Origin of the sequence: Synechococcus sp. UW69, assembly GCF_900474185.1 — a bacterium.
GTDB lineage: Bacteria > Cyanobacteriota > Cyanobacteriia > PCC-6307 > Cyanobiaceae > Parasynechococcus.
This window is the reverse complement of record NZ_UCNW01000004.1, coordinates 56808-167031: the sequence shown is the minus strand read 5'-3', so window position 1 is coordinate 167031 and position 110224 is coordinate 56808. Positions and strand designations below refer to the sequence as shown.

Sequence of the window (110224 nt, the reverse complement as noted above, 5' to 3'; positions counted from 1 at the left end):
CAGCGTGCTGAAACGGCTGAACAGCTGATGCGCTCGAGGTATTCAGCCTTTGTGCGTGGGGAAGTGGACTACCTGATGACCACCCATCCCGAGCCGGATGTTCCAGCGCAGCAGCGGCGCCTTGCCCTGCAGCGGAGTTGTCGCCAGACCCATTGGCTCGGATTGACCGTGCTTGCCGTCAGTGCGGGTGGTCCCGGCGACCTAGAGGGAACGGTGCAATTTGAGGCGCGTTACCGCGGTGGGGTGCTGAAAGAAACGTCGTTGTTTCGGCGTCGCGATGGCGCGGCCGATGGCCCTTGGCTCTACATGGCTGCGCTCAAGTTGGAGGGCTAACGCAGGCAGGCCATCGGATGCCGGGGCGGCAGGCCAAGAGCTTTGGCTACCCCCGGGTGACAGACAGCACCCTGCACCGTGTTTAGGCCCGAGAGCAGTTCGGGTCGTTCGGTCACGGCCTCTTCCAGGCCCCGGCCGGCGATGCCCAGGATGTAGGGGAGCGTCACGCTGACCAGGGCTTCGGTGGAGGTGAAGGGCACAGCACCCGGCATGTTGCCCACGGCGTAGTGCTGCACGCCATGAATGGTGACGGTGGGATCGCGATGAGTGGTTTCCTGGCTGGTGGCGATGCAGCCGCCCTGGTCGATGGCTACGTCGACAATCACCGAACCAGGCCGCATCTGCTGCACCATCCCTTCGTCCACCAGGGTGGGGGCCCGCCCGCCGGGTGTGAGAACGGCTCCGATCACAAGATCAGCCGTTGGCACCAACCGTTCCAGCAGGCCGCGGCTGCTCACCACACTCATCAGCCGGCCGCGCCGGTCGGCTTCCAGGCTGCGCAACCGTTGGGGTGATCGGTCGAGCAGTAGCACTTCCGCATCCATTGCGGCAGCAATGCGTGCGGCATTCCAGCCCACGGTGCCAGCGCCAAGCACCACCACCCTGGCCGGTTGCACGCCGGTGCAGCCCCCCATCAGCACGCCACGACCGCCATGGGGTTTTTCCAGCAGGTGGGCACCCACCTGGCCCGCCAGCCGCCCTGCGATTTCGCTCATTGGTGCCAGCAACGGCAGGCTGCCGTTCTCCAGCTGCACGGTTTCGTAGGCAATGGCGGTGGTGCCTGCCTCCAGCAAAGCTTCCCCGACGCCGGGATAGGCCGCCAGGTGGAGGTAGGTGAACAGCACCATGTCCTCCCGCAGGAAGGCAAATTCCTCCGCTTGCGGTTCCTTCACCTTCACCACCAAATGGGCGCCCCAGGCCTCATCTCGGTTCACCAGGCGCGCTCCCGCCGCGGCAAACGCGTCATCGCCGATTCCTGCTCCGGCTCCGGCCCCCGCTTCAATCAGCACTTCAAGGCCCTGGCTCACCAACTCCCGCACGGCGTCAGGGGTCAGCGCGACCCGTTTCTCATCGAGCTTGATCTCCTTCGGCACACCGATGCTGGCCATCGGGGCCGAGAGGACGGAGGCTGCCATGGCGGCTTCAGGGGGATCCCTTCAATGTGGCTCCGCTGCGAGCAACCCGCCACATCTCAAGGGTGGGACTGCTTTAGGCCGCTGCAATTGGCAAGCGCCAGCCGCTGCCGAAGGCCTGGGGACTCACCTTGAGTAACGGTGCAGCCTGCCGCCGTTTGAATTCGGCCCGTTTCAGCAGCCGTTCCACCCGTTCCACCAGGGCGGGATCGTGGCCGGCTGCCACCAGGGCCTCGCCGGAGTGGCGCTCCTGAATCAGGCCTTTGAGCAGTGCATCAAGGGCGTCGTAGTCGGGCAGGGAGTCGCTGTCCTTCTGGTTGGGCCACAGTTCGGCACTGGGGGGTTTGCGTCGAATCGCTTCCCCCACCAGCTCTCCTTGCCTCGGTAGCCCCAGCGACTGCCGGCAGCCCTGGGCTGCTTGGCTGTCGAGCCAATCGCACAGTGCAAACACGCTGGTTTTGTAGAGATCGCCAATCACCGCCAGCCCGCCGTTCATGTCGCCGTAGAGGGTGCAGTAGCCCACGGCTAGTTCTGATTTATTGCCGGTAGTGAGCAGCAATTGCCCCTGTTGGTTGGCCACGGCCATCAGCAGGGTGCCGCGAATACGGGATTGCAGATTCTCCGCCGTTATCCCTTGAGGCGCCTCCCCCAACGGTGCCGTCAGGGCATTGTCGTAGCCCTCCATTAGGCCGGCGATGGGCACAGTGTTGGTCTGCAGGCCAAGCCGTTCGGCCAAGGCCAAGGCATCGTCAATGGATCCAGCCGAGCTCCAGGGGGAGGGCATCAACAGCGTGGCCACAGCTTCCTTCCCCAGGGCAGCGGTGGCGATCACCGCCACCAGTGCGGAGTCGATGCCGCCGCTCAACCCCAGCAATGCCTTTTTGAAACCGCATTTCTGGGCGTAATCGCGCACTCCGAGCACCAGGGCTCGGAAAAGTCGCTCCAGGGGATCCATCGGCTGGACCCGAGCAGGAGCGGGTTGGTCGCTGTCCCAGACCACAAGATGGTCTTCACAGACGGGAAGCTCCAGCTGTATACCGCCATCGGCGCCCACCACAAAACTGGCCCCGTCGAACACCAGCTCGTCGTTGCCTCCGACTTGATTGAGATAGATCAGTGGGCAGTTCAGGCGCCGCGCCGCTGCAGCTGCTAATTGCTGGCGCAGGGCGGGCTTCGCGGCATCGAAGGGAGAGGCCGCAAGATTGATGACCAGATCCGGCTGCTCTGGCATCAGTTGATCAATGGGATCCGGTCCGGCCAGACGCTCGCGTTGCAGGCCGTCATCCACCCACAGGTCTTCGCAGATGGTGAGTCCCAACCGCTTCCCGTTCGGCAAAGTCAGCAGACAGGGGCCATCGCCAGGGCGGAAATAGCGGCGCTCATCAAAGACGTCGTAACTGGGCAGCAGTTGTTTGTGGGCAATCGGCCGCCAGCCCAGGCGATTCACCAGCACGACACCATTGAGCAGCCTTGGGCTGCGGTTATCCGCTGCCGGCAGCGCTGCACCCACCAACAGGGTGATGCTGCTGCTGAGTTGGTTGACCAGCCACTGCAGCATCGCCTCCTGATGCTGGATCCGGCTGGGCTCGAGCAACTGGTCCCGGGGGGGATAGCCCCAGAGGGAGAGTTCAGGGGTCAGCACAAGCTCTGCCGCCTGTTCCTCGGCACTGCGCACGGCATCCAGAATCTGCTTGGCATTGCCCTCGAAGTCGCCGACCACGGGGTTGAGTTGTGCCAGGGCGATGCGCATCAGCAGAGGCTTCCCGACAGGCCATACAGATTGTGCTGGAGTAACAGCGGCCACACCGATTCCGGAATTTCAGCTGCATTGGGTTGACGGCGCAGCTGCGAACTGGCGGTGGCGGGAACCTCAAGATCCAGCAGCTCCACCCGTCCGCCTAGATCCCGCAGCGCTTGCAGATTCGCGTCTTGGAGAGGCCAGCCCTTGCGCGGGGCGATCGCCAATCGGCACTGCGGCAGCCAGCCATCGCTTTGTTTCCAGCGGGGGATCTGGCTGGCCAGGTCGCTGCCCACCACAAACACCAGCTCCCGATCCGGCCAGTGCTGGGCGGCCCGTTGCAGGGTGATCAAGGTGTAAGGGCTGCTCAGGTGCTGGGCTAGTTCCAGGCGTTCATCCTGCAATTGCTCCACCAGCTGGCTGAGCAGCATCGCCCGCAAGGACAGGGGGGCATCGTGTTGTTTCAGAGGGTTGTCGCTGGCCCAGGTCGCCACTTGGCCGTAGCGGTTCAGCAGCCCTTCCAGCAGAACTTGATGGCCCCGGGTGGGTGGATCGGCGCTTGTGCCCAGCAAGGCGATGGCAGCAACGGTCATCTCAGGGCAGCAGCGGTTGGAGATCCTGCTCCAGATCTTTCGGCCAGCGCAGCAGCCAGTGGTGCACCACGGGATCTCGTTCTGCCAAGCGGCGCAGCAGGGCTCCGGGTTGACCGCCACGACGGCGCAGCAATTGCTGCGCTACAAGCCGTCCCGTCCGGCGGCTGGCATGCACCGCCAGGGCGGCTTGAGCGAGGGCCACAGGAGCTGCCGGGGCCAGGCTGCCGCCGCTGCTGACGGGCACCAGCAGCAGAAGTGCCTGTTTGAGTGCCGCTAGTCCCAGCTGAACACCTCCCAGCAGGGCGTTATGGCTGGAGAGACGAGTCAGCAGCAGTCGTGCCGCCGCTGGCGTCATCGGCAGGTTGTAGAGGCGGCTGAGCTGAAGCACCAGGGCGGTATCGCAGGCCATGCCTCCCGCCATATCCAGTGCCACCACTGGGTTGACGGCCACACCGGTGGCCTTGGCTGCTGCGTAGCGACCGATCAGGCTCTGGGCCGTGCGGCGGTGCTGTTGCAGCCGGAGTTGCTGGCATGCTCCTTGGAAGCGGTCGGCCTGGCGTAGCGACTGGATCGCCAGCAGCAGGGTGCCTTCGCTCTCCAGCTGCTGGGTGAGCTGCTCGCGCAGGTCATGCACCTGTGGCGTTGTGATCGTGCTGCGCACCCGGCCATCGGCCTGGATCTGGGGACTGCGGGGTGCAGCCGCAGCGGCCGTGATTGGGAGATCCACCGGCAGACGCCCGCGAATGCTGCGAAGCAGCGCGGCGCGCTCCTGCTCCGGCCAGCGATCGCTGCGATTCAAAACCACTTGTAGGGGCTTTCCACTGGCTAAAAGCGTGGTCAAGGCCTCCAGGTCAGCCCGGGTTAAGTCGCTGTCCAGCACCAGCAATACCAGGTCGGCTCCCATGGCCACACGGGAGGCCAATCGAGCCCTCCCGGCGGCATCGATTTCATCGATTCCAGGGGTGTCCACTAGCTCAACTCTGGTCAGTCCAGCAATGTCCATGGGCCAATCCACCGCCTGTTGCCGCCGGGTGCTGCCGTGAGCGACATCCGTCTGCAGCAGCGGGCGTTGGATCAATGCATTGATCAGGCTGGATTTGCCAACCCCCACCCGACCAAACAGCGCAATGCGCAGGCGTCGTTGCTGCAGCCGTTGCAGTTGACGATCCAGAAGCCGCAAGTCACCCCCCAGCAGTCCCCGTTCCTTGGCGCTCAGCTGCAGCTGTTTCCTCCAGCGCTCCAGCAGCACCTGGCAGCGTTCGACGGTGTGGGGCGGGGTGGGTTGCATCCCGCTCATGCTGCCGGCTTGCGCCACCACCCGGCCAGCACCGCCAGAACCGATTCGGCGCCGATCACGCCAACAAATCCTCCGAATTCATCCACCACCACGCGCACTCCGCTGCTGTCGCGCCGGAACCCCGTCAGCAGTCGATCGGCCCGGATCATCTCCGGCACATACTCCACCGGTTCGCAGAGGTCGACGGGGGTCAGCAGGCCACGGTTTTCCAACAGAGCTGTGAGCACCCGTTCGCGGCTGGCCACCCCAAGCACTTTGTCCACCTGATCGCCGAGCACCACCCACCAGGGGTCGTTGTTGCTCATCAGCTGGGCCCGCTGGGCTTCGATGCTCAGGCCGCCGTCAAGGGTTGGTGCCGCCACCCGCGGAGTCATCAGGTCACGGGCAGTGAGATCGTTCAGCTGAAAGACCTTGCCGATCATCGCGGCTTCGTCGGCCTCGATTTCTCCCTTCTGTGAGCCCAGGCGAGCCAGCAGACGGATTTCCTCTTCGTTGGTGCTGAGTTCCGCTTCTGCGGTGATGGCCGGAAGCATTCTCTCCAGCAACAGCACAAGCGGCCTGAGCGCCAGGCCAAGCCAGTGAAGAAGTGGTGCGCTGGCCAGGGACACTGGCAGTGCCAGGCGACTTCCGAGGGCTTTGGGCAGGATTTCGCCCAACAGGATTACCAGCACGGTCAGGCCCACCGAGAACACCGGCAGGGCGGCGCCGCTGATGTTCCGTTGTTCGAACACCCAGGCGGCGTAACCACCCAGCATCAGGCTCCCGAAAATGTTGAAGCCGTTGTTGGCGATTACCAGGGCAGACAAGGTGCGTCCCAGGCGCTTGCGCAACTGCGCCAGCCTGCGGGCTCCGGGTACGGGGCGCTCCCGGGCCGCCAGTTCGTGCACTCGGATCGGACTTACCGTGAGTAAAGCGGCTTCCACGCCGGAGCAGAGGGCCGAGCCCAACAGCACCACCAAAACCAGCAGCAACAGCACCAGGAGGTCGGAGCTCATTGCCGTCTGAAACTCCTTGCATCGTAGAGGCCTTGGCCAGTTTGGCCTTGCCAACTGCCATCCTGTTCCTCTGAACTCTCTGCTGCTGTGAACGGCTTCGATTCCGGAATCCATGCGCGTCGTCGCGCCCTGTTCCTGGAGCAACTGGGCGCAGCCGCTGCGGTGATTCCCGCTGCCGCATTGGCCACCCACCACGCCGACTGCGAATGGCCCTTCCGTCAGGACAGCGATTTTTTCTATCTCACCGGTTTTGATGAGCCCGATGCAGTGGCCTTGTTGCTGCCGCATCGGCCGGAGGGAGAGCGTTACGTGCTGTTCGTGCAGCCCAAGGACCCTGCGGCTGAGGTGTGGACGGGGATTCGTTGGGGCACTGAGGGAGCTGTGGAGCGTTACGGGGCGGACGTGGCCCATCCGTTGGATCAGTTGAGCGCAAAACTGCCGGAGTACCTCGCCGGTGCCGAAGCCATTGCCTTTCGGGTTGGCCGTCACGCTTCTGTCGAATCGATGGTGCTCTCCGCCTGGGGGCGACAGCTCGACACCTTTGCCCGTACGGGGACGGCCGCCTTGGGCTTGGTGGCACCCACCCCGATCTTGCAGCGCCTGCGCCTGCGCAAGGAGCCCCACGAGCTGGAACGGCTAAGGGAGGCTTGTCGCATCTCCGCCGAAGCCCACGAATTGGCCCGTTCGATCACCCGCCCCGGCATGAATGAGGCTGAGGTTCAGGCGGCGATCGAAGCCCACTTCCGCAGCCAAGGTGCCCGCGGCCCGGCCTACGGCTCCATCGTTGCCGGTGGCGACAACGCCTGTGTGCTGCACTACACCGCCAACACGGCACCCCTCCAGGACGGAGACCTGCTGCTGATTGATGCCGGCTGTTCGCTGGAGGATTACTACAACGGTGACATCACCCGAACCTTCCCTGTGAATGGAAGCTTCTCGGCGGAACAGCGGGAGCTCTACAGCCTGGTGTTGGCAGCCCAGGAGGCTGCCATTGCTGTCGTGGCCCCAGGAGGCACCGCTGATGCGGTGCACGCCACAGCCCTGCGCTTGCTTGTCGAGGGGCTGGTGGATTTGGGCCTGCTGATCGGGGACGTGGACGGGATCATCGAGCGGGGCGACTACCGCCACCTGTACATGCACCGCACCGGCCATTGGCTGGGTCTGGATGTGCATGACGTTGGTGCTTATCGGCTCGGGGAGCAACCCGCTCCGCTGGAGCCGGGCATGGTGCTCACGGTGGAACCAGGTCTTTATGTCAGCGATCGGCTCAGCGTGCCTGAAGGTCAGCCTGAGATCGACGATCGCTGGAAAGGCATCGGTATCCGCATCGAAGATGACGTTGCCGTTACCGAGACCGGTCACGAGGTGCTCACGGCTGGTGCCCTGAAGAGCGTTGCCGCGATGGAACGCTGACCCAGGATCAGCTCACCACCTGCAAGGCCACCCAGACCACGCCCACGGTGAGCAGCATCAGGCCATCCATTTCGCTGACGCGGCCGCTGATCGGCCGCACCAGGATCAGCGTCAGCACCAGCAGCACCGTTTCGATCGGATCCAGTCCGAGGATTACATCGGTGCCTGTGAATTCACCGATCGCCAGAACTGCCGGCACCGTGAGGCAGAGGGTCGCCAGGGACGAGCCGTAGAGAGTGTTGAGCGACCGCTGCAACTCCCCTTTCCCCGCAGCTTGGAAGGCATTGAGAGCTTCTGGTGCCACCACCAGCAAGCCCACGAGTAGGCCGCCGAGGGAACTGGGTAGCTCGAGGTCGTTGATGCCGGTTTCGATCAGGCTTCCCATCGATTCCGCGATCAGCACCAGCACCAGCAGGCCTGCTGCCATCAGACAGACGTTTTGCAGAATTGAGCTCTGAGATTCGTCATGGGGTGTTGGTTCCGCTGAGGTGCTTTCCTCGAGGGAAAGTTGGTCGGAGCCTTGTTGCTGAGCGGTATCGATGAAGAGGTTGCGGTAGCGGCCGACCTGGCCGCCCAGAAAAATCCCGTAAAGACTGATCGACACGAACGTCAGCAGCCAATTGATTGGCAGCGAGTAGTTGGCCTCGATGCTGTCCTGGCTGAAGTTGGGAAGCACCAGAGCCAAAACGCTCATGGTGGTGATCAGATTGATGTAGGCACTCGAACCGCTCTGATTTACAGCCGCCAGGTCTTCCAGCTGCATGGGCTGGGTTCGGCCCTGTCTCTGAAACCTGGCGGCCACGATCAAGGTCACGCCCTTAACCCCCGTGAGCACGATCATCAGCACCGAAAACATCGAGTCGCGGGCCAGGGTCGGGTTGCTGTCTCCCGTCAGCATCGTGGAGGCAATCAGGGCAAGCTCAATAACGATCACGGATCCGGTCAGCACCAGGGTTCCCAGGGGCTCCGCGAGTTGCTCCGCCAGTTGATCGGCATGGTGCGCCACTCCCCGCGCCATCAGCAGCACCAGCACACTGAGCAGGCCAAGGCCAGTGAGGACGGGCAGAGCGGGTTGCAGGAGCAGCCAGTCGAGCACTGTTGTGGTTTCCAGGCTGATTAAGGCCAGGATCCCGATGAGTAGGGGAGTTTCGCGGAGAACGGCCGCCCTCATGCCATCACTCCCTCCCAGCTCAGCAGCGCTTCGGTGTTGTTCAGCACCAGATCGGCGCCGGCCTCCTGCAGCCGTTGTTCATAGATCGTGCGCGCCTTTGCCTGCCCCATGGTCTGCAGGTGAGGTGGCACCACCGCAAGACTCACGAACTGTTGCTCCGGCCAGCGTTCTCGGGCTTGAACCACGGTGTGCACATCGGCCACGGTGTCGCCGAGATAAGCCACCCGAGCTGCCTCGTTGTTCGCCCCCAGAGCCTTGGCCAGGCGGATCAAGCCTGTGGGATCTGGTTTGTCGGGGGCATCTCCCATCGCGATCAAGGGTGGATCCTGGAGCCCCAGTCGCTGCTGCAGCACGAAGCGTGCTGAGGGCGGCTCAGCACCGCTCACGAATCCCCAGCGCACCTTCCTTTCGGAGAGCGTGGCGAAAAAGCTGGCGTCCACAAGCAGGGGCTCATCGCCGATGAATCCAGTCCAGTGACTGGGGTCCCCCTCTGGATCTCCGCCGAAGTAAAAGTCGCTGAACACATCGATCAGCGCGGCCCGATCAGGCAGAGCAGCGCCGTGGCGCCGCAGCAATTCAAGGCTGGCGTCCCAGTCGTTGTTCCAGGCCCCTTCAGCCTTCAGTGCATCGATGGCATCAGCGCTGGGCTGCCAACCGCAGTAGTGCTGGACAGTGCATTGGAGGGCCCTTCGGTAACTGCCAGCGACATCACGGATCACACCATCGATGTCGAACAGCAGGATGGTTGGTGATCCCAGAACGTCAGATGGGGAGCGGCTGGTAGGTTAGTTGTTTGTATTTCTGTCTTGAGCGCTGACACCATGCCGGTCACCGAAGGCGCTGCCCCTACCGACCAGGAGGTCGCGACTCCGACCGCCGACGCGGCTGAAGGCGCCACCCAGGCAGCTGAAACCACTGAAAAGCCTGCAGCCAGCGAGGGTGAAGGCCGTCCTGTTCTGAAGGGTGCCGCCGCGGCTCTGGCCACGGCAACCATCGACGCCGATGGTGTTCCCTCCGGCTACACCCCTAAGGCCGACGAGGGCCGCTTCCTGCTGAAGATCCTCTGGCTTCCCGACAACGTGGCCCTCGCTGTTGATCAGATCGTCGGCGGTGGTCCCAGCCCTCTCACGTCTTACTTCTTCTGGCCCCGTGAGGATGCCTGGGAAAGCTTGAAGACCGAGCTGGAAGGGAAGAGTTGGATCACCGACAACGAGCGGGTTGAAGTGCTCAACCAAGCCACTGAGGTGATCAACTACTGGCAGGAGGAAGGCAAGGGCAAGAGCCTCGACGAGGCCAAGGTCAAGTTCCCCGATGTCACGTTCTGCGGTACCGCCTGAACCCTTTCTTCAGGTTGTTCATCCAAACCTGCCTTCGGGCAGGTTTTTTTGTGCCTGCCTGAAGCTAGGTGGTGATCCGGATGAACCATCAAAAAAGCCAGGAGCGTGTGCCCCTGGCGTATTGGAGTCAATCTGCGAAGCAGATGAATTAGTCAGGAGTTTTGCTGGCTTGCAGGCGAGCCCGGGCTTCATTCAGCTGCTGCTGTGCCTTGAGCTTTTCCGGAGAAGCCGGTTGGCCTTCCATGCCAGCCACGACGGTTGAGGCCTTCTGGAAGGCGGCTTCAGCGGTACCGGCATCGATGGCGCTGCCCAGTTCGGCTTTGTTCACCAGAACGGTGACTTCGTCGGCATCGACTTCGGCGAAACCACCCATCAGAGCGATGGAGTTCCAGGCTCCGTTGGCACGAACCCGCAGAACACCGATGTCGATGGCGGTGAGCAGCGAAATGTGGCCGGGCAGGATGCCGAGTTGACCGGTGGTACTTGGCAGGATCACCTCGTCGGCGCTGCCATCAAAGACGTTCTGGTCTGTTGCCAGCACGCGGAGGGTGAGGGACATGAACCTTGGTTCGAAAAGAGAACGGACTGTCGAGAAACACGTGATTGGGGGTGTGATTCACACCCCCGCAAGGATCACTTGGTTTCGGCGGCGATCTTCTCGGCCTTGGCTTTCACTTCCTCGATGTTGCCCACCAGGTAGAAGGCGGCTTCGGGGAGGCTGTCCAGCTCGCCGGCGAGGATCTGGTTGAAACCGGCGATGGTGTCGTCCAGCTTCACGTACTTACCGGGCATGCCGGTAAAGATTTCAGCCACGAAGAAGGGCTGGGAGAGGAATTTCTCCACCTTGCGGGCACGATCCACGGTGCGACGGTCGTCTTCCGACAGTTCGTCGAGACCCAGAATCGCGATGATGTCTTGGAGTTCCTTGTAGCGCTGCAGGGTGGACTGCACGGCGCGAGCGGTGCGGTAGTGCTCATCACCCACAACGGCTGGCTGCAGCATGGTGCTGGTGGAATCCAGAGGGTCCACAGCGGGGTAGATGCCTTTGGAGGCCAGGGCACGGTTCAGCACCGTGGTGGCATCGAGGTGAGCAAAGGTGGTCGCAGGAGCGGGGTCGGTCAGGTCGTCAGCAGGGACGTAAACCGCCTGAATCGAGGTGATGGATCCTTCAACGGTTGAGGCAACACGCTCTTGAAGAGCACCCACGTCGGTGCCGAGAGTGGGCTGGTAGCCCACAGCGGAAGGCATGCGGCCGAGCAGTGCGGACACTTCGGAACCGGCCTGCACGAAGCGGAAGATGTTGTCCACGAACAACAGGACGTCCTGCTTGTTCACATCGCGGAAGTGTTCCGCCATGGTCAGAGCGGAGAGACCCACGCGCATCCGGGCGCCGGGGGGCTCGTTCATCTGGCCGTAGCAAAGGGCCACCTTCGACTTCGAAAGGTCGTCAGCGTTGATCACGCCAGACTCTTTGAATTCCTCGTAGAGGTCGTTGCCTTCGCGGGTGCGCTCGCCCACACCGCCAAAGACAGACACACCGCCATGCTCTTTGGCGATGTTGTTGATCAGCTCCTGAATCAACACGGTTTTGCCCACGCCGGCACCGCCGAACAGGCCCACCTTTCCGCCTTGGCGGTAAGGAGCCAGCAGATCGATCACCTTGATGCCGGTTTCGAAAACCTTGGGCTTTGTTTCCAGTTCGGTGAGGTTGGGCGCCTCGCGGTGAATGGGAGCAGTTGTTGTGGTGTTGACGGGTCCTTGCTCGTCAACGGGCTCACCGAGAACGTTGAAGATTCTGCCCAGGGTGGCTTCGCCGACGGGCACTGAGATCGGTGCACCGGTGTCGACGGCTTCCATGCCGCGGACGAGTCCGTCGGTGCCACTCATGGCGACGGCGCGAACACGGTGGTCACCAAGCAGCTGTTGAACTTCAGCCGTCAGAGCGACGTCATCACCTGCGGGGTTTTTGCCCTCGATGCGCAGGGCGTTGTAGATCTTGGGCAATTTCCCTGCGGGAAATTCCACGTCCAGAACCGGGCCGATCACCTGACGGATCACACCCTTGGTGCCAGCAGATGCAGGAGCAGAAGCGACCATAGGTAAGGAGAGTTGCGGGAACAGGCGCTACGCGCTCGGACCCATTCAGAGCGGCGCAACCATACCACTGTCAGTTCAACGCTCCCATCGGTTGGGTCGGCACAGCCTGCGGTTCGGACACCCGCACAGCTCTAGGACTAGAAAAGGGGCCGCCCGATTGCATACGTTGGCACTCATCGGCATCGAGTGCCAACTCGGTTCGATGCGTGGCGCATTGCGCCCTGTCCCTGCTCCTGCAAGTACCCATGGCTGCTGTTTCTCTCAGCGTCTCAACTGTTAAACCGCTCGGCGACCGCATCTTCATCAAGGTCTCCGAATCCGAAGAGAAGACCGCCGGCGGCATCCTTCTGCCCGATACCGCCAAGGAAAAGCCCCAAGTGGGTGAAGTGGTTCAAGTGGGCCCCGGCAAGCGCAACGACGATGGCAGCCGTCAGGCTCCCGAAGTCGGTGTGGGCGACAAGGTCCTCTACAGCAAGTACGCCGGCACCGACATCAAGCTCGGCAGCGATGAATACGTGCTGCTGTCCGAGAAAGACATCCTGGCTGTCGTCAACTGAGATCAGCTCCGCTGAGTTGCGGCTCAGCCATCCCTATTCATCCTCTTCATTAGGAAACGCCTTCCATGGCAAAGCGCATCATCTACAACGAGAACGCCCGTCGCGCTCTCGAGAAAGGCATCGACATCCTGGCTGAAGCCGTTGCGGTGACCCTGGGTCCCAAGGGCCGCAACGTGGTGCTGGAGAAGAAGTTCGGTGCACCCCAGATCATCAATGACGGTGTCACCATCGCCAAGGAGATCGAGCTTGAAGATCACATCGAGAACACCGGTGTTGCTCTGATCCGCCAGGCCGCCTCCAAAACAAACGACGCTGCCGGTGACGGCACCACCACCGCCACCGTCCTGGCTCACGCCATGGTCAAGGCCGGTTTGCGCAACGTGGCCGCCGGTGCCAATGCGATCACTCTGAAAAAGGGCATCGACAAGGCCTCCGATTTCCTGGTCAGCAAGATCCAGGAAATGGCCAAGCCCATCGCGGACAGCAACGCCATCGCTCAGGTCGGCACCATCTCCGCCGGCAACGACGAAGAAGTCGGCAAGATGATTGCCGATGCCATGGACAAGGTTGGCAAGGAAGGTGTGATTTCCCTCGAAGAGGGCAAGTCCATGGAGACCGAGCTCGAGGTCACCGAGGGCATGCGTTTCGACAAGGGCTACATCTCCCCTTATTTCGCGACTGACACCGAGCGGATGGAAGCCGTCCTCGACGAGCCCTACATCCTGCTCACCGACAAGAAGATCGGCCTGGTTCAGGATCTCGTGCCTGTGCTGGAGCAGATCGCACGCACCGGCAAGCCTCTGCTGATCATTGCTGAGGACATCGAGAAGGAAGCTCTCGCCACCCTGGTGGTGAATCGTCTGCGGGGCGTGTTGAACGTTGCTGCTGTGAAGGCTCCTGGTTTCGGCGATCGCCGCAAGGCCATGTTGGAAGACATGGCTGTTCTGACCAATGGTCAGCTGATCACAGAGGACGCCGGCCTCAAGCTGGAGAACGCCAAGCTGGAGATGTTGGGCACCGCCCGCCGCATCACCATCAACAAAGACACCACCACCATCGTTGCCGAGGGCAACGAGGCGGCTGTCGGCGCCCGCTGCGAACAGATCAAGAAGCAGATGGACGAGACCGACTCCACCTACGACAAGGAGAAGCTGCAGGAGCGCCTGGCCAAACTGGCCGGTGGCGTCGCTGTGGTGAAGGTGGGTGCGGCCACCGAAACTGAGATGAAGGACAAGAAACTCCGTCTCGAGGACGCCATCAACGCCACCAAGGCGGCTGTTGAGGAAGGCATTGTTCCTGGTGGTGGCACCACCCTGGCTCACCTGGCTCCGGCTCTGGAGCAGTGGGCTGCCTCCAGCCTCTCTGGCGAGGAGCTGATTGGCGCCAACATCGTGGCTGCTGCTCTGACCGCTCCGCTGATGCGCATCGCTGAAAACGCAGGTGCCAACGGTGCTGTTGTGGCTGAGAACGTCAAGGCTCGCGCAGGTGCCGAGGGCTTCAACGCAGCTTCCGGCGAGTACGTTGACATGCTGGCTGCCGGCATCGTTGACCCCGCCAAGGTGACCCGCTCCGGTCTGCAGAATGCCGCATCGATTGCTGGCATGGTGTTGACCACTGAGTGCATCGTGGCTGACTTGCCTGAGAAGAAGGAAGCAGCTCCTGCCGGTGGCATGGGCGGCGGTGACTTCGACTATTGACGTCGGTGCGGTTGGTTTAGAAACCACCGAATCACCCATATCCCAGTCATATCAAGAGGTCCTGCGGGACCTCTTTTTTTGACTCAGTCATTGTCTTGTCAGATCTAGAGCCTTCAAGACATTTGATGATTGGGGCGCGGTTTCAGCTGCAGGGCATGAAGAGTAAGGGGTGCAGAAGTGCGCGGGGTAATGTATTGATTCGTCTGGTTCTGTCGGGACAAATGCCGCAGCGTCTCGGTGCCTTTGCCGCTCAGTTCGCCCCGGAGACGCTCCAGCGTTTCAAGGATCTCTGTCGACGGCAAGACAAGGCCTATTCCAAGGTATTGGAGCGTCTGGCGTTGTTGTATGTCGAAACGGATGGAGGAATTCTTTCTACAGCAGGGTCTGCGGCACCACCATCACAAGGCGTACAAAAAAGGCAAGTCCAAGTTGAATCGCTGCAAAATAAATTGTTAGAAGATCTTTTGAAGCGTGTTGAGATCCTCGAAAAGAAAGAAACCAAAATGTTGTATGAGATGGATCGTGTTTACAAGGAACTCGCTTTTTTTAAATCAGGCCTGAAAGCGCCAGGGCAATGATCGTAAGCAATTAAAACTAAGCATTTTAATTGCTGGTTTTGTGCTTAAGACTCCGTACTTTTTAGGTTCAACATATTTTTGATCATTTCGACCACAATCTGCACGTCTATGCTATAGCTAATCAAGCCAGTGCCTGAGTTTTCAAATCTCTTACCTTTAGCAAACAAGTTGCCGACATCTTTGACGAGGGATTTATCGACTAATTTTACGGTAATGTTATCAATACCCTTCGGGAAAACGCAATGCTTCTCATTTGAGTGCAGGATTCCTGGCTTTTTACAAAACCGATGTGGAACCAGCTGGCCCGCACCAGCGTTCGCAGCGAAAAAGTCAACAGACTGACATTGCTGGATTTTTTTTCGATAAGTTTTGCCTACAAGACTTACAACAGAGGCATTTTTAAAGGGCAATAATTTTTGCCGAATGGAATCAATAACCTCAAGATCTTGGCTGACAGGGGTTGCTTTGCTTCCCTGAATGGCACGATATTTAGTGTCTTCATATTGTGTAAACCCATCAATTACAAAAACAAATGAATTGAACCATGGTTTTAGCTGTTGTACGAGAGTTGGAAGAAAGTCTTCTTGCTCTACCCATATTCTTTTCTGTCCGGAAATGCCAAACCAAAGGGTTAGTTTTTTATTTCTCAGCGATATTTTTTTGAGTTTTTTGACAATTTGATTCCATTGATAATGAATTATTCCGCCACGCCGATTTTCAAGGCTGTCTTTGTATACAATCTCCTCCATTTTCTCGGAATATTGATCAAGCTTCATTCCCAATTGATTGGATCCGATGACCAACGGGAACATCGAAAATGTATGATTATCTTCCTCCTTAGAAGAGGTATTTCTGTTTAAGGATTTTGGGCTGAAAAATGAATTATTGCTAATAACAGGTTTTTTGGCTTTTAAATGCACCATCCATTTGAGTTGGTCGTAAAAGTGATGGTATGGCCTGATTTGATCAAGTAAATAGCCAGCGAATACCGCTTTTTCACTTTCGCATTGCTTTGAATTTTTCTTATTTTCTTTTTTGAGAACTCGCTGTAGAGGCTTTAAGATTGTGTCATCGCTAATTGAAGAATTGTGCTTTCCCGAGTATTTTTTCGAAAAAATGGCGTCTACAAAGGAAGTGCATTGGCACAAGATCCAATGGTTTTTATTGCTTGAGTCGCTAAAAAAAATAAAGTTACACATTCCCTGGCGTATGCTTTTGACCGGAAAAGTATCCAAAGATTCTATGAAAGGATGAGGCAAGCATGGTGACCCCTTTTGCCTGTCGATTTTATTGATTAGTTCGAGGATTGGTTCGGCTTGTCTATTCTCAATGGAATGAATAATTTTTATCCACAGTGAGCTACGAACCTCTTGAGCAAGAGAACTTGGTAGTTTTTTAGATGGAATATTGAATTTATATTTAACCGACCTTTTGGCGCGAATATTTTTTTTCATGCCGCTGTGCTTCCTCTGATCCTTGATTATACATGCTTCCTATTCATTTTCTCGATGAAGAGTTTGCTGTTGGGCGGCTTATTTATTCATTAGGGCGATTCAATCTCAATTACTCTAGAGATATCCGACTTAATGGATGCCCAGCTCGAGCTTGATCGACTCGCGGATTAAAGCTTTGAAAGTTCTGTCCTCGCGCGTTCCAATAGTTTTCCTAACTTCAATCCTTGGGGCCGGTTCTCTTTGGCGACTTCCAAAAGTTCAACCTCCGTGGTTTTTGAAACGTTCCCTGACTGACTCAACTCGATGATGGCGTCAACGGTGTCGTTTGAGAGTTTTCGCTTGGACTCATTGGTCAAGGTCTGTAGGAGTGTATCTCCGATAAGGCATATGGATATGGTTTCCTCGTCGCGAATTTTTTGAACTTGTTCGGGCGAACTGACTTGTATTACTTTATGGCTGAGAGTTGAGAGCATTGTCAACTGTTCATTTGGGTCAAGGTATGCATTAATTGTTTGAAGATAAGCATCGTTTTCTTCATAAACTTTCTCGAGCTGTGGCTTAGCAAGCTTGCATTGCTGTGCCTCCAGCTGGGGTTGATTTTTAATTAATGCGTCTGAAATTCTTGTACTAATCCACGGAAATTTTCTGTAGTAAAGAGCATTGATCGTGATCAGGATCTCAAGTTCTTTCCGGCTTAGGCTTCGATTGATAATCGCTCCAGCCATCTGGTCTGCGGGATAGAGTTCTTCAGCACCAATACATTTGAAAATTAATTGTGAGATGTCTCGTTTGTGCCGTGAGTAATTAATGATTGTATTGGAGATATTTGACTGAGTCATTAAATCAATGATTTCAGCAGCCTTTGCATGATGGGATGATATGAAATGTCTTGCTCGAAGGAATTGTTCTAGAGGCATGGAGTCTCCATGTCGCTTAACGCGTTGTTGGTATTCGGAAGAAAGCATCTCTTCAATCTCTCGTACTGCCAGAATGATGTGTATGTCAATATTGTTCTCCCACTTACTTTTGTTTTGAATTAATTCTGGAATCAGCCAAAAAAGTGATTCCGAACTTAAAATAATTTTTGAATTATCTCCATTATTTTTGGTGATTTCTAGCAATTCATCGCTCAAGCTCGCTTCGGAGTTGGGCTCCCAATTTCCAGACGTAATTTCCAGTCGAGATGCTCGATCCCGTAGCGATTGCTGAATGGGATAGCTAATGCCTTGCCCGGCTAAATCGTTTGAAGCGATAGCAAGGGATGACTGAATAGCGGAAGTACCGGTTTTGCCATGGCCTATATGCAGGAAAAGCTTCGTCTTTTTCACCGCACTCCAGTTATCCCAATAACTTTAGCATTGGCTTTGACGTTGTCGTTTGCATTCTGTAGTGAAAATTTTAGGCATTGCGTTGAGCCGCTGTTTTGTTCTAATCTTTATTGAAATATGGGCTTCTGAGGTTTAAATGACGCGAAGGCTGGTCATTCATGTTGGAGCTCAGAAGTGTGCTTCTTCCTCTCTTCAAGCCTCTCTCCGGCTTGTTGCTCAGGCGTCGAAGGGTGGTCTTGGATTTTGCTTCTTAAATCCAGCGCAACTGCGCGATGCAGATCAAGCGCTAAAGATGAATCGCGATACTGCCTTTAAGTATGTCGATCGTGTTATTTCCGCTCAATCGAGTTCCCAGGTTGTTATTAGTCATGAAATGCTGGGCAATCGTCCAGCCCTTGTGTGTTCGATGGCGGAACGGGCTTTAGAAAAGCATTCCTTTGATCATGTTGTTATATCTGGATACTCTAGATTGCAATCTAATTATCATGTATCTGCATTCTCTCAATGGTTTTTTAGAGATCGAAAAAAGCTTCTTGATGATTTGAAGGTTTTATCCAATCGTAATTTGAATTGGCGTCAATTTACCGCGCTTGAGCGTAGCCTCCTTGCTTTGTCTTTTGTTGGTAAAGACCGCAATTGGTATTCCAACTATCAACGTTTTTATGATGGGGTGAGGGAACTCGGTGATTCTGTCAGTGTCGTGAGTTGTCATATCCCAACACGCTCCCATCCTTACTCATTGCTTGAGCATTTTTTATCTTCGACAGGGATGTCCTTAGGGCTTGAAGATTTGGAATCCTTTGACGTGCGAAAGAATCTTTCCTTCCATCCGGTTTTGATTCATGGGATGTCTGAATATCTCAGCTCATTGCGGCCAGTGCAGCAGTCGTTTTTCCCGCTCCCCCATGAAGGGAATCGATGGCTCTTTCGTGTTTGCAAGCGTCTTTCTGGTGGTGAGGATGTAATGGCTGAATTTGATTCATTGTTTTCGCCTCGTCTTCAGCATTCTCTGGTCGGTCATCTCGACTGCAGGGCATCATCGAGTAATAAGCAATATTGTGAATTGATGTCTGTTGATTTTAATTATTTTCAGCCTTCTGATGAGGCTTCGCTTTTGTCGGAAGAAGAGTTGATGACCCTTGCTGTAGATGCCGCTCAGAGTCGAAATTCAGAAGATATAGAGTGTTTCAATCGCAGGATTGAAAATGTATGTATGAAGAGTATGCGTGCAGAAATAGTGAGTTCCTGAATGCTGCTTGGTTTAGGTCAGCCAACCAGCACTCAGGATCACGGCCAAGGAAAGGAACAGTGCAAGACAGGTCCATGTCAGCCGGTTCAACGTTGCTTCCGCGCTGCTGGCGCTGCTGAACATTGAGCTGCCGCTGGCAGCCAGTCCACCCATGCCATCACCTTTAGGGCTGTGCAGCAGCACAAGGACAATGAGAAGAATGCCGGTGCCAATCCAGCTCCAGGACAGAATTGAGGTCAGCATCAGACGGAAAGAGGCAAGCGAGCGGTTTTTGGGGATGGGTCCATGTTGGACATTGGCGCAATCAGGCTGAGGCCGGTCATGGCCTCCGGTTGCGGCAGGTCGAGGATCTGAAGCAAGGTTGGTGCAATATCGGCCAGGCCTCCGTTATCGCGGAGTGTGATCCCATTGCCATGGCCAGGCAGCTTGCGCCGTTCTCCCTCGATCAGGATCACGGGCACAGGATTGGTGGTGTGGGCTGTCCACGCCTGTCCATCCGGTCCCTCCATCAACTCTGCATTGCCGTGATCGGCCGTGATCAGCATGGTTCCGCCTTGACGCCCCACAGCATCCAACAAGCGGCCTATGCATCCATCAACCGTTTGAATGGCCTCCTTCGCGGCATCCATCACACCGGTATGCCCAACCATGTCGGGGTTGGCGTAGTTGATCACAATCAGCGAATATTCAGCCTTTTTGATGGCAGCAACGCAGCTGTCGGTGAGTTGCTCGGCAGACATCGCCGGTGAAAGGTCATAGGTGGCGACTCTTGGAGAGGGCACCAGGTGGCGATCTTCTCCATCCAAGGGTTGTTCGATCCCGCCGTTCATGAAGTAGGTGACGTGGGGATATTTCTCGGTTTCGGCTGTGCGGTACTGCTTAAGCCCCGCATCAGCCACCACTTGGCCCAGCAGCTGGTCGAGCGGCTCCGGTGGGAAGACGACGTGGACGGGCAGATCCTGTTCGACCTGGGTGAAGGTCACCACGTCCAATGAGGGAACGCGGCTGCGCTCGAACGATTCAAAGTCTGCAAGGCAGAGCGCCTGCACGATCTGACGAGCGCGATCGGGGCGGAAGTTGAAGACCAGAACACTGTCGCCGTCCTTGATGACGCTGTTCTGCAGGCGCACTGGTTCGAGGAATTCATCGGTGATTCCCTCGGCATAACTGGCAGCCAGCACCTGATCAGGTTTACGGCTGTCAACGGCGATCTCCGGATCGGTGTAGAGGTTGTAGGCCTTTTCGGTGCGGTCCCAGCGCTGGTCGCGGTCCATGGCCCAGTAACGGCCACAGAGGCTGGCGAGCTGGCCCACGCCGCATCTGCTTAGAGCTTCTTCAACCTGGCTGATGTAGTTCGGTGCGCTCTGGGTTGGTGTGTCGCGACCATCAGTGATGGCATGGACGGCGACATCGGAGAGGCCGCTATCGGCAGCCCACTGGATCAGTCCACAGAGGTGGTTCACATGGCTGTGGACACCGCCATCGGAGCAGAGGCCCAGCAGGTGCAGGGTCCCTCTCCGCTGTTGGATCCGTTCCACCAGCGCCTTGAGCACCGGTCTCGTACCCAGTTGATTGCTGCGCACGGTGTCGCTGATCCGCACCAACTCTTGGCGGATGATGCGACCCGCACCGATGGTTAGGTGGCCTACCTCTGAATTGCCCATCTGCTGATCGGGCAGGCCAACGTGGGATCCGCTGGCTTCAATCAGCGTGTGCGGATACGCATGCCACAGGGCATCCATCACCGGTGTGCCGCTTTGTTGGATCGCGTTGTGCTCGCTTGCGTCCCGGTGGCCCCAGCCATCAAGAATGGCGAGGACAACAGGTGCCACTGTTCCGGAGCGACCTGAACCGTTGGTAGTGCTGTTCCCCACGTTCACCCGCGACCGACGGTTCTTAAGGACTTTTGCAGAATCAACCTAACGCTCCGTCAGCCCTCAGGCTGCAGTTTCACCCGATCCCCACACCGCTGCACTGCTTTATCACCCATGGCTGACCCTGACAGGATTGAAATTCTCTCGGAGCGCGAGCTTGGTTTCACCCTGACGCGCTTGGCGTCTCAGGTGCTGGAGAGTGCCGAAGACAGCCGCAGGCTCATGTTGCTGGGCATCCCAACACGAGGTGTTCAGCTGTCCATGGTCCTGGCGGGTGAGTTGGAAAGGCTGACGGGTCACGCTATCTCCCAGGGTTCAATCGATCCCACATTCCATCGCGACGATCTGGAGCGCATCGGGACCCGTTTGCCCCAGCTGACATCGCTGCCCAACAGCATTGAGGATCGTCTGGTGATCCTTGTGGACGACGTGATCTTCACTGGTCGGACAGTGCGTGCTGCGCTGGAAGCACTGCAGAGTTGGGGACGACCGCAACGGGTGATGCTGCTCGCCATGGTTGATCGAGGCCATCGCGAACTGCCTATTCAGCCTGATTTCTGTGGGCGCGTCGTTCCAACTCGACGCAGCGAAAGCATCGAACTTCGTTTGCAGGATGTGGATGGCGAGGAGGGAGTGTTCCTCAGCCGCGTCAGCCCGCTGACTTGAGTTCGTCGGCCCGGAAGTGGGCTTTGTAGCGGCCGAAGGCAACGATCACAGGCAGCGTCGGGCTGATCACCCGTCCCTTCCAGTCGTTGAGGACGTTCACCACATCACCGCTCTGCCCTTTCATGTCAAAGGCCTGCCCCCGGTGTTCGGGATGGTTGAACACCACGACGGATGCCTCAACCGTCACCCTGTCGCCCGCCTGCATCGCACCTGAATCATCCACTGAACCATTTTGTCACGGGCTCGGAGATGCGCGTCGACAGAAACTTTCTGGCCCGTCTTCTTCGACGCGTCCGCCGAGATGGTTGCATCCTGAGGAAAAGGCCGTCCAAGGGTCCAGGCCTTGGCGCAATTGATCCTGGACGGCAGAATCCAGCGCCTCACCACTGATTACATCGGCATGCACCGCTGGATGCTGTTGGTGCGCCTGGGCATCGTCGAGAGCCTGAATCGCACTCTCCACCCGTTCTCGGGTGGCACGGGCCTGATGCTGCCACCAGGGATGGTCGAGTTTGTTGATGCTGTCCAGGGCCTCCCACCAGCGTTCCTGCTCCACCAGTTGCACCAGCCGACGCTGTTCCAGTTGATTCCGGTTCCAGATCTCCATCAGCGTTGCACTGAGTTGGCTGATCGAACTGCGGGAGTGGCCTTTCAGCGGTTCCAGCAGGTCGAGCGCTTTCTGAAGTTCCCCCTGACGAAACAGGGCGACAGCCTGATCCTTCAGGGCCTGTCGCCAGCGTTCAAGGGTCTCGCGATCGCCGTCAAGGTCGCCGTGGCCCGATGCGACCAGTTGTTGCTGCAGTGCTAAGGCGGCGATGGGGTCACCTTGTTCCCAAAGCTGTTCGGCATGCTTCCGGCGGCAGAGTGCCTGTTCTTTGGGTGCCCCATCGCCCAACCAGCGCAGGGCTGCCAGTTGCTCACTGGTGCGAATGCAGGCCTCGAAGTTGTTGGCGTTGAGCGCACTCTGGAGCCGTTCAGGCAGTTGTTTTTCCCACCAGTAGGCGCCTGCTGCGATCGACAGAACCAGCCCCAGGGTTCCGAGACCCCAGAGCCGCAGCAGCAGATGGCGCGGTGCCGCCAAGAACGAATGAACAAAAGCTGAATCTGTTTTATGGATTGACAGCTGCTGTTCCAAGGGCCTGTGGACGGACGTGTTATCGGACAGCCCCCAGCATTGGGTGGCCCCATGCTTCTCCAGAGCGCAGATCCATGATTTCCAGCTGAAGCTGCGCTTCAGAATCAATGCTCCAGCGCAGCCTCAAGCAGTCTTCGCCCTTTTCGCCTTCCGGTTCCAGGGGCAGCACCAGAGCGTCGCCTGGCCAGGGCTGATGGGAGATCTCGCCTGCGGGCTGCTCTTGGAGGGTCGGCAATCCATCGATAAAGACCACGCTGTGGCTTCCCTGCGGGATTGGTTCCCCCAGCACAACCTCCAGGCTGTCTTGCCCTGTCTGGCTTGCGGCCAGCACAAGTTCCAGGGGAGCCGGACTCGGCCAAGGTTGTCCGGCCATGAACAGGGGATGCCAGCGGTGGCTGTTGCTGCGCTGATCCCAAAAGCGCAGGGAAACGCCGTGTTGAAGCACATCTCGAATGGCGACCCCTGGTGTGAGTCGCAGGGCGCCGAGGGCCACGGCTTCCACTGGTGGCGGGGTGAGCAAGCTTGCTGGTGCAGTGTTCTCGGTGAGCCACTGGCGCAGGAAAGGCAGCCGGGCACCTCCTCCGACGGCTACGACGCCTTCCAAATCTTCCAGGCTGCAATTGTTGCGGCGACCACCGGCCAGACAGGCCTCCAGAAGTTGTTCGAGGGCGTCCCCGAATCCCCGCTCCAGCAGCAGGGTGTTGAGCTCGCTGCGTGACAGGCGGAGAACATGCCCCTGGTCATCCACCGCTAACTCCATCAGCTGCTCGCGTTCGGCCAGCGTGGTGTCGCTCAAACGGCATTTCAGGCGTTCGGCGGCGTTGAGCAGGGTGGAATTGGCGGTTTGACCCGGGCAACAGCGATCCACAATCCAGCGATCGATGTCGCGGCCGCCGAGACGCAGCCCTGCCTTGCCCAGCACCTTGGCTGTGCGCAGCATCTGGCGGCTGTTGTCCCCCAGGCTGCGTCCCCCCAGCCGCAGCAGTTGTGCGATCGGTGCTGCACGACCTTCGCCTCCTTCCAGCGCCACCAAAGCCAGATCGAGGGTGCTCCCCCCCAAGTCCACCACCAGCAGCGTGGATCCGGCCGGGAGCCCTGCACCCATGGCTGCTGCGGTGGGTTCATCCACCAGGGCAATTTCGGCCACCGGCAGCGCGGTGCATGCCTGCAGCAACCAGCTGCGATAAGCCCTGTAGCACTCCACCGGGGCGGTGAGCACCAGCCGCTCAATTGCGAGGTCAGGGGGGAGCCGGCTCCAGATCTGCTGAAGCAGCTGTTCGCCTGCCCAGCGGGCTGCCTCCTGATCTGGGGCGTCGGCTTGACCGATGCGGCCCTTGAAGTCCCGATGCAGACGGATATCACTGGAGTCATTGAGCCCTGAATCGAGCACCTGCCGACCAATCAGGGGCCGTTGCGTCGCGTTCCAAACCAGGCTCGGGATTTCACCGGCCCGAATGCAAATGGCTGGCAGGTTCAGCAGATCGGCTGTGGCTGATGTCGAACCCTGATACGCCACCACCGTGGTGGTGCTGCCCAGATCGATGGCGAGTGTTCCGCCCCGCTGTGCTGAATGCTGAAGCTTTTCTTCGCCCACGCGATCTGTGACCGTGCTCGGGGCACGGTGAAGTCAGGATGAGACTAAGGGGACTGGAGGCGATGGATCGATTGCAGCAGCTGATCTTCTCCTTCTACCGGGAAGATCCTGAACTGCAGGACAGGCTGGAGCCGCTGCGGAGCTGTCGCATGCGTCGCAGCTGGGGCAGCATCCGCATCGAGTGCGTTGACGATGCTCACCTCGAGGAGCTGAGTGGTTTGGTGGTCTATTTGCGGTTGCCTCTGGCCGCTCTGGGTTTGGGTCGCCAGATCGTTTTGCGTGTGCCCGGATCTCGTCAGCGTGCTTATCCCATGCACGTGCCCTTTCACACCGATCAGCTGGCTTGAGACGGTCACCAATTAGTGTGTGACTGTTTGCCTCAAAAGCCTGTGCTTTCGGCCGGAGTTGACTCCAAAGATCTCGCCAAGCGTGGCGAAAGCTTGATCCGTCAATCAAGCAACCGTTATCTGACGACCGTACGGATTGCTTTCCGGGCCAAACAGCGGCGATTCGACGACTTCGATGGCCTGCTGGAGGAGTCCAGTGTCAAGCCGGTTCAGCGAGCCATTGTGGAATTGAGTGACGAGCAGGACCAGCCCGACCTGCTGCCTGGTTGATCGGCTGGGTGTGATTCAGCAGGAGGGAGCCGGTTGGCGTGTGTCTCGGGATCCCTCCCGTGGTCATTACTGCGTTCTTGTTGGAGGAGAGCGCTGGGCTTTTGAGTTGACCGAGTCGGAGTGGCGAGATCTGGTGGATCTTGTGATGACCCTGGAGCAGCAGCACCGGGGCCTGATTGACCAGCTGATGCCTGAGGAAGCGATTGAGCTGGAGCTTGATCGCGGCGTCTGGTGGGGATGCTTGAGCGGTGATCGCAATCAATGGGACTTGCGCATCCTGCTCACCCCGTTGGAGGGCCGTGCTGCCGAAGGGGAATGGACGGCCCCCGCGGCCGCGGCGGCAGTGGCTGCGATGAGAACTCTGTGGGACTCGCAGCATTGATTAGTGTGGCTAATCATTTTCGAGTCATTGATTTCCCCCGCCTTTTCTCGCGAGCTCTGCACAGTTTTTCCACAGGCGATGAGCTGTAAGCGCCGTTATGGAGGACCGCTGTGGAAATCCTCCGGTTTTTGTTGTTTTCGCTTGACGTTGGCGACGGGGTGTTTAGGTCTGGCCTCTCTGGCGCGCTGGCCAGTGCGGGAGTGGCTTCCAGCCAGGAATCTCATGTGGAGATGAATGAGAATGGCTCCATGTTGGCTGCCCTTGACGGTGGAGCTGTGGTGTGGAGAACTGGTGTTCGTTTCGAAAAACAAAAAAGATGCCGGAAGGCCTTGAGCAAGCTTCCACGGCTGAGAGCAGTGTTGTGAGTTTCCAATCGGAAGTGCCGCAACCCCTTCAGCAGGCCATGATCCAATTCATCGAGGGTCATCCGAATTGGGATCAGTACCGTTTGGTTCAGGCGGCGCTGGCCGGTTTCCTGGTTCAGAACGGCACGCCTTCGCGGGAGATCACCCGGGTTTACGTCGGAAACATGTTCCGTCGGGAGTCGTTGCTGAATGGGGTTTGAGGTCGGCAGCAGGCCATCAGCACCAGGGCGCTGAAGGGGAGGCTGAGCAGCAGCCCCAGGGTCGCTCCGATCAGCCCCAGCAGATTGATCCCCAGCAGCATCCCAAGTAGCGCTAGCACCTTGAGGCCATTGCGGTGCACCAGCTGGCGGCTGTGGTCCATCGCTTGTAGAGCTCGGCAGCGCTCGTGCACCAGCAGGGGGAAGGCCAAGGTTTGGCTAAACAGCCAACTCATCAGAACCAGCCCCCCCAGCACCACGCTGAGTCCGGCCAGGGCGGTGCTCCAGCGTCCGAGCATCCAGCTCAGCGACTGAATCAGTCCGAGCCCCCCCAGCACGAGAAGCATCTCAAAAAGCACCAGGGTGAAAGCTTGATGCAGAAGCTGCCGCCAGGTCTGGTCGGGCCGGTCGTCGCGTCGATCAGGGAGCAGGCCATCCGTCAGCCGCAGCAGGGCCAAGAGGGGCAACAGGGGAAGCACCAGGCTGGTCAGCACCGATAGATCCCCCAGTCGGTTGAGCCACGGAGAGCCTGCTAGACGCAGGTCGTGGCCGACCACCGCAGGGCCACTGGCGCTGATCAGGACCATTGCAGCCAGGCCCACGCAACGCCAAGGCCCGCGGCTGAAGCCGATCCAAGCCCGGGGCAGCAGGGTGACCAGTGGGATCTCAGTGGAGCTGGCCAAGCCGCGAGAGGAGGTCGTGGGCAGTGTCAGCTGGAACAGGAAGGATCGAAAGCCTGTTCCCGCGTTTGATCACGGGCAACTGCTGTTCGCTGTAGGTCTCCCGCAGCTGGTCGAGACTGAGTAGCGCATCAAACTCGCCGAGAAATCGCAGGCGCGCACAGTCCCAGCGGGGCTTCTCGGTGGTTGATTTGGGGTCGTAGTACTTGGCCGCCGGATCAAACTGGGTGGGGTCCACCAAGCCGGTTTCCATGACCTCCATCAGCCCGATGATCCCGGGGGGTTTGCAATTCGAGTGGTAGAAGAACGCCTGGTCGCCCACCTCCATGCTGCGCATGAAATTGCGGGCCTGGTAATTCCTAATGCCGTCCCAAAGCGTGGTGCCTTCACGACGAAGATCTTCGATCCCGTAAGCGTCGGGTTCGCTTTTCATCAACCAGAAGGCCACGTCAACAGGCTTGTTTGAGGTCATCATCGGACCGCCTGGCCCGGATGCATCCCATTGCGTTCGATTTGTCTCAGGCGGCGTCTAAGAAGGGGTGAATCAGAGAGCGGAAGTGCTCGCCTCGCGCTTCGAAATCCCGGTATTGATCAAAGCTGGCGCAGGCCGGTGACAGCAGTAGCGCCGCGGCATTCGTCCGCTGCACGGCCGCCGCTGCCAAGTTCACAGCACTTTCGAGATCGGGGCATTGCAGAAGTTCGCCTGGATAACCCGCGGCTTTGGCCAGGCTGGCCAGTTCGTCAGCCCCCGCTCCGAACAGGATCAGGCTGCAGGCCCTGGTGTTGAGTTCCTGCAGCCATCCTCTGGCATCGCCCCGTTTGGTCTGTCCTCCGGCAAGCACCACTACTGGTCCCTGCATGGCTCGTAATCCCACCTCAGCCGCGTCGTAGTTGGTGGCCTTGCTGTCGTTGAACACGGTGGCTCCTGAGAGGGTTCCGAGTTGCTCGAGGCGATGCGGGACGCCCGGAAACGTGCTGAGGGCGTCTGCGATCTGCTGGGGGGGGAGGCCGACCGCTAATGCAGCAGCAGTAACCAGCAGAAGGTTTTGACGGTTGTGGCTGCCTGGCATCGCCAGGACATCAGCAGAAAACAGCGTGGTGACGCTGTTTCGCACCAAGCCCTCGGCATCAATCCAGAGATCAGCTGGCTGGCCATCCGGACTAGCCCCTTCACTGCTGACCCAGGTGCCGCGCTGCCAACTGCTTCGCTGTTGGCGTAGGTCCGGATCATCGGCATTGAAAAGGGCGCAGTCCGAGCGTTCGAGTAGCCCACGCTTGATGGCCCTGTAGGCCTCAAGGCTGCCGTGGCGCTCGAGATGGTCTGGGGTCAGCGTTGTCCAGATGCCGATCTTGGGGGCAATGGCGGGTGCTGCTTCAATCTGGTAGCTGCTCAGCTCCATCACGAGCCAATCCGGCCGTGGCGAGGCCCCTGCCGTGATCTGACAAGCCAGTTCAGCCGCTGAGAGCCCCATATTTCCGCCCATGGGAGCCTTCAGACCGGAGCGCTCCAACACATGACTGAGCAGGTGCGTGACCGTGGTCTTGCCGTTGGTTCCGGTGATGCCGATCCAGGGGATCTGGCGGAGGGCATCCCAGGCCAGGTCCATCTCGCCACGCACCTGGATGCCCTCGGATCGCAGTTGGATCAGAGTTGGATGATCCCAGGGAATGCCTGGTCCGATCACCACTGCTTCTAGCCCTTCGCGCCAGGGTTGGAAGCTCTCTGGGGTGAGGGGCTGCCCTAAGACCACCTGAATGCCCTCTTGATGCAGCTCAGCCGCGATGTGCTGGAGGGCATCGTTGTCGCCGCGTTCAAAAACAACGACATCGCAACTCTGCTGTTTGAGCAGACGCGCAGCACCCAAACCCGAACGACCCAAGCCAACGACAATCGTGCGTGTCATCGCAAGGTCTGAAGTTCGAAAACGCAGTCCCTATCAGGGAAGTGGGCGATACTGGATTTGAACCAGTGACTCCTACAATGTCAATGTAGTGCTCTACCCCTGAGCTAATCGCCCGCCAATAGATCGAATTGGAATCTTGTGATTCCTCCGATCGAGGCTGAACAGTAGCAGCCGGAGGGGGGGCTCAATTCAACTGCGGCGCAGTTCAACCCGCCAACGCTCACGTTTTGTGAGTGTTAGGGAGAGCACCTCAACAGAGCCGCGGTCCTGCAGTTGCAGTCGGTCCCCAACCACCAGTTCACGGCTCGCTTGCCGCACGTTCCCCCAGTTGAGGCGCAGACGTCCAGCTTTGACGTGGGTCACGATCTTGGCCCGGGACAGGCCAAATCCTGCTGACGCAATCGCATCTAGGCGACAGGACGCCTCCACGGTTTGCAGGGTGCGGACGCTGCGTTGCACGGGAGGCTGTAGCTGTTCCAGGGGACGCGATTCACAGCGGATCTCCACGTCGCGGACGGCCCCCACGCGTCCATGAAGGGCTTCCGCTGCGCTAGGGGTGCAGATCCCTTGCCCGCCGCGATCGCCCCGCACCCAGAGATCACCAAGGCTGGTCTCGTCCATGCCCATCGCCTGCAACGCCTCGCGCAGGTCGTCGGGGGAGAGGGGGTCGAAGAGGAAGTTGCCTTCGATTAGCAGACCTTGAACAGGTGCTGCCGAATCGGGGGTGTCATCGCGCCGGTGGCAGAGCAGCTGTTGGCGCTCGGCCCCCGGATAGCCACCGTCACTCATCCAGGTCAATTCACTCAGGCTGCCCAGCCGAGCAAGGGTTTCCTCCCGGAGTGGTGCACTGAGGAAGGGGCTCCAGGCCGGTTGCCAGGTGCGCAGCACCTCCTCCGCCAGATCGATCAGCACCGTCAGTCCTTTGGGGTCCTGGGCTCCCGCTAGCAGATCCTCTCGGGGCAACATCACAGGTCGTCGAGGCGTACCACCTGTTGCGGGCGCGATCGTTGAATCACCTGCCAGGGCGCCTCGATGCCATTGGGGGTTTCCAGGAGCACCAGCCAGCATCCTTCGTCGCGGCGGTTGCGAAGAATTCGCACCCCAGCATCGTTGTCCGAATCGACGCTGGCGGCCGCGGCGTAGCTCCCCATCAGGCCGGAGCCCATGCCGAGCAGGCCGCTGATCAGGGTTTCAGCCCAGGGGCCAAAGCTGGCGAAGGTGGAGAGGTTGGTGATTTTGGTAAAAGTGACCCCAGCAAGAAAGCCGAAGGGCATCAGCCAGCGGGCCATGCCGCGCTGCCGCTGCTGACGGGTCAGGTTGGGGTTCAGCAGAGCAACTTTGTCGATGGCATCCCCATCAGGCGGGATCGTCAAACATTTCAGCAGCGGCAGATCGGTGTCGCGGAGCCGCTGGGTCAGACCTTCTGCCGATGGGGCATCGGCCATCACCATCACACAGACGGGCATGGGGCATTCAGATCCAATGCGCTGAATTCTGAACCCTGTGCTTCGAACCGTGGGGGGTGGTGGATGTTGATCTCTACAGTTTGGCGCGGCAGTTCTGCGCCTTTCGATGACGAAAGTTCTTGTCTCTGATCCGATCGACCAGGCTGGGATCGACATCCTTGGCCATGTGGCGCAGGTGGATCAGCGCACCGGTCTCTCCGAGGACGAGCTGATCGGCATCATCGGTGAGTACGACGGTTTGATGATCCGTTCCGGCACCCAGGTGACTGCAGCGGTGATCGCCGCTGCGAGTCGACTCAAAATCATTGGCCGCGCGGGCGTCGGTGTCGACAACGTGGATGTTCCTGCTGCAACCCAGCGGGGTGTGCTGGTGGTGAACTCCCCGGAGGGCAACACCATCGCTGCAGCGGAGCATGCTCTGGCCATGATGCTGACGCTCTCGCGTCATATCCCCCAAGCCCATTCCGGCATGCGGGCCGGCAAATGGGACCGCAAGAAGTACGTCGGCAACGAGCTCTACAAGAAAACGCTCGGCGTCGTCGGTCTCGGCAAGATCGGCTCCCACGTCGCCCGGGTCGCCCAGGCCATGGGGATGGAGGTGATCGCCTACGACCCGTTTATCGCGGCTGACCGTGCCCAGCAGATGCAGGTCAAGCTCTCTGAGCTCGATGAGCTGTTCCGCACAGCCGACTACGTCACCCTGCACATCCCCCGCACCAAGGACACCGAGAACCTGGTGAATGCGGAGCTGCTGCGCACGATGAAACCCACGGCACGCATCGTTAATTGTGCTCGCGGTGGTGTTGTGGATGAAGCAGCGATCGCCGAAGCCATCAACAACGGTGTGATCGCTGGGGCTGGCCTGGATGTGTATGCCAGTGAGCCTCTCGCGGAAGACTCCCCTCTGCGGGCGGTTGAGCGTGGGCTCGTGCTGACCCCCCACCTCGGCGCTTCGACGGAGGAGGCCCAAGAGAATGTGGCGATTGACGTGGCGGAGCAGATCCGTGATGTGCTGCTGGGTCTGCCGGCCCGTAGTGCCGTCAACATCCCTGGCCTCAGCGCTGAGATCATGGAGCGCCTCAAGCCCCATCTGCAGCTCGCAGAGACCGTTGGTCTGCTCGTCAGTCAGCTGGCCGGTGGCCATGTGAAGGAGATGGAACTGCGGCTTCAGGGTGAATTCGCCAGCCATCCGTCTCAGCCTCTGGTGATCGCGGCTCTGAAGGGACTGCTCAGTGCGGGGCTGGGCGACAGCATCAACTTCGTGAATGCCTCCCTGGAGGCCAAAGCTCGCGGTATTCAGGTGCTGGAGGTGAAGGATGAGAGCAGCCGCGACTTCGCCGGTGGCTCGCTACAGATCACCACGCGCGGGGATCAGGGCAGCCGCAGTGTCACTGGAGCCGTCTTTGCCGATGGCGATCTACGCATCACCAGCATTGATGCCTTCCCGGTCAATGTGACGCCGAGCAGCCACATGCTGTTCACCCGACACCGGGACATGCCCGGAATCATTGGTCATCTGGGGTCCCTGCTGGGTGAACACAACGTCAACATCGCCTCGATGCAGGTGGGTCGCAAGATCGTGCGAGGGGACGCGGTGATGGTGCTCAGCATCGATGATCCGATCCCTGCCGACCTGCTGCAGACGATCACGGCGATCGAGGGCATCCAGGAAGCTCACCCGGTCACGCTCTGATGTGGTGGCGTCTGACACTGCCGTGCCCTCCAGAACTGGAGGAATCGCTGGTGTGGAAGCTGACGGATCTCGGGCTGCATCGCCATGCGGTGCAGCATGCGCCGGAAACGCCTGACCGCAAGACGCTGCTGGTCTGGTTGCCCCAGCCAGAGTGGCCGGAGCCCCAGCGGCGTGAGCTGATTGCCAGCCTGCAGCCGCTGGCAGAGCCCTTTGGTCTCAGCCTGCCCGAAGGACGCTGGGACGATGTGGCCGACGAGGATTGGAGCCTCAGCTGGAAACAGCACTGGCAGGCGGATCCTGTCGGCATGGGGATGCTGATCCTGCCGGCCTGGCTGGAGATTCCGCCGGAGCATGCGGACCGCCTGGTGATCCGCATGGATCCGGGCAGTGCCTTTGGCACTGGAAGCCACCCCACCACTCGGCTCTGCCTGGAAGCGTTGGAGCAGTCGCCTCCCGTGGGGGGTCTGGTGGCCGACCTGGGTTGCGGCAGTGGTGTGTTGGGGCTTGCTGCACTGGGATTGGGAGCGCAGGCAGTGGTGGCCGCCGACACCGATTCCCTGGCTGTGCGTGCCACAGCAGCCAACCGTGGCCTGAACGACCGATCGGAGGCTGAGCTTGAGGTGGCCCTCGGTTCCGTGGAGCGACTGACGGAGCTGCTTGCGCACCGCCGCGCTGATCTGCTGCTCTGCAACATCCTGGCCCCGGTGATCGAAGCCCTGTCGCCTGGCTTCGAGGGGCTGCTTCAGCCGGATGGTCGTGCTCTGCTCAGCGGGCTCCTGGTGGATCAAGCGCCACGCCTGAAGGACGTTCTTGGGGGGTTGGGCTGGGTGGTCACCACGGAAGCGGAACAAGGCCGCTGGGGGCTCCTGGAAATTCGTCGCCAGCAGCCGTAACCCCATAAGCCACGCTTATCGGAGTGGGGTCTCCGATTGGACCTCCTCCCTAGTCAGCCAGGAATCGTTTGGTTAGGCACCTAATTGAAGTAAAAAAGTGCTGTCCTGCAGGACCGGATTTTCCGGAGCCCTGTACGCATTCACTAAGTCATGGCTTCCTACAAGGTCACCCTGGTCTCCGAGAGCGAAGGTCTGAACAAGACCATCGAAGTGCCCGACGACCAGTACATCCTCGACGCTGCTGAAGAGCAGGGCATCGACCTCCCCTACTCCTGCCGTGCGGGCGCTTGCTCCACTTGCGCCGGCAAGATCACCGCTGGCACCGTCGACCAGTCCGACCAGAGCTTCCTGGACGATGACCAGATCGAAGCTGGTTTCGTGCTGACCTGCGTCGCCTACCCCACCTCCGACTGCACCATCAAGACCCACGCCGAAGAAGAGCTCTATTGAGCTTTCGTCCTTCAACAGGACGTGTCTTCAACCACCCCTTCGGGGGTGGTTTTTTTTGGTCTGGTCGCCTTCCATGCAAGTCCCTTGCCTTCACCTGCCGTGAGCCGCCCTGAAGTTGACGATCTTCTGGAGCCCGGCAGTGTCCACACCAGCCCTGGCGGTCAGTACAGCTTCCGTGTGATTGGCCCCTGTTGCCGTTTGTTTGATCGTGAAGAGCTGCCCTGGCCCTGCTGTCGCCTCGCCTGGCGCAGCAAGGAGCCGAGTTGGCGGCGGATCGGAAGACGGTTTGTGCCAGACCTGTCTGCCCGGCGTTGCCCGTCCTATGCGGTGGAACTTCTACAGCCGGGGGGGAGGCCTACGCCCACGGTGCTGACCCTGTTCTCTGTGCGCTTCACCCGAGATCTGCAGGAGTGGTGGTACAGCCGCTACCCCAAATCCATGGCTCCGGACTATGTGAGTCCCCAACAAAAAACCCCGACGACCTGAGGGCGCCGGGGATGAGCAAAATTTCGATCGGGATTGATCAGAAGTAGATCTTGCCACCGCCCCAGGCAGTTCCCTGAACTTTGGGTGACACAAGGATGTAACCGGCCATCAGGCGCAGATCCTCATCATCAAGGTCACGCATGGCGGGGTAGAGCTCGGCATCGCGCATGCTGGGGTGCACGTCGGCAATGCTGTATTCGCCGTCGTAAGAGGTCGGGTCCTTCATGTAGTCGACCAGGGCCTCGACGTTGTCGCGGGCCGGGGTGGCCAGGGCAAGAGTTTCCGGATCCAAGCCAACGTTGTGGTTGGTCTTGGTGATGCCGCCAGCGTGGCAGGTTCCGCAGCTGGTGTTGAACACCTTGCGGCCAGCATCGATTTCCCGATCGCTGAAGGTCACCTCTGAACCGGAAGGGTTAGCTGGAACCGTCAGGGTCTCAGCGTCCCACTGGGCCGCCTGAGCCGGCGAGATGACGGCAAGGCCGAACAGCACCGGGATGAGGACCAGAAGGCCCTTCAGGGACCGTCGCAAGGAAGAGAACACAGAGGCCATGAAGGTTGGGGGGGCGTGACGCATTCACCGCACCCAGCTCTTGTATCACGGGGAAGTGACCCTCTGAGGCCGGATCACAAACTGTTGCAGCGTGGTTTGACGTCAATGCTGAGAAAGTCCTTGGCCAGCAGCGTGTTGGGAAAGATCGCCTTGGCCTCGTCCAGCAGGTTTTGGGGGGTCACAGGATTGCCTGGTGCATAGCGCGGGCTGAGGTGGGTCAGCACCAGTTGCCCTACCCCTGCTTCAGCGGCCGTTTGGGCCGCCATCGTGCTGGTGGAGTGCTGTTTCTGGAAGGCCATCTCCGCCTCTCCATGGGCAAAGGTGGATTCATGGATCAAGAGGTCCGCGCCCTGGGCAAGCTCCACGGCGGCATCGCAGAACACGGTGTCGGTGCAATAAACGACGCTTACTCCCGGTCGTTCCTCACCGCAAAGGCTGGTGCCGTCGATGGTGCGACCGTCCTCCAACTTCACCGTTTCGCCCCGCTTCAACCTGGCGTAGACGGGGCCGGGCGGGATGTTGAGCTCCCGTGCTTTCTGAATATCGAACCGACCGGCCAGGGGCTTCTGTTCAATGCGATAGGCGTAGGCCGGCACGCGGTGGGTGAGTGGGGTGCACTGCACGGTGAAGTCGTCGTCCTCGAACAGCAGCGAGCCCTGCTCTGCCGCTGACCTCACCCGATGCACCTCCAGGGGATAGCCGATGCGGGTGGAGCTGGTTCTCAGCACACCGTTGAGGTAACTCTCGAGCGGGTCCGGTCCGTAGAGATCCACTCCCGCTGGGCTGCTGCCGGCAAGCCCGAGGCTCGCCAGGAGCCCTGGCAGACCGAAAATATGGTCGCCGTGCATGTGGGTGATGAATACCCTGCGCAGCTGCGACAGGCGCAAATCACTGCGTAAAAACTGATGCTGCGTTCCCTCCCCACAGTCGAAAAGCCACATCTCCGAGCGCTGCGGCAAGCGCAGGGCCACTGCTGAGACGTTGCGGGCCCGGGTGGGCACCCCAGAACTCGTACCGAGAAAAGTGACCTGCAAGGCCGGTGCGCCTCAGGACTCATGCTGCCATCTGGCTGAACTGAGGATCAGGCGGCACACTGGGACGCCTTTTGATCCCCAGCGTGCGCCGCGCCTCCGTTGTCGTCGGGCTGGTGCTCGTCGCTGTCATTGCTCCAACTCCCGCGGCGCTGGCCCGTGGCCGGGAGCCACAGATGCGCGTACTGCTCCTGGAGAACACCCAGCTCAGCCTGCGCTCCGATGGTGCACAGCCGTTGCAGGTGCAGGGCCTCCCTGGCGGCGAGCGACGGCCCCAGCGGCTGCAACTCAGCCTGCAGGGCACGCGCCTGAGTGCCAATGTTGATGGTCGTTCGATGGCACTGCGCCCCAGCACCCTGCTGACGGTGCAGAACGACGACCCACGGGGCATCTGGCTGGGATCCCGTCGGTACCGCGGTGTGCTGCGCATCAGCGGACGGGGCGGGCGCTTACGGGTGGTCAACAGCCTGGGCATCGAGACCTATCTCGCCAGCGTTGTGGGTAGCGAAATGCCTCATCGCTGGCCCTTGGCTGCGCTGCAGGCCCAGGCGGTGGCGGCCCGGACCTATGCGCTGAAACAACGAAGCCGTGGTGGGGCCTGGGATGTGAAGGCGACGGTCGCGAGTCAGGTGTACCGCGGTGTGGAGTCCGAAACTCCGAGCACCCTGCAGGCGGTGGCCAGTACCCGTGCGCTGGTGCTTGTTCATGGGGGGCGCTTGATCGATGCCGTGTTCCACAGCAGCTCCGGAGGGGTGACCGAGGCGAGCGGGATGGTCTGGCGCCGACAGCACCCATATCTGGTCAGCGTTCCAGACCACGACCAGCACAGTCCGGTGCACCGCTGGGAGCAATGGTTTAATCCGTCCGGTTTGCGCCAGCGGTTGCCGGAGACCGGTGGACTCCAGGCCGTTGAGGTGCTTAGCCGGTCCGGCAGCGGCCGTGTGCGCCAGGCCCGGTTACGTGGTCCACGTGGATCGTTGGTGCTCAGCGGGGCTGATCTACGCAAACGGTTGGGTCTCAAAAGCACACTGGTGAGCTTCGAGATGGTGACGGGGGGGCAGCGCCCACCTGCGTCTTTCCCGGTGCGGAGGCGGACCACACAGGCCAGTGGTGGATCCCGCATCGATCGGATCACAGCGGCGGTGGCCCGGCAGGGGCCAGGACGCCCACCACTGTTGGTGGCACCTCCACCGGTGCTGGTCAGCAAAGCCTCAGTTGGTCGTTGGTCCGGTAGCGGCCTACAGCTGCTGGTGAAGGGCCAGGGCTATGGCCATGGTGTTGGCATGAGCCAGTGGGGGGCCCATGGTCTGGCGGAGCAGGGGGCCGACTTCCGCGCGATCCTCCAGCACTACTACCGCGGTGCTGAGGTCGTTCCCTACCGACCGCACTTCGACCCATCGCTGGCGCTGAAGCCCCCGACGAAGCCACTCTGGAGAGAAGCTCAGGTTTCGCCTTTTGGCCCGGTTTCCCTGTCATTTGCAGCGCCACTCCAATGACATGGATCTCTGCGCTGGGCTGGCGGCGCATCTGGAGCGCCATCTGCGCAGCGGCTCCGGCCAGGTGCCTCGCTCCCTGAAGCCGTTGGGCCTGGCTACGGGCCGCACGATGGAGCCGCTCTACAGGACCCTGGTGGAACGGCTGTTGTCGTGGTCTGCCGATGAGCTGGAGGCGCTACGCGCCAGTTGGTGCAGTTTCAACTTGGACGAGTATCTCGGGCTTTCTGCAGAGGATCCCCGGGGTTATCGGGCTTACATGACCCAGCACCTTGCTGCGCCACTGGGGTTGCCGCAGTCAGCGGTGCACCTGCCCGACAGCACCGCCACTGACGGACAGGCGGCTGCGCGCCGCTACGGCGAGCAGCTGACACGCTGCGGGGGCATCGGGCTGCAGCTGCTGGGGCTGGGCAGCAATGGACATGTCGGCTTCAACGAGCCGCCCTGCCCCCCCGACCAGCACTGTCATGAAGTCGTTCTGACGCCTGCAACCCGGCATCAGAACGCTGCCCTCTTTGATGGGCGCGTGGAGGCTGTGCCCCAGCGGGCCATCACCCTTGGCCTACGCGAGATTCTCGAGGCTGCCGAGATTCATCTGGTGGTGACTGGCGCCGCTAAGTCAGGCATTCTCAAGCGCTTGCTCGCCCTGAAGGAGCCGGACCCTTCGCTACCTGCCAGTTGGCTGCTGACCCACCCCAATGTTTGGCTGTGGTGCGATGCAGCGGCTCTAGCTTGAACAGCCGATGGCAGAGGCCATGAGCATCGACCCCTTGGAACGGCGTCTCGAGCAGAGTTTTGAGGTGGAACGCTGGACGCGATTCATCCAGGACTGTCAGGACCTCGAGCAATTGCGCGAAACGGCCCTGGCGCTAGTGCAGCAGCTGGCCCAGCAGAAGGCGGCTAGTGCCTGGATGGCCACCCGGGCGTCTGAATCGGAAAATGCCAAGTTGGAGATGCTGGCGCGGATGATTCGTCAGCAACCCGATGCCAAAGAGGAGGAGGCGACAGGCGCCCCCTGAGGGGAACCCCGCCGCCAGCAGTCTTCCGGTGCTCAGTGTTCGCGCTGCCAGCGGGTCAGCAGAGCTGGCGAGAACTTGTGGCCGTGTTTGGCACCAACCTTGACCACGCAGGAGTTGTCCTTGCCGCAGCGCTGCACCTCGTCGCGCAGGGAGTCGTTGCTCTGAACCCGCGACATGAACGTCTCCAGCTGTTTCATGGACATGGCGATCCTCCAGTAGGGATCCCTTCGGCCTAGCTCTGGGGTTGTAGGGGGCTCAGGAGCGCAAGCTTTGGTGCGGATTTGCTGACGACAAACTTCAAGAAGGGGTCAGTCGATCTCCAGGCCTTCGGCGAGATCGAGGTTGGCGCTGACGCTGCGAACATCGTCGAGCCCGTCGAGGGAATCCAGCAGCTTCAGGCAGCTGCGGGCAATGTCTGGATCATTCACAGGGACGCTGGTCTGGGCGGACCAGTGATGCCCCCACTCCCGCACATCCCAGTCATCCCGGCGCAAGCCGTCCTGAAGGTTCTCCAAGGCCTCGAACGGGCCGTGCACCACAACGGCCGCCTCTTCCAGCTCATAGCCATCGGCCTCCAGCTCCAAGAGGCTTTCCAGCAGCCGTTCTTCGTCCTCGGGGCCCGCGTTGAGGATCACTTCGCTGCGGTGTTCAAACAGATAGGCCACGCAGCCGTGTTCACCGAGGTTGCCCCCGTTCTTGCTGAAGGCCAAGCGTAGATCCGCCGCAGTGCGGTTGCGGTTGTCGGTGAGCGCCTCCACCAGCACCGCCATGCCGCCGGGGCCATATCCCTCGTAGCGCACTTCCTCCAGCTGAACCCCATCGCCCGCTTGGCCGGAGCCCTTGGCGATGGCGCGCTCGATGTTGGAGGCGGGAACTCCCGCTGCGCGGGCTTTGCTGATGGCCGTCCGCAACTGGAAATTCCCGGCGGGATCGGCTCCGGCGCGGGCCGCCACCATGATTTCCCGGCCCAGACGGGTGAACACCGCCCCCCGTTTGGCGTCAACGACAGCCTTGGTGCGTTTGATCTGTGACCATTTGCTGTGGCCAGCCATCGCGTCAGGGCAGGGCGGATTGCGGTCGGAGAGTACTGACCGACCGGGTGTGTTCAGCCTGCTGCATCGAACACCACTTTGGGTCGCAACAGACCCTCGTTCTCGCGGTGGCCGATGCCAGCCATGCTCCCATCCGCGTTGCACACCACCACAGCGTCCCCAGCACCGGGCTCCATCGTGATGCGACGGCCGCAACGCCAGTCGATCTGTTCCGCTTCGGTGAGATTCCGCCGGGGCAGGGCTGCTAGGGCCAGCAGCGGAGATAGGGGATCGGGTGGCGGAGCGTCTCGCTCCGGTAGGGGATGGGCCTGGTGAGCATGGAATCCCAGGGCCTGGGTGCGGCGCAGCGAGGCCAGACAACCTCCGCAGCCGATACGGTCCCCCAGATCTCGAGCGATCGAGCGGATGTAGGTGCCGGCGGAGCAGTGAACGTCGATGCTGAGCCTCCCCTGGGCCTCATCCCAATCCAAAAGCTGCAGCCGCTGCACCGTGACGGCTCGCGGCGGGAGATCCATTGCTTCGCCACGCCGGGCCCTGGCATGGGCCCGCTCGCCGTCCACATGGACGGCTGAGACCTGCGGCGGTCGCTGTTCAATCACGCCTCGGAACGGCTCCAGGGCGGCATCCAGCTCGTCCTCGCTTAGCGGGGGCCAGGCCTGTTGGTCCAGCAGCTCTCCCTCCAGGTCGTCGCTGCTGGTGCGCTTCCCCAGTTGGATGACGCCGGTGTACGTCTTTTCTCCGGGGAGGTATGGAAGCAGTCGGGTTGCCGGGCCCAGAGCGATGGGGAGAACTCCAGTGACTGCAGGATCGAGGGTGCCGCCATGGCCCACGCGTTTGAGGCCGTAGCTGCGGCGCAGGCGGCTGACGCAGGCATGGGAGGTGAGGCCTGCGGGCTTGTCGATCACCACGAAGCCGAAGGGGCCGTTCACCGGGGCTGGAGCGGGGTGCTCTGACTGTTGCATTCCGCCGTCTGCGTAGGTTGGCCGCGCCCTGATGTCCATTCATGCCCCAGCTCCGCAGCAGCACGGATGTGGACGTCTCCGCTTTTCTGGCGGATGGTTTGGGCATCAAGCAACATCTGAGCCGTTATCTCGACCTGACGCCGGAGCTTCTGGAGCAGCGTCTGCCCAGCAGTACCGATGACTTGGCGGATTTGCACCCCGGTGCGTTTCGACCGGAGGACGCCACCGCCTTCTATGAGGACACGGTCGGCACGGGGCACTTGCTGGAGCTGGCGGCTTGGCACCTCTCCAGTGCGGACTACATCGCGGACACCCTGCGCCTGCAAGGTATTGCCGTGCAAGGCCAGGTGCTGGATTTTGGTGGTGGCATCGGCACCCATGCCCTGTCGGCGGCGGCGCTTCCGGAGGTCGACCACGTCTGGTTTGTTGATCTCAACCCCCACAACCAGGCGTTTGTGCAGCAACGGGCGGAAAGCTTGGGTTTGGCGGACAAACTCTCGGTGCATCGGGACCTCAGCAGCACGGGTGACGTGCGTTTCGATGCGGTGGTCTGCCTCGATGTGCTGGAACACCTGCCGGATCCCTCGGCGCAGTTGCTTGAGTTTCACCAGCGCATGGCCCCTGGGGCCATTGCCCTCCTGAACTGGTACTTCTTTAAGGGCCATCAGGGGGAGTACCCCTTCCACTTTGATGATCCGGCGCTGGTGGACGGGTTTTTCCGCACCCTGCAGGCCCAGTTCCTGGAGGTGTTTCATCCCTTGCTGATTACAGCCCGGCTGTACCGCCGTCCCTGAGGCTGAGGCAATAAAAAAGCCCCAATGCCAATTCGGCATTGGGGCTTTTCATCGTTGCTTGCGTCGAAACTCAGACCGCTGCGGTGATGTTGATGCGCTTGCGATTGCGCAGGCCGCGGCGGATTGATTCGAACTTCACCACGCCATCGGTGAGGGCAAACAGGGTGTCGTCTTTGCCCTTGCCGACATTGACGCCGGGAAGAACGGAGGTGCCGCGCTGGCGGATGAGGATGGATCCGGCGGTGACGGTTTCTCCGCCGTAGGCCTTCACGCCAAGACGTTTGGCGTTTGAGTCGCGGCCGTTACGGGTTGAGCCTGTGCCTTTTTTATGTGCCATGAGAAGGAATGGTGGTGGGGGCGTTCGATGAAGCGGGTGGATGAGGTCAGCTGATGGCCTTGCCGCCCACGGAGATGGACTCAACCATCACCCGGGTGAGTTCCTGCCGATGACCATTCTTGCGGCGGGTTTTCTTTTTGGGGCGCATCTTGTACACAATCACCTTGGGCCCGCGGCGATGGGCCATCACCTTGAGGGACACGGTGGCGTCCTTGACGTAGGGCTGGCCCAGGGTGGTGCCCCCGCCGTCCTTAACCAGAAGCACGTTCTCGAGCTTGATCGTGTCGTCCACCTCGGCTTGAAGCCTGTCGAGGTCGTAGTAACGGTTGGGCTGCAACCAGATCTGGGTGCCGGACGCCTCAACGATGGCGTAGGTCCCGCTCTGTTCCGCGGCTGGTTTGGTGTCGGCCATAGGGTGAAAAGACGCGTTCAGGCTCGGCGAACCGATTCAGGCCTGATCCGCAATCGAAAGACAAACAAAGATCTTCGTCTCTGACGCGCCCCCTCGTCAAGATTCAGATACTTCAATGATTCGGCTGAACGGATGGCCAGGCCGGCCCTCACTGTTGCTCTCGTCCTCGACAGTCCTTCTCTGGTGGAATCCTGTCGCCAGTGGCTGCCGTCCAATCGCTATGAGTCTGTTGTCCTAAGTGTTGAAGCTGGAGAGGCCCTGACGGCCGTCCTCGGGCCCAGGCAGGACGACTTCGATGCCGTGGTGCTTGAGCAGACTCTTCTGGACGCTGAGGTCAGGGAGCAGCTGCTCTCTGCTGGTCTGCTCTTCCCGGCCGTGATCGTTGGGGAAGTGAAGGGCCATGTGGATTACCACCCCGAGGAGCTGCATCTGCCCGACGACCAGCTGGCCCAGCTGGGATACAACGTTGACGCGGCAATTTCCCGCTTTCTGCGGCAGGGCCGCGCCGATGGCCGCCAAGAAGACCCCGCCAGCCGAAGCAAAGCCGTTGACAACCTCTCCGAACGTCTACAGGAACGACTCGGTTATCTCGGGGTTTTCTACAAACGTGATCCGTCTCGATTTTTAGGGAGCTTGGCTCCTGAAGAGCGCCGGGATTTGCTCCTTTCGCTGCAACGCACCTATCGGGACTTACTCGCGAGTTATTTCAGTGATCCGGCAGCGTCCAGCCAGGCCCTGGAAAGCTTTGTGAATACAGCTTTTTTCAGTGATCTGCCGATCACGCGAACCGTTGAGATTCACGTGGATCTCATCGATGAATTCTGGAAACAGCTGAGTTTGGAGGGCCACAAACATGACTTTCTTCAGGATTACCGCCTTGCGCTTCTCGACGTGATGGCCCATCTGTGTGAGATGTACCGGCGTTCCATTCCGCCGGATCTTCCTTTATCGGGCACGGCCTCCAGCCGTGTACGTCGCCCGATGGATCAGCTCGATGCCTCGGAGGAGTCGTCATGAGTCCCCGCAAGACCTACATCCTCAAGCTCTACGTGGCGGGCAACACGCCCAATTCGATGCGGGCGCTGAAAACCTTGCGCAACATCCTTGAAACCGAATTCAGGGGTGTCTATGCCCTCAAGGTGATTGATGTGCTCAAAAATCCGCAACTGGCGGAGGAGGACAAAATTCTCGCAACGCCGACGTTGTCCAAGATTCTTCCCCCGCCGGTGCGCCGCATCATCGGTGATCTCTCTGATCGGGAGCGGGTTCTGATCGGTCTCGATCTTCTGTACGACGAGCTGTCCGACACGGCTCTTAACTCAAGTGTGATCGACGCTGTCGATGAGGAGACCGACACGACGATCACGTCGGATCCTTAAGCGACATGGTGCGCTCCAGCACGGTTCAACTCCTGCTCACTACGGTCAAGTCATAGGTGTTCGCCATGCAGTTCCCTCCGACCAGCGGTCAGCCTCAGATGCAGGTTCAAAAGCTCCCGACAGGGATCGAGGGCTTTGATGATGTCTGCCAGGGCGGCCTACCGATCGGCCGTAGCACGCTGATTAGCGGTACGTCCGGCACCGGGAAGACGGTGTTCTCGCTGCACTTCCTCCACAACGGCATCAAGGATTTCGACGAACCCGGCATCTTCGTCACCTTCGAGGAGTCGCCCCTCGACATCCTGCGCAATGCCGCCAGCTTCGGCTGGAACCTGCAGGAGATGGTCGAGCAGGACAAGCTGTTCATCCTTGATGCCTCACCGGATCCCGATGGTCAGGATGTGGCCGGAAGTTTTGATCTCTCGGGTCTGATCGAGCGGATTAACTACGCCATCCGTAAGTACAAAGCCAAGCGTGTTGCTATTGATTCGATCACGGCGGTGTTCCAGCAATACGACGCAGTCTTTGTGGTGCGCCGTGAGATTTTTCGCTTGATCGCCCGGCTCAAGGAAATTGGCGTCACCACGGTGATGACCACCGAGCGCATCGACGAGTACGGCCCTATCGCCCGCTATGGCGTTGAGGAATTCGTCTCCGACAATGTGGTGATCCTCCGCAACGTGCTTGAGGGAGAGCGGCGCCGGCGCACTGTTGAAATTCTCAAGCTGCGGGGCACGACCCACATGAAGGGTGAGTTCCCCTTCACCATGGGAACCCACGGCATCAGCATCTTCCCGCTTGGGGCCATGCGCCTCACCCAACGGTCGTCGAATGTTCGGGTGAGTTCTGGTGTGCCTCGCCTCGACGACATGTGCGGTGGCGGCTTCTTCAAGGATTCGATCATTTTGGCCACCGGTGCCACGGGCACGGGCAAGACGATGCTCGTCTCCAAATTCATTGAAGATGCCTGCCGTAACAAGGAACGCGCCATCCTCTTCGCCTATGAGGAATCGCGCGCTCAGTTGCTCCGCAATGGCACCAGCTGGGGCATCGATTTTGAACAGATGGAGCAGGACGGACTGCTCAAGATCATCTGCGCCTACCCCGAATCCACGGGTCTTGAAGATCATTTGCAGATCATCAAAACGGAGATCAGTCAGTTCAAGCCGTCGCGGATGGCGATCGACTCCCTCTCAGCCCTGGCGCGCGGTGTGAGCCATAACGCCTTCCGTCAGTTCGTGATCGGGGTGACCGGATATGCGAAGCAGGAGGAGATCGCTGGCTTCTTCACGAACACCTCCGAGGAGTTCATGGGCAGCCACTCGATCACTGATTCCCACATCTCCACCATCACCGACACGATCCTGCTGCTGCAGTACGTCGAGATCCGCGGTGAGATGGCCCGTGCCTTGAATGTGTTCAAGATGCGTGGTTCCTGGCACGACAAGGGCATCCGTGAATTCGTGATCACGGGCAATGGTCCACAGATCAAGGACTCCTTCTCCAACTTCGAGCGGATCATCTCCGGTGTGCCTCATCGGGTGACATCGGATGAGCGCAGCGAGTTGTCGCGCATCGCCCGGGGCGTCTCCAGCGAGGATTGATCTAAAGCTCGACGGCCTCGGCGATGGAGTTGCGACTGCGACGCTCTGCTTGTAGTTGCAACTCATCTTTGTCGGCTACCGCTAACGGCAGCTCGAACCAGAAGGTGGTTCCGACTTCAGGCTCACTCACCATCTGAATTTGAGCCCCGTGTTTCTCGAGGATGCCCTGCACGATTGAGAGGCCCAGCCCGGTGCCCACTTCAGTGTGAACGGCATTTTCGACCCGGAAGAAGCGATCGAAGATGCGTTCCTGATCGGCATTACTGATCCCGCATCCCGTGTCGGCGATTTCTACCCTGAGCTTGGGCAGCGGTGAGGTGAGGGCGCAGGTGGGTCCATCACTTCCCGTGATCGCTGTTCCCTCCACAGAACAGGCGTCGGGCCAGGCATAGGCCCTCAGCGCGAGGGGGCCACCGGCGCGGCTGAACTTGAGGGCATTGCCCATCAGGTTGTCGAGCACCTGGAGCAGAAGGTCCCAGTTACCCAGCACTTCAGGCAAGTCTTCCGGAACATCCAGCACCAGCTCAACCTGGCGATCCTCGGCATTCAGCCTGTAGGTACGCAAGGTTTGCTCCATGGCCGGGCGCATGCTGATCGGTTCGAACTGCAGTGTTCGACCCGACTCCAACCGGGAGAGGTCCAGCACATCGTTCACCAATCGGGTGAGTCGATCGGTTTCGTCGTTGGCAACCCCGAGAAACTCCTTGTGTTCTTCAGGGCTGAGCTGATCGCCGAGGTCGTGCAGGGTTTCGACGTAGCTCTTGATGTTGAACAGCGGGGTGCGCAATTCGTGGGAGACGTTGCTAATGAAACGGCTCTGGGCTGCATTCAGCTCCACCTCGCGGGTGAGGTCTTGGATGGTGACGGCGATGCCTTTGAGGCTTTCTCCGCTGGCATCACGCACGGCCTGCAGAACGATGCGCAGGGTGCGGGCTGGTTCCCCCACGCTGCAGCGCAGATCTTCACTGTCAGAGGCACCACCAAGCAGTGCATCAAGGGGACTATGCAGTTCCATCGCCAGCAGTTCGGGTAGTTCTCCCACCAGCTCCTGGCCTTCCAGGCTGCGCCCTTCCCAGCGGAACAGGCGCCTCGCTGTGGGATTCGCCAGCACGATCCTGCCGTCGGCATCCAGCAGCATCGCCCCGTCCGCCATGGTGGCGATCAACGATTGCTGCTTGACCTGGGCGGCCGTGAGTTCCTCGATGTTGGCTTCGTCATAGGCCTCGAGCTGAGAGGCCATGGCGTTGAAGCCGTTCAGTAACTCTCCCAGTTCCCCTCCCACCGGCAGGTCAACACGAGTTCCGAAGTTGCCTGAGGCGACGGAGCGAACCCCCCGCAGCAGTTCCTTGACCGGACGGGTGATGGTGAGGGCATTGAACACGGCTCCAAGAATCACCAGCACCCAGATCGAGATGAAGACCGCCACCGTGACTTCGCGGGTGAGGGCTGCACTGGCCAGGGCGGTTTCATTCGGGTTCACACCGAGGCCGAGCACGCCGTAGTACTGACCTCCCCGAATCAGGGGGACAAACACGTCTGTGACGGCCCCTTGGGGCGTCAAGTGTTGCCGAACCAAGGGGTTCTGGGGGCGTCGGCGCAGCTCGTCAGGCAGTTCCAGCCGGCGATTCAGACGCAGTTCCCCATCGCCATTGCTGGGGGTGGCGCTGATGGGGATCCCCAAATAAACGACGCCTTCGGGATCGGCGAAGAAGATGTAGCGAACGCTGCGACTCGAGCGCCAGAACTTTTCGGCGACGTTGGCGAGCTCACGGTCCTGCCCCTGGGCCACCAGTTCGGTGACATTTCCGGCCAGCAGCAAGCCAAGATCCCTGGCATAGCGCGTGTCGCTCATCACTGCATCGCGCTGAATTCCATTCAGCGCGAAAAATGTGATTCCCGTCATCATCAAACTCACCACCAGTGTGGCGATTGCCAGCAGCTTGGTCTGGAGGGTGAATTCCGCCCACCAGGCGGTGATGCGGTCCCACAGGTTCTGGTCTTCCCCCGGGGGTTTGCCGTGGGGGGGAAGAGCCCAATCAGCGATCGTGGCTCCGCTGCTGCTGCTCATCCGCCCGAGCGCACTTGATGACCTATATCGCGACGGTAGGTGATTCCGGCGTAATCCAGTTGGTTCAGACCGTTGTAGGCCCCTGCAAACGCCGCATCGAAGTCATCGCCCTGGGCTACCACGGCCAGCACCCGGCCCCCTGCGGTAAGCAGTTCCCCGGTGCTTTCGCGGCGGGTGCCGGCGTGGAACAGCTGATGGTCGGGGCTTGGGGGGAGGTCGATGCGGATGGCATCGCCTTTGCGGGGTGCTTCTGGGTAGCCCTCCGCTGCGGCCACAACGCAAGCACTGCAACGGTCGGTGATGCTTAGCTGCGGGGCCAAATCAAGGCGGCCCAGGGCACAGGCCTGAAGCACGGCGGCGATCTCGGGGCCCAGTAGGGGCATCAACGTCTGGCATTCGGGATCACCGAAGCGACAGTTGAATTCAATGACCTGGGGGCCATCGGCCGTGAGCATCAGGCCTGCATAGATCACCCCGCGGTAATCGATACCGCGACGTCGTAGGGCCTCCAATGTGGGCTCGAGCACGAGGTGGCGCACGGCGTCGAGCCCGTCGGCATCCAGAAGCGGGGCGGGGGCATAGGCGCCCATGCCACCGGTGTTCGGACCGCGATCGCCTTCATTGAGCCGCTTGTGGTCCTGCGCTGGTGGCAACAGCACCATCCGCTCCCCATCGCACAGGGCGAACACCGACACTTCAGGACCCTCCATCCGCTCTTCCAGCACCAGCTGAGAGCCCGCAGCACCGAACCGCCCTTCGAAGGCCTCGCGGATGGCGACTTCCGACTCCTCCACTGTGTTCGCCACCGTGACGCCCTTGCCGGCGGCCAAGCCATCAGCTTTGACCACCAGTGGACGTTGCACCTCCCGCAAGACCGCGAGCGCTTCCGCCTCATTGGCCACCGCCCAGTGGCCTGCCGTGGGGACCCCGGCCTCCTGCATCAGCTGTTTGGCCCAGGCCTTGCTGGCCTCCAGTTGGGCGCCCTCTGCTCCTGGGCCGAACACGGAGAAGCCTGCATCGCGCAGGGCATCGGCCACGCCAGCGGCCAGAGGAGCTTCCGGCCCTACCACCACCAGATCAACGGCGTTCTGCTGGCAGAGGGCAATCAACCCAGCGCTATCGGTTTCGGCCACGGCCAGGGCGCTGCCTTCATCGCCTCCATTACCTGGGGTGATCCAGACCGTATCCAGACCGGGGCAACGGCTCAGGGCCCAGGCCAGGGACTGTTCCCTGCCGCCGCTGCCGACGACGAGGGCACGTTGGAGCGTGGGCAGCGTGCTGGGACGGGTGGACGAGATGGCCATGGTTTCGGAAGGAACGGTTTGGGCCTCGTAGGTTTTCCTTTGTAGACCGCAGCCCGTCATGGGGACTCCCCTTTTCCCCTTCGCTCTCACCCTTCTAGCTGCTGTCACGGCGGCACCCGATCCGCAGGTGATGAGCGAGGAACGCTTTCAGACCGTTCTCGTTGAGATGGATGTGTCCGCTGCGGAGCAGGCCTGTCTGGACCCGCTGATCGCTGATACCGATCGCCGTCGCCAGGACTTGCGCGATCGACTTTTGGCGCTGCATCCCGTCATCGATTCGTTGGACTTGGTGTTGGAGAACGCCGAAGCCTTGATGAGCTGTGGCGCACCCGAAGCTGCGGCGGTGGTGCTCAATCGCTACAGCCCAAGGGCTGGAGATGAACGGCGGAGGTGGCTATTGCTGCGCTGGCGAGCAGCAGCAGCAGCCCTGGATCACCGCCAGGCGGCCTTGGCCCTACGACGTTTGGTGGTCGGCAACCTGACCGCCCTGAACGCTCCGCTGTTGCCGGGTCAGGTCAATGGCCTGGATCAGTTGGCGTTGCACGAGGCAGCCCAGGGCCGAAACGCTGTGGCTGTGGAGGTGCAGCTGATGGCGGATCTGTCGGGTGTGCAGGGGGCGAGGCGAATGGCGCGAGCGGCGCAATGGCTCGATGCCGATCAGTTTGAGCAAGCGGATCAACTTCTGGAAACCGCCTTGGATCAGGCGGCGGCGGCAGAGGCCTGGGGATTGGCGATGGAGCTGTTGCGTCAGCAGCTGCAACTGCAGTTGGCTGCAGGGGGCGATGGCGCTCGGCCGCGGCAGCGGATGGAACGGTTGGCCACTGTCCTTGACGACCGCTATGCCCTCCAGCAACTGCAGCCGGAGAACGACCCCGATCCCCTGCTGCGTTCACCGCGGGACCCCGGAGGCCATGCTGATGTAAGTCCTTCTGCCGTTGCACCGTCGCCATGACGCCCGATCACGGAGAGCTGCTTTACGAGGGCAAGGCGAAGCGGGTGTTCGCGAGCGCGGATCCCGACCGGGTGCTGGTGGAGTTCAAAAACGACGCCACGGCCTTCAATGCCCAGAAAAAAGCCCAGCTGGAGAACAAAGGTCGGCTGAATTGTCAGATTTCAGCACGGTTGTTCGAGCTGCTGGAGCGCGAGGGGGTGCCGACCCATTACTGCGGTCTGGCCGGGGAGACCTGGATGCAGGTGCGACGGGTGGAGATCATTCCCTTGGAGGTGGTTCTCCGCAACACCGCCACAGGATCGCTCTGCCGTCAGACCCCAATCGCCGAGGGCACACCCATCGATCCAGCCCTGTTGGATTTGTATTACAAGGACGACGCCCTTGGGGATCCGCTGTTGACCGAGGCCCGCGTGCATCTGCTGGGTGTGGCGGACCCAGCGCAACTGTCAGCAATTGAACAACTTGCCCGCAGGGTGAATGGGGTGCTGCGGCCTTTTTTTGAAGAAATTGATCTGCAGCTGGTGGATTTCAAGTTGGAGTTGGGGCTGGCGTCCGATGGAACACTTCTGCTTGCTGATGAGATCAGCCCTGACACCTGCAGGCTCTGGGACCGCCGCAACAGCAACGCCGAGGACCGGATTTTGGACAAGGATCGCTTCCGCAAGGATCTCGGCGGGGTGATGGAGGCCTACGGGGAGGTCCTCAAACGGGTCCAAGGCACCTGCGCGAACCCCCGCAACTGCCTGTAAGGTCGGCGCACCTTTTTGTGGCTTCGGCCCAGCCTGCGCCTCGATGACACGCCGTTCGTCTCGCCGCTCCTCGGTTGCTGTTCGTCGCACGGTGTTGGGTCTGATGCTGGGGATGCCCCTGGTTGCCCAGCCGGTGCTGGCCCAGGAGTCCCCGCCGACTGCCGCCGACACGGTCGAGGTGGAGGAGACGGTTGTTGAGGAGACCGTTGTTGAAGAGACAGTTATTGAGCCGCCCGTTGTCGAGCAGCCCAGGGTTCTGATCTCCGAGGTGGTGATTGAGGGCATTGAGGGTCACCCGGAGGAGGAACGCCTTCAGATCTCCACTTACGACGCGATGCAGGTGCGTCCGGGGATGCGTGTCACACGGGAGGAGCTTCAGAACGATTTGAATGGCATTCAGGCCACGGGCTGGTTCTCGGATGTGCGGATCGTTCCCCAGAACGGACCGCTCGGTGTGCAGGTGATCGTTCAGGTGGCGCCCTTCCCTTCGCTCAGTGCAGTGGAGATCAACGCCGATGACGAGGATCTTCTGCCCGATGCTGTGGTGGAAGAGACGTTTGCGTCGGATTACGGCCGCACGCTCAACCTCAACGACCTGCAGCAGCGGATGAAGGCCCTGCAGAGCTGGATGGCCAAGGAGGGCTACTCCCTGGCTCGGGTGTCTGGTCCTGAACGGGTCAGTCCCGATGGGGTGGTCACGCTGAAACTGCTTCATGGCAGCGTGGCTGGCGTCGAAGTCAAATTCCTCAACAAGGAGGGGGATGACACCGATGAGAATGGAAATCCCATTGGCGGTAAGACCAAAGAGTGGGTGATCACCCGGGAGGTCTCGATTCAGCCTGGAGATCCCTTCAACCGCAACAAGCTTGAGAGGGATATCAAGCGGTTATACGGAACCCAGCTCTTCAGTGATGTGAAGGTGACGCTGCGGCCTGTGCCCGAGGTGCCAGGCGATGTGTTCATTGTTCTCGGCATCGTTGAGCAGTCCACCGGTCAGCTTTCTGGCGGCCTTGGCTACAGCCAGAGCCAGGGTGTGTTCGGTCAGGTGCAGGTCCAGGAGACCAATCTCTTTGGACGTGCTTGGACTCTCGGTACCAACATCACCTACGGCCAGTACGGCGGTCTGGCCAACCTCAACTTCTCGGATCCCTGGATCTACGGCGACAACCACCGCACCAGCTTCCGAACATCTTTGTTCTTGAGCCAGCAGGTGCCTCAGGTCTTCCAGAGCGAAGACAACGGCAACATCCGCACGGCCAAGGACTACGTCGACAACAACACCAACAAGGCCTACCGGACAGGCCGCAATTACGGCTTCACTGATGGTGATGCTCCGGGCAACATCAACAAGGCTGAGGACGAATATCCCAACCGCAGTTGGTTTGACTACGAGGGAGACACGGTGGTGCTGCGCAAGACCGGCGGCAGCTTTTCCTTTGCCCGCCCCCTGAACGGCGGTGATCCTTACAAAGATGCCAAGTGGAATGTGCTTGCTGGCATGTCCTTCGCTGAGGTGCGGCCAATCAACTTTGCCGGTGACTCAAGGCCCTACGGCGTCTCCACAAATAACTTGGGCAAGAAAGTTAAAAACGACGACATCATTTGCGTGTCGTACAACTGTGCTGACAGCAACACCCTTGTAGGGATGCGTGTCGCCACCACCTACAACAATTTCAACAATTCTCGAAATCCCACTAGCGGAAACTTCTTCACCGCCGGAACTGAGCAGTTCGTCGGCATCAATAACGATTCGCCCACCTTCAACAGACTTCGGGCCAGCTACACCCAGTTCTTCCCGGTGGACTGGCTGAAGCTTCATAAGGGTTGCCGTCCCAAGCCCGGCGAAGAGGCCGATTGCCCGCAAGCCATCGGTGTGCAGATCAAGGGTGGCGCCATCATGGGTGAAGCGCCTCCATACGAAGCGTTCTGCATGGGTGGATCCAACTCGATTCGCGGTTGGTACGACTGCGACCTGGCTGTGTCCAAGGCCTTCAGTGAACTCACAATCGAGTACCGCTTCCCCCTGATCAGCATCTTCTCTGGTGAGGTGTTCATGGATGCCGGTACCGATTTCGGCACTCAGAAGGATGTGCCAGGCAAGCCGGGCCTGCTGCTCGATAAGGATGGCTCCGGTGTTTCGCTGGGTACCGGCGTGATTGTCACCACGCCGGTCGGTCCGATCCGACTTGAGGTGGCCAGCAAGGACTTCGCCTCCGACTGGCGCTTCAATCTGGGAGTGGGCTGGAAGTTTTAGTGACCAGCTGGCCTCAGGACTACTCAGCTGCCTGGACCCTGGCGGCTGAGACAACATGCTCCGGCGTCGGTCTCCACAGTGGAGCTGAGGCCACAGTGCAGCTTTGCCCGACGGATCAGCCGGGATTCCACATGCGCTTGCCGGGGATGGAGCAACCGATCCAGCTACGGCCGGATCAGGTGCGTGACAGCCCGTTGTGCACCACGCTGGATCTTGGCCCCAGCAAGGTGGCCACCGTTGAACATCTGTTGGCGGCCCTGGCGGGTTGCGGCCTCAGTCATGTCGAGATCGTGGTCAGCGGTCAGGAAGTCCCCCTGCTGGATGGCTCAGCGCTGGTTTGGGTGGAGGCCATCGCTGCAGCGGGTTTGGTGTCTGCGGCAACCCCCAGGCCGGCTCCACCCCAGTTGGACCAACCACTCATGCGTCATCGCGGCAGCAGTGTGATCACGGCCACCCCGGCGGACCGCTTCGCTGTCGTGGGAATGATCGATTTTCCTCAGCAGGCCATCGGCCGTCAGCAGTTCGCCTTGGAACTCACGCCCCAGCGGTTCGTGGATGAGATTGCTCCGGCACGCACATTTGGCTTCCGGGAGCAGGTGGAGCAGCTGCGCGCGGCCGGCTTGATCCAGGGCGGAGCCCTGGACAACGCCCTGGTCTGTGACGGCGATCAGTGGATGAATCCTCCGCTGCGGTTCGAGGATGAACCGGTGCGCCATAAGCTCTTGGATCTGATCGGCGACCTGGCCCTCGTCGGTTTTCCCCAGGCACAGGTTCTTGTGTACAGGGGATCCCATGGTCTTCACACCGATCTCGCAGCCGCTTTGTGACTGAATCCACCACCCCAGACATCGTGCTTACCAGCGAGCAGATCGCCGGTTTGCTTCCGCACCGTTACCCCTTTGCTCTGGTGGATCGGGTCATTGCCCATGAGCCCGGGGTTTCGGCCACGGCGATCAAGAACGTGACGATGAACGAGCCCCAGTTCCAGGGGCATTTCCCAGAGCGCCCGCTGATGCCTGGGGTGCTGATTGTGGAAGCCATGGCGCAGGTGGGCGGGTTGATCGTGACCCAGATGCCCGATCTGCCCAAAGGACTGTTCGTTTTTGCCGGCATCGACGGGGTACGCTTCCGGCGCCCTGTGGTTCCTGGAGATCAGCTGGTGATCCGCTGTGAACTGCTCAGCCTTAAGCGCAAGCGCTTCGGCAAGGTCAAGGCCGAGGCCACGGTGGACGGAGATCTGGCCTGCTCCGGCGAATTGATGTTCTCCCTGGTGGATTGAGCGCGATGTCGCAGCAAACGGCGTCACAGCAGATTCACCCCACGGCAGTGGTGGACCCGAAGGCCGAGCTGGCCTCGGGGGTGGTCATTGGCCCTGGTGCAGTGGTCGGCCCTCAGGTGGTGATCGGGGAGAACACCTGGATCGGTCCCCATGCCGTGTTGGACGGTCGGCTGACCCTAGGGCGTGACAACAAGGTGTTCCCGGGTGCCTGCCTCGGACTGCCGCCGCAGGATCTCAAGTACCGCGGTGCTGAAACCGAGGTGCTGATTGGGGATGGAAACACGCTGCGGGAATGCGTGACGATCAACCGGGCCACCGAAGAGGGCGAGGTGACCCGTATTGGCAACGGCAACCTGTTGATGGCTTACTGCCATCTGGGGCATAACTGCGATCTCGGCAACAACATCGTGATGTCCAATGCCATTCAGGTGGCGGGCCACGTTGTGATCGAAGACCGTGCCGTGATTGGTGGCTGTTTGGGTATTCACCAGTTCGTCCATATCGGTGGGATGGCGATGGTGGGCGGGATGACCCGCGTGGATCGGGATGTTCCGCCGTACTGCCTGGTGGAAGGCCATCCGGGTCGTGTGCGGGGTCTCAACCGGGTGGGCCTGCGTCGCAGTGGCATGGCCGGCAATCACGACGGCGCTGAACTCAAGCAGCTTCAGGAGATCTGGACCCTGATGTATCGCTCCGATCTGGTGATTGCCGATGCGCTCAAGCAGGCTCGAGTCCAGGCGTTGCTGCCGGCCGCCGAGCACCTCTGCCGGTTCCTCGAGGCATCCACTGGTCAGGGGAGACGGGGTCCGATGCCATTGCAGGGCCGCTGATGGTTCGGCTGCTGATCAGCACCGGTGAAGTCTCCGGTGATCTTCAGGGCAGCCTGTTGATTCGGGCCCTGCGGTTGGAGGCGGAACGGAGGGGCCTTGAGCTCGAAGTGATGGCCCTTGGTGGACCGCGCATGGAGGCGGCGGGGGCTTCGTTGATCGCTGATACCGCGCCGATGGGGGCGATCGGTCTGTGGGAGGCCGTCCCGTTGATTCTTCCCACGCTGCGGCTGCAGGCCCGGGTGGATGCGCTGCTTGAGGAACGGCCCCTCGATGGGGTGGTGCTCATCGACTACGTCGGAGCCAATGTGCGGCTGGGCACACGGCTGCGGAAGCAACGGCCCTACCTGCCGATCACGTATTACATCGCCCCCCAGGAATGGGCCTGGCGCTTCGGCGATGGCAGCACCACCCGTCTGCTGGAGTTCACCGACAAAATCCTGGCGATCTTCCCGGCGGAGGCCGAGTTCTATGCGGCCCGCGGTGCGGATGTGAGCTGGGTGGGTCATCCGCTGTTGGACAGCTTCCAGAATTTGCCCGACCGCGCCAGCTCCCGACGCCAATTGGGCTTGGATCCCGAGGCGCCGGTGTTGCTGCTGTTGCCGGCATCCCGGCCCCAGGAGTTGCGCTACCTGATGCCACCGTTGGCCCAGGCGGCGGCCCTGCTGCAGCAGCGTCACCCTGATCTTCAGGTGTTGCTTCCCGCCGGGCTGGAGCAGTTCGAACACCCCCTAGCTGTTGCGCTTGAGGAGGCCGGTGTGCGCCATGCCCGGGTGATTCCTGCCGCTGAAGCGGATGCTCTTAAGACCACCCTTTGTGCGGCGGCGGATCTCGCCCTGGGAAAATCCGGCACGGTGAATCTGGAACTGGCTTTGCAGGGGGTTCCTCAGGTGGTGGGATATCGCGTGAGCCGACTGACGGCGTGGGTCGCACGCCATGTTCTGCGGTTCCAGGTGGACCACATCTCGCCGGTGAATCTGTTGCTCAAGCAGCGGTTGGTGCCGGAGCTGCTGCAGGACGAGCTCACCGCAGAAGCTTTGGTGGAGAGGGCTTTACCCCTGTTGACCGCCACACCGCAGCGCCGGGCGATGCTGGAAGGGTATGAGCGGTTGCGGGCCACCCTTGGTGCACCCGGAGTGACCGGACGGGCTGCTACAGCCATTTTTGATCAGGTGATCGGATGAAACGAACGCTGCTGCTGCTGTCTACCTGCTTGATGCTGTTCTGCTGGCCCCAGAGCGCCATGGCCGAACTGGAGACAGCCGTCTTCGCCGGTGGTTGTTTTTGGTGTTTGGAGCACGACCTGGAGGACCTGCCCGGGGTGCGTGATGCCGTGAGCGGCTACAGCGGCGGGCATGTGGAGCGACCCACCTACCGCCAGGTCAGCAGCGAGAGCACTGGCCATCAAGAAGCGGTGCAGGTGCGTTTTGACCCTGAGCAAATCAGTTACGCCGAGCTACTGCGCAGCTATTGGCGCAATGTGGACCCCCTCGATGACGGTGGTCAGTTCTGCGACCGCGGCGATTCCTACAGGCCGGTGATCTTTACGGCCGATGCCGCTCAAGCCCAGGCTGCTGAGGCCAGTGCCGAGGCGGCGGCCCGCGAGCTGTCGCAACCGCGGGCCGCACTGAAAGTGGAGCTTAGGGAAGCGGCTCGGTTTTGGCCTGCCGAGGGTTACCACCAGAACTACGCAGAGAACAATTCCCTCAAATACAACTTTTATCGGTTCAGTTGCGGTCGCGACCGTCGCCTGGATGCGGTGTGGGGTGCTGAGGCGCGAACCGGTCAGCCATGGCGTTAAACCACTGAATTCGGTCAACTTCCTTAAGAAATAGACAATCAACCTGTTGAAAAGATTAAGCGCCGCAACCTGATTGATTCAGCAAGTTCTCAGTGAACAGACGGGTTTCCAGCTATCGACCAGGCTTGCGGCCATGCTTACGATCAGTCGGTAAGTGGAGGAATGTATGTATCTGCTGACCATTAAGGATGGTCTTGGCACCCGTCACATCGGTCCCTATCCGTCGCCGAAGCATGCGTCGGACGACCTTGATCGTGTGTTGGAAACTTGCTCTGAGCGAGCACGGTGGCAGATCCACGCGCTCGAAACACCAAGCCGCTCCCTGGAACTTCAAGCTGTTGCGTCTTGAGCAGTTGCGTCCTGATCAGCCCTGACGTCGCCCTGGAAAGCCACGGGTGAGACCGCTGTCAATCATCAGTCCAATACCGGCATTGATACAGATCAGGCTGAGGGTTCCGTACCAGAACCAGGGGCCACCGTCATTGCCCAGCATTTGAACGACCTTGCGGCTGATCGCTTCGCCGAACAGGCAGAGGCCCACCGGGAGCAGAAGCACCCCCAGCTGAGCCTTGATGTACCAGCGCACCGGGGATCGACTCATGACTGGGCTAGCACCCAGTTCACCAGGGTGCGCACGCCGTAGCCAGTCGCACCGGCTGGATTGACGCCTTTGCCCTTGTCACTCCAGACCGGCCCGGCGATGTCGATGTGGGCCCAGGCGGTGTCCTTGGCCACGAATTCCTTGAGGAAGAGGGCAGCGGTGATCGAGCCCCCTGGCCGCGGACCGGTGTTCTTCATGTCGGCCAACAATGACTTCAGCCCATCCTTGTAGGACTGCCGCAGGGGCATGCGCCACAGGCCTTCACCGCCGGAATGGGCGGCGGCATCGAGGGCTTCCGCCAGGTCGTCGTTGTTGGACCACAACCCGGCCATCTCATCGCCAAGGGCAATGACGCAGGCTCCGGTGAGGGTGGCCAAATCCACAACGGCATCGGGATCCTGCTCACAGGCGTAGAGCAGGGCATCGGCGAGGGTCAACCGGCCTTCAGCGTCGGTGTTGTTGATCTCGATCGTCATGCCGTTGGCGGCCGTGACGATGTCACCGGGGTGGACGGCAGAGCCGTTCACCATGTTTTCGCAGGAGGCCACCACCATGTGCACCTCAACGCCGGCTGGCTTGAGTTCAGCGATGCTGCGCATGGCGCCCAGCACAGCGGCGCTGCCGCCCATGTCGAACTTCATCATGTCGATCTGCGCCGCGCCCACCTTGAGGTTGTAACCGCCGGAATCGAAGGTGAGGCCCTTGCCCACCAGGGCGACGCGGCGTTTCACTTCGCCCTCGGGTCGGTAAATCAGGTGAATGAATTTGGGCGGTAGATCGGAGCCCTGGCTCACGGCCAGAAAGGCGCCCATGCCTTTGGCTTCGCAGTCGCCGCGCTCCAGCACCTTGAGCTCAAGGCCGTGGTCGCTGGCGATGCCGGCGGCTGTTTCCGCCAGGGCGCCCGGGGTAACCACATTGGGGGGGGCGGCCACCAGCTCCCTGGCCAGCTCCACGCCGGCACATGTGGCGTTGACCGCCATAAAGCCGCTGGCGGCGGCCGGGTCGAGGTCGATCAGCTCAAGAGCTTCGGGGATCCGGCGTGGTTCCGCCTCCTTGCGGAAGCGCTGGTCTTTGTAAAGGCAGAGCCGCACGGCTTCAGCACTGATGCGGGCCGCTTCGGTGGCATCGGTTCCATGCCATGGCAACTGCAGTCCCAGAGTGCCTCCACAGCCGATCGCGGCCTTGGCTGCACGGGCAGCGGCGCCGCGCAGGCGGTCGATGTCGATTCCATCGGCGTCGCCCAGGCCCAGCACCACCAGGCGCTCTGGGCCAGCACCCAGGGGCGTGATCACCAGTTGATCACCCGGCTTCCCCTTGAACTCCTGCTGTTTCAGGGCGTCGGTGATCCCCGCAAAGCGCTGTTCCAAGGCCGTTGCGGTTGTATCGGCATCGCCCTGGGGTAGCCCCACCGCCAGCACATTGCCGTTCCACTCCTGCAGACCGTTGGAGGACAGGGAGAAGCGCATGGATGGACGCATCGGCAAAGAACGAGCGTAGCGATCCTGCGCGACGCCTTTGCACCTTGCTGATCAGGGCGAACAGCGCTGGTTCAGGGCGGTGATGATCAGCTGCTCGGCATCCGGTTGGCTCTGGATTACGAAGGCTTCCTGCTCGAGTGCAGTGTTGTTGGACTTGTAGTGGTTGTGCAGCAGATAGCGGATCCGGCTCACCACCGCTGGATCAACCTTGCGTTGCAAACCGATCAGCGAGAGCGCTCCGTTGGGACAGCTCTGGGCGGCATGCACCGCTTCATGCAGCAGCACGGCCCGGGTGATGCCGAGCTCCCGCACCAGGGGCGAAATCTCCAGTCGTTTCTCCGCCGGGATGAAGCGTCCGTAGGCCTGCCCCGGGGCTGCCGTTCTTCAAGCGTGAAGCCATGCCGCAGCAGGCTTCGCTGCAGCTGTGCGAGGTCGGCAGCGGTGGCCGGCAGGGCCAGTAGCAGCAGAGCAAGGGCCGTTTGGGTTGCGGTCACAAGTCGGCGTTGAAGGGGGTGCCCCATCGTTGGCGGGTTTCCTTGTTGAAGGGCGGCCACCAGCGTTGAATCAGCTGTTGTTCCAGGGCCCTCCGTGCGCGGGTGGCCTGAGGTACATCGCAGCTGAAGCGGATGCTCAGCTGGGCACTGAGTTCGCAGCGCTGAAGGGCTTCGCCGTAGGCGGCGAGGTAGGCCTTGCAGTCGTGATCGCCTTTCCAGCGGCGCTCTGCGGCGAGCGTTTCTCCCACATAGAGCAGAAGTGGCTGCTCCAGTTGGGTCGGCCGATCCATCACCAGGTAGATCGCGGCACCCCGATGGGACGGTTCCGGCCAGCGCCAGAAACTCATCGCCAGGGGGGTCAGCGTCAGCGGATCCAGGGCCGCGGCAGCGTCATCAGGGGAGGAGCCGAACAGATCCCCTTGGGCGGCCTGAGCTGTTTCTCCGCGGAACAGCGGCGCTTGATGGTCATGCAGGCGCTGTTGCCAGGCGATCAGCTGCTCCCGTTGCAGGGGCAGCTCAGGCCCATTGCTGAAGGCCAGCGCACCGGTGGAGAACAGATCTCCCTGCATCAGTGAAGGGGCAGGCTGGGTCCGGCGCGGCGGATGCCGAAACTCACCCGGCCGATCAGGTTTTCCACGGTGCTGGCAGGAAGGCAGAGCCGTTCCTGCAGGTCAGCCAGATCTTTGAAACCGGAGCTGCGTCGCTCCCGCAGCAGGCTGGCCAGCCGTTGCTCTGGCCAGCAGAGCAGCTCGAGTTGATCGGCGCTGGCGTTGTTCAGGTCAAGGGGAGTGGCCTGCGGCTGCAACGGAGCATCGCCATGCCAATGGAAGACGAGATGCGGTGTCCAGAGCCTGCTCAGATCGATGGGCAGCTCCAGCAGCCGGAACAAATCATCAGCGCAGGCGAATTGCACGCCCCCCTGTTGCAGGCGCACCAGCAGATCGGCCATGTCCTGGCTGCAGCCGGGCAGTTGAAGCCACTCATCGCGGCTGGCCCGATTCACATCCATCACCCAGGCTGGAGGCTCGGCCTCGATCGCTAATGGCTGTAGTGGCGCTGGACGGGGCGGTGTTGGCAGCTGCCCGGTGGCCTGCAGCACCCGCCTGGCCAGGGGATCCAACCAGTGGCTGCGGGGCATGCTGCTCAGCAGAGATGGGCCGACATTAACGAGGGTGGTGGGGTTGCGTCAGCGCAGGGCGCGCACAAGACCCTCGCAGCCCCCCTGTTCGTCGATGTAGCGGCGCATCAGGTCGTCGTAACCGGGAGCGCTTTGCACCTCCTCGCGCTCGGCGGCGCTGACCCCTTTGCTGAGCAGAAACCGGTTGGCGATGTCGCGGGCCTGGCCAGCTTTCATCCGTTTGGTTTCGATCAGACAGCGGGCATTGGCCTCGGCGATGGTCACCAGGGCGGTCGTGCGCTCGCTTGCGGCATTCACCGCTGGCATCCCGAGGCTGCTGACGCTGAGAACGACCAGGGCTGCGGTGGCGGCGCGTCGGACCATGGCGTCAAGACCGTTCAACTCCTCTCAGGATGGTCCCTTTGGGGCTAAGGGGTCCAGCGGGGAATCGGCATCGGTGGATCCACCAGATTGTGTTGAAAGGCCATCAGCACAGCCTGGGTGCGGTTCCTGGCATTCAGTTTGCGCAGCAGCCCTGTGATGCAGTGCTTGGTGGTTTCAATCGAGATGTGGAGTTGATCCGCAATCTCCTGATTGCTCAGGCCGCGGCAGAGGCCACGCAGGACGTCTTCTTCCCGCAGGCTCAGCACGTCGCTGATCGGATGCCCCACCCCTGCCAAGCTGCGGTCGTGATGGGCCACGCCGGCAATCACCGGATCCATGTGGCTGCCATCGCTTTCCATGGCGCGCAAGACGCTGAGCAAGCCGCCGTCGCCAATGCGCTCATGGCTGCAGAGACCGTCGCAATCAGCCGCTGCAGCGGCACGAATGGTGCTGAGCAAGGGGCGTTGGATCAGCATCAGGCAGCGCAGCGAGGGCTGGTGGGCCTTGGCTGCTGCCACCAGGGAGGGGCCGCTGCCACGTTCGAGCCTGTCGCTGCAGATCAGCAGATCGGCGGCCGTACTGCTGAGGCAGGCCAGGGCTTCCGCTTCGGTGCTGGCAGCCCCCACGATGGAGCCGATGCCATCGAGGCTGTGCAGCAGGCCGCTGACCAAAACCCGATCGGCCGAAGCGACCACCAGACGACGCCCCTCCAGCAGGGGCCGGTTGCGCTGGGGCAGCTCACGCATCGCGGCCAGCTGAGCGGTGAAGTTCACATCCTGAATGCAGCCCGAAACTCACCATGAATCCCATGCCGCCTGCGGGCGGTGCTGGTCAGGAAGACCGTACAAAAATCCCGCCTCAGGCCTCGGCAAGGTGCGGCGATTACCCCTCAAGCAAGTCGATTGTTCTTGGCAGAATTGCCTGTGCCCAGCGCGACTCGACATGGCCTTCTTCGATTCCGACATCGTTCAGGACGAAGCAAAGCGGCTGTTCAGCGATTACCAGCAGCTGATGCAGCTGGGCAGTGAGTACGGGAAGTTCGACCGAGAGGGCAAGAAGAAGTTCATCGAGACGATGGAAGAGCTGATGGGCCGCTACCGGGTGTTCATGAAGCGCTTCGAGCTCTCGGAAGATTTCCAGGCCAAGCTCACGGTGGAGCAGCTGCGCACCCAGCTCAGTCAGTTCGGGATCACCCCCGAGCAAATGTTCGAACAGATGAATTCCACCCTCGAGCGGATGAAGGCCCAGATCGAGCCTCCCTCGCCGAGCTGAACCAGCACTCGTACGATCGCCAGCGCCCGCTCGTTGCGCACCCCATGTCGGACTCAACCCCGTCGCTGCCGAATTGGCTGTCTCGGGGCATGGCCGATTTGTTCCCGGCCGGCGACCCGAGCGATGCTGATCAGGCCCTGGCGGCACGGCTGGTGCAAGCCGAGAAGGAGGGCAGGCCGCTGAGGGTGAAGCTGGGCATTGACCCCACCGGCAGCAACATTCATCTCGGTCACAGCATCCTGTTCCGCAAGTTGCGGGCTTTCCAGGACGCAGGCCATACGGCGGTGTTGATCATCGGCGATTTCACCGCGCGGATCGGCGATCCCACTGGCAAGAGCGCCACCCGGGTGCAGCTCAGCAAGGAGCAGGTGGCTGCCAACGCCTCCACCTATCTGCGCCAGCTTGGGCAGGACCAGCCCAAGGAGACGGCACTGCTCGATTTCGAAACGCCTGGACGCCTAGAGGTGCGATACAACAGCGAGTGGTTGGAGGGAATGGACCTGCCGGCTGTGATTGGGCTGCTCGGCACCGGCACCGTGGGCCAGATGCTGGCCAAGGACGACTTCTCCAAGCGTTATGGCAGTGGCACCCCTATCGCCCTGCATGAATTCCTCTACCCGCTGCTGCAGGGCTATGACTCGGTGGCGGTGAATGCTGATGTGGAGCTGGGGGGCACCGATCAGAAGTTCAATGTGGCCATGGGCCGTGATCTGCAGCGCCATTTCGACAAGGGCACCCAGTTCGGCCTGCTGCTGCCGATCCTGGTGGGGCTCGACGGGGTTCAGAAGATGAGCAAGAGCCTGGGCAACGTGGTGGGGCTGGAAGAGGATCCGCTCTCGATGTACTCCAAGCTGGAGAAAGTCGGCGATGGGGCGATCAACGACTACGTCACGTTGCTGACTGACCTGGATCTGGCCTCCTTGCCGGAGAACCCGCGCGAGAAGCAGAAGGCGATGGCCCTGGCGGTGACCGCCAGCCGCCATGGTCTGGCGGCGGCGGAGAAGGCGCAGAGTGATGCCGCCACCTTGGTGGGTGGCAGCGGTGATGCCGGTGCCGATGTGCCCGAGGCCTCGCTTGCAGAGGTGAACTTCCCGGCCAAGGCCTTCTATTTGTTCAGTGTCGTGGGCATCTGCGCCAGCAGCAGTGAGGCCCGCCGTCAGATCAAAGGGGGTGCGGCGCGCCTAGATGGGGAGAAGATTACCGACCCCAACCAGGAGTTTGCGTCGGCATCGGAGCTGGAGGGCAAGGTGCTGCAGCTGGGCAAGAAAACCTTCCGGAGGCTGACGGCTTGAGCTGCCAGTAATCCCCCTTTTGGGGGATCCGCCAAGAGAGAACTGGCGCGATGGTGAGTTCATCCGAGCGACGAACAATGACAGCGCCATGTCTTGAGGCTGAATGCAAATCCGATCAGCAAATTGCTGCTGATTTCTTGTCTTACCTGCAATCGGACTTTGAGGATCCTGTCGCGTATGAGGTGGAGCCGACGCGACTGACTGGAGGCTTCGATGCTCGGCTGTATCGCTACCAGCTTGTTGATCAGGAGCCACGGGTCCTCCGCATTCAGCGTCCTGAGCGCAAAGAGGAGGAGCTTCTGTATCAACAGTTTGTGTATCAGACCCTGAATCAGCAGGGTCTCAAGATTCCTGTGATTCATCATGTTTGTGGAGATAAATCTATTTTGGGTGGGGTCTTTGCGGTCATGGATCTCTTGCCCGGCCGAACTGTGTTTGAGCTGGCTCCAGAGCTTCATGCCAAGGTCTTGGGTGAGTCGATGGCCACCTTGCACGAGATGGATGTGAGGCCCATCGTTGAAGCCTTCAGGCAGTCTGATGTCCCTGATGAGCTGTATTTGAGTCCAATTAGTCATCAAAAGGCGTTGGATTCTTTGGAAGAGGCACACCCATGGGCTTCTGAATTGATTGGTTGGTTGCGCACTCATTTGCCTCTTGATGGGAGGGATCTCGCCGTGATTCATGGTGACTATCACGGGAATAATGTGATGTTTGATAGTGGCGCTGTCTCAGGGGTTCTGGATTGGTGGTTTTCTATTTCTGATCCCGCTGTGGATCTGGCTCATACGATGAATGATTATCTGATTTTCGCGCGCCAGATTGATCCGACGATGTCGCCTCATTTGTGGGATCAGATCATGGATGGGGTTCTCAAGGCTTATCAATCCATCAGGCCTCTAAATCACGAGCACATCCAGGCCTTTCGTGTGTTTCACCTCTTCGGAGTCTTCATTGCCGGTGCCACTGGTGTTGGCCTCGAATTCATGCGAAAGCCTGAATCGCAGCGCGACTATCTGAGTTTCATTGAGCAAACGACAGGCCTCACGCTGTCGCCCTCAGCCTGAACCCTGGTTGAGATGGATCTGCCGGCGCGACAGGATGGACTCCGGATCAATCGCTTGCCTTGGCTCCGTCGCTCTCCGCTGACCCCGCCGATCGGATCATCGTGGCCCTCGATGGCTTGGCGCCTGATCAAGCGCTGCGCTTTGCCGCCCAGGTGGCGGGGCTGCGCTGGGTGAAGGTGGGCCTGGAGCTGTTCGTACAGGCTGGCCCTGAGGTGGTGGCGCAACTTCGGGATCAGGGTCTGCGGGTGTTCCTCGACCTCAAATTTCACGACATCCCGGCCACGATGGCGGGGGCTTGCCGGCGGGGGGCGGCGCTGGGGGCGGAGTTGATCACGGTGCATGCCTGTGCTGGCAGCGAAGCGCTCAAGGCGGCCCAGGCTGCGGCGGTGGAAGGAGCCCAAAGGGCTGGGCAACCCGTTCCAACGCTGCTGGCGGTGACGGTGCTCACCAGTTGGGAGGAGCAACGGTTGCAACGGGAACTCGCCATTGCCCAGGGCATTGCCGAACGGGTGCCGGCGTTGGCGCAGCTGTCGGCAACTGCCGGCATCGGCGGCTGCGTCTGTTCACCCTTGGAGGCCGCGGCGCTGCGGGCGCAGCACCCGGAACCGTTCGCGTTGGTCACCCCTGGAATTCGCCCCAAAGGCTCCGCAGTCGGTGATCAAGCCCGGGTGATGGGGCCCGCCGAGGCGATTAAAGCCGGGGCCAGCCAATTGGTGATCGGCCGGCCGATCACCAAAGCCGATGACCCCAGCGCCGCGTTTGCGCAGTGTTGCGGGGCGCTTTGAACTTGAAGCTCAGGCTTTCTGCCCGATTTTGGGTTCGGTGCCCGCCAGCAGTCGCTCGATGTTGCTGCGGTGCCGCCACAGCACCATCAGGCTGGCCACCAACGACACCACCACATAAGCGCTGCTGCCACCGGAGAGAACCATCAGCACCGGCAGGCCGATGGCGGCCACCACGCTGGAGAGCGACACGATTCGGCTCAGGCTGATCGTGGCCATGAACAAGCCAAAGCAGGCAAGCCCCACGGGCCAGGCCAGGCCGAGAAACATGCCGAAGCCGGTGGCCACCGCCTTGCCGCCCTTCCAGCCCAGCCACACCGGCCAGATGTGACCGGCCAAGGCGGCCAGGCCCGCGAGCACCTGCACCCAGTCGTTAAGTCCAACGCTTTTGGCCAGCAGCACCGCTAGGGCGCCCTTTCCCACATCCAGCAAGAACACCACCAGAGCAGGGCCTTTGCCCACATTGCGCAGCACGTTGGTGGCGCCGGTGCTGCCGGAGCCGCAGTCGCGCAGGTCGATGCCTTTGAGCCAGCGGCCGGCGAGGTATCCACTGGGGGTGGCTCCCAGCAGGTAGCCGATGGCCAGGAGCAGCAGAGCAGTGAGGATCACAGCAGATCGTCGTCGTCGAGGCGTTCACCCGGTCCGGCCGCGAAGGCCAGCCAGAGGGGGAACTGAAGCACGGGGATGTCGACGCTGCGCTCGGCAGCATCGATGAGGATCAGCGGCACTTCCCCCCGCTCCTCCAGTCGGTCGGCCCGTTCCACCAGGGCTTCGGGGCGTTCGAACAGCACGATGCCACTGCTGGGACCGAAGTCTTCCCGGCCCAGGCCGAGGGCATCTTGCAGGCCCCGCCGCCATTCGCCGAGACGTTCGGGGCCGCCGGCCAGCACCAGGCACTGGAACTGATCGCCGTAGAGCTCGCCGATCACCGCGATCAGGGCGGCACTCACCAGGATGTTGCGGGGCCGGGTGCCGCGGCTGGGCTGGGCGCCGCGTCCGCCTTGATTGAAAAACCAGTCTTCAAGTAGGGCCGTGTCGCGGGCGTCGATGCTGCGCCGCAGAGTCCAGGGATCGGCGTAGACGTCGGGCTGTTTGAGGAACCGCTCCAGGGTCTGGCGGATCAGCTCTTCGTCGGGTCGGAAGGTGTCCGCCACCGCCGGAGGCGGTGTGCTTTCACCGCTGCTATCTGGCGCCGCAGTGCTGTCTGCGGTCTGATCCAGGGGCGATGGCTTCACCACCATCGGCTGCACCACCAGCTCCAGGTTTTCCACGCTCTGCACCAGATCCTGCAGGGCGCCGCCCAGGTAGTCCTGGAAGCCCTTCACGCGGCGGGCGATGGCGTCGGATTGGCCGGCGAAGTTGGCCTTGAGCTCGGTTTCGAGCTGCTCTTTACGGCTGGTTAGGGCGGTGATTTCCGCCTCCAGCGCATCGCGGCGGATTTGCAGGTCCTTGAGAGCCAACTCCATTACGGGGTTGGTCTCCGCCGCGTCTGGCTCGCAGCTGGTTGCGCTGGTGGGGTCACCTGTTGATTCCGTAGAGGCTTGCTCCGTTTCAGGCGCCTGGCTGGTCAGGTCGGTGTCGTCGGGCATTGCGTCAGCTGCCGTGCTCTCCATCCCTCTATTCCAGCCGAAGGGGCCGCAGAAAAAAAGTCGGCATCACAACTGTGCTGTTGGTGCACGATATTGATTCGATTTATTCACTATTTCGACGCGAAACCGTGCTGAGGCTAGGGCGTGCTCGTGTCGTCGTTGGGCACTTCCCGGGATCCAACCCTCAGTTCCAGCTGTTCGCGCAGCTCCTTTGGGCTGAACAGGATTGGCAGAAAGTGAATGCTCTGGGTTTCGCGGAAATAGAACAGGCCTGGCAGCCAGGGGGCGAACAGCCGCCAACTCAGCCATTGGTCGTAGGGGAATCGGCGCAGCTCGCGGCCGTTCTGCCAGACGATCAGAGCCTCCTCCTTAAATTCCAGGCGCAGGCTGGCGCTCTGGATCAGCAGAAATAGTCCGAACAGCGCCACGACCAACGTGGGCCATGGGGTTAGCGGTAACGGCAGCAGTGCCAGTCCGAGGCCCACCACCAGCAGCGGCAGCCGCACGTCCGGCTTGAGGGTGACGGGGGTGGGGGTTGAACTCATGTTCCGAATAGCACCTGGGTAAGAACGACATCCATCAGGGCCACCAGGATCAGAATCATGACCACCGCGCCGGTGGTGCTGGTGCCCACTTCCTTGGGGCCGCCGCGGGTGGTCAGCCCCCAGCCGCAGGCCACCGTCGCGATGATCAGCCCGAAAACCAAAGCCTTCACCAGCATGAATGGCAGGTCAAGGGGGTCCATCCAGGTGCGCACCGACGTCCAGAACACCGCCGGTGGGATGTTGTAGAGCGCCGTGCTGGTGAGTTGGCCCGACCACACCGCGACGAGGAAGAAGAAGAAGCACTGCACCGGTGCCATCACCACCATGGCGATCATTCGGGGCACCACCAAGTACTCCACCGGATCGGTTCGCAGCATCGTGATGGCGTCAATCTGTTCCGTCACTTTCATGGTGCCCAGCTGGGCTGCGTAGGCAGTAGCCACCTTCCCGGCCAGCAGGCAGGAGGTGAGCAGGGGAGCGATTTCCCGGGCCAGGCCGATCGCGAGGATGCCGCCCACCGTCGATCCCGCTCCCTGGCGGGTGAGTTCGGCGGCGACCTGAATGTTGAACACCGAGCCGGCAGCTATGGAGATGATCAGCACGATCAGCACGCTGCCGGGGCCGGCTTCCAAAAGTTGATCGAACAGCTCCCCCCGATCGATGCGTCCGCGCAGGGTGGCTGCCACGGACTGCCCCCCGATCAGCAGGCTGGATCCCAAGCGTTTGATCGAACGGGGCGTCTTCATCCGGCGGCCTTTTGTAGATGGGCTCCACGGTCAGGCCAGCCTCGCATCACTGCAAGGCCGCAGAGCACAAGAATGGCTGGCAGCAGGCCCATGCAAATGCGGATCGCCAGCAGGGCTGAAAACGGTTGTTCGATGAAACTCAGGGCCCCACTGCAGTCGCCCCCTTTGGCGGAGATGTAACCCGTGAGCGAGAGCAGGCTGCCGAACACCGACATGGTTAGGCCGATGATCAGCTTTTGGCCGAACACCATCCAGGCGGTGTAGAGCCCGGCGGGTTTGTTCGGGTCGGCGTCGATGGCATCGGGAAGCAGCGACCAGGGGATCAGATAGGCGGTGGCGGCCCCCACTCCCACCAGGGAAATCAGGCCGACCAGCGGCAGCAGTTGCAGCAGGCCGGGATCTGCCGGCAGGGGTGGGAACACCATCGAGAGCATGCAGGCCGTGATCCAAAGCCATGCGCCCCAGCGCAGGGCGGCCACCCTGCCGTTGCGATTGCTGAGGGCGCTCCAGAGCTGAAGGCCCAGCAGGGCGGCGATCTGGAAGGGCAGCAGGATCCAGGTGGACAGGTTGGCGGGCACATGCACCACTTGCACCAGCCAGATCAAGGCCACTACCTGCATCAGTTGCAGGCCGAACCAGAGCAGGACGTACAGCCCCAGCACTTGGCGGAAACGGGGGTTGGCCAGCACCCGTTTCAGTTGCTGCATCGGTGCTTCGCTGGTGGCTACGGGGCGCTGGGCCCGTTTGGCGTAAGGGGCGAGTCCCCAGCAGCAGAGCAGCGTGGCGATGGCGGCGATGCTGCCCGTGATGCGGCCCATCGCCAGGTAGCCCCCGCCGCCATCGGTCAACACCACCGATGCCACGACGAGTCCACTCAGGCCAGCCAGGATCGATCCGGTGAATCGCGCCGCATTGAGGCGGGTGCGAATGGCGGTGTCCGGCGTTAGTTCGGTGCTGAGCGCGGCGTAGGGGAGGTTGACGCTCGTATAGGCGGTCATTAAAAGGATCGCCATTACCGCGTAGTAGCCCGTGCGTTGCCAGGTATCCCCGGGGGGGACCCACCACATCGCTGCCAGGCTGATGCCCAGCGGTAGGGCTGCGGTCAGCATCCAGGGCAGTCGCGGCCCCCATCGGCTGCGGGTGTGATCGCTCAGCCAGCCGATCATCGGGTCATTCAGTGCGTCCCAGACTTTGCTCACCGTGAGCAGGGAGCCGGCGATGTAAGCCGGTAGGCCTGCGGCGCAGATGAAAAAGGGGAAGAGATAGAAGCCCAGCTGGGTTGCGGCAAGTCCAGTACCGGCATCGCCCAGGCCGTAGGCGAGCATCAGCCTGCGGCGAGACCCCTGCAGGGATGCGTCGGTCGGTGTCACTCGGAGGCTTCGGGCAGGCGAATTGCCATAATGGACGCGTACTTACGGCACCACCAGCCCTGCGGCACTGGTTCGTTTGTACTATGCGGGTGTTGTGTAATGGTAAGACCTCAGCCTTCCAAGCTGATGACACGGGTTCGATTCCCGTCACCCGCTCTGTTCACAACCGAAGGTCGGTTGTCTCCTCATCGGCGAGCAGCAGCACGAAGCTTCTGCTCTGCAGCGGAATCTCTACACCGCTGAAGCTGGCCGGTTCTGCCGGAAAATCTTTGGGACTGGGTAACGACGTGTCGATCACCCGCTTCCAAGGGGAGGCCGGAATCGGCAACTCAAAACTGAGACTTTCCTTGTAGGCGTTGAAGCCCATCCATAGAAGTGCGCCGCGGCTGCCGCTGTGGAGGCTGGTGGCCGTGGTGCGGCTCCAGGCCGCCCAGTCGGGTTTGGCCAGGCTTACTCCGTGCCATTGACGCCAAAGATCGCTCTGTTGTTGAGCTGATTTGCGGTTGCTCTCCCGCGGCGGCACCAGAGGGTTAAACAGCTGCGGCAGGGCCTGGCGCAGGCGCAGTAGGCGTTGCAGAAATTGCTTGAGTTCCAGGTCGCAGTGGTCTTCATCCCAGACCATCCAGCCAAGCGGGCTGTTCTGGCACCAGCTGTTGTTGTTGCCCCCCTGGCTGCGGCCCACTTCATCGCCCATTAGCAGCATCGGCACGCCACGGGCCAACAGCAGTGAGCTGAGCAGGTTGCGTTGCTGACGCCGACGCAGGGTTTGCACCAGAGGATTGCTGCTGGGGCCTTCAATGCCATGGTTCCAGCTGTTGTTGTGGTTCTCGCCGTCGCGGTTGTCTTCGCCGTTGGCCAGGTTGTGTTTGCGGTTGTAGCTCACCAGATCCGCCAGGGTGAAGCCGTCATGGGCGGTGATTAAGTTCACCGAACGCCCTAGGGCCACGGGCTTGCCGTCATAGAGATCAGGGCTGCCCTTGAACCGCTGGGCCAGGGTCCAGGTGCTGTGCTCGTCTCCTTTCCAGAACCGCCGCACCCCGTCGCGGAAATGGCCGTTCCAGGTGCCGATCCGCTTGGCAGGGAAATCCTCCAGCCGATACAGACCGCCGCAGTCCCACGGTTCACTCACCAGCTTGAGATCGCTTAGATGCGGATCGGCCTCCATCGCCGCGAACAGGGGTGGTTCGTCCAGGGGTTTGAGTTGATCGCCGCGGCTCATGGCGATGCCCAGGTCGAAGCGGAAGCCATCCACCCCCAGCTCCAGGGCCCAGCAGCGCATCGAATCGAGGATCAGCTGGGTGCTGATTGGTGCATTGGCGGCGATCGAGTTGCCGCAGCCGCTCACGTCCTGGTAGTCGCCGTCTTCGTTTTGGTGGTAGTAGACGTTGTCCGCACAGCCGCGCCAGCTCAGGGTGGGGCCATGGCGGTTGCCCTCCGTGGTGTGGTTGTAAACCACATCCAGCAGCACCTCGATGCCGGCGTCATGGCAGGCGGCCACCAGTTGGCGCACTTCATGACGGGCCTGGAGCGGATCGCCACTGCTGCAGTAGCCGTGGTGCGGTGTGAACCAACTCAAGGGGCTGTAGCCCCACACGTTGTCGCGCCCGGGGGGAGCATCTGCAGGGTCGAAGCAGAACACCGGCAGCAGCTCAACCGCCGTGATGCCTAGCTCCGTGAGGTAGGGCAGCTTTTCGATCAGTCCGAGGTAGGTGCCACGGTGTTCAACGGCGACCCCTGCATCCTCCCGGCGGGTGAAGCCGCCCACATGTAGCTCATAGATCACCGTGCGTTGCCAGTTGTGGCGCGGTCGGGGATGGGCCTGAAAATCGAACAAATCTCGTTCGCAGACCACCCCCTTAAGGCAGGCATGGGCGTTGGGCGAGGGGCCGGTGGCCAGCACCCGGTCGTAGACATCCCAGCCGCTGATGGCGCGCGCGGCGGGGTCTAACAGCACCTTGGAGGGGCGGAAGCCGTGCTCCCCGGCCGCCAGAGGCCCAAAGACGCGGTAGCCGTAACAGCAGCCCTCGCCGAGACTTTCCACCTCCACATGCCAGTAGTCGCCGGAGCGGTGACGTCGACTATCCAGTTCGATCACCCGCTTCGGACTGCGGTCATTGCCGTTGCCGTAAAGCAGCAATTCGATGCGGTCGGCTCCGGGGGCCGCCAACACGAAGTTCACACCCCTGGTGGTAATGCTGCTGCCAAGGGGCCAGGGAGAACCGGTGTGAATGCCACTCAAGGCTGCTGGGGCATCTCGACTTCAAACTAGTGGTTTGGTCCGTTGTGTGAAGCGATGGCGATGACCACCACACTTGAGGCCGGTCGGCCGCCGCAGCAGCTGCGCGACAACCTCTGGTTGTTTCCGCCCAACCGCGACAGTCAGGGCGGCAGCGCCTGGTGGCTGGATCTGGATCCCGAGCCGGTATTGGTGGACTGTCCGCCGTTGACGGAGGCCAGCCTCACCGCCCTGCGTCAGCTGGCGGGAACGCGCATCCCAAGGATCTTGCTGACCAGTCGTGAAGGGCATGGGCGCCTGCGTCGCCTGCAGGAGCGTTTGGGCTGGCCGGTGCTGGTGCAAGAACAGGAGGCTTATCTATTGCCCAATGTTCAGCCGTTGGAGACCTTCGTTGAGCAGCACACCACCGTCGCTGGAGTGCGGCTGTTGTGGACGCCGGGTCCGACGCCGGGAAGCTGTGTGGTGTTCGCACCGGCACCAAATGAGCTGTTGTTCTGCGGGCGTTTGCTGACGCCATGGGCTCCAGGGCAGCTCGCACCCATGCGCCATGCCCGGACTTTTCACTGGTCCAGACAGCTCAACAGTCTGGCCAAACTCAAGGGTTGGATTCCCCCAGATGCCAGTCCCCATCTGTTGTCTGGGGCTGCACTCGGTGCCCTGCGTGGGGAGCGTCTTGTGCCCTTTAGTGGGTGGCGTGATGTTGCGCAGAACTGCTAAAGCATTGCGGCACAGGACTTTTCGCTTGCAGCAACCGGTTGCTCTCCATACGATTGGGCCGCTTGGGGAAGGCAGCGGCGAGACCACTACGCCGTTTTTGAGCCGTCTCCCGCCCCCCGACTCTCTCTAACCAATGAACAAAGCTGATCTGGTGAATCTGGTGGCTGCTCGCACCGAGCTCACCAAGACCGACGTCTCCATGGTTGTCGACGCCGCCATCGACACGATCATCGACTCTGTGGTTGAAGGCAAGAAAGTTTCCATCCTGGGTTTCGGTTCGTTTGAGCCCCGTGAGCGTTCTGCCCGTCAGGGTCTGAACCCCAAGACCGGAGAGAAGATCGCGATTCCTGCCAAGCGTGTTCCCGCCTTCACCGCCGGCAAGATGTTCAAAGATCGCGTTCAGGGCTGATCCACGGTTCATCTTTCGTTCCCCAGGCGGCCCGATGGGTCGCCTTTTTTATGTCTGTTCCGGAGCATCTGCAGCAGCATCTGGAGGCGGGCCGAGCCCTGTGGGCTGGTGGTGGCTATCGCGGTCGTTTTGCCCCGTCGCCCACTGGGGCCCTCCATCTCGGCAATCTGCAGACGGCTCTGCTGTCGTGGTTGGCGGCACGTCAGGCCGGTGGTGCTTGGTTGCTGCGCATTGATGACCTCGATACGCCGCGCAATCGCGCCGGTGCAATTGAGTCGATCCAAAGGGATTTGGTCTGGCTGGGTCTGTCTTGGGATGGCCCCCCTGTGCTGCAGAGCGAACGGCGTGGCATCTATCACTCCTGGTTGTCGTGGTTGCGCCGTTCCGGTCGTCTTTTTGCCTGTCGCTGTTCCCGGCGGGAGCTGGCCGATCAACCGATCTATCCAGGGATGTGCCGGCAGGCTGGGCACGCCTGGGGCTGGCAGCAGCAGCGGCTCCCCAGTTGGCGCTTGCGGGTCGCAGATGATGACCCCCACGGCAGTGGTGATGTTGTGCTGCGCCGGGCCGACGGGTTCATCGCATATCAGCTCGCCACCGTGATCGACGAACTCAGTTTTGGCATCACCGATGTGGTGCGTGGTGCCGATCTACGGGAAGCGTTGCCGGCCCAGCGCAGCTTGTTTGATGCCTTGGGTCAACAACCGCCCCTGTTTCGGCATGGCCCGCTGCTGCGCGATGCCCAAGGACAAAAACTCTCCAAGCGAGTCGCTAGTTCAGGCTTGGCATCGCTCCGTGCCGCGGGGATGGATGCGGCCATGGTTGTCGGACGCTTGGCCTCGGGCCTCCAGCTGGTGGACCCCGATGCACGGCTCAGCGCAACAGAGTTGCTCGAAGACTTGACGCATCAGGAGATCAATGCAGTGATTTCTTAAGGATCACTTCGGGATCGCTCGAGGGATTTCGCCTCAAACTGAATTCATCTTCTGATCCTTGGGATCATGTGCACTTGCACCGTTTGTGGGGGCAGTGGAATGCAGCGTGTTTCGGGTGATCGCTTCCGAACATGCATTGTCTGTCTTGGGACTGGTCAGCTCAGTTCAGCCGTGCAGTCCGCACCGTTGAACCACCAGCCGATCAACGCGCCTGGCCTGGCCAAACTCAGTTGTCCGACCCGGCCGATGGCCTGAGCTTCGGTGGGCTGAATCTCAGCTCAGGGGAGCTTTTTGGTTGTTCTGGATCACGAAATAGGTCACCGTCGCCACCACGATCAACAGAGGCACCGCAGTGAACAGCAGCAGAGCAAGGGCGGTCCAGTCTGTGTACACGGCGGTGTGATTGATCGTTGTTGCGGCATCATCTCAGTAAATCGTCCCCCTGAGCCCTGCTCACGCGCTCCGTCACAGTCCTGCTCGCTTTCGGCATGGTGGCCCCGGCAGCGCTGGCCTCGTCCCTGACTGCCTTTCAGGCCCGAGCTCAGCGCTGCCTTGAAGCGGGTCACCACCAGCTCTGTCAACAGGCCCTGCTTGAGGCGGAGGCCCTTCAGCGACGGGCATCGGCTCGCAGTGCGTACCCCTGTCAGACGTTGTTGCTGGGCGTCCAGGCCGATTTGATCATGCAGCAACTGAAGGCTGGCCGCGGTGCTCAGGCCGTTGTGGATCTGCAGGCTGCAACCCGCGGCTGCGCTGGGCTCTGAAGCGAGAGCCTGGTCGCCGATGTGTTTCTCCCACGTCCGGCCATTGACCAACCCGGCCATTGACCAACCCGGTCATTGACCAACAATGACCGGTGTTGTGCTTCCCCCGCGGATGGGCGGTACCACCTTGGTTTTGCCGTCCCACTTATCGAGAAAGAGCTTGTAGAGGACACTGTCATTAAGCGACTTGGTCAATGTTTGAAACTTAAGGGCTTCTTGCTCTGCAATTTGAACCTCTGTTTTTGCGCGTAGAAGCTGCTGTTGAGCAATTTGTTTTTGTTCAATTGCTGCTCTGTATTCTTCGGCGATCTTGAGGCCAGTGATATCGAGGCCCTTCACGGCCACATAGTCGAATTTGCTCAGTTCGTTTGAGACGCTTTCTTGCACAAGGGTGGAGATGTTGTTCCAGTCAGTTGCGATGGTGTCGAGTTCATACTTCGAGAACACCGACTTCAGAGACTTCAGCAGTGATGGCTGAATCACCCTTGCATAGATTGCAGAATCGTCGGTGGCAATGGTGCTGTAAATCCTTGGCGCCTCCCCAGGTTTGACGGCGTATTTCACCGTTGCTGTTGCTTCGATTACCTGTAAATCCTTGGTGAGTGTCGAAAATTTTTCGGGGATGACCTGCGTTCTTACGCTGAAGTTATGGGTTGACTGAATAAAAGGGAGTTTTAAGTTCAAGCCTGGTTCCCGCGGGGTGTCGGAGACTTTCCCCAGGGTTGTGACAACGCCAACTTCGCCAGCGGGAACAACGAAAACAGTCGATAAGAGGGCGATGCCACCAATGAAGACCGTCGTGATGCCGACCACTGTTTTTGTGATCTGCTCTGGTTGGCCCTTGGATTGCATGATGATGGCGTGAATCGATAATTAAAATATTAGTGATCCCTTGTTGGTTGTGATGAAAAAATATTCTGGGGATTTCTGGGCTGGGTCTGCTGCAATTTTTGTTGCTTCGTTGATGAGCAGTGTGGGTCAGTTCTGTTGTTTGGTGTAGGTCTGGATCGTTTGTGCTCCTGAAGATCAGTGGGGAAGGCCCCTCATCAACCAGGACTCCATCACAAAGAACAGAAGGAAGAAACCAACAATGCCTGCAACGAGGAGCTTGCCGTTCATTGAATTAGCTCCTTACTTCTCTGTGCATCCAGCTGATCCAGTCCGCGGAAATCTCCTGCGGACACACCGCCTCGCATTCGAGGTTGCTGCTGCAGCTGCCGAAGCCCTCCTCCTCCATCTGGCGTTGCATGGCATCGGCACGGCGGGCCCGTTCCGGTTGCCCCTGCGGGAGCTGACCCAAATGCGCCAGTTTGGCGGCCACGAACAGGCTGGCTGAGGCATTGCGGCAGCTGGCGACGCAGGCGCCACAACCGATGCAGGTCGCTGTGCTGAAGGCGCTAGTGGCTTGCTCTCGCCCCACCGGCAAGGCGTTGCCATCCGGGGCCTGACCAGTGCCTGTGGAGCAGTAGCCCCCGGCGGCGATAAGGCGGTCGAAGGCGGAGCGGTCCACCATCAGGTCCTGGATTGGAGGGAAGGCTCGTGCGCTCCAGGGCTCCAGGGTCAGCACCGTGCCATCGCTGAACTCCCGCAGATACAGCTGGCACACCGATGTGGCGGTCCGAGGTCCATGGGCCTGGCCATTCACGAGGAAGCCGCAGCTGCCGCAGATCCCTTCGCGGCAGTCGTGCTCGAAGCTCACGGGCCGTTCTCCGGAGCTGATCAGTTGTTCATTGAGCTGATCAAGTGCTTCAAGCAGGGAGAGATCGGGGGAGACGTTCTCCAGTAGATAGCTCTGATGTGTCCCGGGTTGATCGGCGCTGCTCTGGCGCCAGATGCGCAGGGTGAGTTTCATTTGTAGCTCCGGGTGCTGGGTTGCAACGTGGTGAACTGCAGCGGTTCGCTGTGGCGGATCGGCTCTCCGTCTGTGTTGTGCTCCCAGGCCGCGATGTGGGCGAAGTTGGCATCGTCGCGACGAGCTTCACCATCTTCACTCTGGTGTTCCTCGCGGAAGTGGGCGCCGCAAGACTCCTCTCGGGCTAGGGCATCCCGCAGCATCAATTGGGCAAGCCCGAAGAAGTCTTTAACCCGCAGAGCTTTCTCCAGCTCGGCATTGGGACCGCTGGCGTCGCCGGGCACCCGCACTTCAGTGTCGAAGCGCTGTTCCAGGGATCGCACCTGCTGCAGCCCCTCCTGCAGGCCATTGGCATGGCGGCTGATGCCGCAGCGGTCGATCATCACGCTTCCTAGCTCGCGATGGAAGCTGTCCACCGGGGTGTTGCCCTTGTTGTTGAGCAATTGGCTGATCCGGGTGTGTGTGCTCTCCAGGGCCTCGCGGCAGGCCGGGTGGTCGGTGGAGAGATCCTCGGCCGGTGTGCTCGCCAGCCAGGCCGTGACCGTGGACGGCGCGATGAAGTAGCCATCGGCAAGCCCTTGCATCAAGGCGCTGGCCCCGAGTCGGTTGGCGCCATGCTCGGAGTAGTTCGCTTCCCCGAGCACAAAGAGGCCTGGGACCGAACTCATCAGGTGGTAGTCGACCCAGAGGCCGCCCATTGTGTAGTGGGGGGCGGGATAGATCCGCATCGGCTTGCTGTAGGGGTCGTCGCCGCTGATCCGCTCGTACATCGTCATCAAGTTGCCGTAGCGCGCAGCAATGGCGCCGCGACCTTCGGCTTTGATGGCATCGGTGAGGTCGAGGTAGACCGATCGCCCCCCCGGGCCGACGCCACGCCCGGCGTTGCAAAGCTCCCTGGCTCGCCTGGAGGCGACGTCCCGCGGCGTCATGTTGCCGTAGGTGGGATAAAGCCTCTCCAAGAAGTAGTCGCGCTCCTCTTCAGGAATCGCATCGGGAGATCGTGTCTCGTCCGGGTTTTTGGGCAGCCAGACCCGCCCGTCGTTGCGCAGGCTTTCGCTCATCAGTGTCAGCTTGCTCTGGAAGACATCGCCACTAGGAATGCAGGTGGGATGAATCTGGGTGAAGCAGGGATTGGCGAAGAGGGCCCCTTTGCAGTGGGCTCGCCAGATCGCACTGGTGTTGGACTTGAGCGCATTGGTGGAGAGGAAGTAGACGTTGCTGTAGCCACCGGTGCAGAGCAGGACAGTGCGGGCGGTGTGCACCTCCAGCTCACCGCTCAGCAGATGGCGCGCCACCACACCGCGTGCGACCCCATCCACGGTGATCAGCTCCAGCACGTCCCGGCGGGTGAGCAGTTGAACGCGGCCCAGCTCCACCTGGCGCATCAAGGCCTGGTAGGCGCCATAGAGCAATTGCTGGCCGGTCTGCCCCCGGGCATAGAAGGTGCGGCTCACCAGCGCTCCGCCAAAACTGCGGGTGGCCAGGCTGCCGCCGTATTCGCGAGCGAACGGCACCCCCTGGGCGACGCATTGATCGATGATGCCGCTGCTGATTTCCGCCAGTCGCTGGCAGCCTGATTCGCGGGCGCGGAAGTCGCCTCCCTTGAGGGTGTCAGCGAACAGGCGGCTGACGCTGTCGCCATCCACCGCTACAGAACGTGCGGCATTGATGCCCCCCTGGGCCGCCACCGAATGGGCACGTCGCGGGCTGTCGTGAAAGCTGAGCACCGTGACCCGGTAGCCCTGCTGCGCCAGGGTTGCCGCCGCTGAAGCGCCTGCCAGGCCGGTCCCCACCACGAGTACATCCAGCTGCCCTTTGCGTAAGGGGCTGATCAGCGGCAGTCCCTCCCGGGTCCTTCGCCAGGCATCGGCGAGGGGACCGGAGGGAATCCTGGGGTCAGGCCAACCACTGCTCATGCCAATCCTCCGAGGGCCAGTCCCAGGCTGATCAGCAGGAAGCCTCCTCCGATGACAGACGCCAGCAGGCGCCCCCCCCAGCGGATGCTGGGGCCATTAACCGGGGTCAGCAGCCCCAGGTTGCGATGTGCTGCCTCAGCACCGTGCAGAAGGTGCAGCCCGATGGCCAGGCTTCCGGCGGCATAAACAATCAGGCTGATCGGTTGCTGCAGCACCTGCAGCAATGCCTCTCTCTCCAATCCGTCTGCAGGACGGGGCCAACGCAATTGCTGCAGGTGCAGGGTTAGGAATCCCAGCGTGATGATTCCTGCAGCGACTTTGCTGCGGCTGGCGAGAGCCGCGAGCGGTCGACCACGACGGCTGCGCAGCGCAGCTGTATTTCCAGCACCTCGATTTCGCAGCGTTTTGACGATGGTGAAGCTCAGATGCACGGCTGCGGTGGCGGCCAGGCCGGCCTCCAACACCGGCAGCCATGGCTGGTGATGCAGGGCCGTGGCGTAGTTCTTGAACTGCACCGGTGCGATCAGCGCTGGCAACAAACCGGCCAGATGCACGACCAGAAACAGCACCAGCAGCAACCCACTCAGGGCTGATCCGATACGCATCGGGTTGGGGGCCTGCATCAGTTCCAAAACACAGGATTCCGGCTGGGACGATACCTGCCGTAGTCGAGTTCACTAGGCATCAAGTCTTCACTGATTCCCACACAGATCGTATTCAGCGGCATCGAAAAGCTGCTGCCATCTTGATCAAAAGGCCCTTCCACGTAGGCGCCAATCCGCTCAGCAATCAAGAAGCCGAAAAAGAGCAGGATTCCGGTAATCGGTGAACCTTGGCTTTCGAATGAGAGCAGCAGCTGCGTTCCGAACACCCAATTGATCACACGAACGAAGAGGTCGTAAGGCGGTGGAATCGGGGTGTTGCGGATCCGTTCGAGACCACCAACGGCATCGGTCATGGCATCACTGATCTCCAGCAAATGAATGCGACCCCGCTCGCTAATCCACTGCTCCTCAGCCAGCTGCTGAATGGCCATCGCCCGTTGAGCCGACAGGCTCCGAACTGTGCTGTTGACGGGGAGAGCGAGCTGATGCAGCAGCTGTTGGCGCATCAACTGGAGATCAGGGTGCCAGAAGTTGCGCAATTCAAAGTTCAGTTGCCAGGCAATGGCGACCTGAAGCTGCACCAAGTGCTGTGTTCGTGCACTTTGCCATTGCTGCTTACTTAGCAATCCGCGTAGGCCGTCGGCCCAACAGCGGCTTTTGTTCACAACGGATCCCCACAGTGTTCGCGCCTCCCACCAACGGCTGATGGCTTGGGTGTTGCGGAAACCGATGAAGATCGACATGGCGATGCCGAGAACAGCCACGGCCTTCGTGCTCAGCAACCAATCTTTGAGGTGAATGTCGAGCGGGATCAGCACAGCACTCATCAGCACCAGCATCCCCAGATCGAATTTCGCCCGTTTCACGAGTTGGAACGCCACCCGCCAGTAGTCGCGTTGGTTGGTAGCGGCCGGGTCCCCGTAGCTGCCTGTTTCGAAGACCACGCCTCTTGAGGGAAGCATCACAGAACGTGCACAGCGCTGGTTTTCAAGTATTGACGTTGCCATCTTGCGTGGAGTTCTAGGAAGCCGGACGTGCGCGTCTCGTCCCGTCGTATTCGCTGGTTGATCCCATTGGTGGCAACGGTGCTTGTAATCAGCTTGTTATTGCAACCCTTACTTCACTTTGTAATTACTAATTAGTTCGTGAGGCTACGCATTCTGTTGTGTTGTGACCATTTCATGGGCTCAAATTATTAGAGAGCCAATAAAGAATCGACGTCAACCAGTGCTTAAACCACTGTGAACATGAAGTGAAGCCGATGACCTGACTTGAACAGGCGACCCACGCTTTACGAAAGCGTTGCTCTACCGGCTGAGCTACATCGGCGTCATCAGCAATTTAACATTTGCTCTGATTCCCACGGGGACGTTTGTCCGACAATCAGCGCTCAAAATCCAGCCTGGATCCCGCTTTGCGGGAGCGATTGCTCAAAGAGTCACAGACTCCCTGGCGGGGGCTCCGACGACTGCTCTGGTTCGCTCTCTTTGCCTCCGCTGGGCTCGGCCTGTTCACGATGGCCTTCCGTGCTTCCGCTGGCGACAGTGTCGAATTGGCTGATTTCGGGATCCAAGGCGGTGCCCTCCTCCTCTTCACCGGGCTGCTCTGGTTCGACCGGGACAGGAGCGGCAGCAGTGGTGACTGATTCAGGCGAAGCCGATGGGTTGGCGTTCTCTTCTGAACCGGCTTCACTCTCAACGTCGTCTTCAGCAGCCTCTTCTTCAGCACTGTCGATATCCAGGGCGGAGTTGCTGCTGTCGTTCATGTCGTCGTTGTCGAGCTTCAGCTCTTCAGCCTCAAGCTCATCAGAGTCCTCAGGCATCCCCCGGTTGATGTCTGTGCTGTCTTGAACGGTGGTCTCATTTTCAGCGCCGTCATCCGTCTCCGGCTCCGCGGGTTCCGCGTCGATGGCTTCGTCGGGAATCTCGTTGTTTGGTTGATCGATTTCCGTTTCAGATGCGTCGATGTCTCGGTCGACGCCATCACTGGCTGATGCGTCGACGTCCGCCACCTCAACGGCTTGATCCGTGTCGTTGGCTTCGGTTTCAACAGAGTCCTGATGAATCCCCCGGTTGATGTCTGTGCTCTCTTGTTCGGTGCTCTTGTTTTCAGCGCCGTCATTCGTCTCCGGCTCCGCGGGGTCCGTGTCGATGGTTTTGTCGGGAATCTCGTTGTTGGACGGATCGGTTTCGCCTTTGTCCTGGTCTTGGCTGTCTTCAGCAACGGCTGGCGCGTCGACGTCCGCCTCCTCAACAATGCCTTCAGTGCTTGGGTCTACCTGAGCCTCCGGCCAGTCCAGGGCGGGGAGGTTGAGCAGCTGCAGGCCAAGGCTGGTGCGTTGCGTTGCAACAGCTTCAGCCCGGAAGGTTGAATCAGCAGCCGCAATTGTTGTTGCCGAACCAACCAAGACCGCTGCGGCTTGAACCAACTGCTGCAACTGCCAGACGATCAGCGCCAGCAGCGGACTGACAAGCAACAGGCTGACGAGGCGGGACTGGCCCGAAACCGGAGAAAATTCATTCACCAGCACTGCTGAATCATCGAGCCACCAGAGGGTGGGCAGCAGGATGACCGCCGCCACTACTACAGCAATGCGGCTGCTGAGACCGCTTTGCGATGCACTGATGCGGAGTTGATCGCTGCTGCGGCTGGCCAGCGGCTGACGCACCAGCAGCAGTGATCCCCAGTCGGCGGGGCGCCGCCATAACGCCACAGTCGGAGCCAGCACCCCGACGCCCCAGATCAGAAATCGCTCCACACCAGGCACAGGTCCCGGATCCGCGCCGGCTAGAACCAGGCGGATCACCAGCAGTTCCAGTGGGATGGCTCCAAGAGCCAGGCACTGAAGCCAGAGCAGTGGCTCGCTGCGGGGCTGCACGATCGCTTGCGGGGTCAGGTGGTGAGTTTGCGACGTTGGGTGACCATCTTGAAGGCTTCAATGCGATCGCCTTCTTCCCAATTGGCGAACCGATCGGTGCCGACACCGCATTCGAAGCCTGTGGCCACTTCCTTGACGTCGTCCTTGTTGCGACGCAGGGAGTCGAGGTCGCCCTCGTAGACCACCTGTTTCCCGCGATGTACCCGCACCCGGCAGTTGCGATGCAGCTTGCCAGTGTTGACATAACAACCGGCAACGGCACTTTTGCCGATGGTGAACACAGCGCGCACCTCGGCTTCGCCCAGGGCTTCTTCCACCAGCTCCGGCTCCAGTAGACCTTCCATTGCCATCTGGATGTCCTCCAGAAGCTTGTAGATCACGTCGTAATCGCGGACGTCCACCCCGGTGGCATCTGCGGCCTTCTTGGCTCCGGAGGCCATGGAGGTGTTGAAGCCCACGATCACAGCGCCGGATGCGGCGGCCAGATCCACGTCTGTTTCTGTGATCTCACCGGGTGCAGACAGGAGCACACGCACCTGAACCTCATCTTTGGGCAGCTGTTCGAGCGATCCGAGGATGGCTTCCACAGAGCCCTGAACATCTGCCTTGAGAATCAGGTTGAGTTCCTTGAGCTCGCCGTCATTCGCTTGACCGGACATGGCCGTGAGCGAGACCCGTCGCGATGCCATCTGTTGGGCGAGACGTGTGGCACGGGCATCGGAGGCACGATCGCCCACAACAGCCCGGGCCGACTTCTCGTCTGGATATACCTCAAACTCATCACCGGCTGTGGGGACCTCGCTGAAGCCCAGGGCCTCCACGGCGAAGGAGGGACCGGCCGACTTCAGCCGTTGACGGTTGTCGTCCACCATGGCGCGCACCTTGCCAAGCACCGGACCAGCGGCGACCACGTCGCCGGTCTTGAGGGTGCCGTTCTGTACCAGCAGCGTGGCCACGGGGCCTTTCGCTTTGTCGAGGTGTGCCTCGATCACGGTGCCGCGGGCCAGACGATCTGGATTGGCCTGCAGGTCTTCCACTTCGGTAACCAGCAGCAGCATCTCCAGCAGTTTGTCGATGTTCTCGCCCTTGATGGCGCTCACCGGCACCATCACCACATCGCCGCCCCAGTCTTCCGCCAGCAGGTTTTGTTCGGACAGCTCCTGTTTGACCCGCTCGGGAGATGAACCCTCTTTGTCGATTTTGTTGATCGCCACCACGATCGGCACTTCAGCAGCCCGTGCATGGCTGATGGCTTCAAGGGTTTGAGGGCGGACGCCGTCATCAGCAGCCACCACCAGCACAGCCACATCCGTCACCTTGGTGCCGCGAGCCCGCATGGCGGTGAACGCTGCGTGGCCCGGGGTGTCCAGGAAGGTGAGTTTTCGCGGCTCGTTGTTGTGCTCAACCTCAACCTGATAAGCACCGATGTGCTGGGTGATGCCTCCGGCCTCTCCCGCAGCGACGCGGGCCTGGCGGATGGCATCCAGCAGGCTGGTTTTGCCGTGGTCGACATGGCCCATGACCGTCACCACGGGAGGACGTCGGATCAGATGAGCCTTGTCGGCTTCCTCGATCATTTCGACGGTCTTCTTGGCAGCCTCCTCCACGTCGTCCTGGAGCACTGGCACACCGAATTCCTCGGCCACGGCCTCGATCGTCGGCATATCCAGGGTCTGGGTGACCGTGGCGATGACCCCCTTGAAGAACAGGGATTTGATGATCTCCGAGCTTTCGACGCTCAGCATGTCGGCCAGTTCCTGCACCGTGAGGTTGTCCTCCGGCACCACGATCATTTCGGGCCGCACCTGCTTGGCTTCCCGGGCTGCCCGCAGCTCCATGGCACGCCGACGCTGGCGCTGACGGGCGGTTTCCTTCTTGCGCTTGCGCATCGCCGCTACCGGCTTGGGTGCCGTGCGCTGCTGCAATTTGGGTTTTGAGGGACGAGCCAGGCTCGCCGAGAGAACCATGTTCTCCTGTTCCCCGGCGAAGCCGCCGGTCTGTGCCGCTAGCGAATCATCGTTTTCTCCGATGATGTGGACCTTCTGGCGCTGCTTCTGCGGCGAGCGGCTGCGCAGGGCTTCCAGCTTGGCGCTGTCATCCCAATCCGGCCGACCGGGACGTCGCTGGCCACCAGGACCGCCAGGACGGAAGCTCGGACGACGTGGTGCCGATGGAGCGGTCGGACGTGCCACGGGGGGTGTGGCTGTCCCTGCACCGGCTTTGGTCGGTGCGTCGGGACGGCGGGGGGCCGGTGCCGTCGGTCGGCCGACCGGCTTCTGCAGCTGCATGAGCTCACCGGGAGCCACCGGTTTGCGCATTCCAGCGGGCATTCCTGGACGCCCAGGAGCTCCTGGACGGGTGGGAGCACCCGGACGTCCGCTGCCGGTAGTGCTGCCGTCGCGACGAATCGGTTTCCCAACCAGTTCCAGGGTGTTGCCACTGCGTGGGGGCATCCCTGGTCGACTTTGTCGGGTGGGGGTTCCCGGTCTGCTCGGTCCCCCCTGGCGTTGGGGAACGCCGGTGCCAGCAGGGCGACGCGGCACGGGTTTACCCACCAGTTCGGGCTTGGGGGTGGGGCGTGATGGGGCTCCGGGCTTGCTGGGGGCTCCAGCACGGGTTGGTGCACCCGGTCGTGTCGGGGCTCCTGCGCGGATGATCTGTGGTTTTTGCTGGCCCTGGCCTGGGGTGGGGCGCGCGGGACTTCCAGCCCCAGCGGGACGGGGCGTTGGCCGAGCCGGGGTGGGTGCTGTTGGTTTGGCGGCAGCCTTGGGCTTGCTCACCAGCTCCGGTTTGGTCGCTGGCGGTTTGCTGACGGGCTGGGGCTTTGAGGCTGCTCGCGGCGCGGGTGAGGCTGCAGGCCGAGGCACGGGCTTTGAAGCCGTGGGTCGCGAAGGCGCTGCCGGCGGTTTTTGAGGGGCAGCAGGCCGTGCCGGGGGCGCCGACGCTTTTGCGGGGGCCGGCGTGGGCTTGCTGATGATCGGTTTCGGCGTTGTGGCTGCCGGTGGTTTCGGGGGTGCTTGCGGCGTGGGAGCCACCTGAGGCTTGGCTGCCACAGGCTTGCTCACGGCCGGTGTGGGCTTGCTTGGTGCGGCAGGGGCTGCCTTTTTCACCGACAGGATTGCTTTCCCTGGTGCGGGCTTGGCAGGCGCAGCAGCAGCGGGCTTCGCACCGTTCCCGCCCTTGACGAGGAGTGAACGAATCTTGCCGGCTTCAGCGTCGCTGATCGAGCTGCTGTGGCTCTTCGCAGCGATCGACAGCTTTTCAGCCGCGTCCAACACGTCCTTGTTCTCAAGGCCGAGGTCCTTGGACAGCTCGTAAATTCTGACTTTGCCGCTGCTGGTCATTCAGTTCGGGTCTCCGATCGGTCCGGGCATGGAATGCCGCGGTGGCCACTCACACAGTGGGGCCAATGTTCAGTCTGCCTCAGCGGATTCACCAGGGGTCTGGATAAGCCGCTGTTTCAACACCGCAAGCACTGTTTCGGGCACCTGACAACGCAGGGCTTTCTGTAGGCGTTTGCGACGGGTTGCCTCCTCAAGGCAGTTTTCCTCGGGACAGAGATAGGCCGATCGGCCCATCCCTGCATCGAGGAGAACTCCGTCCTGATGGTCGCGGATCACCCTCCAGAGTTGGCGGCGATCCAAGAGCTGGCGGCAGGCCACGCAGCGACGCAGGACGGGGCGCTCACTCACCGGACCTGCTCCTGGTCGGCATCGGCGTCCACCTCAGCCTCAGCCTCCGTGGCATCAGCTTCTGGCTCAGCGTCGATTTCAGTGTCGGCTTCAACCGCGGCGGGCTCCTCTTCCGTGAATTCCTGCTCGGCCTGCTCTTCGCCGTACTCCTCCTCGTCCTCGGGCAGCGGGTACAGCTCCCGCAGGCGTGCATCTTCTTCTGCCCGAGCAGCCTGTTCGGCGGCCAGGCGTTCCTCAGCTTGTTGCTGGAGGGCCTCCTCTTCCTCGCGCTGGGAGATCAACTCAGCCACTACGGCATCCTCAGCTTCCTGGTCGTACTCCGTGGAGTTCTTGATGTCGATCTTCCAGCCGGTGAGTCGGGCGGCCAGGCGCACGTTCTGGCCTTCACGGCCGATGGCCAGGCTCAACTGATCGGGGGGAACCAGCACGTGGGCATGCTGCCCCATCGGATCAACGAGGCGCACCATGTCCACCCTGGCGGGGCTGAGGGAATTGGCGATGTACTGACCTGGATCCTGAGACCAGCGGATGACGTCGATTTTTTCGCCACGCAGTTCGTTCACCACCTGCTGAATGCGGGAGCCGCGGGCTCCGATGCAGGCACCAACGGGATCGACTTCACGCTCGATACTGTCGACGGCCACCTTGGTGCGGGGTCCCACCGAACGGGAGGGTGGATTGGCCTCGCGGGCCACGGCCACGATCCGTACGGATCCCTCCTGAATTTCGGGAACTTCGTTCTCAAATAGGTAGACCACCAAACCGGCATTGGAGCGGCTGACGAAAAGCTGTGGTCCCCGCCGGGGAACTTCGCTGACCTCTTTGAGGAACACCTTGAAGGTGGCGTTGGCGCGGTAGTTGTCGTTGGGCAGCTGATCGCGACGGGGGAGTTCCGCCTCGACTTCCGGACGCCCCAGGCCTGAGCTGACCGCCATGATCACTGACTGGCGCTCGAAGCGGATCACCCGTGCGGTCAGCACCGGATCCTCCAGATCGGCGAACTCCTCCTGGATCATGCGGCGCTGTTGATCCCGCAGTTTCTGGGCCAGCACCTGTTTGGTGGTGGCGGCGGCCATCCGGCCGAAATCCTCCTTCTCCGGGGTGACATCCAGCACCACCGTGTCGCCCACCTGGGCATCATCAGCCACCTGCATCACCTCGGCAATGGCGATCTGGTGGTCTTCGCTTTCCACCTCATCAACAATGATTTTGCTGGCGAGAACCCGGTATCCCTCCTCTTCCAGGTCAAGGCCGACGTCGAAGTTGCTGAAGTACTCCTCGTCAAAGGGGTCTTCGCTGATCCCGAGGTAAAGGGTGCGCCGGTAGCGCTCATAGCCCTTCAGTAGGGCCTCCCGCAGGGCTGCTTCCACAACCTGAGGTGGCAGCTTCTTCTCTTCACTGATGTCGTCGATCAGATTGGTGAGACCTGGAAGAAGAACGAGAGCCATCGCGTTGGTTTAAGGGAAGGGTTGAGCGGTTGGAGGGGGGTGAACGCTGGGTTCAGCTGCTTGGACTGGTGAGGCGGACACCGATCACGCAATCGCGGGGAATTCGTTTAACTCGCCCGCGAATGTTGATCTGCAGCGTGTCGGCGTCGCGTTCAAGCAAGAGGCCTTCAAGGCGTTGCTCGGTCTCGCCCTTGTCGCGGTGATGGACCTCGATGGGAAAGCCGCGGAAGGTTTGAAAATCGCGATCGCTGGACAGCTGCTCGCCGATTCCGGGACTGCTGATCTCCAGAACATACGCGTCAGTGAGCAGGGTGGAGGCCTCAAGGGCATCCCCAAGCATTCCGCTGAAACCCGCGCAGTCGTCGAGGCTCACATCCGCTCCACTGCTGTGGCGGATCTGCACTTCCAGGGTCATCGGGCTCATATGAGTAAGCAGCTGGATGCCGCAAAGGTCAAAGCCTTTGCGGGCGGCCACGTCGGTGGCCAGCGTTTCGAGATCCGGAAGCAGAGGATGAGGCAACGCGAACTGAGGGCGGACGTCGGTCCGACGTGCATTTCAGTTGTGACCGATCTCCGCAGGGAGATGCCCGTCGGACACACCTTCAATGTAGGGGACTGCCTGCCATCCGTCAGGTTTTGCCTAGATCGATGGGCGGTGCATCGGGGAAAGCGTCGCCAGCCTGTTCGGTGCCGCGACCTTCGGAATCCTGATTGATGCAAATGCGCTGACGGTCCGGATCAGTCACGTACTGACAGACGCGACTCCAAAGTTTGCTGCGGCTGCCCTTGGGGCCATTGCTGAACTGCACAGTGTCCGGTAGTCCTGGGGAGGACTCGATGACGACCTGGCAGATCTGACATCGTTGTGAATCAGCGGATTCGCTCAAGGCTGAAGATCACAAATTGGCCCGAAGCTAGGCAGAAGGTTGAAGAGCCGCAGTGCGATCAGTGGCAGCCCTGTACGGAAATGCGGTAGCTGAATCCAGTGGCTTGCGGGTCGCTGTTGGCCCCGATCCGGAAATTCACCTGGCTGATGCTCTTGCCTGAGACCTGCTGGAAGGGCCCAAACATGCGGCCGGTGCCCACTGGGGGCTGCAGTTGTTCATCGGCCACCTTGCTGTTGCTTCCATCGCTGAATTTGAGGAAGGCCTGAATGGGATAACTGCTGGGGTCGCTGGAATCGGCGGTGAAAAACAGCTTGAAACTGCGGTAGGGCTGATCCACCACGAAATCGGTGTTCCAGTTGGTGCGGCCGACGGCTTTACCGATGAGCCCTTTGGGACGCTCCACCTTTTTTTTCACAATGGGCTCGCCGCCGCCCACCGGAGTCAGAAAGGTGCAGGCGGCACTGGCCTGCATCGGAATGAGCAGCAGGCCTAGGACAGGCAGGACAGCGATGGACCGCATGGAGAACCAGATCAATTGGGTGTGATGGGAGTCAGGGGAGGACCCTCTTCGAACCGCTCCAGCAATACCTGAACAGGAATCTGGGTGCCGAAGCGACAGGCATTGGTTTCGCTGGCTGCCAGGCTGCCGTGCTCCCAGAACTTGTTGCTGCCGGTGCCCCCACCACAGAGCCCGAAGTATTCGCAGCCCTTGTGGCAGGTGTCGACACCGCTGCTCATGTCAGCCAGGAGGCGACGGAACTGATCGGTTTTGGTGGACTCCACCAACGACAGATCACGCAGGTTGCCGAGGTTGAAGGTGCCGTAGCGGTCGCTGGCAACCGACAGCAGCTCGGGGTCGAAAGTGGAGAAATTTCCATCCGAATCAACGCTGAGAATCGAGAACGGGCGATTGAGCTCGTTCTGGGTCATCCGTTCGTTGCCTTGAATCAGGCTGATCACCTGCTCGAATTCCCGCAGCACGACGGGATGACCGTCTTGCTCGCTAAGGCGCCAGAAAGCCCGGAGGAAGTCGCGATATTTCTCCTCCATGACTGAGCCTTGCATCGAGGAGCTGGTGTGAATGCCCTCCTGTTCCTCAACGTTGAAGCCCACATCGGTGATGCCGTTGTCCCGGAAGAAGCGATACATCCGCTCCGGTTGCTCCATGGCATCAGCGGTGACCACCGAGATGCAGTGGAAGGGCACATCGTTGCGATGCAGGGCTTCAATCCCTTTCATCGCCATGGCGTGGGAGCCACGTCCATTGCGGAAGCGCCGGTGGGCGTCGTGGATGTCCTCTGGGCCATCCACACTGATCCCCACCACGATGCGGTTGCGCCGGAAGCAGTCGCACCACGCATCGTTGATCAACGTTGCGTTGGTCTGAACGTGCTGGGTGAAGTCCAGCCCCTGGGCGTTGAACTGCTCGAGGCTGCGATGCAGGATCGCCGTTGCCTCGTCGTACCAACTGGTGGGCAGGGTGAGCGGTTCCCCGGCATGCCATACAAGTCCGAACTCCGGCCCGGCATAGGGGCTTTCCAGAATCCGCTGGATCAACAGAGGCAGTAGATCGAGGTCGAAAACCCGCTTCTTCTGCCGATCCGGCAGATAGCAATAGGAGCAATCGAGGTTGCACAGCGATGTCGACTGCACAACCACGAGGCCGATGGGCCCGAACCGGTTGAGGTCGGGCCTGACATTTGGGGAAGAAACAATCACCAGTTCACGAATCCGCCGCCACCGTTCTTCCAGCCACCGCCACCGTTGCGCCAGCCACCGCCGTAGCCACCGTTGCCCCAGGTGCGGCGGCTATTGCCCCACTTGTTGCCGCTCTTTCCGTTGCCCCACTTGCCTTTTCCACGGCTGTTGCCGAACTTTTTGCCCTTGCCGTTTTTCCATTTGCTCTTGGCAACAAGCTCACCTTCGATTTCAGGATCCTTGAGCAGGCTGCCCCAGTCGGTGTTCCGCACCGCTTCGATTCGGGCTTCGATGCTGTTGGCTTTGGCCTGACCGTTGAGTTGCTCAGGCGCGCTGTAGCTGGAGCTGGCTTGGGCGGTTTGGCACAGCACGGCGCTGGAGGCCAGCAGTGCTTGAAAGGCAATGAGAGAACGCTTCATGGCTGTTGATTGATAAAGAAGGAAAGCAATCGCGGAACAGTCAGATTCCCGGTGTCGCTGGGGTGTTGATTTCTGCTGTGATGCTGAGGATCAGGCCGTAAAGAGACCGAATTGTTTCCTGGCTCAGGCCCACATCGCTGCCGGGACCAATCCAACGGTTGATCATGCGGCGCGTTCCGGCATCACCATCCATGTAGGCCTGCATCATTTGTCCCAACGCGATGTTGGTGGACGAGAGCAGCTTGCCGTTGTCCTGCTTGACGATGCAGCTGATGCCCGAGCGGCCGTAGGGGCGGAAGGGCAGTAGAGCCGTTTTGTCGATTCGGCTGTTGGCGGCCAACCAGAGGGTTCCACCACCGAGGATCGGAACGTCACCCGTGTAGAAGGCATCCAACGCTTCCTTAGGGGTGTCGAAGTTTTTCAGTGTGGCGCCGGGCACCACGCTCTTCAGAACCTTGGCGGAGGCGGTGTCCTTGACCACGCCGATGGTTTCTCCTGCCAACGAGTCAGGGGTTCCATCGATGCTGGTATCTCTGGCCATCAGCAGCCGTGTGCCACCGACGCCGAAGGGAAGGCTGTAAGTGACCTGAGTGGAGCGGCCCCAGGTGAAGGCCACACCACAGGCGATGTCGGCCTTGCCGGTGATGACGGCACCAATGCCGTCATTGACGGAAGACGCGACTCGGTAAGTCACGTTGCGGCGGTTGGCCTGAATCCGGATCTGTTCGAGAACATCAACCCCGAGGCCTTCGTAGCCGGTGTCGGTTTTTTGATACAGCGGCTTGACTTCCTCAAAAATCACCGCCTTAAGCGTTGTGCTTTCCGCGGAGGCTTGTGGAGTCAGGGCAACTGGACCAGCCAGGGCAAGCAGCGCTGCCGCTGGAGCCAGAAATGCACGCATGCGAAAACTGCGTTTGCTTGATTCTTAGCTGGATTTTTTAGGCTTGTCCTCCAATTGCAATGGGCGTTCTGAGATTGCGATCGATCGGGACCAACGCCCGCTTCCCCGGCTGGATCCGATAAAAAGAAGTCAATTCGTCGGTCCTGGTGTTGCGGTACGCCCTGCGTCAACTGTTGGTAGTGCTGGTGGCAGTGGCCTGCTTTGTCGGTGATGGAGCGTCCGTGCAGGCTCTAGAGCACAGCTTTGTAGCCGATGCCGTTCAGCGGGTGGCCCCGGCTGTAGTTCGGATCGATACCGAGCGCACCATTGAACGGCAGCCGTTTGATCCCACGCTTCTCGATCCGTTGCTGCGGGATCTGCTGGGTGACCCGCCTGCGGGTCCGGGGCGGGAACGTGGTCAAGGCTCCGGTGTGGTGATTGATCCCCAGGGGCTTGTGCTCACCAACGCTCATGTGGTGGATCGTGTGGAGTCCGTCAGCGTCACACTGGCCAACGGGGATCAACGCGATGGCCGGGTGGTGGGCACCGATGCCGTGACGGATCTGGCCCTAGTGCGTCTTGAGGGTGATCAATTGCCGCCGCGGGCTCCCCTGGGTGACTCCGAAGCCATGCAAGTGGGCGATTGGGCGATCGCCCTCGGCACTCCATTTGGACTGGAACGCACGGTGACCCTAGGAATTGTCAGCAGCCTGCATCGCAACATCAACAGTCTTGGTTTTGCTGACAAACGGCTTGAACTGATTCAGACCGACGCCGCCATCAACCCCGGTAATTCCGGCGGCCCCTTGGTGAACGGTGATGGCCAAGTGATTGGGATTAATACCTTGGTGCGTTCTGGCCCTGGGGCTGGCCTTGGTTTTGCCATCCCGATCAACCTGGCCCGCAGGGTGGCCGATCAGCTGCAGCAGCAGGGTGAGGTGGTGCATCCCTATATCGGCCTTCAATTGGTCGCTCTCACGCCCCGGATCGCGCGCGAGCACAACAAGGATCCCAATGCCCTTGTGCAGCTGCCGGAACGCAGCGGTGCTCTAGTTCAAGCCGTGCTTCCCGATGGCCCGGCCGAAAAAGCGGGCCTGCGCCGCGGTGATCTTTTGATCACTGCTGATGATCGCGACATCCCCGATCCTCAGGTGCTTCTGGAAGTGGTGGATGCTGCTGCCATCAATGCTCCACTGCCCTTAAAGGTGCTGCGAGCGGGTCGCGAGTTGACCCTGTCGGTCAAACCTGAGCCCCTGCCTGGAATGGCTTGAAACCCTTGCTACGGTCGCGCCCAAAGGACGAGACCTGATGGCTGATCTTCAGACCCAGATGAAGCAGGCAGTGGCCGATGCCGCTGTTGAACAGATCAAAGACGGCATGGTGCTGGGGCTGGGATCTGGGTCGACTGCCGCACTAATGATTCAAGGCCTGGGTGCCAAGCTCGCCAGCGGCCAACTCAAAGACATCGTTGGTGTCACCACCTCCTTCCAGGGAGAGGTGCTGGCCGCAGAGCTGAACATCCCTTTGCTCAGCCTCAATGCCGTCAACCGCATTGATCTGGCCATAGACGGTGCTGATGAAGTCGATCCTGGCTTCCAGCTGATCAAGGGCGGTGGTGCTTGCCATGTGCAGGAAAAACTCGTAGCGGCACGGGCCGATCGTTTTGTGGTGGTGGTGGATTCCACGAAACTTGTGGATCGTCTCAACCTCAGTTTTCTGCTGCCTGTTGAAGTTCTTCCGGGCGCCTGGCGCCAGGTGAAGCAGCAGCTGGAAGCCCTGGGGGGTACTGCTGAACTGCGGATGGCCCAGCGCAAGGCCGGCCCCGTGGTCACGGATCAGGGCAATTTGGTGTTGGACGCCAAGCTCAATGGAGGCATCACCGATCCGGTGGCCCTGGAGCAGACCATCAACAACATCCCAGGAGTGCTGGAAAACGGATTGTTCGTCAACATCACCGATGAGGTGTTGGTGGGCGAGATCGCTGATGGCGTGGCGGGGGTCCGCAGCCTGGAGAAGCGCCTCAGCTGAGGCGCCGTCGCACCGATTCGGCGTGGCTGTGCAGGCCTTCACTGGTGGCCAGCTCCTGCACAGCTGAACCTGTTGCTTCCAGAGCAGCCCGGTTGAATCCGATCAGTGAGGTGTGGCGCATGAAGGTTTCAACGCTCAGCGCTCCACTGAAACGCGCGGCTCCACAGGTGGGCAGGGTGTGGTTCGGACCTGCTAGGTAATCCCCAACGGCTTCCGGAGACCAGGGGCCCAGGAAAATGGCTCCAGCGTTCTGGATCCGATCTGCCAGAGGTTCGGGACGTTCGACCAGGAGCTCTAGATGTTCCGGAGCGAAGCTGTCGCTCAGGCGTGCACAGCTCTCGAGGTCGTCGCACACCACCACCAGCCCCCAGTCCCGCAGTGCGGCTTCGCAGATCTCGCGACGGGGGTGGTTGGTGAGCTGCTCGGCGACCGCGGCGTTGATCCCGTCGGCCAGAGCATGGTCGGTGGTGATCAGCACCGCCGCCGCCAGAGGATCGTGCTCAGCCTGCGCCAGCAGATCCGCAGCCACCTGATCCGGCTGTGCGGAGTGGTCGGCAATCACCAGCACCTCGCTTGGGCCTGCCAGGGAATCGATGGCCACCTGGCCGTAAACCGCTTGTTTCGCAAGGGTGACGTACAGGTTGCCTGGACCACTGATCACATCCACTTTGGGCACGCTTTCACTGCCGTAGGCCATGGCGGCAATGGCTTGGGCTCCCCCGAGGCGGAACACCGTCTTCACGCCGGCGAGGTTGGCCGCTGCCAGCACCACAGGGTTGACCGTGCCATCCCTGCCGGCGGGGGAACAGATCATCAGCTCTTTCACCCCGGCGACACGGGCTGGCACCGCATTCATCAGCACCGTGCTGGGGTAGGCCGCGCGTCCGCCGGGCACGTAAAGACCCGCCCGCTGCACCGGTCTCCAGCGCCGGCCGAGCTGCTCGCCATGGGGGCCTGTTACCGCTAGGTCGGCGGGACGTTGGCGTTGGTGGAAATCAGTGATGCGGCGATGGGCCAGCTCCAGAGCATCACGCAGGTTGGTCGGCAGCGTGGTCCAGGCCTGCTCGAGCGCCTCCTGGGGAACCGCCATCGGCAAAGGCCGAAAGCCATCGAATCGTTCTGTGAAGTCTGCGATCGCCGCATCACCGCGGTCGCGCACCGCTTCAAGAATCGCGTCGACCCGCTCTCTGGCTTCGCTTTGCTGGGTCTGAGTTGTGCGGCTTGATAAGCGCTGCAGTTCTGTCTGGGCCTGTTCCGGATCCCGCACGATGCGCAGGGGAGCGACGGCCGGTTGGCTCACAGACAAAGGTAAGAGTGGAATATGTAGTCAAGTTAGGACTCGACAACACTGGGAGGCGGTCCTGCCACGGAGTAAGGTGCTGGATTGTTCGCAACGTTGAAGCCTCAGTGGCCAATAACAAGTCAGCCAAGAAGCGGATTGAGATTGCTGAGCGCAACCGTCTGCGCAATCGCACCTACAAGTCGTCCCTGCGCACGTTGATGAAGCGTTGCTTCACCGCCTGTGACGCCTACAGCGCAACGCCTGGCGACGAAGCCAAGACCACCGTGCAGAGCTCGATGCGTGCCGCCTTCAGCAAGATCGACAAGGCGGTGAAGGTCGGTGTCCTGCATCGCAACAATGGTGCCAATCAGAAGTCCCGTCTCAGTGCAGCGGTGCGCAAGGTTCTCGAGCCCGCCAGCTGATTCGGTTTCAACCGGCAGAATGGGCCGAAAGCGCGTTTCGGCCCAGCTGTGTCTCCCACTCCGACGCTGATCGACAGTCACTGTCACATCGTCTTTCGCAATTTTGACGAGGACCTCGACGAGGTGGCCTCACGTTGGCGCGAGGCCGGTGTCGGCGCTCTGTTGCATGCCTGCGTTGAACCTTCCGAAATTCCTGCGATCCGGGCACTGGCTGATCGGTTCCCTGAAATGCGGTATTCAGTTGGAGTTCATCCTTTAGATACCCAGCATTGGGCTGATGACACGGTGGCGGTGCTGCGTCGGGCGGCTTTGGAGGATGACCGGGTGGTCGCTATCGGTGAACTCGGGCTCGATCTCTTCCGCGACAAGAACCTGGAGGAGCAGCTTGCTGTGCTGCGTCCGCAGCTGGATCTGGCGGTGGAGCTGAACCTGCCGGTGATCATTCACTGTCGTGATGCCGCCGAGCCGATGCTGGTTGAACTTCGGGCCCGTCAGGCGGAGGGCCGTTGTCCCGCGGGGGTCATGCATTGCTGGGGCGGCACTCCCGATGAAATGCAGCAGTTCCTGGAGCTCGGGATGTATATCAGCTTCAGTGGCACCGTGACCTTCCCCAAAGCTGAGCCCACCCACGACTGCGCCCGTCAGGTGCCTGAAGATCGGTTTTTGGTGGAAACCGATTGCCCCTTCTTGGCTCCCGTGCCTCGTCGCGGCAAGCGCAATGAGCCGGCCTTTGTGGCCTCTGTCGCGACGCGTGTGGCTGAGCTGCGGGGTGTGGATCTCGAGAGCGTGGCTTGCAGCAGCACCGCCAACGCCCGACGTTTGTTTGGACTCCCTTAACTGCTCTTCCAAGAGTGTCGACTCCATATGTAAGATGTTGTATTGGCCTGGCCATGCGTGGGATTCGTTCTTGTGCGTGGTGCCTGAAGCGTCCATTTCCTTCCGGTGCACTTGTCGTCGTCAGCTGATCTGACCCGCGATTTCTGAACAGCAGCAGCGGCTCTGTCGGTTCCTTCCTGGAAACCGTCGGTGCCGCTGTTGTGGCGAATCGTCCTGTCGGGTGAGCTTTTGCCGCCAACCCAGTCCTGCCCAGTCCCTTCGTCCTCTCTGCCGGTCCCCGCATGAGCAGCAGCGCGATTCAGGTCGCCAAGACCGCCACCTACCTCCCTGATCTGGTGGAGGTGCAGCGGGCCAGCTTTAAGTGGTTTTTGGATCAAGGTCTGATTGAGGAGCTGGAAAGCTTCTCTCCGATCACGGATTACACCGGCAAGCTGGAGCTGCACTTCATTGGTAGCGAGTACCGCCTAAAGCGCCCCCGCCACGATGTGGAAGAGGCGAAGCGTCGCGATGCGACCTTTGCTTCGCAGATGTATGTCACCTGCCGTCTGGTCAATAAGGAGACCGGTGAGATCAAAGAGCAGGAGGTCTTTATCGGCGAATTGCCGCTGATGACCGAGCGAGGCACGTTCATCATCAACGGTGCTGAGCGCGTGATCGTGAATCAGATCGTGCGGAGCCCCGGTGTCTATTTCAAGGATGAAATGGACAAGAACGGTCGGCGCACATACAACGCCAGCGTCATCCCCAACCGGGGGGCCTGGCTGAAGTTTGAGACCGACAAGAACGACTTGCTGCACGTCCGTGTGGACAAGACCCGCAAGATCAATGCGCACGTGCTCATGCGTGCCATGGGGCTGTCCGACAACGACGTGCTCGACAAGCTGCGTCATCCCGAGTTCTATAAAAAGTCGATCGATGCCGCTAATGACGAGGGCATCAGTTCGGAAGACCAGGCACTGCTAGAGCTTTACAAGAAACTTCGTCCGGGTGAACCCCCCTCGGTGAGCGGCGGTCAGCAGCTGCTGCAGACCCGTTTCTTTGATCCAAAGCGTTACGACCTCGGGAGGGTCGGTCGCTACAAGATCAACAAAAAGCTGCGCCTCACCATCCCCGACACGGTGCGCACCCTCACCCATGAGGACGTGCTTTCCACCCTTGATTACTTGATCAACCTGGAGCTGGATGTTGGCGGAGCCACCCTCGATGACATTGATCATCTCGGCAACCGCCGGGTGCGTTCCGTCGGTGAACTGCTGCAAAACCAGGTTCGGGTCGGTCTCAACCGCCTGGAGCGGATCATCAAGGAACGGATGACCGTCGGTGAAACCGATTCGCTGACTCCAGCGCAGTTGGTGAATCCCAAACCTCTGGTGGCGGCGATCAAGGAGTTCTTTGGCTCCAGCCAGCTGAGCCAGTTCATGGATCAGACCAACCCCCTGGCTGAGCTGACCCACAAGCGCCGTATCTCGGCCCTGGGACCTGGAGGTCTCACCCGTGAGCGTGCTGGCTTTGCCGTCCGCGATATTCACCCCTCCCACTACGGCCGCCTCTGTCCGATTGAGACGCCGGAAGGTCCCAATGCCGGTCTGATCAACTCCCTGGCGACCCATGCCAGGGTCAACGAATACGGCTTCATCGAAACCCCGTTCTGGAAGGTGGAGAACGGTGTCGTCATCAAGGAAGGTGACCCGATCTATCTGTCCGCGGACCGTGAAGACGAAGTGCGCGTTGCCCCAGGTGACGTGGCCACCGAGGGCGACGGTCGGATCACGGCGGATCTGATTCCTGTGCGTTATCGCCAGGATTTTGAGAAGGTCCCCCCCGAGCAGGTCGACTACGTCGCCCTATCGCCGGTTCAGGTGATCTCCGTGGCAACGTCCCTGATCCCCTTCTTGGAGCACGATGACGCCAACCGGGCCCTGATGGGCTCCAACATGCAGCGTCAGGCTGTGCCGCTGCTGCGCCCCGAGCGTGCTCTGGTGGGCACCGGTCTCGAGACCCAAGTGGCCCGCGACTCCGGCATGGTGCCGATCTCCCGGGTGAATGGCACCGTCACTTATGTGGATGCCAACGCCATCGTTGTTCAGGACGAGGACGGTAATGAGCACACCCACTTCTTGCAGAAGTACCAGCGCTCCAACCAGGACACCTGTCTGAACCAGCGTCCGATCGTCCGATGTGGCGATCCCGTGATCGTCGGCCAGGTGATGGCGGATGGCTCGGCCTGTGAAGGTGGTGAGATCGCCCTCGGACAGAACGTTCTGATCGCTTACATGCCTTGGGAGGGCTACAACTACGAGGACGCGCTGCTGGTCAGCGAACGTCTGGTTACCGACGACCTCTACACCTCGGTGCACATCGAGAAGTATGAGATCGAAGCGCGGCAGACCAAGCTCGGCCCCGAGGAGATCACCCGAGAGATTCCCAACGTCGCTGAGGAAAGCCTCGGCAACCTCGACGAGATGGGCATCATTCGCGTGGGTGCTTTCGTCGAAAGCGGCGACATCCTGGTGGGCAAGGTGACGCCCAAGGGCGAATCCGATCAGCCGCCGGAGGAGAAGCTGCTCCGCGCGATCTTCGGTGAAAAGGCTCGCGATGTTCGCGATAACTCCCTGCGCGTGCCTGGCACTGAGCGCGGCCGCGTTGTGGATGTGCGCATCTACACCCGTGAACAGGGTGATGAGCTGCCGCCTGGCGCCAACATGGTGGTCAGGGTTTATGTGGCTCAGCGCCGCAAGATCCAGGTCGGCGACAAGATGGCAGGCCGCCATGGCAATAAGGGCATCATCAGCCGCATCCTTCCCCGGGAGGACATGCCTTATCTCCCCGACGGCACCCCTGTCGACATCGTGCTCAACCCCCTGGGTGTGCCGAGCCGGATGAATGTCGGTCAGGTGTTTGAGCTGCTGATGGGTTGGGCGGCGTCCAACTTGGACTGCCGCGTACGCATCGTTCCCTTCGATGAGATGTATGGGGCTGAAAAGTCTCAGCAGACTGTGGAGACCTTCCTCAAGGAAGCCGCCAAGCAGCCCGGCAAGGGTTGGGTGTACGACCCTGCAGATCCTGGCAAGCTCCAGCTGCGTGATGGGCGCACTGGACTGCCCTTCGACCAGCCCGTGGCCGTGGGCTATTCCCACTTCCTCAAGCTGGTCCACCTGGTGGACGACAAGATCCACGCTCGTTCCACCGGCCCCTACTCCTTGGTCACCCAGCAGCCTCTGGGTGGTAAGGCACAGCAAGGCGGCCAGCGTCTTGGTGAGATGGAAGTTTGGGCACTTGAGGCCTATGGCGCCGCTTACACCCTGCAGGAACTGCTCACGGTCAAGTCCGATGACATGCAGGGCCGCAACGAGGCCCTCAACGCAATCGTCAAGGGCAAGCCGATCCCCCGTCCAGGTACGCCGGAATCCTTCAAGGTGCTGATGCGTGAGCTTCAGTCTCTTGGTCTGGACATCGCCGTCTATACCGATGAAGGCAAGGAAGTGGATCTGATGCAGGACGTGAACCCGCGTCGCAGCACCCCCAGCAGGCCCACCTACGAATCCCTCGGCGTCGCGGATTACGACGAGGACTGACGGATCAACGAACGAACCGATTCCCCGCTCCTTCTTCCATAACCGTCAATGACCAACAGCAACCTCCGCACCGAGAACCACTTCGATTACGTCAAGATCACCCTCGCATCACCCGACCGGGTGATGGAGTGGGGACAGCGCACCCTGCCCAACGGCCAGGTTGTCGGTGAGGTCACCAAGCCGGAGACCATCAACTACCGCACCCTCAAGCCTGAGATGGACGGGCTGTTCTGCGAAAAGATCTTTGGCCCTTCCAAAGACTGGGAGTGCCACTGCGGTAAGTACAAGCGGGTGCGTCACCGGGGCATCGTTTGTGAGCGCTGCGGTGTGGAGGTCACTGAGAGCCGCGTGCGTCGTCACCGCATGGGCTTTATCAAGCTGGCGGCTCCTGTCTCCCACGTCTGGTATCTGAAGGGGATTCCCAGCTACGTGGCCATCCTGCTGGACATGCCCCTGCGGGATGTTGAGCAGATCGTCTACTTCAACTGCTATGTGGTGCTGGATCCCGGCGATCACAAGGATCTGAAGTACAAGCAGCTGCTGACCGAAGACGAGTGGCTGGAAATTGAAGACGAGATCTACGCCGAAGACTCCGAGATCGAGAACGAGCCGGTGGTGGGCATCGGTGCCGAGGCTCTCAAGCAACTACTCGAAGATCTCACCCTCGATGAGGTTGCTGAGCAGCTGCGTGAGGAGATCAATGGCAGCAAGGGCCAGAAGCGCGCCAAGTTGATCAAGCGTCTGCGCGTGATCGACAACTTCATCGCTACCAGTGCCCGTCCTGAGTGGATGGTGCTGGATGTGATTCCAGTGATTCCGCCTGACCTGCGCCCGATGGTGCAGCTCGATGGTGGACGCTTTGCCACCAGTGATCTCAACGATCTCTACCGGCGGGTGATTAACCGCAACAACCGCCTGGCTCGGTTGCAGGAAATTCTGGCTCCCGAAATCATCGTCCGCAACGAAAAGCGGATGTTGCAGGAGGCCGTCGACGCTCTTATCGACAACGGCCGTCGCGGGCGCACCGTTGTGGGTGCCAACAACCGGCCGCTCAAGTCATTGAGCGACATCATCGAAGGCAAGCAGGGCCGCTTCCGTCAGAACCTGTTGGGTAAGCGGGTCGACTACTCCGGTCGTTCCGTGATCGTGGTGGGTCCCAAGCTCAAGATGCACCAGTGCGGTCTCCCAAAGGAGATGGCGATTGAGCTGTTCCAGCCGTTCGTCATCCACCGCCTGATCCGCCAGAACATCGTCAACAACATCAAGGCGGCCAAAAAGCTGATTCAGCGTGCCGATGATGAAGTGATGCAGGTTTTGCAGGAGGTGATCGACGGTCACCCGATCCTGTTGAACCGGGCTCCAACCCTGCACCGTCTCGGTATTCAGGCCTTCGAACCCAAGTTGGTGGATGGACGTGCCATTCAGCTCCATCCCCTGGTCTGCCCAGCCTTTAACGCTGACTTTGACGGCGACCAGATGGCTGTTCATGTGCCTCTGGCCATCGAGGCTCAGACCGAAGCCCGCATGCTGATGCTGGCCAGCAACAACATCCTTTCGCCTGCAACAGGCGAGCCGATCATCACTCCATCTCAGGACATGGTGTTGGGCTCTTACTACCTGACGGCGCTTCAGCCCGATGCGACCAAGCCAGAGTTCGGAGACCGCAGCTGCACCTTTGCGGGCCTGGAGGATGTCATCCACGCCTTCGAGGACACTCGCGTCGGTCTTCACGATTGGGTTTGGGTTCGCTTCAACGGCGAGGTCCAAGACGATGACGAGCTGGATGCACCCATCAAGAGCGAATCACTCAGTGACGGCACCCGCATTGAACAGTGGAGCTTCCGCCGCGACCGTTTCGATGAAGACGGTGCCCTGATTAGTCGCTACATCCTCACCACCGTGGGCCGCGTGGTGATGAATCACACGATCATCGACGCGGTGGCCGCCGGCTGAATCAAAACAGACGCCCTTTCCTCCCTTTCCTGATCTGCGCGCAGCCATGACCTCTTCCTCGAAATCCCGCAAGTCCAAATCCAGCAAAGCCTCCAAAGCCTCCAAAGCCTCCAAGGCCGCCAAGGAGGCTCCTGTGAGCGCATCCCGTCCGCTCTCGAAGACCCCGCCCCCGTTCCGCAACCAGGTCATCGACAAGCGGGCCCTTAAACAGCTCGTTGCCTGGTCCTACAAGAACCACGGCACGGCGGTGACCTCGTCTATGGCCGACAACCTCAAGGATCTCGGCTTTAAGTACGCCACCCAAGCTGCCGTCTCGATCTCCGTCGACGACCTGAAGGTGCCCGAGGCGAAGAAGGATCTGCTGGGCCAGGCCGAGGAACAGATCACGGCCACCGAAGAGCGTTACCGCTTGGGTGAAATCACCGAGGTTGAGCGTCACACCAAGGTGATCGACACCTGGACCGAGACCAACGAGCGTCTGGTCGATGCCGTCAAAAAGAACTTTGACGAGAACGCACCGCTCAACTCGGTGTGGATGATGGCCAACTCCGGCGCGCGGGGAAACATGTCCCAGGTGCGTCAGCTGGTGGGCATGCGCGGTCTGATGGCCAACCCGCAGGGCGAAATTATTGACCTTCCGATCCGCACCAACTTCCGTGAGGGTCTGACGGTTACCGAATACGTCATCTCCTCTTACGGCGCCCGTAAGGGTCTGGTGGATACAGCGCTTCGTACCGCTGACTCCGGCTACCTCACCCGTCGATTGGTTGACGTTGCCCAGGATGTGATCGTCCGTGAGGACGACTGCGGAACCACCCGCCACATCGTGGTGGAGGCCGAGAATGGCAAGTTCCGCAGCCGGCTTGTGGGTCGCCTGACCGCCGCCCAGGTGGTAAACGCGGATGGCGAGGTGCTTGCTGAGCGCGACACCGAAATCGATCCGCCTCTGTCCAAAGCCTTTGAGGCAGCTGGGGTGAACGCGGTGAGTGTGCGCTCGCCGCTCACCTGCGAAGCCAACCGTTCTGTCTGCCGCAAGTGTTACGGCTGGGCACTGGCCCACAACGAACTGGTGGATCTGGGTGAAGCCGTCGGCATCATCGCTGCCCAGTCGATCGGTGAGCCTGGAACCCAGCTCACCATGCGGACCTTCCACACCGGTGGTGTGTCCACGGCTGAAACCGGTGTGGTTCGCTCCAAAGCTGCGGGCACCGTTGAGTTCGGCAGCAAGGCGCGGGTGCGCCCTTACCGCACGCCCCATGGTGTGAACGCTCAACAGGCTGAGGTTGACTTCAATCTCACGATCAAGCCTTCCGGGAAAGGAAAGACGCAGAAGATCGAGATCACCAACGGCTCCCTGCTGTTTGTCGATAACGGTGCCGAGATTGATGCCGACGTGACGGTGGCTCAGATCGCTGCTGGTGCGGTCAAGAAGAGTGTTGAGAAGGCCACCAAGGATGTGATCTGCGATCTGGCCGGCCAGGTCCGCTACGAGGAGGCGATTCAGCCCCGCGAAGTCACAGACCGCCAGGGCAATATCACCCTGAAGGCTCAGCGCCTCGGCCGGATGTGGGTGCTTTCGGGCGATGTTTATAACTTGCCGCCCAACGCACAGCCCGTCGTTGGTGGTGAGACCCAAGTCACCGAGGGTCAGGTTCTGGCTGAGGCAAGCCAGCGCAGTGAGTACGGCGGTGAAGTGCGCCTGCGCGATTCCATCGGTGATTCCCGCGAGGTGCAGATCGTCACCACGGCGATGACCCTCAAGGACTTCAAGCTGCTTGAGGAGTCCACCCACTCCGGTGAGATCTGGAATCTCGAGGCCAAGGACGGCACCCGATATCGCCTCAACACCATCCCCGGCAGCAAGATCGGTTCCGGTGAGGTCATTGCCGAACTGGCTGATGATCGCTTCCGCACCGGCACCGGTGGCCTGGTGAAGTTCGCACCCGGTCTGGCGATCAAGAAGGCCCGTTCCGCCAAGAACGGCTACGAAGTCAACAAGGGCGGCACCCTGTTGTGGATCCCCCAGGAAACCCACGAGATCAACAAGGACATCTCCCTGTTGATGATCACCGACGGTCAGTGGATCGAGGCCGGCACCGAGGTTGTCAAAGACATCTTTAGTCAGACCGCCGGCATCGTTACTGTTACCCAGAAGAACGACATCCTGCGGGAAATCATCGTCCGCAGTGGTGAGTTCCACCTCTGCACGGATGCCAAGGCGTTGGAGCGTTTCGAGGGCGATGGCCAGATGGTCAACCCCGGCGAGGACGTCGCCAAAGGGCTGTCTGTTGATGCCATGAAGTATGTGCAGACGGTCGAGACCCCTGAAGGAAAAGGCCTGCTGCTGCGTCCGGTTGAGGAATACACCATCCCCAATGAGGCCCAGCTGCCTGAGCTGTCTCATGTGAAGCAGGCCAATGGCCCTCACCTCGGAATCAAGGCCACCCAGCGTCTGGCCTTCAAGGACAACGAACTGGTCAAGTCAGTCGAGGGTGTGGAGCTGCTGAAGACGCAGCTGCTTCTGGAGACCTTCGACACCACCCCTCAGATGACGGTGGATGTGGAGAAGGCTCCCGACAAGCGTGCCAAGACCATTTCCCGTCTGCGACTCGTGATCTTGGAGTCGATCCTTGTGCGTCGCGACACCATGTCTGACTCCAGCCACGGTTCGACCCATACCGAGCTGCAGGTTGAGGACGGTATCTCCGTCAAGGCTGGCGATGTTGTTGCCACCACTCAAATCCTTTGCAAACAGGCTGGCCTGGCGCAGTTGCCAGAAGCGACGGAAGCCGACCCGGTGCGTCGGATGATCGTCGAGCGCCCCGAAGACACCACCACCCTCAGCACCTCCGGCAAGCCGGTGGTGAGCGTCGGTCAGCGGATTGTCGACGGCGACCCTCTCGCTGATGGGGAAACTGCCAGCTGCTGTGGTGAGATCGAGGCTGTTTCCGGTAACAGCGTCACCCTGCGTCTCGGACGCCCCTACATGGTGTCGCCGGACTCCCTCCTGCACGTGCGCGATGGCGACCTGGTGCAACGGGGTGATGGTCTGGCCCTGCTGGTGTTTGAGCGGCAGAAGACGGGTGACATCGTTCAGGGTCTGCCCCGAATCGAAGAATTGCTGGAGGCCCGTCGCCCCCGCGAATCCGCGATTCTCTGCAAGAAACCCGGAACCGTTGAGATCAAGCAGGGTGAAGACGACGATTCCCTCGTCGTCAATGTGATCGAAGCCGATGACGCCATCGCTGAATATCCGATCCTGCTTGGCCGCAACATCATGGTGAGCGATGGTCAGCAGGTCACAGCTGCTGAACTGCTGACGGATGGCCCGATCAACCCGCACGAGCTTCTCGAGTGCTACTTCGAGGATCTGCGCAGCCGCAAGCCTCTGATGGAGGCCGCCCAGGAGGCGATCGCTAATCTGCAGCACCGGTTGGTGACTGAGGTTCAGAACGTTTACAAGTCTCAGGGCGTGTCGATCGACGACAAGCACATTGAAGTGATTGTGCGTCAGATGACCAGCAAGGTGCGGGTGGAGGATGCCGGTGACACCACCCTGTTGCCGGGTGAATTGATCGAACTGCGTCAGGTGGAGGACACCAACCAGGCAATGGCGATCACGGGCGGTGCTCCCGCCGAATTCACGCCGGTTCTGCTGGGTATCACCAAGGCGTCGCTCAACACCGACAGCTTCATCTCCGCCGCCTCCTTCCAGGAGACGACACGGGTCCTGACGGAAGCCGCCATCGAAGGCAAGAGCGACTGGCTGCGCGGTCTCAAGGAGAACGTGATCATCGGTCGCTTGATCCCTGCCGGTACAGGCTTCAGTGGTTTCGAAGAGGAGCTGCAGAAAGAGGCTGGTCCCCACCCCGACATCCTTTCGGAGGACCCCGCTGGTTACCGCCGCATGCAGAACCTGCGTCCCGACTACACCGTTGATATGCCTCCTGCGGCGAGTGCCAGTGCTGTGCTGGATGACCCCAGCGATGCCGACCTTGAGGCCACCCGCACCCGCCACAACATCGACCCCTCGGCGAGCAATTTCGCCGCGTTCACCCGTCCGGACGCCGACAATGAGCTGAAGGAAGAGCAGGTGGTTGATGCTGAAGCCGTTGAAGGTCTTCAGGAGGAAGGCCTGCTCTCTGACGAATGAGCTCCGCTCAATTGTTCACCGTCGCAGACCCTTCCATGCTTGAGCCCACTGAGATCCCCACGAGACGCCTGCCCCGGTATGGGTTCCACACCCATACCGAGCGGCTTAACGGACGCTTGGCCATGCTTGGCTTCATCGCCCTGATGGCGTTGGAGATCAAGCTTGGCCATGGTTTGCTGATCTGGTGAGCCAGGCTCTGCTGGGTCGCAGTGCGGCCGAGCTGCAGGACTGGGCGGTTGCTCAGGGGCAGAAACCGTTCCGCGGCCGTCAGCTCCACGATTGGATTTATGCCAAGGGTGCCCGTTCCTTGGCAGACATCACTGTCTTTCCCAAGACCTGGCGTGCCGCGCTGCTCGAGGACGGCATTGATGTCGGTCGCCTGAAGGAAGTGCATCGTTCAGTGGCAACCGATGCCACCACCAAGCTGCTGCTTTCCACAGAAGACGGCGAGACCATCGAAACCGTGGGCATTCCCACCGACCAGCGGCTCACGGTCTGTGTCTCCAGCCAGGTGGGTTGTCCCATGGCCTGCCGCTTCTGTGCCACTGGAAAAGGGGGGCTGCAGCGTTCGCTCCTGACCCATGAAATCGTGGATCAGGTGCTGAGTGTGCGTGAGGCGATGGAACGACGTCCTTCCCACATCGTCTTTATGGGTATGGGTGAGCCTCTTCTGAACAGTGAGGCTGTTCTGGAGTCGATTCGCTGCCTTAATGATGATCTCGGCATCGGCCAACGGCGCATCACCGTCAGCACGGTTGGTGTTCCGAAGACCTTGCCGCAACTTGCGGAATTGGCCATGCAGAGGTTGGGGCGAGCCCAATTCACCCTTGCTGTGAGTCTCCATGCGCCCAACCAGAGGCTGCGCGAGGAGCTCATCCCCACGGCCCATGCCTATCCCTATGAAGCTCTTCTTGATGATTGCCGTCACTATCTGGATGTGACCGGTCGCCGGGTGAGTTTCGAATACATCCTTCTCGGTGAACTCAACGACCAGCCCCACCACGCTGCAGAGCTAGCGGATCGCGTTGGTGGCTTCCAGAGCCATGTAAACCTCATCGCCTACAACCCGATTGAGGAGGAGGAGTTCAAGCGGCCGACGCCGCAGCGGATCGAGGCGTTTCGTCGTGTTCTTGAACGACGTGGTGTCGCCGTCAGCCTTAGGGCCAGCCGCGGGCTTGACCAGAATGCAGCCTGCGGCCAGCTACGGCGTCAGCAGATGACCTCGAGCTCCGCAGAGAGCTGAACGTTGGGACGAACGGTGGGCTGATGGCGTGTTCATCAGCAGACTGCTGCTGAACAGGGTCTTCGAATGACAGCAATCGACTGGCTGCTTCTTGGTGCCTACCTCGCCCTCACCCTGATGCTGGGGTTGTGGCTCTCGCGCCGCAACAGCGGCGAAGAGGATTATTTCGTGGCCGGCCGTCGTCTCAACGGTTGGCTCGCTGGTGCATCGATGGCCGCCACCACCTTCTCCATCGACACGCCGCTGTACGTCGCTGGCCTCGTGGGCGCACGCGGCTTGGCGGGGAACTGGGAGTGGTGGAGTTTTGGTTTGGCCCATGTGGCGATGGCTGTTGTGTTTGCGCCCCTCTGGCGGCGTAGTGGCGTGCTGACCGATGCGGCTTTCACCGAGTTGCGTTACGGCGGTCCGGCGGCGGCATGGCTGCGAGGCATCAAAGCCTTCCTACTGGCCGTGCCGGTCAACTGCATCGGCATCGGTTATGCCTTCCTCGCGCTTCGCAAGGTGGTGGAAGCCCTGGGCCTGGTGTCCGGTCAACCTGCTGCCCTGGGGCTCACAGACACGGTCTGGTTGTTGATGGTCGTGGCCCTGCTCGTGATGAGCTACACCGTTGCCGGTGGCCTTTGGGCTGTTGTGGTCACCGATCTGGTCCAGCTTGTGCTGGCGTTGGCGGGTGCCCTGGCCGTGGCCGTGGCTGCCCTGCATGCAGCAGGCGGAATGACGGCTCTTCTGGAGCAACTGCAGGCCTTGCAGAGGCCTGAGCTGCTGTCTCTGGTGCCTTGGACCTGGGATGAGTCTGGCTTCAGTTGGTTGCAGGGCAGTGGCATCAGCATCCCGATGTTTACGGCCTATATCGCTGTGCAGTGGTGGAGTTTCCGCCGCAGCGATGGGGGGGGTGAGTTCATCCAGCGGATGCTGGCCACCCGTGATGAGCAGCAGGCACGGTTGGCGGGGTGGGTGTTCCTTGTGGTGAATTACCTCGTGCGCAGCTGGCTCTGGATCGTCGTTGCTCTGGCGGCTCTGGTGCTGTTGCCGGCCGGCGCTGATCTGGAGCTGGGCTATCCAGCCCTTGCGGTGCAACTGTTGCCCCCCGTGGCGCTCGGCCTGGTGGTGATCTCGCTGGTGGCGGCGTTCATGAGCACCGTGAGCACATCGGTGAATTGGGGTGCCAGCTACCTCACCCACGACCTGTATCAGCGGTTTGTTCGTCCTTCCGCCACTCCGCGGGAGCTGTTGCTGATCGGGCAACTCACCACTGTTCTGCTGCTTGTTCTGGGCGTGATTACAGCCCTGATCAGCGACAGCATCGGTGCGGTGTTCCGCCTGGTGATCGCCATCGGTTCAGGCCCGGGTGTGGTCCTGGTGCTGCGCTGGTTCTGGTGGCGGGTCAACGCAGCGGCTGAGCTGTCGGCCATGCTTTGCGGCTTTTTTGTGGGTGTGTTCACGTCTGTGGTTCCCCTGGTTCGGATTGAGGATTACGGGGTTCGCATTGCGGTGATCACCGGCCTCTCAGCGGTGGTCTGGTTGGCTGTGATGCTGACCACGCCTCCGGAATCGGATGCTGTCTTGGAGCAGTTTGTGCGGACGGTTCGCCCTCCGGGACCTGGTTGGGCACGTCTTCGCCAGCGCTTTGGCGTCATGCCCATGGAGTCCCTACCTGCGATGTTGCGTCGCTTCGTTCTCGCTTGCGGTGTGCTGTTCGGCGGCTTGCTCGGGACGGGTGGGTTTCTGTTGCACCAGCAGTGGACTGGCTGGATTGGTCTGTCGGTTCTGATCCTCTCGATCTGGCAACTGCGGCGGCGTGTCGATACCGTGTCGTCTTGAGCAGAATGGCGCCTTGGTTGCAGTGTTCCGGTGTCGTTTTTTCGTTCCACCCTTCTGCCGGCTCTGATTGTTCTTCTGTTCGTTCTGGCGTTGGTGGCCGTGAGTGCGCGGATCTGGCTCCCCGGTGACATGCTGGCTCCAGCTCCGATGGGTTGAGCCCTGGAATGCCTCCCGTAGCATCGATCCATGACTGACGATCGCAGCCAACAGAAGGACCAGGGGCTCTCCAACCTTTCCGTGGATCCTGAACTTCTGGCGCGCGAGCTGGCGGCCGAAGAGGACGTGGATCCGCTTGATGCGATCCAGCTCGACAACACCGATCAGGATTCCTCCCTGGAGATTGCCAGGGCCTGTGACCAGGCTCTGATCTGGTTGCGGGGCAAACACGGAGAACGTTTGCAGGGTTTGCAAGTGTTTTGCGAATACCGCGACCCCAGGGCGATCGCCTTGCTGCTGCCTCTGCTGCAGAACTCCTGTCCAGTGGAACGGATGAGTGCGGTCTACGCCTTGGGTCGTAATCCATCGCCTCCGGCCGTTGAACCGCTGCTGCAGCTGCTGCAGATGGATGCCAATGCCTACGTCCGTAAGGCCGCGGCTTGGAGTCTGGGCAATTTTCCGGATGCGCCGGTGCTCAATCCGCTCATCCGTGCCTTGCAGACGGATGTCGCTGCTGTTCGCCTGTGGTGTCCAGGCTCGTTAGCTGAGGCCGGCAGCCGTTCACCGGTGAAGGCAGACCCCGCTGCGGGGCAACTGCTTGTAAGCCTGCGCATCGACAGCGAAGCGGTGGTGCGCAGCAACTGCATTTGGGCCTTGGGTCGTTTGATCGATCAGCTGGTGCAACCGCGGCAAGCCGAGATTGTTGAAGCTCTGGTCAGTGCCCTGCTCCACGACGGTGAGATTTCCGTGCGTGATGAGGCCAGAACCGCTCTCGAACAACTGGAGGATCCGCTGGTGCTGGAACGTCTGCAGACGTTGATCAACGACGGATTCATCCTGTAACAGGGCTATGTAACGAGGAAGGCAACAATCAGCGGTGACCCCCACTAGATTGCTGCGCAAATCACGCCGCTTCGATGCCCCAGAAGACCATTCGTTTCACCATTCGGCCCGATGGTCGTGTGGAAGAGCGGGTCGAGGGGGTTGCTGGTGAGGCGTGCCAGCAGCTCACTGAAGAAGTTGAAGCTGCACTTGGAACGGTTGAACGTCAGGAGTCCACATCCGAAGCGTTTCTGCAGCCTGAAGTCCAGTCCCAGATTCTTCCCGCTCATACGAACTGATGTCGCATTTCAGCACCGTAAAGACCGAACTGCGTCAGCTCGAGCCTCTGGTCAAAGCCCTCGAAGATATGGGCTATGCCCCTGATCAGGGGGAACGCCCCGTGCGTGGCTATCGCGGTCAGACCGTCACGGCCGATCTGGCTATCGCAGTGCAAGAGGGAGGCGACATCGGCTTCCGCTGGAACAGCGCATCTGAGTCCTATGAGCTGGTGACCGATCTAGATCTTTGGAAGCAACAGATTCCTGTGGAACGCTTCCTTTCTAAGCTCACCCAGCGCTACGCCTTGAACTCTGTTTTGGCAGCCACCTCAAAAGAAGGTTTTCAGGTCGCAGAACAGATCCAGGCACAGGATGGTTCGATTGAACTCGTGGTGACCCGCTGGGACGCTTGAAACCTGGCTGATCCTTCTTCTTACGCCTTTTCAGCCCCCGCTCGGCCGCAGGAGCAACCAACAGGGCGTGAGCCCTTGCTCGGCGGAGATATGCGAGACCAGGCCGTCTGGGTTGACGAGGCCGTCTGCATTGGCTGTCGCTATTGCGCCCACGTGGCTTCCAACACTTTTGTTGTTGAGCCGCATCTAGGACGCTCCAGAGCGATCCGACAGGACGGTGACTCCACCGAATGCATCCAGGAGGCCATCGATACCTGTCCCGTTGATTGCATTCACTGGGTTGCCTTCGAGTCGCTTGAAACGCTGAAGCAGAACCTGATTCGCCAGAATCTTCAACCTCGTCCTCAGGGTTGATGGCGCTGCCCACCCGTCGATTCGGCCGCACGGAGCTCGAGATTCCCCTGTTGTCTCTTGGTGGAATGCGGTTTCAGCAGAGCTGGACCGACCTTCCCCCAGACGAAATCACTCCCGCCTCCCAGACCCAGGTCGAAACGACCCTGAAGCGAGCGGTGGATCTGGGCTTTCATCACGTTGAAACGGCGCGGCACTACGGCAGTTCCGAGCGTCAGCTTGGTTGGGCCCTGCCGCGTACGCCCGACCCTTCACGTCTGCTTCAGAGCAAAGTGCCACCCCGGCCAGATCCCGCCGCGTTTGAAGCGGAACTGGAGCTCAGCTTTGAGCGGCTGGGTTGTGATCGCCTGGATCTGCTGGCCATCCATGGCATCAACCTGCCGGAGCATCTCGACCAGACCCTTCAGCCTGGGGGATGCATGGAGGTGGTGCGCCGCTGGCAGGCGGATGGACGGATCGGCTATGTGGGCTTTTCAACCCATGGACCCACGGCGTTGATCGCTGATGCCTGCGCCTCAGGTGCCTTCGACTATGTGAACCTGCATTGGTATTACATCCGTCAGGACAACGGTCCAGCCCTGGATGCTGCCCGCCGTCAGGACATGGGGGTGTTCATCATCAGTCCCACGGACAAAGGCGGCCATCTGCACACGCCGTCCCAACGGCTACTGGAGCTGTGTGCACCACTGCATCCCATCGTGTTCAACGATCTGTTTTGTTTGCAGGATCCGCGGGTGCACACCATCAGTGTCGGAGCCGCACGGCCAGAGGATCTTGACCTTCACCTGGAGGCGCTGCAATTGCTGCCGGATGCGACGGCTTTGATTGCCCCGGTGGACCAGCGGCTGCGGCGTGCGGCCGATGACGCGCTGGGTCGTGACTGGATGACCACCTGGTTCGTCGGGCTGCCGCCTTGGCATGCGACGCCGGGGGACATCAATTTGCCGGTGTTGCTTTGGCTGTACAACCTGCTTGAAGCCTGGGATCTCGAGAGTTATGCCAAGGCCCGTTATCGGCTGCTGGGCTCGGGAGGGCACTGGTTCGCCGGTGCCAACGCCGATGCCTTTGATGGGGAGGTCAGTGCGCAGGAGTTACAAACCGTTCTGCAGGCGAGTCCGTGGCGTGAGCGCATCCCCGACATCCTGCTCAGCCTCAAGGACCGGCTCAAAGGGGCATCCCAGATGCGACTGTCGAGCGTCTGAACGGTCGACTTACGTCCCAAGGGGTTCACGGCTCGGCGTTCCCACGGCCCTCGGGTAGCTGCGGGGGCAGGGCCCGTTCGGTTGCACCCGCAACAGATGGCGTGTGCCGCGTTCGTTGGGGAGCTGCCGGTGCTGAACCTCCACCAGACGGGCCTGAAGCAGGCGTAGGGCCTTGTTGAACGGCACGGCATCGGTGTCATTCCACTGGCCGCGATAGAGCAAGGCCTGCCCGTCCGTGTTCAGCAGGGGCACGAGGTATTCGGCCACCACAGGGGCTGCCGCCACGGCCCGGGCCACGGCTCGATCGAAACTGCCGCGGAACGCGCCGTCGCGACCGGTGGTCTCGATCCGCTCGGTGCGGACGCGCACTCGATCAGCCAGCCCC

The 110224-nt window shown here is 60.9% G+C and carries 116 protein-coding genes, 3 tRNA genes and 1 pseudogene (2 of these 120 only partly in view); 58 read left to right on the top strand and 62 right to left on the bottom strand.

Annotated features, from left to right (window positions below; genetic code table 11):
* Nucleotides 1-333, top strand: partial view of a YchJ family protein gene (locus tag DXY29_RS01835; RefSeq protein ID WP_115022411.1) — the 3' portion only. The gene continues 96 nt to the left of window position 1, outside the view; the window shows 333 of its 429 coding nt (coding positions 97-429); its start codon lies off the left edge, out of view; its stop codon occupies nucleotides 331-333.
* Here DXY29_RS01835 and ald read toward each other — a convergent pair.
* The 5 genes from ald to DXY29_RS01810 all read right to left on the bottom strand — a co-directional run bounded on the left by ald (nucleotide 330) and on the right by DXY29_RS01810 (nucleotide 6089).
* Nucleotides 330-1469, bottom strand: coding sequence for an alanine dehydrogenase (ald, locus tag DXY29_RS01830; RefSeq protein ID WP_115022410.1), 1140 nt, complete (start codon nucleotides 1467-1469; stop codon nucleotides 330-332). The two genes, DXY29_RS01835 and ald, sit on opposite strands and share 4 nt — an antisense overlap.
* A gap of 73 nt (nucleotides 1470-1542) precedes the next feature.
* On the bottom strand, nucleotides 1543-3216 hold the full coding sequence (locus DXY29_RS01825) for an NAD+ synthase (RefSeq protein ID WP_115022408.1): 1674 nt from the start codon (nucleotides 3214-3216) through the stop codon (nucleotides 1543-1545).
* Entirely contained in the window at nucleotides 3216-3797 is a 582-nt protein-coding gene (locus tag DXY29_RS01820) for a nicotinate-nucleotide adenylyltransferase (RefSeq protein ID WP_115022406.1), read from the bottom strand. Before DXY29_RS01820 ends, DXY29_RS01825 begins: the two co-directional genes overlap by 1 nt.
* A 1-nt stretch (nucleotide 3798) precedes the next feature.
* Entirely contained in the window at nucleotides 3799-5094 is a 1296-nt protein-coding gene (locus DXY29_RS01815; protein ID WP_115022629.1) for a GTP-binding protein, read from the bottom strand.
* Nucleotides 5091-6089, bottom strand: a complete 999-nt coding sequence (locus tag DXY29_RS01810; protein ID WP_115022404.1) for a CNNM domain-containing protein — start codon at nucleotides 6087-6089, stop codon at nucleotides 5091-5093. Before DXY29_RS01810 ends, DXY29_RS01815 begins: the two co-directional genes overlap by 4 nt.
* 87 nt (nucleotides 6090-6176) lie before the next feature.
* Between DXY29_RS01810 and DXY29_RS01805 the strand changes: the two genes are divergently transcribed.
* On the top strand, nucleotides 6177-7502 hold the full coding sequence (locus tag DXY29_RS01805; RefSeq protein ID WP_115022403.1) for an aminopeptidase P N-terminal domain-containing protein: 1326 nt from the start codon (nucleotides 6177-6179) through the stop codon (nucleotides 7500-7502).
* 7 nt (nucleotides 7503-7509) lie between these two features.
* Here DXY29_RS01805 and DXY29_RS01800 read toward each other — a convergent pair whose 3' ends face one another.
* The gene (locus DXY29_RS01800) at nucleotides 7510-8673 is read right to left on the bottom strand and encodes a calcium:proton antiporter (RefSeq protein WP_115022400.1); all 1164 of its coding nucleotides are present in this window, start codon (nucleotides 8671-8673) and stop codon (nucleotides 7510-7512) included.
* Complete coding sequence (locus DXY29_RS01795) at nucleotides 8670-9392, bottom strand: HAD-IA family hydrolase (RefSeq protein WP_244279277.1); 723 nt, start codon at nucleotides 9390-9392, stop codon at nucleotides 8670-8672. The genes DXY29_RS01800 and DXY29_RS01795 overlap by 4 nt, the downstream gene beginning before the upstream one ends.
* 102 nt (nucleotides 9393-9494) lie before the next feature.
* On the opposite strand from DXY29_RS01795, the gene DXY29_RS01790 reads away from it, so the two are divergent.
* Entirely contained in the window at nucleotides 9495-10010 is a 516-nt protein-coding gene (locus tag DXY29_RS01790; RefSeq protein WP_115022397.1) for a 30S ribosomal protein PSRP-3, read from the top strand.
* A gap of 148 nt (nucleotides 10011-10158) precedes the next feature.
* Here DXY29_RS01790 and atpC read toward each other — a convergent pair whose 3' ends face one another.
* Together atpC and atpD are read right to left on the bottom strand one after the other, a co-directional pair.
* Complete coding sequence (gene atpC, locus DXY29_RS01785) at nucleotides 10159-10569, bottom strand: ATP synthase F1 subunit epsilon (RefSeq protein WP_115022395.1); 411 nt, start codon at nucleotides 10567-10569, stop codon at nucleotides 10159-10161.
* Between the two features lie 74 nt (nucleotides 10570-10643).
* A complete protein-coding gene (gene atpD, locus DXY29_RS01780) occupies nucleotides 10644-12107 on the bottom strand; it encodes a F0F1 ATP synthase subunit beta (RefSeq protein WP_115022393.1) in 1464 nt (487 codons plus the stop codon).
* 245 nt (nucleotides 12108-12352) lie between these two features.
* On the opposite strand from atpD, the gene groES reads away from it, so the two are divergent.
* The 3 genes from groES (at nucleotide 12353) to DXY29_RS01765 (ending at nucleotide 14939) form a co-directional block, all read left to right on the top strand.
* Complete coding sequence (gene groES / locus DXY29_RS01775; RefSeq protein WP_115022391.1) at nucleotides 12353-12664, top strand: co-chaperone GroES; 312 nt, start codon at nucleotides 12353-12355, stop codon at nucleotides 12662-12664.
* A gap of 65 nt (nucleotides 12665-12729) precedes the next feature.
* Nucleotides 12730-14361: a chaperonin GroEL gene (gene groL, locus DXY29_RS01770; protein WP_115022388.1), complete on the top strand. Its 1632-nt coding sequence runs from the start codon at nucleotides 12730-12732 to the stop codon at nucleotides 14359-14361.
* A 221-nt stretch (nucleotides 14362-14582) separates the two neighbouring features.
* The gene (locus DXY29_RS01765; RefSeq protein WP_115022627.1) at nucleotides 14583-14939 is read left to right on the top strand and encodes a hypothetical protein; all 357 of its coding nucleotides are present in this window, start codon (nucleotides 14583-14585) and stop codon (nucleotides 14937-14939) included.
* Nucleotides 14940-14983: 44 nt separating this feature from the next.
* Here DXY29_RS01765 and DXY29_RS01760 read toward each other — a convergent pair whose 3' ends face one another.
* Together DXY29_RS01760 and DXY29_RS01755 are read right to left on the bottom strand one after the other, a co-directional pair.
* Nucleotides 14984-16393, bottom strand: coding sequence for a hypothetical protein (locus tag DXY29_RS01760; RefSeq protein ID WP_115022386.1), 1410 nt, complete (start codon nucleotides 16391-16393; stop codon nucleotides 14984-14986).
* A 167-nt stretch (nucleotides 16394-16560) separates the two neighbouring features.
* Complete coding sequence (locus tag DXY29_RS01755) at nucleotides 16561-17721, bottom strand: hypothetical protein (RefSeq protein WP_115022385.1); 1161 nt, start codon at nucleotides 17719-17721, stop codon at nucleotides 16561-16563.
* Between the two features lie 136 nt (nucleotides 17722-17857).
* Between DXY29_RS01755 and DXY29_RS12925 the strand changes: the two genes are divergently transcribed.
* Nucleotides 17858-18970: a hypothetical protein gene (locus tag DXY29_RS12925; RefSeq protein WP_136987700.1), complete on the top strand. Its 1113-nt coding sequence runs from the start codon at nucleotides 17858-17860 to the stop codon at nucleotides 18968-18970.
* Nucleotides 18971-18982: 12 nt separating this feature from the next.
* Here the strand turns inward: DXY29_RS12925 and secG are convergent, their stop codons facing one another.
* Nucleotides 18983-19213: a preprotein translocase subunit SecG gene (gene secG, locus DXY29_RS01750; RefSeq protein ID WP_115022383.1), complete on the bottom strand. Its 231-nt coding sequence runs from the start codon at nucleotides 19211-19213 to the stop codon at nucleotides 18983-18985.
* The gene (gene gpmI / locus DXY29_RS01745) at nucleotides 19213-20850 is read right to left on the bottom strand and encodes a 2,3-bisphosphoglycerate-independent phosphoglycerate mutase (protein ID WP_115022381.1); all 1638 of its coding nucleotides are present in this window, start codon (nucleotides 20848-20850) and stop codon (nucleotides 19213-19215) included. Before gpmI ends, secG begins: the two co-directional genes overlap by 1 nt.
* Before the next feature lie 108 nt (nucleotides 20851-20958).
* On the opposite strand from gpmI, the gene pyrR reads away from it, so the two are divergent.
* Nucleotides 20959-21510, top strand: coding sequence for a bifunctional pyr operon transcriptional regulator/uracil phosphoribosyltransferase PyrR (gene pyrR / locus DXY29_RS01740; RefSeq protein WP_115022380.1), 552 nt, complete (start codon nucleotides 20959-20961; stop codon nucleotides 21508-21510).
* Here pyrR and DXY29_RS01735 read toward each other — a convergent pair.
* The 3 genes from DXY29_RS01735 to DXY29_RS01725 all read right to left on the bottom strand — a co-directional run bounded on the left by DXY29_RS01735 (nucleotide 21494) and on the right by DXY29_RS01725 (nucleotide 24239).
* The gene (locus DXY29_RS01735; RefSeq protein WP_115022378.1) at nucleotides 21494-21715 is read right to left on the bottom strand and encodes a ferredoxin-thioredoxin reductase variable chain; all 222 of its coding nucleotides are present in this window, start codon (nucleotides 21713-21715) and stop codon (nucleotides 21494-21496) included. The two genes, pyrR and DXY29_RS01735, sit on opposite strands and share 17 nt — an antisense overlap.
* Before the next feature lie 30 nt (nucleotides 21716-21745).
* A complete protein-coding gene (locus DXY29_RS01730) occupies nucleotides 21746-22591 on the bottom strand; it encodes a hypothetical protein (protein WP_115022377.1) in 846 nt (281 codons plus the stop codon).
* A gap of 73 nt (nucleotides 22592-22664) precedes the next feature.
* A complete protein-coding gene (locus DXY29_RS01725; RefSeq protein ID WP_115022375.1) occupies nucleotides 22665-24239 on the bottom strand; it encodes an Hsp70 family protein in 1575 nt (524 codons plus the stop codon).
* A 62-nt stretch (nucleotides 24240-24301) separates the two neighbouring features.
* On the opposite strand from DXY29_RS01725, the gene DXY29_RS01720 reads away from it, so the two are divergent.
* The 4 genes from DXY29_RS01720 to DXY29_RS01705 all read left to right on the top strand — a co-directional run bounded on the left by DXY29_RS01720 (nucleotide 24302) and on the right by DXY29_RS01705 (nucleotide 25803).
* Nucleotides 24302-24586 (top strand): hypothetical protein, encoded by a 285-nt coding sequence (locus tag DXY29_RS01720; RefSeq protein ID WP_115022373.1) that lies wholly within the window; start codon nucleotides 24302-24304, stop codon nucleotides 24584-24586.
* A 42-nt stretch (nucleotides 24587-24628) separates the two neighbouring features.
* The gene (locus DXY29_RS01715) at nucleotides 24629-24856 is read left to right on the top strand and encodes a DNA-directed RNA polymerase subunit omega (protein WP_025362489.1); all 228 of its coding nucleotides are present in this window, start codon (nucleotides 24629-24631) and stop codon (nucleotides 24854-24856) included.
* A 10-nt stretch (nucleotides 24857-24866) separates the two neighbouring features.
* Entirely contained in the window at nucleotides 24867-25238 is a 372-nt protein-coding gene (locus tag DXY29_RS01710) for a DUF1818 family protein (protein WP_115022626.1), read from the top strand.
* A gap of 316 nt (nucleotides 25239-25554) precedes the next feature.
* Nucleotides 25555-25803 (top strand): DUF2811 domain-containing protein, encoded by a 249-nt coding sequence (locus DXY29_RS01705; protein ID WP_115022371.1) that lies wholly within the window; start codon nucleotides 25555-25557, stop codon nucleotides 25801-25803.
* On the opposite strand, the gene DXY29_RS01700 is transcribed toward DXY29_RS01705, so the two are convergent.
* The 6 genes from DXY29_RS01700 to DXY29_RS01675 all read right to left on the bottom strand — a co-directional run bounded on the left by DXY29_RS01700 (nucleotide 25755) and on the right by DXY29_RS01675 (nucleotide 29850).
* Entirely contained in the window at nucleotides 25755-26483 is a 729-nt protein-coding gene (locus DXY29_RS01700) for a hypothetical protein (protein WP_170952080.1), read from the bottom strand. The two genes, DXY29_RS01705 and DXY29_RS01700, sit on opposite strands and share 49 nt — an antisense overlap.
* Nucleotides 26467-26952, bottom strand: a complete 486-nt coding sequence (locus DXY29_RS01695) for an EVE domain-containing protein (RefSeq protein ID WP_115022624.1) — start codon at nucleotides 26950-26952, stop codon at nucleotides 26467-26469. Before DXY29_RS01695 ends, DXY29_RS01700 begins: the two co-directional genes overlap by 17 nt.
* Nucleotides 26953-26998: 46 nt before the next feature.
* Nucleotides 26999-28384 (bottom strand): UDP-N-acetylmuramoyl-L-alanine--D-glutamate ligase, encoded by a 1386-nt coding sequence (murD, locus tag DXY29_RS01690; RefSeq protein ID WP_115022368.1) that lies wholly within the window; start codon nucleotides 28382-28384, stop codon nucleotides 26999-27001.
* Between the two features lie 42 nt (nucleotides 28385-28426).
* Nucleotides 28427-28498: transfer RNA gene (locus DXY29_RS01685), tRNA-Val, on the bottom strand.
* Between the two features lie 75 nt (nucleotides 28499-28573).
* The gene (locus DXY29_RS01680; RefSeq protein WP_170952079.1) at nucleotides 28574-29350 is read right to left on the bottom strand and encodes a photosystem II S4 domain protein; all 777 of its coding nucleotides are present in this window, start codon (nucleotides 29348-29350) and stop codon (nucleotides 28574-28576) included.
* Nucleotides 29350-29850 (bottom strand): hypothetical protein, encoded by a 501-nt coding sequence (locus DXY29_RS01675; RefSeq protein WP_115022365.1) that lies wholly within the window; start codon nucleotides 29848-29850, stop codon nucleotides 29350-29352. Before DXY29_RS01675 ends, DXY29_RS01680 begins: the two co-directional genes overlap by 1 nt.
* 106 nt (nucleotides 29851-29956) lie before the next feature.
* Between DXY29_RS01675 and serA the strand changes: the two genes are divergently transcribed.
* The 4 genes from serA to DXY29_RS01655 all read left to right on the top strand — a co-directional run bounded on the left by serA (nucleotide 29957) and on the right by DXY29_RS01655 (nucleotide 33372).
* Nucleotides 29957-31543, top strand: a complete 1587-nt coding sequence (serA, locus tag DXY29_RS01670) for a phosphoglycerate dehydrogenase (RefSeq protein ID WP_115022364.1) — start codon at nucleotides 29957-29959, stop codon at nucleotides 31541-31543.
* The gene (gene prmA, locus DXY29_RS01665) at nucleotides 31543-32436 is read left to right on the top strand and encodes a 50S ribosomal protein L11 methyltransferase (protein ID WP_115022363.1); all 894 of its coding nucleotides are present in this window, start codon (nucleotides 31543-31545) and stop codon (nucleotides 32434-32436) included. Before serA ends, prmA begins: the two co-directional genes overlap by 1 nt.
* 150 nt (nucleotides 32437-32586) lie before the next feature.
* Complete coding sequence (locus DXY29_RS01660; protein ID WP_006043345.1) at nucleotides 32587-32886, top strand: ferredoxin; 300 nt, start codon at nucleotides 32587-32589, stop codon at nucleotides 32884-32886.
* A gap of 99 nt (nucleotides 32887-32985) precedes the next feature.
* A complete protein-coding gene (locus DXY29_RS01655; protein ID WP_115022623.1) occupies nucleotides 32986-33372 on the top strand; it encodes a hypothetical protein in 387 nt (128 codons plus the stop codon).
* A 37-nt stretch (nucleotides 33373-33409) separates the two neighbouring features.
* Here the strand turns inward: DXY29_RS01655 and psbV are convergent, their stop codons facing one another.
* Nucleotides 33410-33922 carry a photosystem II cytochrome c-550 gene (gene psbV / locus DXY29_RS01650; protein WP_115022620.1) on the bottom strand — a complete coding sequence of 171 codons (513 nt, stop codon included), beginning with the start codon at nucleotides 33920-33922 and terminating at the stop codon, nucleotides 33410-33412.
* 74 nt (nucleotides 33923-33996) lie between these two features.
* Entirely contained in the window at nucleotides 33997-34956 is a 960-nt protein-coding gene (locus DXY29_RS01645; protein WP_115022361.1) for a ribonuclease Z, read from the bottom strand.
* Between the two features lie 59 nt (nucleotides 34957-35015).
* Here DXY29_RS01645 and DXY29_RS01640 point away from each other — a divergent pair, with 59 nt between their 5' ends.
* The 3 genes from DXY29_RS01640 to DXY29_RS01630 are packed head-to-tail and all read left to right on the top strand — an operon-like array spanning nucleotide 35016 to nucleotide 37465.
* Nucleotides 35016-36449, top strand: a complete 1434-nt coding sequence (locus DXY29_RS01640; RefSeq protein ID WP_115022359.1) for a SpoIID/LytB domain-containing protein — start codon at nucleotides 35016-35018, stop codon at nucleotides 36447-36449.
* A gap of 1 nt (nucleotide 36450) precedes the next feature.
* Nucleotides 36451-37182, top strand: coding sequence for a glucosamine-6-phosphate deaminase (locus DXY29_RS01635; protein WP_115022358.1), 732 nt, complete (start codon nucleotides 36451-36453; stop codon nucleotides 37180-37182).
* A 19-nt stretch (nucleotides 37183-37201) separates the two neighbouring features.
* Entirely contained in the window at nucleotides 37202-37465 is a 264-nt protein-coding gene (locus DXY29_RS01630; protein WP_115022618.1) for a hypothetical protein, read from the top strand.
* Between the two features lie 32 nt (nucleotides 37466-37497).
* Here the strand turns inward: DXY29_RS01630 and DXY29_RS01625 are convergent, their stop codons facing one another.
* The 3 genes from DXY29_RS01625 to truB all read right to left on the bottom strand — a co-directional run bounded on the left by DXY29_RS01625 (nucleotide 37498) and on the right by truB (nucleotide 39479).
* Nucleotides 37498-37668 (bottom strand): Nif11 family protein, encoded by a 171-nt coding sequence (locus DXY29_RS01625; RefSeq protein ID WP_115022356.1) that lies wholly within the window; start codon nucleotides 37666-37668, stop codon nucleotides 37498-37500.
* A gap of 105 nt (nucleotides 37669-37773) precedes the next feature.
* On the bottom strand, nucleotides 37774-38517 hold the full coding sequence (locus DXY29_RS01620) for a YebC/PmpR family DNA-binding transcriptional regulator (RefSeq protein WP_115022355.1): 744 nt from the start codon (nucleotides 38515-38517) through the stop codon (nucleotides 37774-37776).
* A gap of 53 nt (nucleotides 38518-38570) precedes the next feature.
* Complete coding sequence (gene truB, locus DXY29_RS01615) at nucleotides 38571-39479, bottom strand: tRNA pseudouridine(55) synthase TruB (protein ID WP_115022617.1); 909 nt, start codon at nucleotides 39477-39479, stop codon at nucleotides 38571-38573.
* Nucleotides 39480-39520: 41 nt separating this feature from the next.
* On the opposite strand from truB, the gene DXY29_RS01610 reads away from it, so the two are divergent.
* The gene (locus DXY29_RS01610; protein ID WP_115022353.1) at nucleotides 39521-40273 is read left to right on the top strand and encodes a bifunctional 2-polyprenyl-6-hydroxyphenol methylase/3-demethylubiquinol 3-O-methyltransferase UbiG; all 753 of its coding nucleotides are present in this window, start codon (nucleotides 39521-39523) and stop codon (nucleotides 40271-40273) included.
* 70 nt (nucleotides 40274-40343) lie between these two features.
* On the opposite strand, the gene rpmA is transcribed toward DXY29_RS01610, so the two are convergent.
* Both rpmA and rplU read right to left on the bottom strand, forming a co-directional pair.
* On the bottom strand, nucleotides 40344-40610 hold the full coding sequence (rpmA, locus tag DXY29_RS01605; RefSeq protein WP_115022352.1) for a 50S ribosomal protein L27: 267 nt from the start codon (nucleotides 40608-40610) through the stop codon (nucleotides 40344-40346).
* Nucleotides 40611-40656: 46 nt separating this feature from the next.
* Entirely contained in the window at nucleotides 40657-41022 is a 366-nt protein-coding gene (gene rplU / locus DXY29_RS01600; protein WP_115022350.1) for a 50S ribosomal protein L21, read from the bottom strand.
* A gap of 132 nt (nucleotides 41023-41154) precedes the next feature.
* Between rplU and DXY29_RS01595 the strand changes: the two genes are divergently transcribed.
* The 3 genes from DXY29_RS01595 to kaiC all read left to right on the top strand — a co-directional run bounded on the left by DXY29_RS01595 (nucleotide 41155) and on the right by kaiC (nucleotide 44005).
* On the top strand, nucleotides 41155-42039 hold the full coding sequence (locus DXY29_RS01595) for a circadian clock protein KaiA (RefSeq protein WP_115022348.1): 885 nt from the start codon (nucleotides 41155-41157) through the stop codon (nucleotides 42037-42039).
* Nucleotides 42036-42401: a circadian clock protein KaiB gene (gene kaiB, locus DXY29_RS01590; RefSeq protein ID WP_115022346.1), complete on the top strand. Its 366-nt coding sequence runs from the start codon at nucleotides 42036-42038 to the stop codon at nucleotides 42399-42401. Before DXY29_RS01595 ends, kaiB begins: the two co-directional genes overlap by 4 nt.
* A gap of 65 nt (nucleotides 42402-42466) precedes the next feature.
* A complete protein-coding gene (gene kaiC / locus DXY29_RS01585) occupies nucleotides 42467-44005 on the top strand; it encodes a circadian clock protein KaiC (RefSeq protein WP_115022615.1) in 1539 nt (512 codons plus the stop codon).
* A 1-nt stretch (nucleotide 44006) separates the two neighbouring features.
* Here kaiC and DXY29_RS01580 read toward each other — a convergent pair whose 3' ends face one another.
* Together DXY29_RS01580 and purD are read right to left on the bottom strand one after the other, a co-directional pair.
* Entirely contained in the window at nucleotides 44007-46073 is a 2067-nt protein-coding gene (locus tag DXY29_RS01580) for an ATP-binding protein (protein ID WP_115022344.1), read from the bottom strand.
* Nucleotides 46070-47377 carry a phosphoribosylamine--glycine ligase gene (purD, locus tag DXY29_RS01575; RefSeq protein WP_115022613.1) on the bottom strand — a complete coding sequence of 436 codons (1308 nt, stop codon included), beginning with the start codon at nucleotides 47375-47377 and terminating at the stop codon, nucleotides 46070-46072. The genes DXY29_RS01580 and purD overlap by 4 nt, the downstream gene beginning before the upstream one ends.
* Nucleotides 47378-47435: 58 nt before the next feature.
* Between purD and DXY29_RS01570 the strand changes: the two genes are divergently transcribed.
* The 9 genes from DXY29_RS01570 (at nucleotide 47436) to DXY29_RS13655 (ending at nucleotide 55588) form a co-directional block, all read left to right on the top strand.
* Nucleotides 47436-48329: a hypothetical protein gene (locus DXY29_RS01570; RefSeq protein WP_115022343.1), complete on the top strand. Its 894-nt coding sequence runs from the start codon at nucleotides 47436-47438 to the stop codon at nucleotides 48327-48329.
* Nucleotides 48326-49078, top strand: coding sequence for a phosphoribosylaminoimidazolesuccinocarboxamide synthase (gene purC / locus DXY29_RS01565; RefSeq protein WP_115022341.1), 753 nt, complete (start codon nucleotides 48326-48328; stop codon nucleotides 49076-49078). The genes DXY29_RS01570 and purC overlap by 4 nt, the downstream gene beginning before the upstream one ends.
* Nucleotides 49079-49121: 43 nt before the next feature.
* Entirely contained in the window at nucleotides 49122-51332 is a 2211-nt protein-coding gene (locus tag DXY29_RS01560; RefSeq protein WP_115022340.1) for a BamA/TamA family outer membrane protein, read from the top strand.
* The gene (gene lpxC, locus DXY29_RS01555; RefSeq protein ID WP_115022338.1) at nucleotides 51332-52159 is read left to right on the top strand and encodes a UDP-3-O-acyl-N-acetylglucosamine deacetylase; all 828 of its coding nucleotides are present in this window, start codon (nucleotides 51332-51334) and stop codon (nucleotides 52157-52159) included. Before DXY29_RS01560 ends, lpxC begins: the two co-directional genes overlap by 1 nt.
* Entirely contained in the window at nucleotides 52156-52611 is a 456-nt protein-coding gene (gene fabZ / locus DXY29_RS01550; RefSeq protein ID WP_115022337.1) for a 3-hydroxyacyl-ACP dehydratase FabZ, read from the top strand. Before lpxC ends, fabZ begins: the two co-directional genes overlap by 4 nt.
* Before the next feature lie 5 nt (nucleotides 52612-52616).
* Nucleotides 52617-53441 carry an acyl-ACP--UDP-N-acetylglucosamine O-acyltransferase gene (gene lpxA / locus DXY29_RS01545; RefSeq protein WP_115022335.1) on the top strand — a complete coding sequence of 275 codons (825 nt, stop codon included), beginning with the start codon at nucleotides 52617-52619 and terminating at the stop codon, nucleotides 53439-53441.
* Nucleotides 53441-54622: a lipid-A-disaccharide synthase gene (gene lpxB / locus DXY29_RS01540; protein ID WP_115022333.1), complete on the top strand. Its 1182-nt coding sequence runs from the start codon at nucleotides 53441-53443 to the stop codon at nucleotides 54620-54622. The genes lpxA and lpxB overlap by 1 nt, the downstream gene beginning before the upstream one ends.
* A complete protein-coding gene (gene msrA, locus DXY29_RS01535; protein WP_115022303.1) occupies nucleotides 54619-55239 on the top strand; it encodes a peptide-methionine (S)-S-oxide reductase MsrA in 621 nt (206 codons plus the stop codon). The genes lpxB and msrA overlap by 4 nt, the downstream gene beginning before the upstream one ends.
* 166 nt (nucleotides 55240-55405) lie before the next feature.
* Nucleotides 55406-55588, top strand: a complete 183-nt coding sequence (locus DXY29_RS13655) for a hypothetical protein (protein ID WP_115022302.1) — start codon at nucleotides 55406-55408, stop codon at nucleotides 55586-55588.
* A gap of 15 nt (nucleotides 55589-55603) precedes the next feature.
* Here DXY29_RS13655 and DXY29_RS01525 read toward each other — a convergent pair whose 3' ends face one another.
* From DXY29_RS01525 to DXY29_RS01495, 7 genes are all read right to left on the bottom strand, one after another.
* A complete protein-coding gene (locus DXY29_RS01525) occupies nucleotides 55604-55840 on the bottom strand; it encodes a hypothetical protein (RefSeq protein ID WP_115022300.1) in 237 nt (78 codons plus the stop codon).
* Entirely contained in the window at nucleotides 55837-57306 is a 1470-nt protein-coding gene (locus tag DXY29_RS01520; protein ID WP_115022298.1) for a leucyl aminopeptidase, read from the bottom strand. The genes DXY29_RS01525 and DXY29_RS01520 overlap by 4 nt, the downstream gene beginning before the upstream one ends.
* A gap of 63 nt (nucleotides 57307-57369) precedes the next feature.
* Nucleotides 57370-57630 (bottom strand): hypothetical protein, encoded by a 261-nt coding sequence (locus tag DXY29_RS01515; protein ID WP_115022297.1) that lies wholly within the window; start codon nucleotides 57628-57630, stop codon nucleotides 57370-57372.
* A gap of 178 nt (nucleotides 57631-57808) precedes the next feature.
* Nucleotides 57809-58381 carry a GIY-YIG nuclease family protein gene (locus DXY29_RS01510; protein WP_115022295.1) on the bottom strand — a complete coding sequence of 191 codons (573 nt, stop codon included), beginning with the start codon at nucleotides 58379-58381 and terminating at the stop codon, nucleotides 57809-57811.
* Nucleotides 58381-58950: a hypothetical protein gene (locus tag DXY29_RS01505; RefSeq protein ID WP_115022294.1), complete on the bottom strand. Its 570-nt coding sequence runs from the start codon at nucleotides 58948-58950 to the stop codon at nucleotides 58381-58383. The genes DXY29_RS01510 and DXY29_RS01505 overlap by 1 nt, the downstream gene beginning before the upstream one ends.
* A 48-nt stretch (nucleotides 58951-58998) precedes the next feature.
* Nucleotides 58999-59313: a hypothetical protein gene (locus DXY29_RS01500; RefSeq protein WP_115022292.1), complete on the bottom strand. Its 315-nt coding sequence runs from the start codon at nucleotides 59311-59313 to the stop codon at nucleotides 58999-59001.
* A gap of 44 nt (nucleotides 59314-59357) precedes the next feature.
* Nucleotides 59358-60059: a response regulator transcription factor gene (locus DXY29_RS01495; RefSeq protein ID WP_115022611.1), complete on the bottom strand. Its 702-nt coding sequence runs from the start codon at nucleotides 60057-60059 to the stop codon at nucleotides 59358-59360.
* A gap of 196 nt (nucleotides 60060-60255) precedes the next feature.
* On the opposite strand from DXY29_RS01495, the gene DXY29_RS01490 reads away from it, so the two are divergent.
* The 4 genes from DXY29_RS01490 to pyrF are packed head-to-tail and all read left to right on the top strand — an operon-like array spanning nucleotide 60256 to nucleotide 63726.
* Nucleotides 60256-60585, top strand: a complete 330-nt coding sequence (locus DXY29_RS01490; RefSeq protein WP_115022290.1) for a DUF1825 family protein — start codon at nucleotides 60256-60258, stop codon at nucleotides 60583-60585.
* Nucleotides 60586-60629: 44 nt separating this feature from the next.
* Entirely contained in the window at nucleotides 60630-61877 is a 1248-nt protein-coding gene (tyrS, locus tag DXY29_RS01485) for a tyrosine--tRNA ligase (RefSeq protein ID WP_115022288.1), read from the top strand.
* 50 nt (nucleotides 61878-61927) lie between these two features.
* Nucleotides 61928-62941: a phosphotransferase gene (locus DXY29_RS01480; protein WP_115022286.1), complete on the top strand. Its 1014-nt coding sequence runs from the start codon at nucleotides 61928-61930 to the stop codon at nucleotides 62939-62941.
* Nucleotides 62942-63000: 59 nt separating this feature from the next.
* The gene (gene pyrF, locus DXY29_RS01475; RefSeq protein ID WP_115022284.1) at nucleotides 63001-63726 is read left to right on the top strand and encodes an orotidine-5'-phosphate decarboxylase; all 726 of its coding nucleotides are present in this window, start codon (nucleotides 63001-63003) and stop codon (nucleotides 63724-63726) included.
* A 9-nt stretch (nucleotides 63727-63735) separates the two neighbouring features.
* Here the strand turns inward: pyrF and plsY are convergent, their stop codons facing one another.
* The 5 genes from plsY to DXY29_RS01450 form a co-directional block, all read right to left on the bottom strand.
* Nucleotides 63736-64332: a glycerol-3-phosphate 1-O-acyltransferase PlsY gene (gene plsY / locus DXY29_RS01470; protein WP_115022282.1), complete on the bottom strand. Its 597-nt coding sequence runs from the start codon at nucleotides 64330-64332 to the stop codon at nucleotides 63736-63738.
* Nucleotides 64329-65336: a DUF3086 domain-containing protein gene (locus DXY29_RS01465; RefSeq protein ID WP_115022281.1), complete on the bottom strand. Its 1008-nt coding sequence runs from the start codon at nucleotides 65334-65336 to the stop codon at nucleotides 64329-64331. Before DXY29_RS01465 ends, plsY begins: the two co-directional genes overlap by 4 nt.
* A 113-nt stretch (nucleotides 65337-65449) precedes the next feature.
* Nucleotides 65450-65857 (bottom strand): DUF3119 family protein, encoded by a 408-nt coding sequence (locus DXY29_RS01460; protein WP_115022279.1) that lies wholly within the window; start codon nucleotides 65855-65857, stop codon nucleotides 65450-65452.
* Nucleotides 65854-66603, bottom strand: a complete 750-nt coding sequence (locus DXY29_RS01455; protein ID WP_115022278.1) for an ABC transporter permease — start codon at nucleotides 66601-66603, stop codon at nucleotides 65854-65856. Before DXY29_RS01455 ends, DXY29_RS01460 begins: the two co-directional genes overlap by 4 nt.
* Nucleotides 66600-67928 carry an MFS transporter gene (locus DXY29_RS01450; protein WP_115022276.1) on the bottom strand — a complete coding sequence of 443 codons (1329 nt, stop codon included), beginning with the start codon at nucleotides 67926-67928 and terminating at the stop codon, nucleotides 66600-66602. Before DXY29_RS01450 ends, DXY29_RS01455 begins: the two co-directional genes overlap by 4 nt.
* A 130-nt stretch (nucleotides 67929-68058) precedes the next feature.
* Here DXY29_RS01450 and DXY29_RS01445 point away from each other — a divergent pair.
* Nucleotides 68059-68129: transfer RNA gene (locus DXY29_RS01445), tRNA-Gly, on the top strand.
* A gap of 4 nt (nucleotides 68130-68133) precedes the next feature.
* Here the strand turns inward: DXY29_RS01445 and DXY29_RS01440 are convergent.
* The gene (locus tag DXY29_RS01440; protein ID WP_115022275.1) at nucleotides 68134-70212 is read right to left on the bottom strand and encodes a glycogen-debranching protein; all 2079 of its coding nucleotides are present in this window, start codon (nucleotides 70210-70212) and stop codon (nucleotides 68134-68136) included.
* A gap of 54 nt (nucleotides 70213-70266) precedes the next feature.
* Between DXY29_RS01440 and DXY29_RS01435 the strand changes: the two genes are divergently transcribed.
* The 4 genes from DXY29_RS01435 to DXY29_RS01420 all read left to right on the top strand — a co-directional run bounded on the left by DXY29_RS01435 (nucleotide 70267) and on the right by DXY29_RS01420 (nucleotide 73028).
* Nucleotides 70267-70926 carry an MBL fold metallo-hydrolase gene (locus tag DXY29_RS01435; protein ID WP_115022272.1) on the top strand — a complete coding sequence of 220 codons (660 nt, stop codon included), beginning with the start codon at nucleotides 70267-70269 and terminating at the stop codon, nucleotides 70924-70926.
* A 133-nt stretch (nucleotides 70927-71059) separates the two neighbouring features.
* Complete coding sequence (locus DXY29_RS01430; protein ID WP_006850925.1) at nucleotides 71060-71335, top strand: HU family DNA-binding protein; 276 nt, start codon at nucleotides 71060-71062, stop codon at nucleotides 71333-71335.
* Nucleotides 71336-71385: 50 nt separating this feature from the next.
* A complete protein-coding gene (gene gluQRS / locus DXY29_RS01425) occupies nucleotides 71386-72267 on the top strand; it encodes a tRNA glutamyl-Q(34) synthetase GluQRS (RefSeq protein ID WP_115022270.1) in 882 nt (293 codons plus the stop codon).
* A gap of 488 nt (nucleotides 72268-72755) precedes the next feature.
* Complete coding sequence (locus DXY29_RS01420; RefSeq protein ID WP_115022268.1) at nucleotides 72756-73028, top strand: hypothetical protein; 273 nt, start codon at nucleotides 72756-72758, stop codon at nucleotides 73026-73028.
* A 72-nt stretch (nucleotides 73029-73100) separates the two neighbouring features.
* Here the strand turns inward: DXY29_RS01420 and DXY29_RS01415 are convergent, their stop codons facing one another.
* From DXY29_RS01415 to DXY29_RS01390, 6 genes are all read right to left on the bottom strand, one after another.
* Entirely contained in the window at nucleotides 73101-73880 is a 780-nt protein-coding gene (locus tag DXY29_RS01415) for a prohibitin family protein (protein ID WP_115022265.1), read from the bottom strand.
* Between the two features lie 271 nt (nucleotides 73881-74151).
* Nucleotides 74152-74880 (bottom strand): succinate dehydrogenase/fumarate reductase iron-sulfur subunit, encoded by a 729-nt coding sequence (locus DXY29_RS01410; RefSeq protein ID WP_115022264.1) that lies wholly within the window; start codon nucleotides 74878-74880, stop codon nucleotides 74152-74154.
* The gene (locus DXY29_RS01405; RefSeq protein WP_115022262.1) at nucleotides 74877-76796 is read right to left on the bottom strand and encodes a fumarate reductase/succinate dehydrogenase flavoprotein subunit; all 1920 of its coding nucleotides are present in this window, start codon (nucleotides 76794-76796) and stop codon (nucleotides 74877-74879) included. The genes DXY29_RS01410 and DXY29_RS01405 overlap by 4 nt, the downstream gene beginning before the upstream one ends.
* Nucleotides 76793-77419: a succinate dehydrogenase cytochrome b subunit gene (locus DXY29_RS01400; RefSeq protein ID WP_115022260.1), complete on the bottom strand. Its 627-nt coding sequence runs from the start codon at nucleotides 77417-77419 to the stop codon at nucleotides 76793-76795. Before DXY29_RS01400 ends, DXY29_RS01405 begins: the two co-directional genes overlap by 4 nt.
* Complete coding sequence (locus tag DXY29_RS01395) at nucleotides 77419-78363, bottom strand: bestrophin family ion channel (protein WP_115022259.1); 945 nt, start codon at nucleotides 78361-78363, stop codon at nucleotides 77419-77421. The genes DXY29_RS01400 and DXY29_RS01395 overlap by 1 nt, the downstream gene beginning before the upstream one ends.
* Before the next feature lie 294 nt (nucleotides 78364-78657).
* A tRNA-Thr gene (locus DXY29_RS01390) sits at nucleotides 78658-78730 on the bottom strand.
* Between the two features lie 43 nt (nucleotides 78731-78773).
* Between DXY29_RS01390 and DXY29_RS13270 the strand changes: the two genes are divergently transcribed.
* Nucleotides 78774-79046 carry a DUF3493 domain-containing protein gene (locus DXY29_RS13270; RefSeq protein ID WP_170952078.1) on the top strand — a complete coding sequence of 91 codons (273 nt, stop codon included), beginning with the start codon at nucleotides 78774-78776 and terminating at the stop codon, nucleotides 79044-79046.
* 672 nt (nucleotides 79047-79718) lie between these two features.
* Here DXY29_RS13270 and DXY29_RS13650 read toward each other — a convergent pair.
* The 10 genes and pseudogenes from DXY29_RS13650 to grrP all read right to left on the bottom strand — a co-directional run.
* A pseudogene (locus DXY29_RS13650) lies at nucleotides 79719-80279 on the bottom strand (low-complexity tail membrane protein); the annotation flags it as partial.
* A 14-nt stretch (nucleotides 80280-80293) separates the two neighbouring features.
* Nucleotides 80294-83623, bottom strand: coding sequence for a translation initiation factor IF-2 (gene infB / locus DXY29_RS01380; RefSeq protein WP_115022255.1), 3330 nt, complete (start codon nucleotides 83621-83623; stop codon nucleotides 80294-80296).
* A gap of 69 nt (nucleotides 83624-83692) precedes the next feature.
* Nucleotides 83693-83971, bottom strand: a complete 279-nt coding sequence (locus DXY29_RS01375; protein ID WP_115022254.1) for a YlxR family protein — start codon at nucleotides 83969-83971, stop codon at nucleotides 83693-83695.
* Entirely contained in the window at nucleotides 83968-85419 is a 1452-nt protein-coding gene (gene nusA, locus DXY29_RS01370; protein WP_115022252.1) for a transcription termination factor NusA, read from the bottom strand. Before nusA ends, DXY29_RS01375 begins: the two co-directional genes overlap by 4 nt.
* Nucleotides 85420-85471: 52 nt before the next feature.
* Nucleotides 85472-85939 (bottom strand): ribosome maturation factor RimP, encoded by a 468-nt coding sequence (gene rimP, locus DXY29_RS01365; protein ID WP_115022251.1) that lies wholly within the window; start codon nucleotides 85937-85939, stop codon nucleotides 85472-85474.
* A 109-nt stretch (nucleotides 85940-86048) separates the two neighbouring features.
* Nucleotides 86049-86306 carry a hypothetical protein gene (locus DXY29_RS01360; RefSeq protein ID WP_115022249.1) on the bottom strand — a complete coding sequence of 86 codons (258 nt, stop codon included), beginning with the start codon at nucleotides 86304-86306 and terminating at the stop codon, nucleotides 86049-86051.
* A gap of 58 nt (nucleotides 86307-86364) precedes the next feature.
* Nucleotides 86365-86826 (bottom strand): hypothetical protein, encoded by a 462-nt coding sequence (locus DXY29_RS01355; protein WP_244279274.1) that lies wholly within the window; start codon nucleotides 86824-86826, stop codon nucleotides 86365-86367.
* Between the two features lie 11 nt (nucleotides 86827-86837).
* Nucleotides 86838-88025: a cyclophane-forming radical SAM/SPASM peptide maturase GrrM/OscB gene (gene grrM / locus DXY29_RS01350; protein ID WP_115022247.1), complete on the bottom strand. Its 1188-nt coding sequence runs from the start codon at nucleotides 88023-88025 to the stop codon at nucleotides 86838-86840.
* On the bottom strand, nucleotides 88022-88423 hold the full coding sequence (grrA, locus tag DXY29_RS01345; RefSeq protein ID WP_115022245.1) for a GrrA/OscA1 family cyclophane-containing rSAM-modified RiPP: 402 nt from the start codon (nucleotides 88421-88423) through the stop codon (nucleotides 88022-88024). The genes grrM and grrA overlap by 4 nt, the downstream gene beginning before the upstream one ends.
* 40 nt (nucleotides 88424-88463) lie before the next feature.
* On the bottom strand, nucleotides 88464-89324 hold the full coding sequence (grrP, locus tag DXY29_RS01340; protein WP_115022244.1) for an extracellular substrate binding-like orphan protein GrrP: 861 nt from the start codon (nucleotides 89322-89324) through the stop codon (nucleotides 88464-88466).
* Between the two features lie 179 nt (nucleotides 89325-89503).
* Between grrP and DXY29_RS01335 the strand changes: the two genes are divergently transcribed.
* Both DXY29_RS01335 and rpiA read left to right on the top strand, forming a co-directional pair.
* Entirely contained in the window at nucleotides 89504-90574 is a 1071-nt protein-coding gene (locus DXY29_RS01335) for a trypsin-like peptidase domain-containing protein (RefSeq protein WP_170952089.1), read from the top strand.
* Between the two features lie 37 nt (nucleotides 90575-90611).
* On the top strand, nucleotides 90612-91331 hold the full coding sequence (gene rpiA, locus DXY29_RS01330) for a ribose-5-phosphate isomerase RpiA (RefSeq protein ID WP_115022240.1): 720 nt from the start codon (nucleotides 90612-90614) through the stop codon (nucleotides 91329-91331).
* Here rpiA and hisD read toward each other — a convergent pair.
* Nucleotides 91324-92631 (bottom strand): histidinol dehydrogenase, encoded by a 1308-nt coding sequence (hisD, locus tag DXY29_RS01325; RefSeq protein ID WP_115022608.1) that lies wholly within the window; start codon nucleotides 92629-92631, stop codon nucleotides 91324-91326. The two genes, rpiA and hisD, sit on opposite strands and share 8 nt — an antisense overlap.
* A gap of 107 nt (nucleotides 92632-92738) precedes the next feature.
* On the opposite strand from hisD, the gene rpsT reads away from it, so the two are divergent.
* The 14 genes from rpsT to DXY29_RS01260 all read left to right on the top strand — a co-directional run bounded on the left by rpsT (nucleotide 92739) and on the right by DXY29_RS01260 (nucleotide 109839).
* A complete protein-coding gene (gene rpsT / locus DXY29_RS01320) occupies nucleotides 92739-93035 on the top strand; it encodes a 30S ribosomal protein S20 (protein WP_115022238.1) in 297 nt (98 codons plus the stop codon).
* 48 nt (nucleotides 93036-93083) lie between these two features.
* Nucleotides 93084-93872, top strand: coding sequence for a TatD family hydrolase (locus tag DXY29_RS01315; RefSeq protein ID WP_115022236.1), 789 nt, complete (start codon nucleotides 93084-93086; stop codon nucleotides 93870-93872).
* A 281-nt stretch (nucleotides 93873-94153) separates the two neighbouring features.
* On the top strand, nucleotides 94154-97447 hold the full coding sequence (gene rpoB / locus DXY29_RS01310) for a DNA-directed RNA polymerase subunit beta (protein ID WP_115022234.1): 3294 nt from the start codon (nucleotides 94154-94156) through the stop codon (nucleotides 97445-97447).
* Between the two features lie 48 nt (nucleotides 97448-97495).
* The gene (locus tag DXY29_RS01305) at nucleotides 97496-99400 is read left to right on the top strand and encodes a DNA-directed RNA polymerase subunit gamma (protein ID WP_115022232.1); all 1905 of its coding nucleotides are present in this window, start codon (nucleotides 97496-97498) and stop codon (nucleotides 99398-99400) included.
* 46 nt (nucleotides 99401-99446) lie between these two features.
* The gene (locus DXY29_RS01300; protein ID WP_115022231.1) at nucleotides 99447-103553 is read left to right on the top strand and encodes a DNA-directed RNA polymerase subunit beta'; all 4107 of its coding nucleotides are present in this window, start codon (nucleotides 99447-99449) and stop codon (nucleotides 103551-103553) included.
* Nucleotides 103554-103588: 35 nt separating this feature from the next.
* On the top strand, nucleotides 103589-103741 hold the full coding sequence (locus tag DXY29_RS01295; protein WP_115022606.1) for a high light inducible protein: 153 nt from the start codon (nucleotides 103589-103591) through the stop codon (nucleotides 103739-103741).
* Nucleotides 103738-104796, top strand: a complete 1059-nt coding sequence (gene rlmN, locus DXY29_RS01290) for a 23S rRNA (adenine(2503)-C(2))-methyltransferase RlmN (protein WP_115022229.1) — start codon at nucleotides 103738-103740, stop codon at nucleotides 104794-104796. Before DXY29_RS01295 ends, rlmN begins: the two co-directional genes overlap by 4 nt.
* Before the next feature lie 66 nt (nucleotides 104797-104862).
* A complete protein-coding gene (locus DXY29_RS01285) occupies nucleotides 104863-106617 on the top strand; it encodes a sodium:solute symporter family protein (protein ID WP_115022227.1) in 1755 nt (584 codons plus the stop codon).
* Nucleotides 106618-106647: 30 nt separating this feature from the next.
* Entirely contained in the window at nucleotides 106648-106773 is a 126-nt protein-coding gene (locus DXY29_RS13800; RefSeq protein WP_255453122.1) for a hypothetical protein, read from the top strand.
* 30 nt (nucleotides 106774-106803) lie between these two features.
* On the top strand, nucleotides 106804-107616 hold the full coding sequence (locus DXY29_RS01280) for a HEAT repeat domain-containing protein (protein ID WP_115022225.1): 813 nt from the start codon (nucleotides 106804-106806) through the stop codon (nucleotides 107614-107616).
* Nucleotides 107617-107690: 74 nt separating this feature from the next.
* Nucleotides 107691-107894, top strand: coding sequence for a DUF2997 domain-containing protein (locus DXY29_RS01275; RefSeq protein WP_115022223.1), 204 nt, complete (start codon nucleotides 107691-107693; stop codon nucleotides 107892-107894).
* Complete coding sequence (locus DXY29_RS01270) at nucleotides 107894-108286, top strand: DUF1257 domain-containing protein (protein ID WP_115022222.1); 393 nt, start codon at nucleotides 107894-107896, stop codon at nucleotides 108284-108286. The genes DXY29_RS01275 and DXY29_RS01270 overlap by 1 nt, the downstream gene beginning before the upstream one ends.
* Before the next feature lie 3 nt (nucleotides 108287-108289).
* Nucleotides 108290-108640 (top strand): ferredoxin, encoded by a 351-nt coding sequence (locus DXY29_RS01265; protein WP_226409687.1) that lies wholly within the window; start codon nucleotides 108290-108292, stop codon nucleotides 108638-108640.
* Complete coding sequence (locus tag DXY29_RS01260) at nucleotides 108640-109839, top strand: aldo/keto reductase (RefSeq protein WP_115022218.1); 1200 nt, start codon at nucleotides 108640-108642, stop codon at nucleotides 109837-109839. The genes DXY29_RS01265 and DXY29_RS01260 overlap by 1 nt, the downstream gene beginning before the upstream one ends.
* 9 nt (nucleotides 109840-109848) lie before the next feature.
* Here DXY29_RS01260 and rsmG read toward each other — a convergent pair whose 3' ends face one another.
* On the bottom strand, nucleotides 109849-110224 hold the 3' portion of the coding sequence (gene rsmG / locus DXY29_RS01255; RefSeq protein ID WP_115022217.1) for a 16S rRNA (guanine(527)-N(7))-methyltransferase RsmG. Its footprint extends 356 nt past the window's final position; only the last 376 of its 732 coding nucleotides appear in the window; its start codon lies off the right edge, out of view; its stop codon occupies nucleotides 109849-109851.

Excerpts from the sequence above, each read along its gene's own strand:
- ald (WP_115022410.1), bottom strand. The coding sequence starts at position 1,469 with ATGGCAGCCTCCGTCCTCTCGGCCCCGATGGCCAGCATCGGTGTGCCG.
- DXY29_RS01825 (WP_115022408.1), bottom strand. The coding sequence starts at position 3,216 with ATGCGCATCGCCCTGGCACAACTCAACCCCGTGGTCGGCGACTTCGAG.
- DXY29_RS01820 (WP_115022406.1), bottom strand. The coding sequence starts at position 3,797 with ATGACCGTTGCTGCCATCGCCTTGCTGGGCACAAGCGCCGATCCACCC.
- DXY29_RS01815 (WP_115022629.1), bottom strand. The coding sequence starts at position 5,094 with ATGAGCGGGATGCAACCCACCCCGCCCCACACCGTCGAACGCTGCCAG.
- DXY29_RS01810 (WP_115022404.1), bottom strand. The coding sequence starts at position 6,089 with ATGAGCTCCGACCTCCTGGTGCTGTTGCTGCTGGTTTTGGTGGTGCTG.
- DXY29_RS01800 (WP_115022400.1), bottom strand. The coding sequence starts at position 8,673 with ATGAGGGCGGCCGTTCTCCGCGAAACTCCCCTACTCATCGGGATCCTG.
- DXY29_RS01790 (WP_115022397.1), top strand. The coding sequence starts at position 9,495 with ATGCCGGTCACCGAAGGCGCTGCCCCTACCGACCAGGAGGTCGCGACT.
- atpC (WP_115022395.1), bottom strand. The coding sequence starts at position 10,569 with ATGTCCCTCACCCTCCGCGTGCTGGCAACAGACCAGAACGTCTTTGAT.
- atpD (WP_115022393.1), bottom strand. The coding sequence starts at position 12,107 with ATGGTCGCTTCTGCTCCTGCATCTGCTGGCACCAAGGGTGTGATCCGT.
- groES (WP_115022391.1), top strand. The coding sequence starts at position 12,353 with ATGGCTGCTGTTTCTCTCAGCGTCTCAACTGTTAAACCGCTCGGCGAC.
- groL (WP_115022388.1), top strand. The coding sequence starts at position 12,730 with ATGGCAAAGCGCATCATCTACAACGAGAACGCCCGTCGCGCTCTCGAG.
- DXY29_RS01765 (WP_115022627.1), top strand. The coding sequence starts at position 14,583 with ATGCCGCAGCGTCTCGGTGCCTTTGCCGCTCAGTTCGCCCCGGAGACG.
- DXY29_RS01760 (WP_115022386.1), bottom strand. The coding sequence starts at position 16,393 with ATGAAAAAAAATATTCGCGCCAAAAGGTCGGTTAAATATAAATTCAAT.
- DXY29_RS12925 (WP_136987700.1), top strand. The coding sequence starts at position 17,858 with ATGACGCGAAGGCTGGTCATTCATGTTGGAGCTCAGAAGTGTGCTTCT.
- secG (WP_115022383.1), bottom strand. The coding sequence starts at position 19,213 with ATGCTGACCTCAATTCTGTCCTGGAGCTGGATTGGCACCGGCATTCTT.
- pyrR (WP_115022380.1), top strand. The coding sequence starts at position 20,959 with ATGGCTGACCCTGACAGGATTGAAATTCTCTCGGAGCGCGAGCTTGGT.
- DXY29_RS01735 (WP_115022378.1), bottom strand. The coding sequence starts at position 21,715 with ATGCAGGCGGGCGACAGGGTGACGGTTGAGGCATCCGTCGTGGTGTTC.
- DXY29_RS01720 (WP_115022373.1), top strand. The coding sequence starts at position 24,302 with ATGGATCGATTGCAGCAGCTGATCTTCTCCTTCTACCGGGAAGATCCT.
- DXY29_RS01705 (WP_115022371.1), top strand. The coding sequence starts at position 25,555 with ATGCCGGAAGGCCTTGAGCAAGCTTCCACGGCTGAGAGCAGTGTTGTG.
- DXY29_RS01695 (WP_115022624.1), bottom strand. The coding sequence starts at position 26,952 with ATGACCTCAAACAAGCCTGTTGACGTGGCCTTCTGGTTGATGAAAAGC.
- murD (WP_115022368.1), bottom strand. The coding sequence starts at position 28,384 with ATGACACGCACGATTGTCGTTGGCTTGGGTCGTTCGGGTTTGGGTGCT.
- DXY29_RS01680 (WP_170952079.1), bottom strand. The coding sequence starts at position 29,350 with ATGTTGCCCCGAGAGGATCTGCTAGCGGGAGCCCAGGACCCCAAAGGA.
- DXY29_RS01675 (WP_115022365.1), bottom strand. The coding sequence starts at position 29,850 with ATGCCCGTCTGTGTGATGGTGATGGCCGATGCCCCATCGGCAGAAGGT.
- serA (WP_115022364.1), top strand. The coding sequence starts at position 29,957 with ATGACGAAAGTTCTTGTCTCTGATCCGATCGACCAGGCTGGGATCGAC.
- prmA (WP_115022363.1), top strand. The coding sequence starts at position 31,543 with ATGTGGTGGCGTCTGACACTGCCGTGCCCTCCAGAACTGGAGGAATCG.
- DXY29_RS01660 (WP_006043345.1), top strand. The coding sequence starts at position 32,587 with ATGGCTTCCTACAAGGTCACCCTGGTCTCCGAGAGCGAAGGTCTGAAC.
- psbV (WP_115022620.1), bottom strand. The coding sequence starts at position 33,922 with ATGGCCTCTGTGTTCTCTTCCTTGCGACGGTCCCTGAAGGGCCTTCTG.
- DXY29_RS01635 (WP_115022358.1), top strand. The coding sequence starts at position 36,451 with ATGGATCTCTGCGCTGGGCTGGCGGCGCATCTGGAGCGCCATCTGCGC.
- DXY29_RS01630 (WP_115022618.1), top strand. The coding sequence starts at position 37,202 with ATGAGCATCGACCCCTTGGAACGGCGTCTCGAGCAGAGTTTTGAGGTG.
- DXY29_RS01625 (WP_115022356.1), bottom strand. The coding sequence starts at position 37,668 with ATGTCCATGAAACAGCTGGAGACGTTCATGTCGCGGGTTCAGAGCAAC.
- DXY29_RS01620 (WP_115022355.1), bottom strand. The coding sequence starts at position 38,517 with ATGGCTGGCCACAGCAAATGGTCACAGATCAAACGCACCAAGGCTGTC.
- truB (WP_115022617.1), bottom strand. The coding sequence starts at position 39,479 with ATGCAACAGTCAGAGCACCCCGCTCCAGCCCCGGTGAACGGCCCCTTC.
- DXY29_RS01610 (WP_115022353.1), top strand. The coding sequence starts at position 39,521 with ATGCCCCAGCTCCGCAGCAGCACGGATGTGGACGTCTCCGCTTTTCTG.
- rpmA (WP_115022352.1), bottom strand. The coding sequence starts at position 40,610 with ATGGCACATAAAAAAGGCACAGGCTCAACCCGTAACGGCCGCGACTCA.
- rplU (WP_115022350.1), bottom strand. The coding sequence starts at position 41,022 with ATGGCCGACACCAAACCAGCCGCGGAACAGAGCGGGACCTACGCCATC.
- DXY29_RS01595 (WP_115022348.1), top strand. The coding sequence starts at position 41,155 with ATGGCCAGGCCGGCCCTCACTGTTGCTCTCGTCCTCGACAGTCCTTCT.
- kaiB (WP_115022346.1), top strand. The coding sequence starts at position 42,036 with ATGAGTCCCCGCAAGACCTACATCCTCAAGCTCTACGTGGCGGGCAAC.
- kaiC (WP_115022615.1), top strand. The coding sequence starts at position 42,467 with ATGCAGTTCCCTCCGACCAGCGGTCAGCCTCAGATGCAGGTTCAAAAG.
- DXY29_RS01580 (WP_115022344.1), bottom strand. The coding sequence starts at position 46,073 with ATGAGCAGCAGCAGCGGAGCCACGATCGCTGATTGGGCTCTTCCCCCC.
- purD (WP_115022613.1), bottom strand. The coding sequence starts at position 47,377 with ATGGCCATCTCGTCCACCCGTCCCAGCACGCTGCCCACGCTCCAACGT.
- DXY29_RS01570 (WP_115022343.1), top strand. The coding sequence starts at position 47,436 with ATGGGGACTCCCCTTTTCCCCTTCGCTCTCACCCTTCTAGCTGCTGTC.
- purC (WP_115022341.1), top strand. The coding sequence starts at position 48,326 with ATGACGCCCGATCACGGAGAGCTGCTTTACGAGGGCAAGGCGAAGCGG.
- DXY29_RS01560 (WP_115022340.1), top strand. The coding sequence starts at position 49,122 with ATGACACGCCGTTCGTCTCGCCGCTCCTCGGTTGCTGTTCGTCGCACG.
- lpxA (WP_115022335.1), top strand. The coding sequence starts at position 52,617 with ATGTCGCAGCAAACGGCGTCACAGCAGATTCACCCCACGGCAGTGGTG.
- lpxB (WP_115022333.1), top strand. The coding sequence starts at position 53,441 with ATGGTTCGGCTGCTGATCAGCACCGGTGAAGTCTCCGGTGATCTTCAG.
- msrA (WP_115022303.1), top strand. The coding sequence starts at position 54,619 with ATGAAACGAACGCTGCTGCTGCTGTCTACCTGCTTGATGCTGTTCTGC.
- DXY29_RS13655 (WP_115022302.1), top strand. The coding sequence starts at position 55,406 with ATGTATCTGCTGACCATTAAGGATGGTCTTGGCACCCGTCACATCGGT.
- DXY29_RS01525 (WP_115022300.1), bottom strand. The coding sequence starts at position 55,840 with ATGAGTCGATCCCCGGTGCGCTGGTACATCAAGGCTCAGCTGGGGGTG.
- DXY29_RS01520 (WP_115022298.1), bottom strand. The coding sequence starts at position 57,306 with ATGCGCTTCTCCCTGTCCTCCAACGGTCTGCAGGAGTGGAACGGCAAT.
- DXY29_RS01510 (WP_115022295.1), bottom strand. The coding sequence starts at position 58,381 with ATGCAGGGAGATCTGTTCTCCACCGGTGCGCTGGCCTTCAGCAATGGG.
- DXY29_RS01505 (WP_115022294.1), bottom strand. The coding sequence starts at position 58,950 with ATGCCCCGCAGCCACTGGTTGGATCCCCTGGCCAGGCGGGTGCTGCAG.
- DXY29_RS01500 (WP_115022292.1), bottom strand. The coding sequence starts at position 59,313 with ATGGTCCGACGCGCCGCCACCGCAGCCCTGGTCGTTCTCAGCGTCAGC.
- DXY29_RS01495 (WP_115022611.1), bottom strand. The coding sequence starts at position 60,059 with ATGCGTGAGCTGCCCCAGCGCAACCGGCCCCTGCTGGAGGGGCGTCGT.
- DXY29_RS01490 (WP_115022290.1), top strand. The coding sequence starts at position 60,256 with ATGGCCTTCTTCGATTCCGACATCGTTCAGGACGAAGCAAAGCGGCTG.
- tyrS (WP_115022288.1), top strand. The coding sequence starts at position 60,630 with ATGTCGGACTCAACCCCGTCGCTGCCGAATTGGCTGTCTCGGGGCATG.
- DXY29_RS01480 (WP_115022286.1), top strand. The coding sequence starts at position 61,928 with ATGGTGAGTTCATCCGAGCGACGAACAATGACAGCGCCATGTCTTGAG.
- DXY29_RS01465 (WP_115022281.1), bottom strand. The coding sequence starts at position 65,336 with ATGGAGAGCACGGCAGCTGACGCAATGCCCGACGACACCGACCTGACC.
- DXY29_RS01460 (WP_115022279.1), bottom strand. The coding sequence starts at position 65,857 with ATGAGTTCAACCCCCACCCCCGTCACCCTCAAGCCGGACGTGCGGCTG.
- DXY29_RS01455 (WP_115022278.1), bottom strand. The coding sequence starts at position 66,603 with ATGAAGACGCCCCGTTCGATCAAACGCTTGGGATCCAGCCTGCTGATC.
- DXY29_RS01450 (WP_115022276.1), bottom strand. The coding sequence starts at position 67,928 with ATGCTCGCCTACGGCCTGGGCGATGCCGGTACTGGACTTGCCGCAACC.
- DXY29_RS01435 (WP_115022272.1), top strand. The coding sequence starts at position 70,267 with ATGGCGATGACCACCACACTTGAGGCCGGTCGGCCGCCGCAGCAGCTG.
- DXY29_RS01430 (WP_006850925.1), top strand. The coding sequence starts at position 71,060 with ATGAACAAAGCTGATCTGGTGAATCTGGTGGCTGCTCGCACCGAGCTC.
- gluQRS (WP_115022270.1), top strand. The coding sequence starts at position 71,386 with ATGTCTGTTCCGGAGCATCTGCAGCAGCATCTGGAGGCGGGCCGAGCC.
- DXY29_RS01420 (WP_115022268.1), top strand. The coding sequence starts at position 72,756 with ATGGTGGCCCCGGCAGCGCTGGCCTCGTCCCTGACTGCCTTTCAGGCC.
- DXY29_RS01415 (WP_115022265.1), bottom strand. The coding sequence starts at position 73,880 with ATGCAATCCAAGGGCCAACCAGAGCAGATCACAAAAACAGTGGTCGGC.
- DXY29_RS01410 (WP_115022264.1), bottom strand. The coding sequence starts at position 74,880 with ATGAAACTCACCCTGCGCATCTGGCGCCAGAGCAGCGCCGATCAACCC.
- DXY29_RS01405 (WP_115022262.1), bottom strand. The coding sequence starts at position 76,796 with ATGAGCAGTGGTTGGCCTGACCCCAGGATTCCCTCCGGTCCCCTCGCC.
- DXY29_RS01400 (WP_115022260.1), bottom strand. The coding sequence starts at position 77,419 with ATGCAGGCCCCCAACCCGATGCGTATCGGATCAGCCCTGAGTGGGTTG.
- DXY29_RS01395 (WP_115022259.1), bottom strand. The coding sequence starts at position 78,363 with ATGCTTCCCTCAAGAGGCGTGGTCTTCGAAACAGGCAGCTACGGGGAC.
- infB (WP_115022255.1), bottom strand. The coding sequence starts at position 83,623 with ATGACCAGCAGCGGCAAAGTCAGAATTTACGAGCTGTCCAAGGACCTC.
- nusA (WP_115022252.1), bottom strand. The coding sequence starts at position 85,419 with ATGGCTCTCGTTCTTCTTCCAGGTCTCACCAATCTGATCGACGACATC.
- DXY29_RS01355 (WP_244279274.1), bottom strand. The coding sequence starts at position 86,826 with ATGCGGTCCATCGCTGTCCTGCCTGTCCTAGGCCTGCTGCTCATTCCG.
- grrA (WP_115022245.1), bottom strand. The coding sequence starts at position 88,423 with ATGAAGCGTTCTCTCATTGCCTTTCAAGCACTGCTGGCCTCCAGCGCC.
- grrP (WP_115022244.1), bottom strand. The coding sequence starts at position 89,324 with ATGCGTGCATTTCTGGCTCCAGCGGCAGCGCTGCTTGCCCTGGCTGGT.
- rpiA (WP_115022240.1), top strand. The coding sequence starts at position 90,612 with ATGGCTGATCTTCAGACCCAGATGAAGCAGGCAGTGGCCGATGCCGCT.
- rpoB (WP_115022234.1), top strand. The coding sequence starts at position 94,154 with ATGAGCAGCAGCGCGATTCAGGTCGCCAAGACCGCCACCTACCTCCCT.
- DXY29_RS01305 (WP_115022232.1), top strand. The coding sequence starts at position 97,496 with ATGACCAACAGCAACCTCCGCACCGAGAACCACTTCGATTACGTCAAG.
- DXY29_RS01300 (WP_115022231.1), top strand. The coding sequence starts at position 99,447 with ATGACCTCTTCCTCGAAATCCCGCAAGTCCAAATCCAGCAAAGCCTCC.
- DXY29_RS01295 (WP_115022606.1), top strand. The coding sequence starts at position 103,589 with ATGCTTGAGCCCACTGAGATCCCCACGAGACGCCTGCCCCGGTATGGG.
- DXY29_RS01285 (WP_115022227.1), top strand. The coding sequence starts at position 104,863 with ATGACAGCAATCGACTGGCTGCTTCTTGGTGCCTACCTCGCCCTCACC.
- DXY29_RS01280 (WP_115022225.1), top strand. The coding sequence starts at position 106,804 with ATGACTGACGATCGCAGCCAACAGAAGGACCAGGGGCTCTCCAACCTT.
- DXY29_RS01275 (WP_115022223.1), top strand. The coding sequence starts at position 107,691 with ATGCCCCAGAAGACCATTCGTTTCACCATTCGGCCCGATGGTCGTGTG.
- DXY29_RS01270 (WP_115022222.1), top strand. The coding sequence starts at position 107,894 with ATGTCGCATTTCAGCACCGTAAAGACCGAACTGCGTCAGCTCGAGCCT.
- DXY29_RS01260 (WP_115022218.1), top strand. The coding sequence starts at position 108,640 with ATGGCGCTGCCCACCCGTCGATTCGGCCGCACGGAGCTCGAGATTCCC.